The 110,259-nt window shown below is 71.4% G+C and carries 109 protein-coding genes, 1 tRNA gene, 4 pseudogenes and 1 riboswitch (1 of these 115 running past the window's edge); of the genes and pseudogenes, 69 read left to right on the plus strand and 45 right to left on the minus strand.

From position 1 onward, the window contains the following. The 5 genes from IE263_RS35410 to IE263_RS35430 form a co-directional block, all read right to left on the minus strand. A protein-coding gene (locus tag IE263_RS35410; RefSeq protein WP_189942154.1) for a response regulator transcription factor crosses the window boundary here: on the minus strand, nucleotides 1-423 show its 5' portion. 312 nt of this gene lie to the left of the window's left edge; only the first 423 of its 735 coding nucleotides appear in the window; it begins with the start codon at nucleotides 421-423; its stop codon lies off the left edge, out of view. Between the two features lie 108 nt (nucleotides 424-531). After that, a complete protein-coding gene (locus tag IE263_RS35415) occupies nucleotides 532-747 on the minus strand; it encodes a hypothetical protein (RefSeq protein WP_189942155.1) in 216 nt (71 codons plus the stop codon). 40 nt (nucleotides 748-787) lie between these two features. Next, nucleotides 788-1,942, minus strand: coding sequence for a S1C family serine protease (locus IE263_RS35420; RefSeq protein ID WP_189942156.1), 1,155 nt, complete (start codon nucleotides 1,940-1,942; stop codon nucleotides 788-790). Nucleotides 1,943-2,131: 189 nt separating this feature from the next. Beyond that, on the minus strand, nucleotides 2,132-3,154 hold the full coding sequence (locus IE263_RS35425) for a LacI family DNA-binding transcriptional regulator (RefSeq protein WP_189942157.1): 1,023 nt from the start codon (nucleotides 3,152-3,154) through the stop codon (nucleotides 2,132-2,134). Nucleotides 3,155-3,259: 105 nt separating this feature from the next. Continuing rightward, nucleotides 3,260-4,039, minus strand: coding sequence for a winged helix-turn-helix transcriptional regulator (locus IE263_RS35430; protein ID WP_189942158.1), 780 nt, complete (start codon nucleotides 4,037-4,039; stop codon nucleotides 3,260-3,262). A gap of 180 nt (nucleotides 4,040-4,219) precedes the next feature. On the opposite strand from IE263_RS35430, the gene IE263_RS35435 reads away from it, so the two are divergent. From IE263_RS35435 to IE263_RS35465, 8 genes are all read left to right on the plus strand, one after another. Continuing rightward, nucleotides 4,220-5,059: an alpha/beta hydrolase family protein gene (locus IE263_RS35435; protein WP_189942159.1), complete on the plus strand. Its 840-nt coding sequence runs from the start codon at nucleotides 4,220-4,222 to the stop codon at nucleotides 5,057-5,059. A gap of 42 nt (nucleotides 5,060-5,101) precedes the next feature. Further along, nucleotides 5,102-5,356, plus strand: a complete 255-nt coding sequence (locus IE263_RS35440; RefSeq protein ID WP_189942160.1) for a MoaD/ThiS family protein — start codon at nucleotides 5,102-5,104, stop codon at nucleotides 5,354-5,356. Nucleotides 5,357-5,358: 2 nt separating this feature from the next. After that, nucleotides 5,359-6,696: a hypothetical protein gene (locus IE263_RS35445; RefSeq protein ID WP_189942161.1), complete on the plus strand. Its 1,338-nt coding sequence runs from the start codon at nucleotides 5,359-5,361 to the stop codon at nucleotides 6,694-6,696. Between the two features lie 236 nt (nucleotides 6,697-6,932). Further along, on the plus strand, nucleotides 6,933-7,667 hold the full coding sequence (locus tag IE263_RS35450; protein WP_189942162.1) for an LmeA family phospholipid-binding protein: 735 nt from the start codon (nucleotides 6,933-6,935) through the stop codon (nucleotides 7,665-7,667). A gap of 197 nt (nucleotides 7,668-7,864) precedes the next feature. Continuing rightward, nucleotides 7,865-7,972 (plus strand): putative leader peptide, encoded by a 108-nt coding sequence (locus IE263_RS50160; RefSeq protein WP_373312182.1) that lies wholly within the window; start codon nucleotides 7,865-7,867, stop codon nucleotides 7,970-7,972. 136 nt (nucleotides 7,973-8,108) lie between these two features. Beyond that, entirely contained in the window at nucleotides 8,109-8,954 is an 846-nt protein-coding gene (locus tag IE263_RS35455; protein WP_189942163.1) for a sulfurtransferase, read from the plus strand. 42 nt (nucleotides 8,955-8,996) lie between these two features. Beyond that, entirely contained in the window at nucleotides 8,997-9,284 is a 288-nt protein-coding gene (locus tag IE263_RS35460) for a DUF1416 domain-containing protein (RefSeq protein WP_028421436.1), read from the plus strand. Between the two features lie 97 nt (nucleotides 9,285-9,381). Continuing rightward, nucleotides 9,382-9,645: a DUF3099 domain-containing protein gene (locus tag IE263_RS35465; RefSeq protein WP_189942164.1), complete on the plus strand. Its 264-nt coding sequence runs from the start codon at nucleotides 9,382-9,384 to the stop codon at nucleotides 9,643-9,645. 26 nt (nucleotides 9,646-9,671) lie between these two features. On the opposite strand, the gene IE263_RS35470 is transcribed toward IE263_RS35465, so the two are convergent. Then, the gene (locus IE263_RS35470) at nucleotides 9,672-10,034 is read right to left on the minus strand and encodes a DsrE family protein (protein WP_189942165.1); all 363 of its coding nucleotides are present in this window, start codon (nucleotides 10,032-10,034) and stop codon (nucleotides 9,672-9,674) included. A gap of 248 nt (nucleotides 10,035-10,282) precedes the next feature. Between IE263_RS35470 and IE263_RS35475 the strand changes: the two genes are divergently transcribed. Genes IE263_RS35475 through ygfZ form a run of 3 tightly spaced genes read left to right on the plus strand, consistent with a single transcriptional unit; the run spans nucleotide 10,283 to nucleotide 12,303 of the window. Continuing rightward, nucleotides 10,283-10,858 carry a heme-binding beta-barrel domain-containing protein gene (locus IE263_RS35475; protein WP_189942166.1) on the plus strand — a complete coding sequence of 192 codons (576 nt, stop codon included), beginning with the start codon at nucleotides 10,283-10,285 and terminating at the stop codon, nucleotides 10,856-10,858. A 16-nt stretch (nucleotides 10,859-10,874) separates the two neighbouring features. After that, nucleotides 10,875-11,327: a Fur family transcriptional regulator gene (locus IE263_RS35480; RefSeq protein ID WP_189942167.1), complete on the plus strand. Its 453-nt coding sequence runs from the start codon at nucleotides 10,875-10,877 to the stop codon at nucleotides 11,325-11,327. Between the two features lie 10 nt (nucleotides 11,328-11,337). Beyond that, nucleotides 11,338-12,303 (plus strand): CAF17-like 4Fe-4S cluster assembly/insertion protein YgfZ, encoded by a 966-nt coding sequence (gene ygfZ / locus IE263_RS35485; RefSeq protein WP_189942168.1) that lies wholly within the window; start codon nucleotides 11,338-11,340, stop codon nucleotides 12,301-12,303. 94 nt (nucleotides 12,304-12,397) lie between these two features. Here ygfZ and dtd read toward each other — a convergent pair whose 3' ends face one another. Then, on the minus strand, nucleotides 12,398-12,823 hold the full coding sequence (dtd, locus tag IE263_RS35490) for a D-aminoacyl-tRNA deacylase (protein ID WP_189942169.1): 426 nt from the start codon (nucleotides 12,821-12,823) through the stop codon (nucleotides 12,398-12,400). A 159-nt stretch (nucleotides 12,824-12,982) separates the two neighbouring features. Between dtd and IE263_RS35495 the strand changes: the two genes are divergently transcribed. The 3 genes from IE263_RS35495 to IE263_RS35505 all read left to right on the plus strand — a co-directional run bounded on the left by IE263_RS35495 (nucleotide 12,983) and on the right by IE263_RS35505 (nucleotide 16,169). Further along, on the plus strand, nucleotides 12,983-13,588 hold the full coding sequence (locus IE263_RS35495) for an RsiG family protein (protein WP_189942170.1): 606 nt from the start codon (nucleotides 12,983-12,985) through the stop codon (nucleotides 13,586-13,588). A 79-nt stretch (nucleotides 13,589-13,667) separates the two neighbouring features. Next, complete coding sequence (locus IE263_RS35500; RefSeq protein WP_189942171.1) at nucleotides 13,668-14,927, plus strand: GNAT family N-acetyltransferase; 1,260 nt, start codon at nucleotides 13,668-13,670, stop codon at nucleotides 14,925-14,927. A gap of 318 nt (nucleotides 14,928-15,245) precedes the next feature. Then, entirely contained in the window at nucleotides 15,246-16,169 is a 924-nt protein-coding gene (locus IE263_RS35505; protein ID WP_189942172.1) for a GntR family transcriptional regulator, read from the plus strand. Here the strand turns inward: IE263_RS35505 and IE263_RS35510 are convergent. After that, nucleotides 16,159-16,341 (minus strand): hypothetical protein, encoded by a 183-nt coding sequence (locus tag IE263_RS35510; protein ID WP_189942173.1) that lies wholly within the window; start codon nucleotides 16,339-16,341, stop codon nucleotides 16,159-16,161. The two genes, IE263_RS35505 and IE263_RS35510, sit on opposite strands and share 11 nt — an antisense overlap. Nucleotides 16,342-16,567: 226 nt before the next feature. Here IE263_RS35510 and IE263_RS35515 point away from each other — a divergent pair, with 226 nt between their 5' ends. Then, nucleotides 16,568-17,443: a GntR family transcriptional regulator gene (locus IE263_RS35515; protein ID WP_189942174.1), complete on the plus strand. Its 876-nt coding sequence runs from the start codon at nucleotides 16,568-16,570 to the stop codon at nucleotides 17,441-17,443. A 29-nt stretch (nucleotides 17,444-17,472) separates the two neighbouring features. Next, the gene (locus IE263_RS35520; RefSeq protein ID WP_229911344.1) at nucleotides 17,473-18,192 is read left to right on the plus strand and encodes an HAD family hydrolase; all 720 of its coding nucleotides are present in this window, start codon (nucleotides 17,473-17,475) and stop codon (nucleotides 18,190-18,192) included. On the opposite strand, the gene IE263_RS35525 is transcribed toward IE263_RS35520, so the two are convergent. After that, nucleotides 18,183-18,365, minus strand: a complete 183-nt coding sequence (locus tag IE263_RS35525) for a hypothetical protein (RefSeq protein WP_189942176.1) — start codon at nucleotides 18,363-18,365, stop codon at nucleotides 18,183-18,185. The genes IE263_RS35520 and IE263_RS35525 overlap by 10 nt on opposite strands. Before the next feature lie 173 nt (nucleotides 18,366-18,538). Between IE263_RS35525 and IE263_RS35530 the strand changes: the two genes are divergently transcribed. The 5 genes from IE263_RS35530 (at nucleotide 18,539) to IE263_RS35550 (ending at nucleotide 25,255) form a co-directional block, all read left to right on the plus strand. Continuing rightward, the gene (locus IE263_RS35530; protein ID WP_229911345.1) at nucleotides 18,539-19,408 is read left to right on the plus strand and encodes a GntR family transcriptional regulator; all 870 of its coding nucleotides are present in this window, start codon (nucleotides 18,539-18,541) and stop codon (nucleotides 19,406-19,408) included. A gap of 332 nt (nucleotides 19,409-19,740) precedes the next feature. After that, a complete protein-coding gene (locus tag IE263_RS35535; protein ID WP_373312185.1) occupies nucleotides 19,741-21,930 on the plus strand; it encodes an aminoglycoside phosphotransferase family protein in 2,190 nt (729 codons plus the stop codon). Nucleotides 21,931-21,968: 38 nt separating this feature from the next. Then, nucleotides 21,969-22,586, plus strand: a complete 618-nt coding sequence (locus tag IE263_RS35540; protein WP_189942179.1) for a TetR family transcriptional regulator — start codon at nucleotides 21,969-21,971, stop codon at nucleotides 22,584-22,586. A 70-nt stretch (nucleotides 22,587-22,656) separates the two neighbouring features. Continuing rightward, nucleotides 22,657-24,705 carry a HelD family protein gene (locus IE263_RS35545; protein WP_189942180.1) on the plus strand — a complete coding sequence of 683 codons (2,049 nt, stop codon included), beginning with the start codon at nucleotides 22,657-22,659 and terminating at the stop codon, nucleotides 24,703-24,705. A gap of 58 nt (nucleotides 24,706-24,763) precedes the next feature. Next, nucleotides 24,764-25,255, plus strand: coding sequence for an HAD domain-containing protein (locus IE263_RS35550; protein ID WP_189942284.1), 492 nt, complete (start codon nucleotides 24,764-24,766; stop codon nucleotides 25,253-25,255). Here IE263_RS35550 and IE263_RS35555 read toward each other — a convergent pair. Further along, nucleotides 25,224-26,111 carry an NAD(P)-dependent oxidoreductase gene (locus IE263_RS35555; protein WP_189942181.1) on the minus strand — a complete coding sequence of 296 codons (888 nt, stop codon included), beginning with the start codon at nucleotides 26,109-26,111 and terminating at the stop codon, nucleotides 25,224-25,226. The two genes, IE263_RS35550 and IE263_RS35555, sit on opposite strands and share 32 nt — an antisense overlap. Before the next feature lie 51 nt (nucleotides 26,112-26,162). Between IE263_RS35555 and IE263_RS35560 the strand changes: the two genes are divergently transcribed. From IE263_RS35560 to IE263_RS35580, 5 genes are all read left to right on the plus strand, one after another. Beyond that, on the plus strand, nucleotides 26,163-26,501 hold the full coding sequence (locus tag IE263_RS35560) for a winged helix-turn-helix transcriptional regulator (protein WP_189942182.1): 339 nt from the start codon (nucleotides 26,163-26,165) through the stop codon (nucleotides 26,499-26,501). Nucleotides 26,502-26,593: 92 nt separating this feature from the next. After that, entirely contained in the window at nucleotides 26,594-27,460 is an 867-nt protein-coding gene (locus IE263_RS35565; RefSeq protein ID WP_189942183.1) for a GNAT family N-acetyltransferase, read from the plus strand. 93 nt (nucleotides 27,461-27,553) lie between these two features. Beyond that, nucleotides 27,554-28,006: a helix-turn-helix domain-containing protein gene (locus tag IE263_RS35570; RefSeq protein WP_189942184.1), complete on the plus strand. Its 453-nt coding sequence runs from the start codon at nucleotides 27,554-27,556 to the stop codon at nucleotides 28,004-28,006. Between the two features lie 89 nt (nucleotides 28,007-28,095). Beyond that, on the plus strand, nucleotides 28,096-28,761 hold the full coding sequence (locus tag IE263_RS35575) for a hypothetical protein (RefSeq protein ID WP_189942185.1): 666 nt from the start codon (nucleotides 28,096-28,098) through the stop codon (nucleotides 28,759-28,761). 169 nt (nucleotides 28,762-28,930) lie between these two features. Continuing rightward, on the plus strand, nucleotides 28,931-29,266 hold the full coding sequence (locus IE263_RS35580; RefSeq protein ID WP_189942285.1) for a DUF2516 family protein: 336 nt from the start codon (nucleotides 28,931-28,933) through the stop codon (nucleotides 29,264-29,266). A 137-nt stretch (nucleotides 29,267-29,403) separates the two neighbouring features. On the opposite strand, the gene IE263_RS35585 is transcribed toward IE263_RS35580, so the two are convergent. From IE263_RS35585 to IE263_RS35595, 3 genes are all read right to left on the minus strand, one after another. Continuing rightward, complete coding sequence (locus IE263_RS35585; RefSeq protein WP_189942186.1) at nucleotides 29,404-30,783, minus strand: PP2C family protein-serine/threonine phosphatase; 1,380 nt, start codon at nucleotides 30,781-30,783, stop codon at nucleotides 29,404-29,406. A 295-nt stretch (nucleotides 30,784-31,078) separates the two neighbouring features. Beyond that, nucleotides 31,079-32,164 (minus strand): C40 family peptidase, encoded by a 1,086-nt coding sequence (locus IE263_RS35590; protein WP_189942187.1) that lies wholly within the window; start codon nucleotides 32,162-32,164, stop codon nucleotides 31,079-31,081. A 308-nt stretch (nucleotides 32,165-32,472) separates the two neighbouring features. Continuing rightward, nucleotides 32,473-33,258, minus strand: a complete 786-nt coding sequence (locus IE263_RS35595; protein WP_189942188.1) for a class I SAM-dependent methyltransferase — start codon at nucleotides 33,256-33,258, stop codon at nucleotides 32,473-32,475. 271 nt (nucleotides 33,259-33,529) lie between these two features. Between IE263_RS35595 and mshA the strand changes: the two genes are divergently transcribed. Continuing rightward, complete coding sequence (gene mshA / locus IE263_RS35600; protein ID WP_189942189.1) at nucleotides 33,530-34,867, plus strand: D-inositol-3-phosphate glycosyltransferase; 1,338 nt, start codon at nucleotides 33,530-33,532, stop codon at nucleotides 34,865-34,867. After that, nucleotides 34,860-35,360 (plus strand): type III secretion system chaperone family protein, encoded by a 501-nt coding sequence (locus IE263_RS35605; RefSeq protein WP_189942190.1) that lies wholly within the window; start codon nucleotides 34,860-34,862, stop codon nucleotides 35,358-35,360. Before mshA ends, IE263_RS35605 begins: the two co-directional genes overlap by 8 nt. Nucleotides 35,361-35,493: 133 nt before the next feature. Here the strand turns inward: IE263_RS35605 and IE263_RS35610 are convergent. Continuing rightward, nucleotides 35,494-36,321, minus strand: a pseudogene (locus tag IE263_RS35610) (AraC family transcriptional regulator); the annotation flags it as partial. Nucleotides 36,322-36,370: 49 nt separating this feature from the next. Between IE263_RS35610 and IE263_RS35615 the strand changes: the two are divergent. Then, nucleotides 36,371-36,796 (plus strand): DUF2000 domain-containing protein, encoded by a 426-nt coding sequence (locus tag IE263_RS35615; RefSeq protein WP_229911347.1) that lies wholly within the window; start codon nucleotides 36,371-36,373, stop codon nucleotides 36,794-36,796. A gap of 60 nt (nucleotides 36,797-36,856) precedes the next feature. Here the strand turns inward: IE263_RS35615 and IE263_RS35620 are convergent, their stop codons facing one another. Continuing rightward, nucleotides 36,857-38,182 carry an MDR family MFS transporter gene (locus IE263_RS35620; protein ID WP_189942193.1) on the minus strand — a complete coding sequence of 442 codons (1,326 nt, stop codon included), beginning with the start codon at nucleotides 38,180-38,182 and terminating at the stop codon, nucleotides 36,857-36,859. 151 nt (nucleotides 38,183-38,333) lie between these two features. Between IE263_RS35620 and IE263_RS35625 the strand changes: the two genes are divergently transcribed. Further along, a complete protein-coding gene (locus tag IE263_RS35625) occupies nucleotides 38,334-39,095 on the plus strand; it encodes a phosphoglyceromutase (protein WP_189942194.1) in 762 nt (253 codons plus the stop codon). A gap of 105 nt (nucleotides 39,096-39,200) precedes the next feature. On the opposite strand, the pseudogene IE263_RS35630 reads toward IE263_RS35625, so the two are convergent. After that, nucleotides 39,201-39,797, minus strand: a pseudogene (locus IE263_RS35630) (hypothetical protein); the annotation flags it as partial. On the opposite strand from IE263_RS35630, the pseudogene IE263_RS35635 reads away from it, so the two are divergent. Beyond that, a pseudogene (locus tag IE263_RS35635) lies at nucleotides 39,798-40,784 on the plus strand (oxidoreductase); the annotation flags it as partial. A 314-nt stretch (nucleotides 40,785-41,098) separates the two neighbouring features. On the opposite strand, the gene IE263_RS35640 reads toward IE263_RS35635, so the two are convergent. The 4 genes from IE263_RS35640 to phoU form a co-directional block, all read right to left on the minus strand. Further along, nucleotides 41,099-41,467, minus strand: a complete 369-nt coding sequence (locus tag IE263_RS35640; RefSeq protein ID WP_189942195.1) for a hypothetical protein — start codon at nucleotides 41,465-41,467, stop codon at nucleotides 41,099-41,101. A 144-nt stretch (nucleotides 41,468-41,611) separates the two neighbouring features. Beyond that, nucleotides 41,612-41,860 (minus strand): SCO4226 family nickel-binding protein, encoded by a 249-nt coding sequence (locus IE263_RS35645; protein ID WP_189942196.1) that lies wholly within the window; start codon nucleotides 41,858-41,860, stop codon nucleotides 41,612-41,614. Between the two features lie 173 nt (nucleotides 41,861-42,033). Beyond that, nucleotides 42,034-42,192 carry a hypothetical protein gene (locus tag IE263_RS35650; RefSeq protein ID WP_189942197.1) on the minus strand — a complete coding sequence of 53 codons (159 nt, stop codon included), beginning with the start codon at nucleotides 42,190-42,192 and terminating at the stop codon, nucleotides 42,034-42,036. Nucleotides 42,193-42,326: 134 nt separating this feature from the next. Beyond that, entirely contained in the window at nucleotides 42,327-43,028 is a 702-nt protein-coding gene (phoU, locus tag IE263_RS35655; RefSeq protein WP_189942198.1) for a phosphate signaling complex protein PhoU, read from the minus strand. Between the two features lie 233 nt (nucleotides 43,029-43,261). On the opposite strand from phoU, the gene phoR reads away from it, so the two are divergent. Further along, entirely contained in the window at nucleotides 43,262-44,557 is a 1,296-nt protein-coding gene (gene phoR / locus IE263_RS35660; RefSeq protein ID WP_189942199.1) for a two-component system sensor histidine kinase PhoR, read from the plus strand. A 5-nt stretch (nucleotides 44,558-44,562) separates the two neighbouring features. After that, nucleotides 44,563-45,234, plus strand: a complete 672-nt coding sequence (gene phoP, locus IE263_RS35665; protein ID WP_466214042.1) for a two-component system response regulator PhoP — start codon at nucleotides 44,563-44,565, stop codon at nucleotides 45,232-45,234. Nucleotides 45,235-45,352: 118 nt separating this feature from the next. Here phoP and IE263_RS35670 read toward each other — a convergent pair whose 3' ends face one another. Continuing rightward, entirely contained in the window at nucleotides 45,353-46,021 is a 669-nt protein-coding gene (locus IE263_RS35670; RefSeq protein ID WP_189942200.1) for a copper chaperone PCu(A)C domain-containing protein, read from the minus strand. A gap of 654 nt (nucleotides 46,022-46,675) precedes the next feature. On the opposite strand from IE263_RS35670, the gene IE263_RS35675 reads away from it, so the two are divergent. The 6 genes from IE263_RS35675 (at nucleotide 46,676) to IE263_RS35700 (ending at nucleotide 53,076) form a co-directional block, all read left to right on the plus strand. Continuing rightward, a complete protein-coding gene (locus IE263_RS35675) occupies nucleotides 46,676-47,158 on the plus strand; it encodes a CarD family transcriptional regulator (protein ID WP_003953493.1) in 483 nt (160 codons plus the stop codon). 280 nt (nucleotides 47,159-47,438) lie between these two features. Continuing rightward, nucleotides 47,439-48,191, plus strand: a complete 753-nt coding sequence (gene ispD, locus IE263_RS35680; RefSeq protein ID WP_189942201.1) for a 2-C-methyl-D-erythritol 4-phosphate cytidylyltransferase — start codon at nucleotides 47,439-47,441, stop codon at nucleotides 48,189-48,191. Continuing rightward, nucleotides 48,181-48,678 carry a 2-C-methyl-D-erythritol 2,4-cyclodiphosphate synthase gene (gene ispF / locus IE263_RS35685; protein ID WP_189942202.1) on the plus strand — a complete coding sequence of 166 codons (498 nt, stop codon included), beginning with the start codon at nucleotides 48,181-48,183 and terminating at the stop codon, nucleotides 48,676-48,678. Before ispD ends, ispF begins: the two co-directional genes overlap by 11 nt. A gap of 127 nt (nucleotides 48,679-48,805) precedes the next feature. Further along, complete coding sequence (gene cysS / locus IE263_RS35690; RefSeq protein WP_189942203.1) at nucleotides 48,806-50,206, plus strand: cysteine--tRNA ligase; 1,401 nt, start codon at nucleotides 48,806-48,808, stop codon at nucleotides 50,204-50,206. A gap of 92 nt (nucleotides 50,207-50,298) precedes the next feature. Then, a complete protein-coding gene (gene rlmB, locus IE263_RS35695) occupies nucleotides 50,299-51,240 on the plus strand; it encodes a 23S rRNA (guanosine(2251)-2'-O)-methyltransferase RlmB (RefSeq protein ID WP_189942204.1) in 942 nt (313 codons plus the stop codon). A 129-nt stretch (nucleotides 51,241-51,369) separates the two neighbouring features. Beyond that, nucleotides 51,370-53,076 carry a DoxX family protein gene (locus tag IE263_RS35700; RefSeq protein WP_189942205.1) on the plus strand — a complete coding sequence of 569 codons (1,707 nt, stop codon included), beginning with the start codon at nucleotides 51,370-51,372 and terminating at the stop codon, nucleotides 53,074-53,076. Between the two features lie 137 nt (nucleotides 53,077-53,213). Here the strand turns inward: IE263_RS35700 and IE263_RS35705 are convergent, their stop codons facing one another. From IE263_RS35705 to IE263_RS35715, 3 genes are all read right to left on the minus strand, one after another. After that, entirely contained in the window at nucleotides 53,214-53,945 is a 732-nt protein-coding gene (locus IE263_RS35705; RefSeq protein ID WP_189942206.1) for a nucleotidyltransferase family protein, read from the minus strand. Nucleotides 53,946-54,011: 66 nt separating this feature from the next. Then, nucleotides 54,012-54,482, minus strand: coding sequence for a hypothetical protein (locus IE263_RS35710; protein ID WP_373312188.1), 471 nt, complete (start codon nucleotides 54,480-54,482; stop codon nucleotides 54,012-54,014). Nucleotides 54,483-54,669: 187 nt separating this feature from the next. Continuing rightward, nucleotides 54,670-55,758, minus strand: coding sequence for an ABC transporter ATP-binding protein (locus tag IE263_RS35715; protein WP_189942207.1), 1,089 nt, complete (start codon nucleotides 55,756-55,758; stop codon nucleotides 54,670-54,672). A gap of 206 nt (nucleotides 55,759-55,964) precedes the next feature. Between IE263_RS35715 and IE263_RS35720 the strand changes: the two genes are divergently transcribed. The 4 genes from IE263_RS35720 to IE263_RS35735 all read left to right on the plus strand — a co-directional run bounded on the left by IE263_RS35720 (nucleotide 55,965) and on the right by IE263_RS35735 (nucleotide 59,900). Beyond that, nucleotides 55,965-56,038, plus strand: a tRNA-Thr gene (locus IE263_RS35720). Between the two features lie 239 nt (nucleotides 56,039-56,277). Further along, nucleotides 56,278-56,772, plus strand: coding sequence for a hypothetical protein (locus IE263_RS35725; RefSeq protein ID WP_189942208.1), 495 nt, complete (start codon nucleotides 56,278-56,280; stop codon nucleotides 56,770-56,772). A 15-nt stretch (nucleotides 56,773-56,787) separates the two neighbouring features. Then, entirely contained in the window at nucleotides 56,788-58,779 is a 1,992-nt protein-coding gene (locus IE263_RS35730) for a GMC family oxidoreductase (RefSeq protein WP_189942209.1), read from the plus strand. Continuing rightward, on the plus strand, nucleotides 58,776-59,900 hold the full coding sequence (locus IE263_RS35735) for a ferritin-like domain-containing protein (RefSeq protein ID WP_189942210.1): 1,125 nt from the start codon (nucleotides 58,776-58,778) through the stop codon (nucleotides 59,898-59,900). The genes IE263_RS35730 and IE263_RS35735 overlap by 4 nt, the downstream gene beginning before the upstream one ends. A 1-nt stretch (nucleotide 59,901) precedes the next feature. Here IE263_RS35735 and IE263_RS35740 read toward each other — a convergent pair whose 3' ends face one another. Continuing rightward, nucleotides 59,902-60,807: an aminoglycoside phosphotransferase family protein gene (locus IE263_RS35740; RefSeq protein WP_229911349.1), complete on the minus strand. Its 906-nt coding sequence runs from the start codon at nucleotides 60,805-60,807 to the stop codon at nucleotides 59,902-59,904. Nucleotides 60,808-61,019: 212 nt separating this feature from the next. Between IE263_RS35740 and IE263_RS35745 the strand changes: the two genes are divergently transcribed. After that, a complete protein-coding gene (locus IE263_RS35745; protein WP_189942212.1) occupies nucleotides 61,020-62,426 on the plus strand; it encodes an NAD(P)/FAD-dependent oxidoreductase in 1,407 nt (468 codons plus the stop codon). Nucleotides 62,427-62,441: 15 nt separating this feature from the next. Here IE263_RS35745 and IE263_RS35750 read toward each other — a convergent pair whose 3' ends face one another. The 3 genes from IE263_RS35750 to IE263_RS35760 all read right to left on the minus strand — a co-directional run bounded on the left by IE263_RS35750 (nucleotide 62,442) and on the right by IE263_RS35760 (nucleotide 66,225). Further along, the gene (locus IE263_RS35750; RefSeq protein WP_268256091.1) at nucleotides 62,442-63,929 is read right to left on the minus strand and encodes an MFS transporter; all 1,488 of its coding nucleotides are present in this window, start codon (nucleotides 63,927-63,929) and stop codon (nucleotides 62,442-62,444) included. 65 nt (nucleotides 63,930-63,994) lie between these two features. Continuing rightward, complete coding sequence (locus IE263_RS35755; RefSeq protein ID WP_189942213.1) at nucleotides 63,995-64,975, minus strand: zinc-binding dehydrogenase; 981 nt, start codon at nucleotides 64,973-64,975, stop codon at nucleotides 63,995-63,997. Nucleotides 64,976-65,028: 53 nt separating this feature from the next. Further along, entirely contained in the window at nucleotides 65,029-66,225 is a 1,197-nt protein-coding gene (locus IE263_RS35760) for an NAD(P)-binding protein (RefSeq protein WP_189942214.1), read from the minus strand. Between the two features lie 184 nt (nucleotides 66,226-66,409). Here IE263_RS35760 and IE263_RS35765 point away from each other — a divergent pair, with 184 nt between their 5' ends. Both IE263_RS35765 and IE263_RS35770 read left to right on the plus strand, forming a co-directional pair. Next, nucleotides 66,410-67,150: a pentapeptide repeat-containing protein gene (locus IE263_RS35765; RefSeq protein WP_189942215.1), complete on the plus strand. Its 741-nt coding sequence runs from the start codon at nucleotides 66,410-66,412 to the stop codon at nucleotides 67,148-67,150. A gap of 2 nt (nucleotides 67,151-67,152) precedes the next feature. Beyond that, nucleotides 67,153-67,800, plus strand: a complete 648-nt coding sequence (locus IE263_RS35770; RefSeq protein WP_189942216.1) for a hypothetical protein — start codon at nucleotides 67,153-67,155, stop codon at nucleotides 67,798-67,800. 11 nt (nucleotides 67,801-67,811) lie between these two features. Here the strand turns inward: IE263_RS35770 and IE263_RS35775 are convergent, their stop codons facing one another. Continuing rightward, nucleotides 67,812-68,312 carry a hypothetical protein gene (locus IE263_RS35775; protein WP_189942288.1) on the minus strand — a complete coding sequence of 167 codons (501 nt, stop codon included), beginning with the start codon at nucleotides 68,310-68,312 and terminating at the stop codon, nucleotides 67,812-67,814. A 58-nt stretch (nucleotides 68,313-68,370) separates the two neighbouring features. Between IE263_RS35775 and IE263_RS35780 the strand changes: the two genes are divergently transcribed. Next, entirely contained in the window at nucleotides 68,371-69,777 is a 1,407-nt protein-coding gene (locus tag IE263_RS35780) for a M1 family metallopeptidase (protein ID WP_189942217.1), read from the plus strand. 101 nt (nucleotides 69,778-69,878) lie between these two features. Here the strand turns inward: IE263_RS35780 and IE263_RS35785 are convergent, their stop codons facing one another. Beyond that, nucleotides 69,879-70,454 (minus strand): TerD family protein, encoded by a 576-nt coding sequence (locus IE263_RS35785; RefSeq protein ID WP_030050335.1) that lies wholly within the window; start codon nucleotides 70,452-70,454, stop codon nucleotides 69,879-69,881. Nucleotides 70,455-70,645: 191 nt separating this feature from the next. Here IE263_RS35785 and arfB point away from each other — a divergent pair, with 191 nt between their 5' ends. Together arfB and IE263_RS35795 are read left to right on the plus strand one after the other, a co-directional pair. Beyond that, a complete protein-coding gene (arfB, locus tag IE263_RS35790) occupies nucleotides 70,646-71,083 on the plus strand; it encodes an alternative ribosome rescue aminoacyl-tRNA hydrolase ArfB (RefSeq protein WP_189942218.1) in 438 nt (145 codons plus the stop codon). Nucleotides 71,084-71,244: 161 nt separating this feature from the next. Further along, complete coding sequence (locus tag IE263_RS35795) at nucleotides 71,245-72,096, plus strand: sigma-70 family RNA polymerase sigma factor (RefSeq protein ID WP_189942219.1); 852 nt, start codon at nucleotides 71,245-71,247, stop codon at nucleotides 72,094-72,096. 207 nt (nucleotides 72,097-72,303) lie between these two features. Here IE263_RS35795 and IE263_RS35800 read toward each other — a convergent pair. Together IE263_RS35800 and IE263_RS35805 are read right to left on the minus strand one after the other, a co-directional pair. Beyond that, nucleotides 72,304-72,805 (minus strand): annotated as a pseudogene (locus IE263_RS35800) (GNAT family N-acetyltransferase). 47 nt (nucleotides 72,806-72,852) lie between these two features. Further along, complete coding sequence (locus tag IE263_RS35805) at nucleotides 72,853-73,428, minus strand: flavin reductase family protein (RefSeq protein WP_189942289.1); 576 nt, start codon at nucleotides 73,426-73,428, stop codon at nucleotides 72,853-72,855. A gap of 405 nt (nucleotides 73,429-73,833) precedes the next feature. On the opposite strand from IE263_RS35805, the gene cdgB reads away from it, so the two are divergent. Beyond that, nucleotides 73,834-75,495: a diguanylate cyclase CdgB gene (gene cdgB, locus IE263_RS35810; protein WP_189942220.1), complete on the plus strand. Its 1,662-nt coding sequence runs from the start codon at nucleotides 73,834-73,836 to the stop codon at nucleotides 75,493-75,495. A 144-nt stretch (nucleotides 75,496-75,639) separates the two neighbouring features. Next, on the plus strand, nucleotides 75,640-76,602 hold the full coding sequence (locus IE263_RS35815) for a carbohydrate-binding protein (protein ID WP_189942221.1): 963 nt from the start codon (nucleotides 75,640-75,642) through the stop codon (nucleotides 76,600-76,602). 10 nt (nucleotides 76,603-76,612) lie between these two features. Here IE263_RS35815 and IE263_RS35820 read toward each other — a convergent pair whose 3' ends face one another. The 3 genes from IE263_RS35820 to IE263_RS35830 all read right to left on the minus strand — a co-directional run bounded on the left by IE263_RS35820 (nucleotide 76,613) and on the right by IE263_RS35830 (nucleotide 79,864). Beyond that, nucleotides 76,613-77,542: a 1-phosphofructokinase family hexose kinase gene (locus IE263_RS35820; protein WP_189942222.1), complete on the minus strand. Its 930-nt coding sequence runs from the start codon at nucleotides 77,540-77,542 to the stop codon at nucleotides 76,613-76,615. Between the two features lie 145 nt (nucleotides 77,543-77,687). Next, on the minus strand, nucleotides 77,688-78,920 hold the full coding sequence (nagA, locus tag IE263_RS35825) for an N-acetylglucosamine-6-phosphate deacetylase (protein WP_189942223.1): 1,233 nt from the start codon (nucleotides 78,918-78,920) through the stop codon (nucleotides 77,688-77,690). Then, the gene (locus IE263_RS35830; RefSeq protein WP_189942224.1) at nucleotides 78,920-79,864 is read right to left on the minus strand and encodes an ROK family protein; all 945 of its coding nucleotides are present in this window, start codon (nucleotides 79,862-79,864) and stop codon (nucleotides 78,920-78,922) included. Before IE263_RS35830 ends, nagA begins: the two co-directional genes overlap by 1 nt. 154 nt (nucleotides 79,865-80,018) lie before the next feature. Here IE263_RS35830 and IE263_RS35835 point away from each other — a divergent pair, with 154 nt between their 5' ends. From IE263_RS35835 to otsB, 3 genes are all read left to right on the plus strand, one after another. Beyond that, entirely contained in the window at nucleotides 80,019-81,338 is a 1,320-nt protein-coding gene (locus IE263_RS35835; protein ID WP_189942225.1) for an ABC transporter substrate-binding protein, read from the plus strand. Between the two features lie 23 nt (nucleotides 81,339-81,361). Next, complete coding sequence (locus tag IE263_RS35840; RefSeq protein ID WP_189942226.1) at nucleotides 81,362-81,601, plus strand: DUF3263 domain-containing protein; 240 nt, start codon at nucleotides 81,362-81,364, stop codon at nucleotides 81,599-81,601. A 148-nt stretch (nucleotides 81,602-81,749) separates the two neighbouring features. Further along, nucleotides 81,750-82,610: a trehalose-phosphatase gene (gene otsB, locus IE263_RS35845; protein WP_189942227.1), complete on the plus strand. Its 861-nt coding sequence runs from the start codon at nucleotides 81,750-81,752 to the stop codon at nucleotides 82,608-82,610. Here otsB and IE263_RS35850 read toward each other — a convergent pair. Then, complete coding sequence (locus IE263_RS35850) at nucleotides 82,598-84,070, minus strand: alpha,alpha-trehalose-phosphate synthase (UDP-forming) (protein WP_189942228.1); 1,473 nt, start codon at nucleotides 84,068-84,070, stop codon at nucleotides 82,598-82,600. The two genes, otsB and IE263_RS35850, sit on opposite strands and share 13 nt — an antisense overlap. A 107-nt stretch (nucleotides 84,071-84,177) precedes the next feature. Next, nucleotides 84,178-85,149 carry a glucosyl-3-phosphoglycerate synthase gene (locus IE263_RS35855; RefSeq protein WP_189942229.1) on the minus strand — a complete coding sequence of 324 codons (972 nt, stop codon included), beginning with the start codon at nucleotides 85,147-85,149 and terminating at the stop codon, nucleotides 84,178-84,180. 177 nt (nucleotides 85,150-85,326) lie between these two features. Next, nucleotides 85,327-85,482, plus strand: a riboswitch (SAM riboswitch). Nucleotides 85,483-85,500: 18 nt separating this feature from the next. Here IE263_RS35855 and thrC point away from each other — a divergent pair. The 8 genes from thrC (at nucleotide 85,501) to IE263_RS35895 (ending at nucleotide 95,202) form a co-directional block, all read left to right on the plus strand. Next, nucleotides 85,501-86,781, plus strand: a complete 1,281-nt coding sequence (gene thrC, locus IE263_RS35860) for a threonine synthase (RefSeq protein WP_189942230.1) — start codon at nucleotides 85,501-85,503, stop codon at nucleotides 86,779-86,781. A 114-nt stretch (nucleotides 86,782-86,895) separates the two neighbouring features. Next, entirely contained in the window at nucleotides 86,896-87,171 is a 276-nt protein-coding gene (locus IE263_RS35865; RefSeq protein WP_189942231.1) for a ubiquitin-like small modifier protein 1, read from the plus strand. Between the two features lie 452 nt (nucleotides 87,172-87,623). Further along, the gene (locus tag IE263_RS35870; RefSeq protein ID WP_004986573.1) at nucleotides 87,624-87,827 is read left to right on the plus strand and encodes a cold-shock protein; all 204 of its coding nucleotides are present in this window, start codon (nucleotides 87,624-87,626) and stop codon (nucleotides 87,825-87,827) included. 414 nt (nucleotides 87,828-88,241) lie between these two features. Further along, a complete protein-coding gene (groL, locus tag IE263_RS35875; RefSeq protein ID WP_189942232.1) occupies nucleotides 88,242-89,864 on the plus strand; it encodes a chaperonin GroEL in 1,623 nt (540 codons plus the stop codon). A 258-nt stretch (nucleotides 89,865-90,122) separates the two neighbouring features. Further along, nucleotides 90,123-91,331, plus strand: coding sequence for a S8 family peptidase (locus tag IE263_RS35880; protein ID WP_189942233.1), 1,209 nt, complete (start codon nucleotides 90,123-90,125; stop codon nucleotides 91,329-91,331). Between the two features lie 205 nt (nucleotides 91,332-91,536). Beyond that, nucleotides 91,537-92,661, plus strand: coding sequence for an NADH:flavin oxidoreductase (locus tag IE263_RS35885; RefSeq protein WP_189942234.1), 1,125 nt, complete (start codon nucleotides 91,537-91,539; stop codon nucleotides 92,659-92,661). A 53-nt stretch (nucleotides 92,662-92,714) separates the two neighbouring features. Next, the gene (locus IE263_RS35890) at nucleotides 92,715-93,581 is read left to right on the plus strand and encodes a metallophosphoesterase (RefSeq protein WP_189942235.1); all 867 of its coding nucleotides are present in this window, start codon (nucleotides 92,715-92,717) and stop codon (nucleotides 93,579-93,581) included. A 151-nt stretch (nucleotides 93,582-93,732) separates the two neighbouring features. Next, nucleotides 93,733-95,202 carry an MFS transporter gene (locus IE263_RS35895; protein WP_189942236.1) on the plus strand — a complete coding sequence of 490 codons (1,470 nt, stop codon included), beginning with the start codon at nucleotides 93,733-93,735 and terminating at the stop codon, nucleotides 95,200-95,202. A 59-nt stretch (nucleotides 95,203-95,261) separates the two neighbouring features. Here IE263_RS35895 and IE263_RS35900 read toward each other — a convergent pair whose 3' ends face one another. Continuing rightward, entirely contained in the window at nucleotides 95,262-95,825 is a 564-nt protein-coding gene (locus IE263_RS35900) for a hypothetical protein (protein WP_189942237.1), read from the minus strand. A 106-nt stretch (nucleotides 95,826-95,931) separates the two neighbouring features. On the opposite strand from IE263_RS35900, the gene IE263_RS35905 reads away from it, so the two are divergent. After that, nucleotides 95,932-96,468 carry a hypothetical protein gene (locus IE263_RS35905; RefSeq protein ID WP_373312191.1) on the plus strand — a complete coding sequence of 179 codons (537 nt, stop codon included), beginning with the start codon at nucleotides 95,932-95,934 and terminating at the stop codon, nucleotides 96,466-96,468. On the opposite strand, the gene IE263_RS35910 is transcribed toward IE263_RS35905, so the two are convergent. The 3 genes from IE263_RS35910 to IE263_RS35920 all read right to left on the minus strand — a co-directional run bounded on the left by IE263_RS35910 (nucleotide 96,440) and on the right by IE263_RS35920 (nucleotide 99,833). After that, nucleotides 96,440-97,828: a PTS transporter subunit EIIC gene (locus IE263_RS35910; protein WP_189942238.1), complete on the minus strand. Its 1,389-nt coding sequence runs from the start codon at nucleotides 97,826-97,828 to the stop codon at nucleotides 96,440-96,442. The genes IE263_RS35905 and IE263_RS35910 overlap by 29 nt on opposite strands. Nucleotides 97,829-97,844: 16 nt before the next feature. Beyond that, a complete protein-coding gene (gene murQ / locus IE263_RS35915) occupies nucleotides 97,845-98,780 on the minus strand; it encodes an N-acetylmuramic acid 6-phosphate etherase (protein WP_189942239.1) in 936 nt (311 codons plus the stop codon). Between the two features lie 156 nt (nucleotides 98,781-98,936). Next, nucleotides 98,937-99,833, minus strand: coding sequence for a MurR/RpiR family transcriptional regulator (locus IE263_RS35920; RefSeq protein ID WP_189942240.1), 897 nt, complete (start codon nucleotides 99,831-99,833; stop codon nucleotides 98,937-98,939). 55 nt (nucleotides 99,834-99,888) lie between these two features. On the opposite strand from IE263_RS35920, the gene IE263_RS35925 reads away from it, so the two are divergent. Beyond that, nucleotides 99,889-100,284 (plus strand): DUF8819 family protein, encoded by a 396-nt coding sequence (locus IE263_RS35925; RefSeq protein WP_189942241.1) that lies wholly within the window; start codon nucleotides 99,889-99,891, stop codon nucleotides 100,282-100,284. Nucleotides 100,285-100,291: 7 nt separating this feature from the next. Continuing rightward, entirely contained in the window at nucleotides 100,292-100,558 is a 267-nt protein-coding gene (locus tag IE263_RS35930; protein ID WP_189942242.1) for a DUF4031 domain-containing protein, read from the plus strand. A gap of 112 nt (nucleotides 100,559-100,670) precedes the next feature. Here the strand turns inward: IE263_RS35930 and IE263_RS35935 are convergent, their stop codons facing one another. Further along, nucleotides 100,671-101,342: an HD domain-containing protein gene (locus IE263_RS35935; RefSeq protein WP_189942243.1), complete on the minus strand. Its 672-nt coding sequence runs from the start codon at nucleotides 101,340-101,342 to the stop codon at nucleotides 100,671-100,673. Between the two features lie 139 nt (nucleotides 101,343-101,481). On the opposite strand from IE263_RS35935, the gene IE263_RS35940 reads away from it, so the two are divergent. Together IE263_RS35940 and IE263_RS35945 are read left to right on the plus strand one after the other, a co-directional pair. After that, a complete protein-coding gene (locus tag IE263_RS35940; protein ID WP_189942244.1) occupies nucleotides 101,482-102,174 on the plus strand; it encodes a copper homeostasis protein CutC in 693 nt (230 codons plus the stop codon). A gap of 132 nt (nucleotides 102,175-102,306) precedes the next feature. Then, nucleotides 102,307-102,444 (plus strand): ArsR family transcriptional regulator, encoded by a 138-nt coding sequence (locus tag IE263_RS35945; RefSeq protein ID WP_189942245.1) that lies wholly within the window; start codon nucleotides 102,307-102,309, stop codon nucleotides 102,442-102,444. Here the strand turns inward: IE263_RS35945 and IE263_RS35950 are convergent. Next, nucleotides 102,441-104,492, minus strand: coding sequence for a HelD family protein (locus IE263_RS35950; protein WP_189942246.1), 2,052 nt, complete (start codon nucleotides 104,490-104,492; stop codon nucleotides 102,441-102,443). The two genes, IE263_RS35945 and IE263_RS35950, sit on opposite strands and share 4 nt — an antisense overlap. A 419-nt stretch (nucleotides 104,493-104,911) precedes the next feature. Between IE263_RS35950 and IE263_RS35955 the strand changes: the two genes are divergently transcribed. Next, on the plus strand, nucleotides 104,912-105,091 hold the full coding sequence (locus IE263_RS35955; RefSeq protein WP_189942247.1) for a hypothetical protein: 180 nt from the start codon (nucleotides 104,912-104,914) through the stop codon (nucleotides 105,089-105,091). 19 nt (nucleotides 105,092-105,110) lie between these two features. Here the strand turns inward: IE263_RS35955 and IE263_RS35960 are convergent, their stop codons facing one another. Next, nucleotides 105,111-106,754 carry a DNA repair helicase XPB gene (locus IE263_RS35960; RefSeq protein ID WP_189942248.1) on the minus strand — a complete coding sequence of 548 codons (1,644 nt, stop codon included), beginning with the start codon at nucleotides 106,752-106,754 and terminating at the stop codon, nucleotides 105,111-105,113. 161 nt (nucleotides 106,755-106,915) lie between these two features. On the opposite strand from IE263_RS35960, the gene IE263_RS35965 reads away from it, so the two are divergent. Then, nucleotides 106,916-107,479: a hypothetical protein gene (locus tag IE263_RS35965; RefSeq protein WP_189942249.1), complete on the plus strand. Its 564-nt coding sequence runs from the start codon at nucleotides 106,916-106,918 to the stop codon at nucleotides 107,477-107,479. Between the two features lie 63 nt (nucleotides 107,480-107,542). Here the strand turns inward: IE263_RS35965 and IE263_RS35970 are convergent, their stop codons facing one another. Then, entirely contained in the window at nucleotides 107,543-110,068 is a 2,526-nt protein-coding gene (locus IE263_RS35970) for a helicase-associated domain-containing protein (RefSeq protein ID WP_189942250.1), read from the minus strand. Nucleotides 110,069-110,259 lie beyond the last annotated feature (191 nt).

Raw genomic sequence — 110,259 nt, forward strand, 5'->3', positions numbered from 1 at the left:
GTCCGGGGCGGTGTCGGCCATGGCGGCCGCGTACGAGCTGCGCCGCAGCAGGGCGCGGACGCGGGCGAACAGCTCGTCCAGTTCGAAGGGCTTGACCAGGTAGTCGTCGGCGCCCGCGTCGAGGCCGGTGACCCGGTCGCCGACGGTGTCGCGGGCGGTCAGCATGAGGATCGGAGTGGTGTCGCCGGCCCCGCGGATGCGCCGGGCGGCGGTGAGGCCGTCCATGCGGGGCATCTGGATGTCGAGGACGACCAGGTCGGGCCGGTAGGCGGTCGCCTTCTCCAGGGCGTCCGCGCCGTCCACGGCGACCTCCGTGTCGTAGCCCTCGAAGGCGAGACTGCGCTGGAGTGCTTCGCGCACCGCCGGCTCGTCGTCGACGATCAGGATGCGCTGGGGTTCACGGTCGCCTTCGGCGGAGCTCATGGTCGTGGATTCCTCGGGTGCGGTGGGAGGGCAGGGGGCTGAACCGGCGGAACGCCTTCAGCCTCGCACGCTTCCCTGCGGGCGCGTAAAGAGAAGGGCTGGGTGAGATCAGCCGCGGATCGCCGTGAGGCGGTTCAGCGGAACCCTGCGGCGGTGCGGGCGGGCGGCCGTGGTGCGCAGGCCCATCATCTGCGGGGCCGCCACCTCGGGAGCGCGCTCCACCATCTGGCTCACCGGCGCGTGCAGCTCGTACGCGACGTCGAGGGCCAGGCCGAGGTCGGCCGCGCCGAAACCGGTCACCGGGTGCGAAACCTGCTTGATCATGACGTACTCCCTGCTCGCTCAGTACTCGCTCAGTGGACGTTCAGTTGTTGTCGGCGCCGCCGGCCCGCAGCGTGGCCAGGTCGGACTTGACGGTGTTGATCGGGATGGCGAAGCCGAGGCCGATGCTGCCGGCGTCGGAGGAGGTCGCGTCCGCGGCGGAGTACATCGCGGAGTTGATGCCGATGATGTTGCCGTTGGCGTCGATCAGCGCGCCGCCGGAGTTGCCGGGGTTGAGGGACGCGTCCGTCTGGAGCGCCTTGTACGTCGTGGTCGACGAGCCGGTGTCACCGTTGAACTGCTGCCCGCCGAACTCGAACGGCCACCCGCCGCCCTGCTGCTGTTGCTGCTGCCCCTGGCTCTCGTCGGTCGAGACGGTCACGTCCCGGTTCAGGGCGGAGACGATGCCGCTGGTGACGGTGCCGGTGAGGCCCTCGGGCGAGCCGATCGCCACGACCGTGTCGCCCACCTTCACGCCGTCGGAGTTGCCGAGGGTGGCCGCCTTGAGGCCGGAGGCGTTCTCCAGCTTGATCAGGGCGAGGTCCTTGCTGCTGTCGGTGCCGACGACCTGGGCGGTGTACGTCTTGCCGTCGCTGGTCGTCACCTTGATCGAGGAGGCGCCGGAGACGACGTGGTTGTTGGTGATTATTTCCCCGTCGCTGGTGATGATCACACCGGAGCCGGTCGAGGACCCGCCGCTGAGCGTGGCGCTGATCTCGACGACGCTCGGGCTGACCGCCGCGGCGATGCTGGCGACGTCACCCGTCTTGCTGGAGGGCACCACGCTGGTGGTGGTGGACGAGGAGACGACCTGGTCCTTGCCGGTCAGCTCCTGGATGCCGTAGGCCGTGCCGCCGCCGATGGCCGCGGCGATGATCGCCACGGCGGCGAGCAGCGCGATCGGGCCCCGGGTGCGCTTCTTCGGTGCCGCACCGTGCGGTGGCGCGGGCTCGGCCGCGACCGGGGTCAGGAGAGCGGTCCCGCCGCCGCTGCCGTCCCCGCCGGCGGAGGCCTGCGTCTGCGCCGACGTCTGCCACACGGCGGTCGGCTCGACGGGCTGCGCCACCGGCTCGTACGCCGGCGGGGGCGGCCACTCCGGGTTCACGGGGGTGGAGGCGTGCTGCGGGGCGCCCTGGTACGGGTTCTCGTGGTTCTCGTACGCGTCGTAATCGCCGCTGCGGCGGATGCTCTCGGTCATGGCAATGAGCTTCGCGCCCGACCATGAGAGCTCCCTGAGTGCTCCCTGAGAACCCCGGCAGAGTCTCGTAGGCCCGATATAAAGCAGGCTCTCGCAGGGAGCCCCGCTCTCTCAGACAGCCCTCATACAGAGCCGTCAGCGGCCCTCATACAGAGCCGTCAGCGGCCCACACACAGAGCTGTCAGCGGCTCACACACACCCGCAGGACCGCCGCACCACCAGCCGCGACGGGAACACCTTCAGCCGCTCGCGCCGCGACCCCGCGACCCGCAACCCGTCGTCGAGGACCAGGTCCACCGCGGCGCGGGCCATGGCCGAGCGGTCGGATGCGATCGTGGTCAGAGGCGGATCGGTGAGCGCCGCCTCCTTGATGTCGTCGAAGCCGGCCACACCCAGCTCGCCGGGCACGTCGATGCGCAGCTCGCGTGCGGCCCGCAGCAGACCGATCGCCTGGTCGTCGGTGGAGCAGAAGACGGCGGGCGGCCGGTTCGGGCCCGACAGCAGTTCCAGGGCGACCCGATAGGCGTCGTAGCGGTTGTACGGCGCCTCGAAGAGCCGGCCCTCCGTGGGCAGCCCGGCCTCGTCCATGGCCCGCCGCCAGCCCTCGACGTGGTCGGAGACGGGGTCGCCGACCGCGGGGGTCTCCGCGGTGCCGCCCATACAGGCGACGTACTCGTAGCCGTGCTCCAGCAGATGCCGTACGGCGAGCTGGGCGCCGCCGAGGTCGTCGGTGACGACGGCGACGTCGTCGATGGCCTCGGGCCGCTCGTGGAGGAGGACGACCCGGGCGTCCCAGGCGTCGATCTCGGCGGCGGCGAGGTCGTTGAGCGCGTGGCTGACGAGGATCAGCCCGGAGACCCGCATCCCGAGGAAGGCGCGCAGGTAGTGGACCTCGCGCTCGCCGACGTAGTCGGTGTTGCCGACGAGCACCATCTTCCCGCGCTCGGACGCGGCCTGCTCGACCGCGTGCGCCATCTCGCCGAAGAAGGGCTGGCGGGCGTCCGGGATGATCAGGCCTATGAGGTCCGTGCGCCGGGACGCCATCGCCTGGGCGACCCGGTCGGGCCGGTACCCCAGCTCCTTGATCGCGGCGAGGACACGCTCGCGCGTGGCCGGGGCGACCGGCCGGGGTCCGTTGTTGATGACATAGCTGACCACGGCAGTGGAGGTCCCTGCCAGCCGCGCCACGTCGTCCCGAGTCACCTTGGCCACGCGCGGAGTCTACGCGGATGGACCCGCTCCGGGCAGGGCGTACCGCACCTTCCTGTGCGGGAGCGATGCCCTGCCTGAGCAGGTGCGAAGGGGTACTGGCCGGTATTACGCCTCCGCCGAGACCTCTTCGGCGCCCACGGAGGCCGTGTTGTCCGCATCCTCCGCCTTTTCCCGGTCCGCCTTGCCCTTGGCCTCGTCGGCGGCACGGTCGATCTTCTCGGGCGTAACGAATCGATAACCGACGTTCCGGACGGTCCCGATCAGCGCCTCGTGCTCGGGTCCGAGCTTGGCGCGCAGGCGTCGTACGTGCACGTCGACGGTCCTGGTGCCACCGAAGTAGTCGTAGCCCCAGACCTCCTGGAGGAGCTGCGCGCGCGTGAAGACGCGGCCGGGGTGCTGGGCCAGGTACTTCAGGAGCTCGAACTCCTTGAAGGTGAGGTCGAGGACGCGGCCCTTGAGCTTCGCGGAGTAGGTGGCCTCGTCGACGGACAGGTCGCCGTTGCGGATCTCCATGGGGGAGTCGTCGTTGACGATCTGCTGCCGGCCCATGGCCAGACGCAGCCGCGCCTCGACCTCCGCCGGTCCGGCGGTGTCCAGCAGGACGTCGTCGATGCCCCAGTCGGCGGTGACGGCCGCGAGGCCGCCCTCGGTGACGACGAGGATGAGCGGACAGCCGGGCCCGGTCGAGCGCAGCAGCTGGCACAGGCTGCGCACCTGCGGCAGGTCACGGCGACCGTCGATCAGGATGACATCGGCACCCGGGGTGTCGACGAGGGCGGGTCCCTCCGCCGGAGCCACGCGCACGTTGTGCAGCAGCAGGCCGAGCGCGGGAAGTACCTCCGTCGACGGCTGGAGGGCGTTGGTCAGGAGCAGCAGAGAACTCATACGTCTGGTTCCTCCTCGGTCCCTGCGAGGACATGTGCGGTACGGAACTGCTCTGCGATCCCGGGGCCCCGTACACCTGCGGTCACCTGGAGTTTCCCGCTTCGTATACAACGCTTCCGAAAGCACAAAAGGACCCGGGGGCTACGCTGCCCGAGTCCTCTGCCCAGCAGAATAGCCGACATGAGCAACGGTCGGGCAGGTCATGTGGCGCGTTCCATCGTTCGTCCGCACTCCGAGACGAGCAGACACACCCCTTTGCGGACGTTTCTGCACACGGCCGACGGCATTTCCATCGATTCCGTATACGACCCGGCAGCAGCCGTATACGACGCCTCCAGGCCACCTTCCCGTGACCTGGTGTTCGTCGTCGCCCACGGCTTCACCGGCGACGTCGACCGCCCTCATCTGCGCCGGGTGGCGTCGGCCTTCACGGCGTACGGAGCGGTCGTCACCTTCTCCTTCCGGGGCCACGGCCGCTCCGGCGGACGCTCCACGGTCGGCGACCGCGAGGTCCTCGACCTGGCGGCCGCGGTCGAATGGGCCCACTCACTTGGGCACACGCGCGTGGCCACCGTCGGCTTCTCCATGGGCGGCTCGGTGGTCCTGCGGCACGCGGCACTGCACACGGGAACGGTCGACGCGGTGGTCTCGGTCAGCGCCCCCGCCCGCTGGTACTACCGGGGCACGGCCCCCATGCGCCGTCTGCACTGGCTGGTCACCCGCCCCGAGGGCCGCCTGGTCGGCCGCTACGGCTTCCGCACCCGCATCCACCACCGCGACTGGAACCCGGTCCCGCTCTCCCCGAGGGAGGCCGTGCCGAAAATTGCTCCCACCCCTCTCCTCATCGTCCACGGCGACCGGGACGGCTACTTCCCCGTCGACCACCCCCGGATGCTCGCCGAGGCCGCCGGTGACCACGGCGAACTCTGGCTGGAGCCCGGCATGGGCCACGCCGAGCACGCCGCCGACGACGGCCTGCTGGCCCGCATCGGGGACTGGGCGGTCTCCCGGGCGGGCTAGCCTGGGCCCTGTTGACTGCCGATGAACTGACTGAGGAACGAGATGGCAAAGGTCACGGTGCGCTACTGGGCGGCCGCCAAGGCCGCGGCCGGCGTCGCCGAGGAGCCGCACGACGCGGCCACCCTCGCCGAGGCGCTCGAGGCCGCGCGCGAGCGACACCCCGGCGAACTCGTGCGTGTCCTGCAGCGGTGCTCCTTCCTCGTCGACGGTGACCCCGTGGGCACCCGCGCACATGAGACGGTACGGCTGGCCGACGGCGGCACGGTCGAGGTGCTCCCGCCGTTCGCAGGAGGGTGACGATGACCGACCAGCCGTATGGCCAGCAGTACGAGGGCCAGGATCCGTACGCGCAGCAGCAGGCCTGGCCCGGACAGCAACAGCAGCAGTACGGGTACGAGGACCAGCAGGCCCACCTCCAGTACACCCAGCAGTGGCAGGGCCAGACCTGGGAGACCAGCGTCCAGCCGCCGGTCGCCGCGGTGGACGCGGCGGAGACGGCGTACCTGCCCCCGCAGACGGGCGAGGCCCCGGTGTACGGCGGCCCGCAGACGGGCGAGGCCTCCGCGTACGGCGGCCCGCAGACGGGCGAGGCCTCCGTGTACGGCCGCCCGCAGACGGGCGAGGCCCCCGCGTACGGCGCCCCGCAGCCGGATGCAGCGGCACCGTCCTGGCAGCAGCACCAGCCGACGCACGACCGGCAGCAGCAGGCGGCGGCGTACGGACGGCAGCAGCAGGCGGCGGCGTACGGACGGCAGCAGGCAACGCACGGCCGGCAGCAGGCGCCGTACGGGGATCAGCAGTCGACCCCCGCTCCCGCACCTCGGCCCGAAGGCGACGGCGCCCCCTCCTACGGCCCCGCCACCCTCGCCGGCAACGCCCGCATCACCGACGCCCAGCGGGCCCGCCTGGAGGGCCGCTCGCCGATCATCGAACCCGGCATGCAGCCCGCCGCGCTCACCGCGCTGCTCGGTCTGCTCCTGTCCGGCACGGCGGCCGTCGGCGAATACGCCCTGCTCGTCCCACTCGTCGTCCTCCAGGCCGTCACAGCGGCGGGCTGGTTCCGCCTGAACGGCATGTGGCCGGCCCGTCAGGGCATCGCGCTGGCCTTCCTGGGCGCACTGGCGGCGGACGCGGCGCTGCTCGTGGCGGGCCGCGAACACGCCCCCGCCGCCATCCTCGGCACCCTCGGCGTCTGGGTCCTGCTCTCCCTCGTCCTCCAGCTCCGCTCGCACGCCGACCCGGACGAGCGGATGTACGGCCTGATGGCGACCGTCGCCTCCGCCGCCCTGGCCATCGTCGCCACCGGCCACCTCGGCGCCGACCCGGACGCGGTCACGGTCGGCGCGGCCGCGGTCGCGGTAGCCGCCCTGGCCCGCGCCCTGCCCCTCCCGACCCCGGCCTCGGTCGCCGTCTCCCTGCTCGCCGCCGCCGGCACCGGCATCGCGGTCGGCGGCATGACCGACCTGGGCACCAAGGGCGCCCTCCTCGGCGCGGGCGCCGCGCTCTGCGCCCTGATCGGCCACCGGGTGGCCAGCTACGACTATCCGTCCAAGTTCGTCCACTTCACCGCAGGCGTGGCCCTGCCACTGGCGGCGGCGGCACCGGCGGTGTACGTCCTGGGCCGAGCACTGGGCTGATCGATCCGGCCCGCCCGGGGTGCCTTCTCTGGGGGCGAGGGGGCCGGCTTTTGGGCGCCGGTCAGGACAATCCAGCCCGTCCGGGGGTGCCCCGTCTGAGGGCGGAGCCCCCAGGGCAAAGCCGGCGCCCGCCGACCTTCACCTCTGTCACAGGTGATCGACAATCCGGCAGCCCCCCTTCCGCTCAGAGTTACCGTGGCCCAAACCGAACTGTCGGACCTCCGGGGGAACACCGCATGCGTGCGCTTCGAATACTGCTGGTCGTCGTCGTGGTCCTCGGCGGCCTCTTCGTGCTCGCCGACCGCGTCGCCGTGAACTTCGCGGAGGACGAGGCCGCGTCCAAGCTGAAGACGACCGAGAACCTCGCCGCCACCCCGGACGTGTCCATCAAGGGCTTCCCCTTCCTCACCCAGGTCGTCGGCGGCGAACTGGACGATGTCGAGGTCGGCATCCAGGACTACGAGGCCGTGGGCGCCGAGGGCCAGAAGATCGTCATCGACGACCTGAAGGCGAACATGAAGGGCGTCGAGTTCTCCGGCGACTACAGCTCGGCCATCGCCTCCACCGCCACCGGCACCGCGTCCATCACGTACGCCGAGCTGCTGAAGGCGGCCAAGTCCGAGCCGACCGAGGTCGCCCCGGGCGTCACCGCGAACGTCGTGGGCCTCTCCGACGGCGGCAACGGCAAGATCAAGGTCACCGTGGAGGCGACCGTCCTCGGCACCAAGCTGCCGCAGCCGCTCACCGTCCTGAGCTCGGTCACCGTCGAGGGCGACACCGTCCGCGTGCACGCCGACACGCTGCCCAGCTTCGGCGGGGTGCAGGCCGCCGAGAACGAGGTGCGCTCGATCACCGACTTCGAGCAGAAGATCGACGACCTGCCCGGCGGCATCCAGCTCGACAAGGTCGAGGCGGGGAAGAGCGGTGTGGAGATCTCGGTGAAGGGTTCCAACGTCCGCCTGGCCGGGTAGGACCCCTGCGGCCGGACGGCCGGTGTCCGACTGGCGAGACGCCACCGTCCGTACCGTAGATCTGATGACGGACGCACGCGCCCGAAGGCCGTACGGGGACGGCTCGGGCGCGTTTTGGTTCCACCATGCGGACGATCGCATCTCACCATGCGACACACCGGTGACACGCCCACCTGTCCGTCCCTACGATCGAGCCCATGCAGTGCTCTTTCAGCGTCCTCCGATCGCGGGGACAGGCGGATCTCACGAAGCGGCGGGCAGTCGACCTGTGCCGCGTCGCCGCCATGCTCTGTCGCACTGTCTGAGCGGAAGCGCCGCCGGCCTTCCGCGCCTCCCGGCGCCCTCTCGCGAGGGCATCCGTGCGCCGGCCGCCGGCGAGCCCCGGCCGCGCACCCTCTTTCTTGCACACCCCCGCCGCAACTGCCCCGGAGGAGAACGAGCATGAGCCGCAGCGACGTCCTGGTCGACGCCGACTGGCTTCAGGACCACCTGGACGACTCGAACATCGCCATCGTCGAGGTCGACGAGGACACGTCCGCCTACGAGAAGAACCACATCAAGAACGCGATCCGGATCGACTGGACCAAGGACCTCCAGGACCCGGTCCGCCGTGACTTCATCGACCAGGAGGGCTTCGAGAAGCTCCTGTCGGCGAAGGGCATCGCCAACGACACCCTGGTGATCCTCTACGGCGGCAACAACAACTGGTTCGCGTCCTACGCCTACTGGTACTTCAAGCTGTACGGCCACGAGAACGTCAAGCTCCTCGACGGCGGCCGCAAGAAGTGGGAGCTGGACGCCCGCGAGCTGGTCGACGGCACCGACGTGCCCGAGCGCCCGGCGACCGAGTACAAGGCCAAGCCGCAGGACACGTCCATCCGCGCCTTCCGCGACGACGTCGTCGCCGCGATCGGCTCGCAGAACCTGGTCGACGTCCGCTCGCCCGACGAGTTCTCCGGCAAGCTGCTCGCCCCGGCCCACCTGCCGCAGGAGCAGTCCCAGCGTCCGGGCCACGTCCCGTCCGCCCGCAACATCCCGTGGTCGAAGAACGCCAACGACGACGGCACCTTCAAGTCGGACGAGGAGCTCAAGGAGCTCTACGCCGAGGAGCAGGTGGACCTGGCGAAGGACACCATCGCCTACTGCCGTATCGGTGAGCGCTCCGCGCTGACCTGGTTCGTCCTGCACGAGCTGCTGGGCGTGGAGAACGTCAAGAACTACGACGGCTCCTGGACCGAGTACGGCTCCCTCGTCGGCGTGCCGATCGAGCTCGGCGCCAACAAGTAAGCAAACCCGACCGACCTTTCAGAACCCCTTCAGGAGTACGACATGTGTGGAGCGAAGGCCGGCGGCCCCGACGCCTCGACGATCAAGCCCGGCGAGACCACGATCCAGGGTCAGGTGACCCGTGACGGCGAGCCGGTGACGGGCTACGTCCGTCTGCTGGACTCGACCGGCGAGTTCACCGCGGAGGTCCCGACCTCCGCCACGGGCCAGTTCCGCTTCTACGCGGCCGAGGGCACCTGGACCGTACGCGCTCTCGTCCCCGGCGCCACCGCCGACCGCACGGTCGTCGCCCAGAAGGGCGGTCTCGCGGAGGTCGCCATCGCGGTCTGAACGGACCGCTGAGCCACTGAGGGGCCGCACCCTCCGGGTTGGACACCTGGGGTGCGGCCCTTCGGCATGCACGGGAATCCGGACCTACCCTGGACGTATGTACGCACGGCGGCGTCATCTGTACTTCGCCATGATGGGCACCTGCATCGGGCTGTTCGTCCTGGCCTGGGGCGTCGTACGTCTCTGGTCGGTTCCCGTGGCCGTCGGGATGTGTGTGGTCGCGATGGTCATCCCGCCGCTCGCCGCGATGGTCGCCAACCGCAGGGGTCCCGACGACCGCTGGTGGGACGACCCCTCCGGGGACCCGAAGTCCGACGAGTGGTGGGACGAGCTGGACGGCAGGAAACGCCCGAGCCGCTAGAGACCCCGGTGAGTCCCTGGCGGATCTCAGTAGACGAGCGCCTGTGTCCCGTCCCCCAGCGCCTCCTGCACGAACACCTGCGCCCCCGCGATCCGTACGCCCTCCAGGACGTCCTTCTCCGAGATGTCCCGTCGGGCCGCGCACTGCGTGCACAGCGTCAGCCGGCCGCCGGCCAGGATCGAGTCGATCAGGTCGGGCAGCGGCGCGGCGTGCGGCAGCTCGAACTCGGCGGCCCGGCCCGGCAGCGCGAACCAGGCGGACTCGCCGGTCAGCCACACGGAGACCTCGACCCCACTGGCCACGGCCACCGCCGCGACCGTGAACGCCTGCGAGCACCGCTCCGGGGCGTCCGCCCCCGCTGTCACCTTGATCACGAGCTTCTTCGCCATGCTCGAATCGTAGGCCTACCTCACCGAGGGCCTACCTCACAGGGAGGCCCGGGCTGCGGCCGCGTAAGCTGGGGCCTGGCCTTGTTGTACGTACCGAACCACGCTCATTCCGAGGAGCACGCCGTGGAGATCTTCTTCGAAGCCCTGCTGGTCCTGGTCTGCGTCGGCGTCCTCGCCTTCGCCGCCCTGACCGTGAAGAAGCTGTACCAGGGCCAGCGCTGACCGACCACGTTCAGGAACTGCCACCCATGATCGAGATCCCGTCCGACCTCCACAAGGACCTCGTCCCGCTCGCCTTCCTGCTCGGCAACTGGGCCGGTGCGGGCGTGCACGACTTCCCCGGTGCCGAGAAGTGCAACTTCGGGCAGGAGGTCACCTTCACCCACGACGGCCGGGACTTCCTGGAGTACCACTCCCACACCTGGGTCCTCGACAAGGACGGCAACAAGGTCCGCCCCCTGGAGTCCGAGTCCGGCTTCTGGCGGATCGACGGCGCCCGCAAGGTCGAGGTCACGATGACCCGCGACGACGGCGTCATCGAGATCTGGTACGGCGAGCTCGCCGACAAGAAGCCGCAGATCGACCTGGTCACGGACGCGGTGGCCCGTACGGCCGCCTCCCGCCCGTACTCCGGCGGCAAGCGCCTGTACGGCTACGTCAAGAGCGACCTCATGTGGGTCGGCGAGAAGCAGACCCCCGAGGTCGAGCTGCGCCCCTACATGTCCGCCCACCTGAAGAAGGTCGTCACCCCGGAGGAGGTCGAGCGCTGGGCGAAGGCCCTGCCCGACGACATGCCGGACGACGGCATCGCCTTCTTCAAGTAGTCCTAGACTTGCCGGTGTGGTGAGCACCGACTGGAAGAGCGATCTGCGGCAGCGCGGCTACCGCCTGACCCCGCAGCGGCAACTCGTGCTCGAAGCCGTGGACACTCTGGAGCACGCGACCCCCGACGACATCCTCGTGGAAGTGAGGAAGACGGCGTCGGGGGTCAACATTTCCACCGTCTACCGGACCCTGGAGCTCCTGGAGGAGCTCGGGCTGGTCAGTCACGCCCATCTCGGGCACGGGGCGCCGACCTACCACCTCGCCGACCGGCACCACCACATCCACCTCGTCTGCCGCGACTGCGGAGGCGTCATCGAGGCGGACGTCGACGTGGCCGCCGAGTTCACCGAGAAGCTGCGCGAGACCTTCGGCTTCGACACCGACATGAAGCACTTCGCGATCTTCGGCCGCTGCAAGGACTGTTCGCTCAAGGTTCCGACGGCCAAGAGTTCAATTACCGAGTCGTAGGCTTGTCTTCATGAAGAGCCCCCTGCTGTCCCTGCCCGGCGCCGTGCCCGCCGAGGGCGTGGACGAAGGCGTCGCCGCCCACTACGGCGACCTGTTCCGTGAGCAGCGCGCCCTCGCCGACGGCACCGGCTTCGTCGACCTGTCGCACCGCGGAGTCGTCACCGTCTCCGGCGAGGACCGGCTGAGCTGGCTGCACCTGCTGCTCACCCAGCACGTCAGCGACCTGCCCGTGGGTGAGGCCACCGAGGCGCTGATCCTCTCCGCGCACGGTCACATCGAGCACGCGCTCTACCTCGTGGACGACGGCACGACGGTCTGGGCCCACGTCGAACCCGGCACCCAGGACGCGCTGATCGCGTACCTGGAGTCGATGAAGTTCTTCTACCGCGTCGAGGTCGCCGACCGCACCGGCGAGTACGCGGTGGTCCACCTGCCGGCCGGTTCGATCGCCGAGGTCCCCGAGGGCGTCGTCGTCCGTGAGACGGCCTACGGCCGGGACCTCTTCCTCCCGCGCGCCGACCTGGAGTCGTACGCCGAGAAGGCCGGCCCCGCGGCGGGGATCCTGGCCTACGAGGCGCTGCGCGTCGAGCGGCACCACCCGCGCCTCGGCTTCGAGACCGACCACCGCACCATCCCGCACGAGCTGGGCTGGATCGGCACCGCCGTCCACCTCCAGAAGGGCTGCTACCGCGGCCAGGAGACGGTCGCCCGCGTCCAGAACCTGGGCAAGCCCCCGCGCCGCCTGGTCTTCCTCCACCTCGACGGCAGCGAGGTCCACCTGCCGCCCTCCGGCACCGAACTCCGCCTCGCGGACGAGGGCCCCGACGGCCGAAAGATCGGCTTCATCACGACGTCCGTGCGCCACCACGAACTGGGCCCGGTGGCCCTGGCCCTGGTGAAGCGGAACGTGCCGGTGGACGCGCCCCTGATGGCCGACACCACGGCGGCCGCCCAGGAGGTCGTCGTAGAGCCGTAGGCGCGCGCCGATCCCGGGCCTGCGCGGGCAGGCCCGGGATCGGCGCCGTCAGCACGGGGCTGCGCGGCTCACCCGCCCGGCCACATCGGATGCCTCACATCTCCAGCAGCACCGTGAAGGGCCCGTCGTTCGTCAAGGACACCCGCATCTGCGCGCCGAACCGGCCCGTCGCCACCGTCGCGCCCAGCGCGCGCAGCTGGGCGACCACCTCGTCGACGAGCGGCTCGGCCACCTCGCCGGGGGCGGCCGCGTTCCAGGTGGGGCGGCGGCCCTTGCGGGCGTCGCCGTAGAGCGTGAACTGGCTGATGACCAGCAGGGGCGCGTCGATGTCGCTGCACGACCTCTCGTCCGCCAGCATCCGGATCGACCACAGCTTGCGGGCGAGCTGGGCCGCCTTCTCCTTGGTGTCCTCATGGGTGACCCCGACGAGGACGCACAGCCCCTCGCCGACGATCTCGCCCACCGTCTCGCCGTCCACGACGACGCTCGCGCCGTCCACCCTCTGCACCACTGCACGCATGCGGACCATCATGCCGTGCGCCCCCGCAACCGCCGCTCAGGGGATTCTTTTTGATCCTTTGGACCGGATCTGAGCCGTTCGGGGGTGCTCGCTCACATAGTGGCCACTTGTGGTGGCACGATGCTTTCCACACGCCGGTCGAGGGGACGGTAGAAGCACATGAGTACACCGAGCACCGCGAGTATCGGGCAGCAGCTGGGCATGACCACCCAGCGGGCGCCCGTGCAGCGCACCGACAGCCCACCCTGCGCGCTGCCGACAGAACCGCCGGAGCACGATCTGACCTTGCTGAGCCTGCCCGAGCTGCGCACCCTGCGCCGGGACGCCCAGGGCGACGAGGCCGACCTGAGCTACGTACGACGGCTGCTCCAGGGCCGCATCGACATCCTGGGCGCGGAACTGGCCCGCCGAGGCCCCGCCGCCGTGCCCGAGCCGGCCGAGGACTCCGTGGTGGCCCGCCTCCCGGAGATCCTCACCGACGCCCCGGCCCGCCACCGCTCCTCCGCCCGCCACGTCACCCTGGGCACGCCGCGCAACGAGGAGTACCGCCGCCTGGCCGCCGAGATGCTCGCCGAGGTCGAACTCTCCGACCTCGCCGCCCGCACCAATCCCGAGCTCCACGAGGCGATGGCCCGCCTCATCCGCTACGAACAGCAGGTCTCCCGTCGCCGTCAGCGACTGCAACGAACGGCGGACGACTGCGGGGCGGAGATCACGAGGAGGTACCGGGAGGGGGAGGCGCAGGTGGACGACCTGCTGGTGTAGCGACGGCAGGGGCGGCGGGGGTGGCGGGGGTGGGAAAAAATCCCCGCCGCGCCCGCCCGGCCCCACCTACCGTGACCCCATGACCCGCCGACCCGACACCCTTGACGTCCGCCCGATCACCGACGCCGAACTCCCCGACTGGATGCGCGCCGTGCGCACCGGCTTCCTGCGCCCTCCCACTGTCACGGACGAGGAGGTCGCCGACCGCCGTGCCACCCTCGCCGGCTCACGCCTGGCGGGCGCCTTCGACGCCGGCCGGTGCGTCGCGACGTTCCGCTCCTTTCCGCAGGAGCTGACCGCCGTGGGCGGCACCCCCGTCCCCGCCGACGCCATCTCCAACGTCACCGTCTGGCCCACCCACCGCCGCCGTGGCCTCCTCACCCGCTGGATGAACGGGGACCTGGCCGACGCGAAGGAACGCGGAGATGTCGTCGCCACCCTGATCGCCGCCGAGTACCCGATCTACGGCCGCTTCGGCTTCGGCCCGGCGACCACCTGCACCGAGTGGACCGTCGACGTGCCGCGCTCCGGCCTCGACCCCCGCTGGGCGGGCCCCGAGGACGGCGGCCGTATCGACCTCGTCACCGGCGACGAGGTCCGCAAGGTCGGCCCTGAGCTGCACGAGCGGCTGCGTCGCGCCCAGCCCGGCGCGGTCAGCCGCCTGGGGCACTGGTGGGAGGCGGAGACCGGGGTCGTGCGTTTCAGCGGCGAACCCTGGACGGAGCCCTTCTACGCCGTGTACCGCTCGGCGGGCGGCCGGGTCGAGGGGCTGGTCTCCTACACGGCGGACGACAACTGGGGTGACGGCAAGCAGCCGTTGAACACGGCGTCGGTGCGGTGGCTGATCACCTCTTCCCCGGCCGCGGAGCGCGCTCTGTGGCACTACCTCTGCTCGATCGACTGGGTAGTCCGGGTGAAGTCGGGCTGGCGTTCCCCCGACGACCTCCTCCCGCACCTCCTGCCGGACCCGCGCGCGGCCGCCGTCACCACCCAGGCGGACTGGCTGTGGATACGGATCCTGGACGTCGTACGGGCCCTGGAGGCGCGCAGCTACGACGTCCCCGGCTCCCTCGTCCTGGAGGTCGCCGACCGGTCGGGCCTGGCCGGGGGCCGGTTCCTGCTGGAGGCGTCCCCCGACGGCGCGTCCTGCACGCCGACGACCCGCAGCGCCGACCTCGCACTGGACGTGTCCGAACTGGCGTCGCTGTGGCTCGGCGACGCGTCGGTGGTGCGGCTGGCGGCGCTGGGGCGGCTGCGGGAAGAACGAGCGGGCGCCGCCCGGAAGGCCGACGCCCTGCTGCGTACGTCCGTGCGACCGTGGTGCCCGGACCTGTTCTGAGGGCTCCCTCCTAGTCGTTCTTCTTGTTCACCTTGTTCATCTTGTTCATGTGCTCATCCGTAGCTGTTCAGTTGTGGCTGTGCGCGTGACGGTGTGAAGTTGTGGCTGTGCGGTCGCTCTGAAGTTGTGGCTGTGCCTCGGTGCCGACTGTTCGGGCTCCCGGCTCCCCTCCGGAAGGGAGCCCGATCGGCCAACCGTCTGGAAGTTTGACCATGTTGTTGAAGTTGGCAGCCAACTTCACTGTACTTATGTCCGCTTGGAAGCGTCCTATAACCATCTCTCCTTGAACTGCCACAAGATGGCGGGAAGTTGTAGTGTTTGGCCGTGGAGCCGGAACATGCCTCCGTCAATGGGCGGGAGGGCCGTGAGCGGCCGTCACGGCCGCAGCGGACCCACCACGACGTGGCCGACGAGCTGCGCACCCGGATCAGGACCGGGGTGCTGCAGCCGGGCCAGCGCATGCCCACGCAGGCCAAACTCGCGGACGAGTTCGGTGTGGAGCGCGGCGCCGTACGTCAGGCCCTGCGCATCCTGCAGTCGGAGCACCTGCTCACCAACGTCTCCAAGGGCGCGCCGGCGATGGTCGCCCCGGATCTGGGGGCGAGCGCGCTGCTGGCCGGGCCGGGAGCGGCGCCGCAGCCCACGATGGTGGCGCTGACCCCGCGCATCGCGGAGGCCTTCGCCGCGCCGCACGTGGAGATCGACGCCCTGTGCCTGACGGCGGTCTCGCTGACGCTCGCGATCGGTGAGCCGCTGCGGCGGATCCACGCGGGGGAACTGAAACCGGCCAAGATCGACGTACGGGTGCTGCTGCCGTCCCGGGACATCGACCTCGCCTTCCCGGCGCCGGTGGACGCCTCGGCCACCGAGCGGCTGCAGCGCCACTGGCTGGCCCACCGCAACGCCCAGGGCCAGGTGCTGCGGCACAACCTGCTCACGCTGCGCGCGACGCACGGCATCGACGTCAACGTCAGCTTCCGCGCGCTGCCGTTCACCCCGCCGGTCAAGCTCTACGTGCTCAACGGGGCGGAAGCGCTGTTCGCGTACTACACGGTCAAGCGGCGCGAGCAGCAGATCGATCACGAGCAGTTGGAGATGTACGACGCCGAGGGCACGCGGTCGGTGCTGTTCGCCTTCGAACAGGGCGCCGGACCGCGTGACACGACGTTCGTGGAGCAGTCGCTGCTCTGGTTCAACGCGCTCTGGGAGACGATCAGCTCGGAGCTGGTGCTCACGAGCTGACGGCCGGCCCGGTGACCAGGAGAGCGAGGATCACGGCGCCGGCCGAGCTCATCGTCGGCCTCCTGGACTTGATGCCGACGGTGAGCAGGAGCAGGCCGACGGTGCCGGCGGTGCCGTACTTCCACTGGACGGTCTGCTCGAGGACGGCGGAGAGGAGGGTGAGGGCGGGCATGGTGGTTCCTCCCTTCGGAGCCGGGGATCTGGCGGGTGCTGCGCGGTGCTGACGGTGCTGCGCGATACGGGTGGGGCGGGCGCTCGGCGATATGCGAGACTCGGAGGCAAAACTTCCACCAACTCGGCGAAGTTGGCAACCAACCTCGACTAAGTTGTCCCCACTTGGCTACAAGTGCTAAACAACTTCACGGCAACTCCCCATAGATGGATGGAAGTTGTAGCGTTTGGTCGTGACCCAGGAGAACGTGGTAGTGAACGGCAGCAGAAGGCTCTCGCCCCAGGAGATCGCCGACGTCCTGCGCGAACGCATCCGCGTCGGGGATCTCAAGGCGGGCGACCGCCTGCCCACCCAGGCCGAGCTCGCGGACGAGTTCGGCGTGGAGCGGGGTGCCGTACGCCAGGCACTGCGGGCACTCCAGGACGACGGCCTGCTCACCAACGTCAGCAAGGGCAGCCCGCCACGCATCGCGGAGCCGGCCCCGGCCCGCGACGAACCCCAGCCCACGATGGTCGCCCTGTCCCCCCGCTTCACCGAGGCCTTCGCCGCCCGTCACGTGCGTATCGACGCGGCCTGCCTCACCGCCGAGAGCCTCATCCCCGCCCTGGGCGAACCGCTCCGGCTGATCCACGGCGGCGAGATCCGCCCGGAGAAGATCGACGTGCGCATCCTGCTGCCGTCCCGCGACATCAACCTCGCTTTCCCGGTCCCCGTCGACGGCCGCGGCGACGACGACCCGGTCCACCAGCGCTGGCTGGCGATGCGCAACGCCCAGGGCCACGTCCTGCGCCACAACCTGCTCACCCTGCGCACCCACGGCGTCGAGGTGAACGTCACCTTCCGCGCGCTGCCGTTCACCCCGCCGGTGAAGCTGTACCTCCTCAACGGACAGGAGGCGCTGATGGCGTACTACATGGTCACGCGGCGGGAGGAGTCCACCGACGAGGGCGTCCTCGACATGTACGACGTGCTGGGCACCGAGTCGCTCCTCTTCTCCTTCGAGAAGGCGGCGGGCCCGCGCGACGCCGCGTTCGTGGAGGAATCCCAGAAGTGGTTCGACGCCCTCTGGGAAACCATCACGTCGGACCTGACACTCTCCTAGTGACTTCTGATACGAAGCAGACTGAAGCGGTGACACCTCGCACCGAGAACGAGACCGCGCAGCTGCGGGAACTGATCGCGCGTGCCCGAGTCGTGCTCTGGGACTTCGACGGGCCGATCTGCCGGCTCTTCGCCGGTCACTCGGCCGAGGGGGTGGCCGACGGCCTGGTGGAGTGGCTCGAGGGACGGGGTCTGCGCGGCCTGCTGACGGAGTCCGAGCGGGAGTCGCTGGATCCGCACGTCGTCCTGCGCGCCGTGGACCGCCGGCACCCCGGCAGCGACCTGGTGGCGGAGCTGGAGGAGCGGCTCACCCAGGAGGAGCTGCGGGCCGCGGCCTCGGCGATGCCGACGGCCTGGGCCGACCCCCTCATACGGACGTGGACGGCGGTGGGCCGGCGGCTGGCGATCACCACGAACAACTCCCCCCGGGTGGTCGCCAGGTACCTGGAGAGCCGCGGTCTGACCGCCTGCTTCGCACCCCATGTCTACGGCCGCACCCAGGACCTCCACCTCCTCAAGCCCCACCCGCACTGCCTGAACAGCGCCCTGCGCGGCATGGGTTCGGCCCCCGCCACCGCCCTGATGATCGGCGACACGCCCACGGACTACGCGGCCGCCCGGGACGCCGGAGTCCCGTTCCTGGGCTACGCGCGCAACGAACACAAGGAGAAACTGCTGCGGGACGCGGGCGCGACGACGGTGGTGGCGTCGTTGGAAGCCGTGCTGAAGGCGGTCAGACTTCAGGCCTGAGTCATGAGGGCCACCAGTACGACGGCGGCCCCGACGGCCAGGCCGTTGTGCCGCGCCCTGATGCCCACCCCCAGCACGAACAGCAGGATCAGGCCCAGCGCTCCGAGTTTCTCCTGCGCCAGCATCCCCGCGGCGAGCTCCAGCAGTCCTTGCACCGTCGATGACAGAAGCATGCCCCTCCACCTCCCGGCCACTCTCAGCGAAGCGTGCAACTCCCGGTCCAATTGGACTGGTTGTCGTGAAGTGGATTTCCCCGGCCTGGCTGATCCTTAAGCAACAGGCCAGTCGCCAGGCCAACGTGACTGAAAGTGGTTTGCTGCTGGGCCGGGAGCGGTACGGTCGCCTCGTGGACGCGCAGCGGAGCAGCGACGGCGGGGGTGGCAGGGAGTTCCAGCGGATCTCCGAGGAACTGCGCAACCGCATAGCCGACGGGCAGTATCCGCTGCGTTCCTACCTGCCGCCCCAGCGGGACCTGGCCGAGGAGTTCCGGGTCTCCCGGGACACGGTCCAGCGGGTCCTGCGGGAGCTGGCCAAGCAGGGCTGGATCGAGTCGCGGCAGGGGAGCGGGTCGCGGGTGGTCAAGGTGCCGCGGACCCAGCCCTCGTCCGTGGCCACCGGGCGGCTGCGGGGCGGCAGGACCCTGGGGCCGCTGCTCGAGGAGGCCTTCGACCGGCCGGAAGTGACCTTGGACGTGTACTCACTGACGTCCGAGTCCCTGGCCGCCCACCTCAAGGTGCAGGCGGAGCGGATCGTCGGCGGCGCCGTCACCCCCGAGCGCATCGCCCTGCGGCTGATCCTCCCCTCCGAGGACCTGGCCGTGCCCTATCCGACGGTCAAGGGGAACCCTGACGACCCGCGTCCGAGGGACCATCTGCGCCTCGTCACCCAGAGCTCCACGGAATCGGTACAGCGGCTGTTCACGGACCTGGCGGCGCTCGTGCCGTCCGTCGGTCTGGAGGTGCGCCGGGCCCCGCTGACCCCCGCCTTCAAGCTCTACCTGCTCAACGGCGAGCAAGCCCTCCTGGCGCCGTACGAGGTGATCGAGCGTCGGATCCCGCTCGACTCCGGCGAGGTGATCCCCACCCTCGACGTCCTGGGCTTCGGCGCACCGCTCACGCACCACGTGAAGGACACCGACCCGGACTCGCCGGACACGCTCTTCGTCGACAGCTGGCAGGCATGGTTCGACTCGGTCTGGAACCTGCTGTCGGAGTAGCGGCCCGCCGACCGCGGTGCCGTCACACCGGCCACAGTGCCGTGGGGGGCGGGTGGGGGCTCCCCGTAGTCGTCATGCCGGCCACACAGCACCGTAACTTCCTCCGGGCGCTCGTGCGTTACCATGCCCCAATCCTTCGAGCAACCGCTCCGGTTCGTACGTAAGGGATGGCGTACACGCCAACCTTCGGCAGCGTCACGAAGAGGAAGGGCACCACCCATTGCGCTCATTCCTCTGTGACTCCAGTCGTGTCGTCTGCCGCCCGGGATTACCGTTTGTCCAGGTTTATTCCGTCATTCCTCCCTTTCCGTGCTAGTACCTCGGAGCGGCCAGTGGGCGCGACGCCCGTTTCCCCTCTTGTCGCCGGGGAGCACGCCACCAGTGTTCGCCCCAGTGCCCTCTACGGCGCCTTCGCCCGGACGGCCGCCACGGCGGGCCGGACGAGCCATGGCTTTCACAACCACAACCACGTCCTTCCGGTGACGGAGCCCGTGGCGCGGCTGCTCGGCTGCGCCCCGGGGACCACGGTGATCGTGCGGATCCCGCGTGCCGAGGCGCTGCCCGTGGTGATCCGCACCTGGCAGAACGAGGCGTCGATCCTGCGGGCCGTGAAGGGCGTACTGCCCAATGTGCCGGAGTGCCTCTTCGAGGGCGACGGATACGCCATCCACAGCTATGTGGACGGCGTGCCCCTGTCCAGCGTCTGCGCGCCCAGCAAACCGGTCGACACCCTGCTCGTGCAGGCGATGGCCGGGCTCCTAGCGGAGATGGCCCAGGTGCGCCGCCGGGCGTTGCCGCCGCTGCCGGCGGGCTGGCCCGCCAACCACCAGGACAGCCAGGGCTTCCTGCAGACGTTGGCACGCATGGCGGACGAGCAGATCCGCAAGCCCAACTGGCCCCGCTTCGGCGGTCTGTTCGCCGCCCTCGGCATCCCGGAGGACGCCCTGATCAGGCTGGCCGAACGGGTGCCGGTCATGGCACGGCGGCCCTACAGCCTGCTCCACGGCGACCTGCACCGCGGCAACGTGATCGTCTCCTACGGCGGCACCCCGCCCCTCATCTGCGTCGACTGGGAGCTGGCGACCTACGGCGACCCCCTGCACGACCTCGCCACCCATCTGGTCCGCATGCGCTACCCGGAGTTCCAGTGGGGTGAGGTGATCGAGGCCTGGGCGCAGGCCATGCGGCGGGTCCGCCCGGCGGCCGTCCAGGGGCTGGCCAAGGACCTGCGGCACTACATCGCCTTCGAACGCGCGCAGTCCGTCTACCCGGACGTGATGCGCGCCGCCCAGTCCCTGGAACTCCAGCACGACCAGAAGAGCCTCGACCTGGCGACCGAAGCGGTACGGCAGGCCCTGGAGGCGGCGGCGGAACCCCTCGGCCTCAGGAACGTACCGGGCGAGCGGGAGATCGGACGCATCCTCTACCGCTGGCAGGCCTCCCGCCGCAGCGGCGGTCTGGGCCTCGCGGCCAGGGACTTCGACTGGCAGCCCGACGAACGCGTCCCGGAACGCGCCGACTTCCCCCGCACGTGCGTCCGTGGCGCGCTGCTGGCCGAGGGCGTGGCACCGGCCAGCCGGGTGCTGAAGGGCACCGCGCACCTGAACACGGTGGTCAACGTGCCCGGTGTGGCGGCCCCCGTCGTGGTGCGGCGCAAGGTTTCCGACGTCTGCCCCCGGGAGCGCGGCTTCCTCAGCGAGCACGCCGTCCTGCGGGAGATCGAGAACTCGCGCGCGGAGGTGGCGGCGCCGAAGATCCTCGCGCTGGGCTGGAGCCACCAGGGCGAGCCCTTCGCCGTCCACACCTATGTCGGGCCCCCCGACCGCGACGGGGCGCCGGTCCACCCCGTGCACGGTCTGCTGCCGCGCGAGGCCGACGGACTGGTCGACCAGCTGCGGGCCCTGACAGCCGTGGACTACCGCCAGGTCGATCCGACGGCCGGGGAGGGCGGCTTCTTCACCTGGCTGTGCGGCCAGCTGGTGTCCTTGGTGCGAGACCTGCCGAAGCAGTCGCAGCAGGTGGCCCGCTTCCTCGGGCTGCCCGACGCGGACCGGCTGGAGCAGATCCTGTCGAGGCATTCGGTCAGTCCCAGGGATCCTGCTCTGCTGCACGGCGACCTGAACCCGTGGAACCTGGTGCGCCGTGACGACTCCCTGGCGCTGACCATCATCGACTGGGAGATGGCCCTGGTCGGCGATCCCCTCTACGACCTGGTCCGGCACATGCACCTCACTCCCACCCGGCCGGAGATCCGCGACCGCATGTTCCGGCGCTGGGAACACACCCTCGAGCCCCGGTACACCAAGGACTGGAGGCGGGACTGGCGTGTCTACCGGTGGATCGAGATCGTCCGGTCCGCCTATGTCGACCTGGACCGTCTGGTGACCGGAGCGAGCCTGGACGCCCCCAACGTGCGCCGCGCCCTTGAGTCGTACGCGATGACGCTGGCGGCGGCCACCGGCTTCCTGGGCCTGTCCGTACGGCCGAAGGCGAACCCGTACCTGGCCCGCGCACTGGCGTAGGGAGGGGACCGTCCGCTCGGGCTGCGTAGGCTCGGCCCATGACCACCCCCGGCCTGCGTGAGCGCAAGAAGCAACGGATGTTCCGGACCGTGTCGGACATCGCCGTCCGGCTCTTCGTGGAGCGGGGGTTCGACGCGGTGCCCGTCGCCGAGGTCGCGGCGGCGGCCGAGATCTCCAAGCCGACCCTCTTCCGGTACTTCCCCGCGAAGGAGGACCTGGTCCTGCACCGCATCGCCGATCACGAGCGGGAGGCGGCGGAGGTGGTAGCCGGCGCGCGGGCACAGGGGGTCGCACCGCTGCCCGCCCTGCGCCGGCACTTCCTCGACGGGCTGGCCGCCGCCGATCCCATCACGGGCCTCAACGACGCCCCCGACGTCCGCGCCTTCCACACTCTCCTCTACGGCACCCCCGCCCTGGTCGCCGGCCTCCACGCCCACCTGGAACGCTCCGAGGCCGCCCTCGCCGACGCCCTCGGCGGCGACCTCGACGCCCGGCTGGCGGCCGGCCAGATCGTCGCCGTACGGCGGATCCTCGCCCAGGAGAACTGGCGGCGGATCGCCGCGGGGGAGCGGGTGCAGGACGTACGGCCCGAGGCGGTGGCGGCGGCGGAGCGGGCGTTCGCGGTGCTGGAGGCGGGGTTGCCGCACCTTGCCTGAGGACGGCCACCTGACCTGAGGCTGAGTAAAAAATTTAACTCGGTTACGTTATATGGGTACGCTCGCCCGTATGACGTCACCCGAACTCGCCTCGAAGGACCTCCACGACTCCCTCCTCCAGGAACGCGCCCATCACGACGCCTGCCGCACCGCCCTCGCCGCGATGCTGGCGGACGCCGACCTGCACGTCGTCACCGGCGAGGACGTCTCCGCCTCCGGTGCCGACGCCGAAGTGCTCGGCCACCGGCTGCGCAGCCAGGCCAAGGCCCTGCGCGAACTCCCCGAAGGCCCCCTCTTCTTCGGCCGGCTGGACTTCGCGGAGGGCGCCGGCGGTGAGCACGACGGCCTCGGCCACCACATCGGCCGCGTCCGCGTCAGCGAGCATCCCGCCGCCCCTCCCCTCGTCGTCGACTGGCGCGCGCCCGTCTCCCGCGCCTTCTACCAGGCGAGCGCCCGCGACCCGCAGGGCGTCGCCGTCCGCCGCCGTTTCGGCTGGGCGCCGGGCAGCCGGGGCGACTCCGCCGACCTGACCGGTCTGGAGGACGAGCATCTGGGCCGGGGCGAGTCCGGGGCGAGCGCGATCGTCGCCCGCGAGATCGAACGCCCCCGGATCGGCCCGATGCGGGACATCGCCGCCACCATCCAGCCCGAGCAGGACGACCTCGTACGAGGTGACCTGGCCGAGTCGGTGTGCGTGCAGGGCGCCCCCGGCACCGGCAAGACCGCCGTGGGCCTGCACCGGGCCGCCTACCTCCTCTACACCCACCCCCAGCACATCCGCCGCGGCGGCCTGCTGATCCTCGGCCCCCACCGCGCCTTCCTCTCCTACATCGCCGAGGTCCTGCCCTCCCTCGGTGAGACGGGCGTCCGGCAGTCCACCCTCTCCGACGAGATCGCCCGCCACCCGGTGACCGCCACCGACCCCGCCCCCACCGCCGTCGTCAAGCACGACCCCCGCATGGCCGAGGTGCTGCGCCGCGCGCTGTACGGCAGGGTGACCGCCGAGCACGCCGACGACCTCACGGTGCCGGACGGTTCGTACCGTTGGCGGGTCGCGGGAGACGAGGTGGCGGCCGTCGTGGCGGGCGTGCTCGCCGAGGAGCCGCCCTACGAGGTCGGACGTGAACGCGTACGGAGCCGGATCGTGCGCCGGATCCAGGAGCGGGCCGAACGGCGCAGCGGGCCGCGCCCGGCCTCCTGGCTGCGCAGGATCGAACGGGCCCGGCCGGTGAGCGGGTGCGTGGACGCGGTGTGGCCGAGGGTGCGACCGGAGGAGGTGGTCGTCCACCTCCTCTCCGACCGGGAGGGGCTGGCGCGGGCGGCGGACGGCCTGCTGACCGAGGACGAGCAGGAGGCCCTGCTCCGGCCCCGCCCGCCCCGCTCCGCCAGGTCCGCCCGCTGGTCGTCCGCCGACCTCGTCCTCCTCGACGAGGTCGCCGGGCTGCTCGAACACCCCCAGGGGTACGGCCATGTCGTCGTCGACGAGGCGCAGGACCTCTCCCCGATGGAGTGCCGGGCCATCGCCCGCCGGGTGCCCTTCGGCTCACTCACGGTGCTGGGCGACCTCGCCCAGGGCACCACCCCCTGGGCAGCACGCTCCTGGCGGACCCTGATGACCCACCTGGGCAAGCCGGACGCGGCGGTGGTCCCCCTGACCACCGGCTTCCGTGTCCCCGGCGCGGTCCTCGCCCTCGCCAACCGCCTCCTCGCCCGCCTCGACACCGACGTCCCACCCGCCCACTCCCTCCGCCACGACGGCGAACTCCGCCTCCGCCGGGCGGACGACGACGTACCGAAGGCGGTGGTGTCGGCCGTACGCGACGCCCTCACCCACGAGGGCTCGATCGGTGTGATCACGGCAGACACCGACGTCCCTCGCATCCGCGCGGCCCTCGCCACGGCGGGCATCGAGACCGCGACCGGCCCGGACGCCCCGACCGCCCGCGTGACGGTGCTCCCCGCGACCGCCGTCAAGGGCCTCGAGTACGACCATGTCGTCGCCGTCGAACCCATGGCGATCGCAGAGGCCGAGGAAAGGGGGCTGAACCGGCTGTACGTGGTGCTGACGCGAGCGGTGTCGCGGTTGGAGGTGGTGCACGGGAGGGAGCTGCCCTGGTAGCGGGCTGGGGGAGTGGTGGGGTGGTTCCGCGGGGGTGACCGCGCGATCCTTGACGGTGATGCTGCTCTTCCTCGACGTCGACGGGCCGTTGATCCCCTTCGGCGGGACGGCTCCGTACCCGGTGCACGAGCCCCGCACGGCGGTCGATCCGCTCCCGCACCCTCTCCTCCCGCGCCTCGACCCGTCCCTCGGTCCCCGTCTGCTGACGCTGGGGTGCGAGCTGGTGTGGGCCACGACCTGGCTGGACGACGCGAACGCCGTCGTGGCGCCGTGGCTCGGTCTGCCCCCGCTGCCCGTGGTGGACTGGCCGGAGACGCCGACACCGCGTGGCCTGCACTGGAAGACGCAGGCCCTGGTCGCCTGGGCGGACGGGCGGCCCTTCGTCTGGCTCGACGACGAGATCACCGACGTCGACCGCGCCTGGGTGGCCGCCGGGCATCCCGCGCCCGCCCTCCTGCACCGGGTGGACCACCGCCTCGGCCTCACCGACCGGGACTTCACGGTGCTGGAGGAGTGGATCAGGTCCCGGTCCGGCCCAGCAGTTCGCTGACCCGCAGGAAGCCGTCCGTTCCGTGTCCGCGTGCGACGACCCGGCGGGCCTGGCCCTCGATCGTGCGCATCACGCTCGCGTCGATGCCGTGGCTCTCGGAGGCCCGGACGATGTGGGCCATGGAGGACACGGCGGAGGTGATCGGGTTGAGCTCGCCGGAGTAGGTGCCGTCGTCGGTGTCCGCGGCGAACTCCTCGAAGAGCGGCGGCAGGATCGTGGCGATGCCCTGGGCGAAGGGGGCCAGCTCACGTGCGGTGATGCCCTCGGCCCGGGCCACCGCGACGGCGTGCGCGAAGCCCGCCATGGCCGTCCAGAAGATGTCCAGCAGGGCGATGTCGTGGGCCGCGGCCCGGCCGATCTCCTCGCCGAGATGGGTGTGGGTGCCGCCCAGCGCGTCCAGGACGGGGCGGATCTCCCGGTACAGCTCCTCGGGGCCGCTGTGGATGAACACCGCGGCCGGCGTACCGATGGTCGGCGTCGGGGTCATGATCGCGCCGTCCAGGTACCGGACACCGTGCCGGTCGGCCCAGTCGGCGGTGTCCCGGGCGCGGGCCGGGGTGTCCGCGCAGAGGTTCACGACGGTACGGCCCTTGAGCGCGGCGGCGACCGGCTCCTGGCGCAGCACGGCGTCGGCGGCGTCGTAGTCCTGCACGCACACCACGGTCAGCTCGCTCGCCCCGACGGCCTCCCACGCCGTACCCGCCACCACGGCTCCCCGTCCGGCCAGGTCCCCTTCCCGGCCCGGGGTCCGGTTCCAGACCGTGGTCCGAAGGCCCGCGTCCAGGAACGCGCCGGCGAGCGCACGCCCCATGGGGCCCAGCCCGAGGACGGTGACGGAGAAATGCGATGTGGGCATGACTCAACTCCCTTATAATTACGACGAATTGACAACAAAAGGGGTATATGGGTGACCAGTAAGCGTGCCAAGGACCTGAACGTCTGCGGAGTGACCGCCGCGATCGCCGTGATCGACGGCAAGTGGAAGACCAGCCTGCTCTGGCTGCTGGAGTCCGGCCCGCACCGCCCCGCCGAACTGCGCCGGCGCCTACCGGGGCTCAGCGAGAAGGTGCTGACCCAGGCGCTGCGGGAGATGGAGGCCGACGGCCTGGTGCACCGCGAGGTGCACGACGTCCTTCCCCTGAAGACCGTCTACTCCCTGACATCCTTCGGCCGCGAACTGTCCGAGGCCCTGGCCCCCCTCTCCGACTGGGGCCACCGCCGACTGGACCGCCTGGCCGCCTCCTGATCACCTGTCACCAGCGTCGCGGCCCGGGAGCGAGCTGCCAAGTACCCACAAAAAAGTGGGTATGCGGCGATCGATTCGGCAGCATGACGGTCATGCGACTTCAGGAGTACGCCGGCCCGCAGGAACTGCGCGCCATGCAGAGCCTGGCCACCCGCGTCTTCCCGCGGACCGGCTACCACCACATCGGCGACCTCGCCTGGAACCGGTGTCTCGCCCTCGGCCGTGAGGAACACTGCCCCACGGCGGTCTGGGAGCGGGACGGGGAGACGCTGGCCTGGGCCTGGCTGGAGCTGCCCGACGGTGTCCTGATGGTGCAGATCGATCCGGCCCACGCGGAACTGGCGGACGACGTCCTCGCCTGGGCCGAGCAGAAGGCCCCCGGATCACTGACCGCCGAAGTCGCCGGCACCGAGACCCATCTGCTCGAGGCGCTGCAGCGGCGCGGGTACGCGCAGGTGGCCGACAGCCCGTTCATGACCTGCCTCACCCGCCCCCTCACCGCGCTCCCGGCGATCCCGCCCCTCCCCGAGGGCTACGTGATCCGCCCCCAGCAGGAACCCTCCGACATGGCCGGTCGCGCGGCGGCCCACCGTGCCGCCTTCGGCTCGTCCCGCATCACCACCGAACGCCACGCCCGTATGCGCGAGACCTGGCCCTACCGCCCCGAACTCGACCTGATCGTCGTCTCTCCCACCGGTGACGTCGCGGCCTACTGCCAGGGCTGGTACGACGAGACCAACGGCATCGGCGCCTTCGAACCGGTCGGCACCCACCCCGACCACCGCCGCCGAGGCCTCGCCCGAGCCGTCTGCACCGCCGTCCTGCACGCCTTCGCCGCCGCCGGCGGCCACCGCGCCGTCGTCCAGGCCCGCGGCGACGCCGCCCACCCCGTGCCCAGGCGGCTGTACGAGTCGATGGGCTTCCGGACCTACACGCGCACGTACACGTACCGGGTGTGAGCCGACGCCGTGCCGGGAGGCGGGGAACGCCCCGAAACACTCTTGCAAGCAGGATGCTTGCAAAAGTTAGCGCCCGTGAGGCACGCTGGAGGCATGGCATCGCTCAACGTCGGCAATCTCGGTGAGTACCTGCGCGAGCAGCGGCGAAACGCTCAGCTCTCGTTGCGGCAGCTCGCCGATGCCGCCGGGGTGTCCAATCCGTATCTGAGCCAGATCGAGCGCGGGCTGCGCAAGCCCAGCGCGGAGGTGTTGCAGCAGGTCGCCAAGGCGCTGCGGATCTCCGCCGAGACGCTGTACGTACGCGCCGGCATCCTCGATGCCGAACGGGACCGGGACGAGGTCGAGACGCGGGCCGTCATCCTCGCCGACCCCACGCTGACCGAGGCGCAGAAGCAGGCGCTGCTGCAGATCTACGAGTCCTTCCGCAAGGAGAACGGATTCGCGGCCGGCGACGGTGCGGTGGACGCCCAGGACGACGACGCCGCCGGGACCGGCACCCGCACGGCCGGTGGCACCGACGCCGATCCGCAGCAGACGGCCAGTTGACCGGACCAGGGGACCGGCCGCCCGACTGCGGACCCGCACCAACCGACATCGACGAACGCGAAGAACGCGAATACCGGAGGACCAACACCATGGCCATCACCGACGACCTGCGCAAGACCTTCACCGACCCGACTCCGCTCTACTTCGCCGCCGGCACCGCCGACCTGGCCCTCCAGCAGGCGAAGAAGGTCCCGAGTCTGGTGGAGCAGCTGCGCACCGAGGCCCCGGCCCGGTTCGAGGCCGTGCGCAACACCGACCCCAAGGCCGTCCAGGAGAAGGCCGCCGCCCGCGCCAAGGAGGCCGGCGTCAAGGCCAAGGAGGCGCAGGAGACCTTCCAGAGCAAGCTCGGCGAGTTCCTGGGCACCCTCGACGGTGACCTGAAGAAGCTCGGCAGCACGATCGACGCCGACCTGAAGAAGCTCGGCGAGTCCGCCCAGGACCTCGCGCTGCGCAGTGTCGGCGTCGCCGCCGAGTACGCCGTGAAGGCCCGCGAGACCTACGAGAAGGTCGCCGAGCACGGCGAGCAGGCCGTGAAGACCTGGCGCGGCGAGGCCGCCGAGGAGATCGAGGAACTGGCCATCGCCGTCGAGGGCATGGGCGAGCCGAAGGCCGAGACGGTCGAGGTCAAGGAGGAGCCGAAGCCCGCCGGCGCCGAGGCCACCTCCGAGCCCGCCACGGCGAAGAAGGCCGCGCCCGCCAAGAAGGCCCCGGCCCGCAAGACCACCGCGAAGAAGACGACTCCGCCCGCCAAGTGACGACCAGGTGAGACCGACGGCGGGACGGACACGCAGACGGATACCGCGACGGACCGGGCACTCGGGGAGTGCCCGGTCCGTTGTTCGGGTAGCGGAAGCGCGGTTGCGGGTACGGTGACCGCGTAAGGACGAGCGAGTCGTACCGATTCGGGTGGTGGACGTAGTGCTGATGCAGGGGTTCGCAGGGTTCATGTCGCTGCTGAGCCTGGCGCTGATCGTGTTCAGCGGCTTCGCTCTGTTCGACGCGGCCATCCGCCGTGAGGACGGCTACCGGGCGGCGGACAAGCAGACCAAGCCCTTTTGGATGATCATCCTCGGGCTCGCCTTCGTGGTGAACCTGATCTTCCCGATTCTGTCGTTCCTGCCGGTCATCGGCCTGGTCGCGACCATCGTGTACATGGTCGACGTCCGCCCCGCCCTGCGCTCCCTCCCGGGCGGCGGCCGCAGCCACCGCGGCGGCTCCAGCAGCGACGGCCCGTACGGCCCGTACAACGGCGGCCGATAGACGCCGTGGCAGGGGTGCGGGGAACTGCGCCCCCGCCAGGGGCGCGGGGAACTGCGCGACCAGCCACAGCCGGCCCGCAGACGGCACACTGCCAAAGCTTCGAACGGCGGGATTCCGCAACGGCGCCCCGCGGAGCGCTACGGCACGCGATCCAGCAGGACCACAGCCACATCGTCCGTCAGCTCGCCACCATTCAGTTCCCGGACCTCGTTGACGGCCGCCCGCAACAACTCCTCCCCGCGCAACCCCTCGGAGAGCTGGCGGCGGATCATCTCCACCATGCCGTCCTGCCCCAGCCGCTCCCGGCCCTCACCGATCCGCCCCTCGATGAGGCCGTCGGTGTACAGCATCAGGCTCCACTCCGCGCCCAGCTCGACCTGCATCCGCGGCCAGCGGGCGCCCGGCAGCAGTCCGAGCGCGGGACCGTTGTTGTCGTACGGCAGCAGCCGGGCCGGCCGGTCCGGGCGGGCTATCAGCGGCGCCGGGTGGCCGGCCAGACACAGGCCCGCGCGGCGGCCGTCGGGCGCGATGTCGACCGTGCACAGCGTCGCGAAGATCTCGTCGTCGTCGCGCTCGTGCTCCAGCACCTGCTGCAGCGTGCTCAGCAGCTCGTCCCCGCAGAGGCCGGCCAGCGTCAGCGCCCGCCAGGCGATCCGCAGCTCCACGCCGAGCGCGGCCTCGTCCGGGCCGTGGCCGCAGACGTCACCGATCATGGCGTGCACGGTGCCGTCCGGGGTGCGGACGGTGTCGTAGAAGTCGCCGCCGAGCAGCGCGCGTGAGCGGCCGGGACGGTAGCGGGCGGCGAAGCGCAGCGGGGAGCCCTCCAGGAGGGGCGTGGGCAGCAGCCCCCGCTCCAGGCGGGCGTTCTCCTGCGCGCGCAGCTTGCCCTCGGCGAGTCGGCGCTCGGCCGTGTCGGAACGCTTCCGCTCGACCGCGTACCGGATCGCCCGGCTCAGCAGCCGTCCGTCCAACTCGTCCCGGAAAAGGTAGTCCTGGGCACCCACACGCACCGCCTCCGCGCCGCGCTCGGCGTCGCCGGACGCGGTGAGCGCGAGGACGGCGTGCCGGGGCGCGAGCTCCAGGACGTGCTTGAGCACGGCGAGCTCGTCCTCGTCGGCACTCCGGCCGGGCGCCGGCAGCGCGAGGTCCAGCAGGATGCAGTGGACGTCGTCGGTGAGCAGCCGCTCGGCCTCGGTGAGGTTGCGGGCGGTGCGCACACGGATCGGCTTCCCGGCCGAGTCGAGCAGGTCGGGAACGATCGGGGCGGCCGTGGGGTCGTCCTCGATCAGCAGCAGTGTGAGGTTGGTGTGGGTGGCGGCGCTCACGCCGTGAGGGACGCCGTCGCCAGGTGCGGCGTTGTCCCCGACCGTCGCTTTCTTCGCGTCGTTGCGATCGTCGTTCCGGTCGTCCGTGGGTGGGGCTTCTTCCTTGGAGGGGCCGCCCACTGCGGGCGCGGCCTGCGCCTGACCACCTTCCACGGCCGGGATCGCTCTCTGCCGCGGTATGGGTACGGGCATCGTGTCGGGTTCCTTCCCTCCCCCCGAGGGCATGGCGGGAACGAGGGACCTCGACCCACCGACGGGGACCATAGCGGCAGAAGGCGCTACAGCGGAATGGTGTGCGACACGCCTCTTGATCTCAGGCCGCTGTCATATGCCGCGATCCCTACCGCAGTTGGGCAGGGTGGGAGAGACGCGGGAATGACGAACGTCACGTCGGCACGGGGTTTGGCGGCCGAGGGGCGTGCCCTGGGTCACGTGGCCGCTGTCACCCGTGCCCGTCCCGCTGTCACGCGCGCCCGCCACCGCGGCCTCACGCGTCCGGCCGCACCACCCCGAGGATCGGCATGGAACCGGCCCCCGCCAGTGTGATCGTCCGGCCCGGGCGCGGGGCGTGGACGATCGTGCCGTCGCCCACGTACAGCGCGACATGGCTGGCGTCGTCGAAGTAGATGATCAGGTCGCCGGGGCGCATGTCCTTGACGTCGACGCGCGTCAGCTGCCGCCACTGCTCCTGCGAGGTGCGCGGGATGGTGACGCCGCCGTCCGCCCAGGCCTGGGAGGTCAGGCCGGAGCAGTCGAAGGAGCCCGGGCCTTCGGCGCCCCACTCGTACGGCTTGCCGATCTGGGCGGTGGCGTACTGGACGGCCTTCTGCCCCTGCGCGGTGCCCTTGCTCTTGAGATCGTCGAGTATGCCGGTGTCCAGCCAGGCGGTCTGCGCCTGCTGGGCGGCCTGTTCCTGGAGTTGGGCGAGGCGCTCCTTCTCCTCCTTCTCCAGTTCGGACTCGAGCTTCTCGGCCGCCGAGATCTGTTTCTCGATCTTCTTCTGGGCCTCCGCCTTGGCCTTCCGGTTGACCTCCAGCTTCTGCCACTGGGCGGAGGCGTCGTTGGCGTACTGCTCCAAGTCCTGCTGTGTGCGGGTCAGTTCCCCGAGCAGCCCCTGGGTCGCCCGCTGCCCCTGGATCACCCGGCCGGCCCCGTCGAGGAAGTCGCTCGGGTCGTCACTGAGCAACAACTGGGCCTCGTCCGGCAATCCGCCACTGCGGTACTGGGAGCTGGCCGCTCTGCCCGCGCGGTCCTTCAGCGCGTCGAGCTTCTCGCGGCCTTCCACGATCTTCTTGGCCAGCTCGACGATCTCCTTGGACTGCTGCTCGGCCTTCTCCTCGGCCGCGTTGTAGGCGTCGGTGGCGACCGCGGCGTCGTGATAGAGCGTGTCGAGCTTCGCGCGGATCGCCTCGAGGTCCTTGCTGTGCGTGGGCGGTGGGGTCAGCGTGGGAGCGGTCGTGGGCGCCGGTGAGGGAGTCGGACTGGCGAACGCCGTACCCGGCACCGCCAGCACGGTGACCGCGCAGACCACCATCACGGCCGCCGCGATCAGGCCGCGCTTGCCCGTACCCATACGTCCCCCAAAACTGATTTACCGTCAGTAACTTACGGTCGCCTGGGGGATCGTGTCATGACACGCCGGAAAACGACAGAGGTAGTCCTTCCCCCGGCCCCCACTTCGCCATGACGATCTCCCCGCCTTTGTGACGAACGCCTCACGGAGATTGTTCCCGCCCCCGGCGGGTGGGCATGGACGAACAGGCTGTCCGCACCGGGTCTACAGGCTATCCGCACCGGGCGTACAGGCTGTCCGCACCAGGGGAACGGGCCGTCGGTAAAAGGGAAACGGGCTGCGGCGCAGGAGGGCTCCGGCCCACCACTTCACCCCCGCGGCGCCAACGCCTCCCACTTCACTGTGACTTCCCCCTGCCGCCACCGCACCGGCCCGTCCGTCACCGGCCAGTCGGTCGTCAGGTCCCGTACCGCGCGGATCCACCGCTGACGGGCGCCGTACGACGCGTAGGGCGCCGCCGCGGCCCAGGCGCGGTCGAAGTCGCGGAGGAAGGCGTGCACCGGCTCACCGGGCACATTGCGGTGGATGAGGGCCTTCGGGAGGCGTTCCGCCAGGTCCGAGGGCCGGTCGAGGGACCCCAAGCGGGTCGCGAAGGTGACCGTCCGCGGGCCCCGCGGACCGAGCGCGACCCACACGTGCCGCCGCCCGATCTCGTCACACGTGCCCTCGACGAGCAGCCCCCCACGGGAGGTCGCCGTCGCCGGCGCGAGCCGCGCGCACAGCCGTTCCCACACGTCGGCGACCTCGTCCTCGTCGTACTGCCGCAGCACATTGGCCGCGCGGATGAGGTGCGGCCGCCCGGTCACCGGGATCTCGAAGCCGCCGTGCCGGAAGTCGAGCCCCTCGCGCTCGTACGGCTTCGCCGCAGCGACCCGCGCCGGTTCGATCTCGACGCCCACCACGCGCGCGTGGGGCGCGACGGAGCGCAGCCGGGTGAGCAGTTCGACGGCCGTCCAGGGGGCGGCGCCGTAGCCGAGGTCGACGGCCACGGGTCCGGTGGCGCGGCGCAGCTCCGCGCCGTGGACCGCGGCGATCCAGCGGTCCATGCGGCGCAGCCGGTTCGGGTTCGTCGTCCCGCGCGTGACCGTGCCCACGACGGGGGTCCCCCCGCTCGAGCGAAGCCGAGCGTGGGGGAGGGTCGGGGCGCGGGATGTCATGCCTATGAGGGTAGGCGGTGAGCACAGAAGCAGGACCCGGACGGACGCACCCCGGTCTCGAACGGTTGAGCGATCCCGGTAACGCCTAGGCAAAAACCGCCCCGGAGGACATCCGAGCGGAATGGGAATGCCCCCCTCCGCTGTTCCACCCCTTGGAGGGCGCCGCACACCCTCCGTCCGGCATGCCCGCAGCAAGGAGGAACGCCACGTGAGCCAGTACGCCAACAGGCTCGGGCGTCGCTCTACGGCGGCACCCTCACGGCTCCGGCTCCACCGCCGCCCCCGCCGGGTCGCGATGCTCTCCGTGCACACCTCCCCGCTCCACCAGCCCGGCACCGGGGACGCCGGCGGCATGAACGTATACATCGTGGAGCTGGCGCAGCGCCTGGCCGCGATCAACATCGAGGTCGAGATCTTCACGCGCGCCACGACCGGCGGCCTCCCGCCGGCCGTCGAACTCGCGCCCGGCGTCCTCGTCCGCCATGTCGACGCCGGCCCCTACGAGGGCCTCGCCAAGGAGGACCTCCCCGCCCAGCTGTGCGCCTTCACGCACGGCGTGATGCAGGCCTGGGCAGGTCACCGACCCGGCTACTACGACCTCGTCCACTCGCACTACTGGCTCTCCGGCCACGTCGGCTGGCTCGCCGCCCAGCGCTGGGGCGCCCCCCTGGTGCACGCCATGCACACCATGGCCAAGGTCAAGAACGCCAACCTCGCCGACGGCGACACCCCCGAGCCCGCCGCCCGCGTCATCGGCGAGACCCAGATCGTCGAGGCCGCCGACCGGCTGATCGCCAACACGGCGGAGGAGGCCGACGAACTCGTCCGCCACTACAGCGCCGACCCCGCCAAGGTCGCCGTCGTCCACCCCGGCGTCAATCTCGACCGCTTCAGCCCCGCCGACGGCCGCGCCGCCGCCCGCGCCCGCCTGGATCTCCCCCAGGACGCACTGATCCCCCTCTTCGCGGGCCGCATCCAGCCCCTCAAGGCGCCCGACATCCTCCTGCGCGCCGTGGCCGTCCTCCTCGACGAGCGGCCCGAGCTGCGTTCCCGCGTCGTCGTCCCCGTCGTCGGCGGCCCCAGCGGCAGCGGCCTCGCCAAGCCGGAGGGCCTGCAGAAACTGGCCGCCCGCCTCGGCATCTCCGACGTCGTACGCTTCCGGCCACCCGTCGGCCAGGAGCAGCTCGCGGACTGGTTCCGTGCCGCCTCCGTCCTTGTCGTCCCCTCCTACAGCGAGTCCTTCGGCCTGGTCGCCATAGAGGCGCAGGCGGCCGGTACGCCGGTGCTCGCGGCGGCCGTCGGCGGCCTCCCGGTGGCCGTACGCGACACGGAGACGGGCTTCCTCGTCCAGGGGCACGACCCCGCCGCCTACGCGCGCGTGCTCGCGCGTTTCGCCGACCACGCCGAACTCCCCGCCCGCATGGGCGCGGCCGCCGCCCGGCACGCCCAGTCCTTCGGCTGGGACACCGCGGCCGCCGCCACCGCCGACGTCTACACGGCGGCGACCCAGTCCCACCGCCGTCGCGTACGCTCCCACCATGGGTGAGCAGCAGCGCGCGACGCAGGTCATCGAGGGCGTCCTGAAGGACGCCGAAGTGGAGTGGGAGAGCCCCGAGCCCGGCACCTACGTCGTCCAGCTCCCCGGCACCCGCAAGCTGAAGACGACCGTCTCCCTGATCGCCGGCCGCCACTCCCTGTCGCTGAACGCCTTCGTCATCCGCCACCCCGACGAGAACGAGGCCGGCGTCCATCGCTGGCTCCTGGAACGCAACCTCAAGCTGTACGGCGTGAGTTACGCCGTCGACCCCCTCGGCGACGTCTACGTCACCGCCCGCCTGCCCCTCTCCGCGGTCACCCCCACCGAGACCGACCGCCTCCTCGGCCAGGTTCTGGAGGCCGCCGACGGCGCCTTCAACACCCTGCTGGAGCTCGGTTTCGCCTCCGCGATCCGCCGTGAGTACGCCTGGCGCGTCTCCCGCGGCGAGTCCACCCGCAACCTGGACGCCTTCAGCCACCTCACCCGGCCCCGCTCCGACTGACCTGCCGCGAACTGCCTCCGACCTGCGGTCGGTCACGGCGTCCGAGAGGGTCGTCGACGGCGGCGAGCCCCTCGCCGGAGGCACCAGGCAAGTGAGCCCCGGCGTCGGCTTCCGCCTGACGTGGTCCGCGGGGTCGTCGGCCGCCGGCGGACGTCCCGTAGCGCCCCGGGGTCACCCCCACCAGCTTCCGGAAGTGCCGGGTGAGATGGGCCTGGTCGTAGAAGCCGGCGGCCACCGCCACCTCGCCCACCGGCCGCCCGTCGAGCAGCAGCCGGCGCGCCCGGTCGACCCGGCGGGCCGTCAGATACCGGTGCGGCGCGATGCCGTACGCCCCGCTGAACGCCCGTACCAGATGCGCCGGATGGGCCTGGAGGAGCGTGGCGGCCGTGTCGAGTGCGACGCCCTCGACGAGACGCGCATCGAGAAGCTCGCGCAGCCGGCGCGCGAGGACCGGATCACGGCGCGGTGACGTCACGGCTTCCCGGGGCCGCAGATGCCCCCGCAGCCGCTCGCCGATCAGCGTCAGCCGGCTGTCCGCCTCCAACTCGTCGCCGGGCCGGGCGAGGGCCGCGTGCAGTTGCCCGACCCGCCGCCGCAGCAGGGGATCACGCAGGTCGGGCCCGTCCACCGCGGGCCCGATCAACTCCTCCCCGAGCACACTCGCGTCGAGGTACAGCACCCGCTTGCGAAAGCCGTCCGGGGTGGCGGGGGAGCCGTTGTGCGGCACGTGCGGCGGCAACAGCGACACCGTGTCGTGCGGCGTCCCGTGCTCGTGCCGGTCGAGGTCGTACCGCACGGCACCGTCGTCGACGATGAGCAGCGTCCACGCCTCGTGGACGTGCATCGGGTAGGCGTACCCCGTGAAGTGGGCGTGGAAGACCTCCACCACGCCCTGGACGCGGGGGCGCCAGGCGGAGACGTCGGCGGTGGGCTGCGCGGCCCTGTGCTGAGCGGCGGCCATGCAAAGAACGTACAAGACGGTGTCGTGGGCCGGACGGCACTCTCGGACCATGAACGACGCACCCATCCGCTTCGACACGAAGATCGCCGTCCTGCTGCGCGAGGACCTGGAGACCTGGCAGCGCCTGAACGTCACCGCGTTCCTGGTCAGCGGCCTGGGCACGGAGCTCCCCGAGGTGATCGGGGAGCCGTACGAGGACGCGGACGGCGTCCCGTACCTGCCGATGTTCCGCCAGCCGGTGCTGGTCTTCGAGGGCACCAAGGAGACGCTGACGGCGGCTCACGCGCGCGTGCTGTCCCGGGCACTCCCGCGCGCGGTGTTCACCGGCGACCTCTTCGCCACCGGCAACGACCGCGACAACCGCGCGGCGGTACGGGCCGTGCCGACGGGCGAACTGGACCTGGTGGGGCTGGCGGTGTACGGCCCGAGGAACGCGGTGGACAAGGTGCTGAAGGGGGCGCGGATGCATCCGTGAGGGGAGCTGTGACGCCGTCCTTGACGGCAGCCGCGCCGGCAACCGTCGTGACGCGGACGGTCAGGCGGTGCTGACCTCGGGCTCGGCGGCGGAGGCCGGACGGGCGGCGACACCCTTCGCCGACTCGTCGGTCACCCCCGCCTCGTCGGACGAGTCAGTCACGTCGGTTTCCTCCGTCCCGTCCGTTTCCACGGGCAGTCGGCGCATCAGCACCCAGTACCCCACCCCCGCGACCGTCCCGACGACCGCGCACAGCCCCCACAGCCACTCCGCCCCGAACCGGTCGATGAGGAAGCCGGAGAGCAGCGGGGCGAGGAGGGACGCCACGGCCCACGACATGGTGTACATGCCCTGGTAGCGGCCGCGCCCGTGCACGGGGGAGAGGCGGACGACGAGCCCGGTCTGGGTCGGCGCGTTGACGATCTCGGCGAGGGTCCAGACGCAGACGGTGAGCGCGAAGACGCCGACCGACCCGGCGAAGGCGGTGAGCCCGAAGCCGTACCCGGCGAGGAGTGAGGAGATCACGAGCAGCCGCATCGGATCCCGGTGCTCGATGAACCGCGTGACCGGGATCTGCAGGGCGACGATGAGGACGCCGTTGACGGCGATGGCCATGCCGTAGTCGGCCGGGGTGAACCCGGCCGCGCCCATCGCCACGGGCAGCCCGATCGCGCCCTGCTGGAAGATGAACGCGATCAGGAAGGACAGCCCGACGAGCCCCATGAACCGCCCGTCTCGCACCACGGTCCCGAGCCCGACGGCGTCCTGAGGGACGGTCTTGGCCGTCTGCTGCGGCCGTGACTCGGGCACCTTGAGGAAGACGACGACCGCACAGAGCAGGGTCATCCCGGCCTCGATGAGGAACCCGGCGAGATAGCTGAACTCGGCGATGAACCCGGCACCCATGGAGGAGACGGCGAACCCGAGGTTGATGGCCCAGTAGTTGAGCGAGAAAGCCCGGACCCGGTCCTCGGGCCGCACGATGTCGGCCATCATCGCCTGCACGGCGGGCCGGGAGGCGTTGGAGGCCATACCGACGAGGAAGGCGACGGCGGCGATGGCGAAGGGGTGGTGCACGAACCCGAGCAGCGCCACCGAGGCGGCGGTGGAGCTCTGGGCGACGAGCAGCGTGGGCCGCCGCCCGAGCCGGTCTGCCATGACGCCCCCGCCGAGGGACGAGACGACCCCGCCCAGCCCGTGCAGCGCGGCGACGAGACCGGCGTAGGAGGCGGAGTAGCCGCGGTCGAGCGTCAGATACAGGGCCATGAAGGTGGCGACGAAGCCGCCGAGCCGGTTGACGAGGGTGCTGGTCCACAGCCACCAGAACTCGCGGGGCAACCCGGAGACGGTTTCACGGGCGGCACGTCTCAGGGAGGCGACGGACATGGTGGATCCCCCGAATGTAAGCGGCGCTGGCGGTAAGGAGAACTTACGAGGGGAGGCCCGTCCGAGGCCACTCAATTAACAAACACAGTCAACTGTCCGCCCTTCGAGCCGGGGGCACCGCCCCCCAAACCCTTGGATTACGCTCATACGCATGGCCGACGCACCGTACAAGCTGATCCTCCTCCGCCACGGCGAGAGCGAGTGGAACGCGAAGAACCTGTTCACCGGCTGGGTGGACGTCAACCTCAACGAGAAGGGCGAGAAGGAGGCGGTCCGCGGCGGTGAGCTGCTCAAGGACGCCGGCCTGCTCCCTGACGTCGTGCACACCTCGCTCCAGAAGCGAGCGATCCGCACCGCACAGCTCGCCCTCGAAGCGGCTGACCGCCACTGGATCCCGGTCCACCGCAGCTGGCGCCTGAACGAGCGCCACTACGGCGCCCTCCAGGGCAAGGACAAGGCCCAGACCCTCGCCGAGTTCGGCGAGGAGCAGTTCATGCTCTGGCGCCGCTCGTACGACACCCCGCCCCCGCCGCTGGACGACGACTCCGAGTTCTCCCAGGCGAACGACGCGCGCTACGCGACGATCCCCCCGGAGCTCCGCCCCCGCACGGAGTGCCTCAAGGACGTCGTCAACCGCATGCTCCCCTACTGGTACGACGGCATCGTCCCCGACCTCCTGACGGGCCGCACCGTCCTCGTCGCCGCCCACGGCAACAGCCTCCGCGCCCTCGTCAAGCACCTCGACGGCATCTCCGACGCCGACATCGCGGGCCTGAACATCCCCACGGGCATCCCCCTGTCCTACGAACTCGACACCGACTTCAAGCCGGTGACCCCGGGCGGCACGTACCTGGACCCGGAGGCGGCCGCGGCCGCGATCGAGGCGGTCAAGAACCAGGGCAAGAAGAAGTAAGCCCGCCTGAAGAAGCCCCCTGCCTGCGGTTTGCTGTCAGGAGGGGGCTCTTCCATGCGCTCGGGCCGTGTCTGGGATCTGGCCGTCGTGGTCAGATGCGGCCGGCTAGAAAAGGCGGGCGCGCATGTGCTGCGTGAGGTTCTCGAGGATCTCGCGCAGCCACGGGCTGCGGACGGCCGGCAGCCGGACCAGGGTGTGCCGGAACGCTCCCGGGTCGGCCCGGAAGGTGTGACGGGGGCGCGGCGCGGGCGGATCGTCGCGGAGGACGCCGTCGGGCATGCCGCCCGACGTGGGGACGGGCAGGTACGGCTCGGGGAAGGCCAGCCACAGCCACACCCCGAACGGCAGCGGCACCGGGTACGCCGAGACGGCCCTGGCCGGGGTCCAGGTCTCCCCCGTCTGCGGATGGACCGGCACGAGGAGGATGTCGGCGTCCGTGTCGGGGGCGGGCCGTCCCGGTCCGGCCAGTACGGCCCGCCGCGCGGGCGGACCCGCGGGCAGCAGGGCGTCGAGGGCGCGTTGGAACACTTCCGCGATCAGGCCGTCCGGGACGGTCACCGGCCGGCCTTCCGAGGCCGCCAGCAGATGGGCGAGCGCCCGGCCGGCTGCCGCCTCCCACCGCGGGCTCCATGACCACCAGTGGTTCAGCCCCAGCCGCGGTCCCCAGGTGTTGATCGGCTCGAACGGGGGCGTGCCTTTCCCTTGAACAACCCCGGCGGCAACGCACTGGACGCCTACCATGTCCAGATCACCGAGGACTTCACCTTCCACCCGGGCTTCAGCGCCGAGGGGCGGATCATCCTGTCCGGTGCCACGGTCTCGGCCGCGATCGGCTTCTGCGGCGCCGTGCTGAACAACGCCGGCGACGTCGCGCTGGAGGCTGTCGACGTTCATGTCACCCGCAATTTCGACCTCGGTCGGGGCCTCGCCGTCAACGGCGGCATCAAGCTTGACGGCAGCACCATCGGTACGCAGCTCAGCTTCCGCGACACCACGCTCACACATCCTGGCGAGACCGCCTTGTCCCTGCGGATGGCCCAAGCCCGGGAGACCGATCTGCGTACCCGGCGGCCGATCGATGGCACCGTCGACGCACGCAACGCCCGACTGGGCACCCTGTACGACACCCCGGACACCTGGCCGGCAGATATCCGGCTGGCCGAGACCACTTACGACGCCCTCGCATCCCCCCTGGCAGCGGCCGAACGGCTCGACTGGCTCCGGCGCGGCACCGACGCCTACCTCCCGCAGCCGTACGAACAGCTCGCAGCCGCGTACCGGCGGCTCGGACACGAGGACGAAGCACGCACGGTGCTGCTGGCGAAGCAACGCCATCGGCGCGCTACGCTTCCTGCGCACATCCGCGTCTGGGGTCACATCCAGGACGCGACCGTCGGCTACGGCTACCGGCCTCTGCGCGCCGGCCTCTGGCTCATGGCTCTTCTCGCCTGTGGTGCGATCTTCTTCGCAGCCCATTCCCCCGCACCGCTCGATGCGGGAAAGGCACCGCCGTTCAACGCCGTCTTCTACACGCTCGACCTGCTGGTCCCCATCATCACCTTCGGGCAGGAAGCGGCTTTCGCACCACGAGGCATCGGTCAATGGCTCGCCTACGGGCTGACCGCTGCCGGCTGGGTCCTCGCCACAACCGTCACCGCTGGCATCTCACGGGCAATCAGCCGTCAGTGAGACGAAATCACCAGCTACGGCGGGACTCCGGCTCCGGGCGAGATCGCAGGCCCGGGTGATGTCCGGGCAGGCGAGCCGGACATCCAGGAGCCGCAGGTGCCGGCGATCGGCTACTTCCAGAGCGTCCGGTGCGGCCTGCTTGACCGCCTTGGTGCAGGCAGTGGCCCGGTCGCGGCAGATGATCTCGGCGCCGGGATGGGTCGGTGAGCCACGCCGCGAACGTCTCGGAGGTGCGGTCGGGCAGCACGTCCACGACTCGGCCGGCTTCAACATCAACGAGCACGGTGCCGTAGGTGCAGCCCTTGTGGGCTCGGTTACTCCCCGCTCAGCCCCCGCACGCGACGGCGCTTGCGCACCAGGTGGCGACGGTTCAAGCGCCGGGTGGCCCAGGCATGGCAGTCCGTGCCGAGTTCCAGCGTCAGTAGTAAGACGAGGGCAAGGGCCACCAGTGCCTGTGAGATCCAGGCCGCCGACAGGCCGGCCTGACGGAAGCCGTAGCCGGCCGCGGCCGCCCCGGTGGGGCCAAGCGTCAGCACCAGGTAGAACCGGACCTTGGCACCGGCGACATGTCCTCCATGGACAGCCCACTTCTTGAGACTTTCGGCGAACAGGAACGCAATGAGCGTCGCCGCCTCAAGAGCTGTCAGTGAAGCCGCCAGGGCAAGGTCCACGGCCAAGAACAAGTGACCCCTCCTCTTCAAGCCCCCTGCCTGCGCTGCTCAGCAAGTAGGGGGCTCGTTCCCCGTTCATGACGGCTCGTCAGTTCGTCAGGGCATCGTCAGGGTGGAGGCACGGCGTTGCGCGGACTCGCGTCGCGCAGACACCCCTCACACCGACAACGGCACCGCATGAATCTCGTCCGCCCGGTGTCCTGACCGCTCGTGGACGCGTTGTACCGCGTCCGCCGACGGGGCCTCGGAGAGGCAGTAGACGATGCCGGAGTCCGGGTCGGCCCAGGCGTGTTCGAAGTGCACGCCCTCGTCCGCCTCTATGGCGAGGTCGGCCTGGTGGGCCTCGCGGAGTTGGTCGGAGGTGATGCCCTCCATGCCGCGGTGGACGTCCATGAACTTGGTCATGGCCGCACACCCCCTTCCTGTCCCAAGGGTTCCTGAAAAGGTTCTTCGGGCTCCTTGAGGGTCCTTGAAGGTCCTTGCAGGTCCTTGCGGGTCCCTTCTTCCATCCTCCTCCGCGAGAGGGGCCCCGGCCATTCCGGCCGGGGCCCCTCACTCGTCGTACGTCTCGCCCGTCCTCAGCCGCACTGGCAGGGACTGCCCGACTGGCACCCGCAGCCGCACCCCGAGCCGCAGCCGCACGCGGCGATCAGGGTCAGGTTCCTGATCTCCACGGGCTGCTCGGTCGGGTGTTCCTGGGTGGGGTCGGGGGTGGAGGTGCTGGGGGCTTCGGCCATGGGTTCCTCCTGGAGGCTAGAGCGCCTGTGCCCATTTCATGCCCGTACCGCCCGGCGCGGCAACGGCGCATCAGCGGCGCACAGTGGCTCCCGCGCGCCCCGAGCCAGGACGGCCGGCCCCGGTACGAGAGGGACTACGCCCCCTCCGCCCCGGCGACCGGGTGGATCTCGGTGGGCAGGTCCTGCTGGAGCTCGTCCGCGTGCTCGCCCGTGACCAGGTAGACCACCCGCTTGGCGACCGAGACCGCGTGGTCGGCGAAGCGCTCGTAGTAGCGGCCGAGGAGCGTGACGTCGACGGCCGTCTCGATGCCGTGCTTCCAGCGCTCGTCGATCAGGTGCTGGAAGAGCGTGCGGTGCAGCAGGTCCATCTCGTCGTCGTCCGTCTCCAGCTGGAGCGCGAGGTCGACGTCCTTCGTGATGATCACCTCGGCCGCCTTGGCCATCAGGCGCTGGGCGAGCTGGCCCATCTCCAGGATGGTGGCGTGCAGGTCATGCGGCACCGCCCGCTCGGGGAAGCGCAGCCGCGCCAGCTTCGCCACGTGCTGGGCGAGGTCGCCGGAGCGCTCCAGGTCGGCCGACATGCGCAGCGACGTGACGACGATCCGCAGGTCCGTGGCCACCGGCTGCTGCCGCGCCAGCAGCGCTATGGCCCGCGCCTCCAGGTCGTGCTGCAGCTCGTCGACCTTCTGGTCGGCCTCGATCACGCTTTCGGCCAGCTTCAGATCGGTATCGAGGATGGCGGTCGTGGCGCGCCCGATCGCCGACCCGACCAGCCGGGCCATCTCCACCAGACCGTCGCCGATCGAGTCCAGTTCCTCGTGGTACGCGTCCCGCATCAGGGTTCCCTCTCGTACTTGTTCTTCGGGGGCTCCGGGGGTTTCCGGGGGCCAGAACCGGCCGTGGAACCGGCGCTGCGAACCCCACGGTGCCACGGTCTGCCCCGTACGCGTCGGATTCCGTCACCTCAAATGAACCACCTCTGGCTCCAAGGTGAACTCTGGGCGACGAGTGTCCGAGGTCCCACCTCGATGGCTGTGGCCAGGCGGTATCCCGTGCCTAACCTGGATGCATGGACGTGAACGCGGCGGTCGCCGCAGCGGCAGCGATCGCCGGGGTGCTCACCGGCGTCATCGCCATGCTGGCGTTCCGTTGGAGCGAGCGCGACCAGAACCGACCCACCAGGACCTCCTTGCACACCGATCCCGTGCTGCCTCCGGGCGTCGACACCGTCCTCTCCGTCCTCCGTTCCTCGGCCGTCGTCCTCGACGAGGCCGACGCCGTCGTCAAGGCCAGTTCGGCGGCGTACGCCCTCGGACTCGTCCGCGGCGGCAAGCTCGCCGTCGAGCCGATGCTCCAGATGGCCCGCGACACCAGAAGGGACGGCGAGATACGCCAGGTCGAGCTGGACCTGCCCCGGCGCGGCACCGGCCGCGGCGAGGCCCTCGCCGTCTCCGCGCGCGTCGCGCCCCTCGGCTCCCGGCTCGTCCTCCTCCTCGTCGAGGACCTCACCGAGGCCCGGCGCATCGAGGCCGTACGGCGCGACTTCGTCGCGAACGTCAGCCATGAGCTGAAGACCCCGGTCGGCGCCCTCTCCCTGCTCTCCGAGGCTGTCATGGACGCCTCCGACGACCCGGAGGCGGTCGAGCGCTTCGCCGGCCGTATGCAGATAGAGGCGACCCGGCTGACCAACCTGGTGCAGGAGCTCATCGACCTCTCCCGGGTGCAGAACGACGACCCCCTCGAGGACGCCGAGCCGGTCCGCGTGGACGAGCTCGTCGCCGAGGCCGTCGACCGCTGCCGGCACCAGGCGGGCGCCAAGCAGATCACCATGGCCGCCGGCGGAACCGCCGACCTGCACGTCTGGGGCAACCGCGGCCAGCTCGCCGCCGCCCTCGGCAACCTGGTCGAGAACGCCGTCAACTACTCACCCGCCCGCACCCGCGTCGGCATCGCCGCCCGCCGGGTGACCGCGAACGGCGGGGACCTGATCGAGATCGCCGTGACCGACCAGGGCATCGGCATCTCCGACAAGGACAAGGAGCGCATCTTCGAGCGCTTCTACCGTGTCGACCCGGCCCGCTCCCGTGCCACCGGCGGCACGGGCCTCGGGCTGGCCATCGTCAAGCACGTGGCCGCCTCGCACGGCGGGGAGGTCACGGTGTGGAGCGCCGAGGGACAGGGCTCCACGTTCACGCTGCGGCTGCCGGAGGCGGGTGTCGCCCGCGACCGTGCCCACCAGCACCCCGACCTCGACGAAGACGAGTACGAGAACGACGAGGACGGTCCCGCCGGATCCACCCCCCGAACCCCACCCCCCGAGTCAACCGCGTACCAGACGCTTTCCGCCCCGGAGGTCCTTCCGTGACCCGAGTGCTCGTCGTCGAGGACGAGGAGTCCTTCTCCGACGCCCTGTCGTACATGCTCCGCAAGGAGGGCTTCGAGGTCGCCGTCGCGACCACCGGGCCCGACGGACTCGACGAGTTCGAGCGCAACGGCGCCGACCTCGTCCTCCTCGACCTGATGCTGCCCGGCCTGCCGGGCACCGAGGTGTGCCGCCAGCTGCGCGGCCGCTCCAACGTCCCCGTCATCATGGTGACCGCCAAGGACAGCGAGATCGACAAGGTCGTCGGCCTGGAAATAGGAGCCGACGACTACGTCACCAAGCCGTTCTCCTCGCGCGAGCTGGTCGCCCGCATCCGCGCCGTCCTGCGCCGCCGCGGCGAGCCGGAGGAGGTCGCCCCGGCGGCCCTGGAGGCGGGCCCGGTCCGCATGGACGTCGACCGCCACGTGGTGACGGTCTCCGGCTCCAAGGTCGACCTCCCCCTGAAGGAGTTCGACCTCCTGGAGATGCTCCTCCGCAACGCCGGCCGCGTCCTGACCCGCATGCAGCTCATCGACCGCGTCTGGGGCGCCGACTACGTCGGCGACACCAAGACCCTCGACGTCCACGTCAAGCGCCTGCGCGCCAAGATCGAGCCGGACCCGGGGGCGCCTCGGTACCTGGTGACCGTTCGGGGCCTGGGCTACAAGTTCGAGCCGTAAACACGACTGCTACCTACGACGAACTGATACCTACGACTGATACCTACGACGAAGGGCGGCACCCCCGCAGGGGTCCCGCCCTTCGTCGTACGTACGAGGTCCATGAGCCGTACGAGGCTCAGTGGCCCGCCGCCTCCGACTCCGAGGCGCTCGCGGAGGCCGAGTCCGAAGGGGAGGCCGAGCCGGTCGTGCCCTCGCCCTCGGCACCCTCGTGGCCCGGCGTCCCGGAGGCCGACTCGCTCGCGGCCGGGGACTCCGCCGGGGCGCTCGGGATGTCGCTCGGGCCCCACTTGGTGAAGTAGCTCTCGGCGGGGACGACGAAGGCGCTCAGGCTGACCTCGCCGGTCTTGCTGAAGGTGAAGGTGATCTTCTGGGCGTTGCCGTCCTGGAGCGCCTCACGGCCGCTGGGCAGAACGGCGGAGGCGTTGTTCTCGCCGCCGATGACGACCGAGCCGCCGGCCGGGATGGTCAGCTTGCCCTTGCCTCCGGCGGGAGAGAGCTCGGCGGTCTCGCCCGCGCCGTCCACGGAGATCGACTCCAGCGTCTGCGCCTTGTCGCCGGCGTTGAAGACGGTCGCGGAGACCACGGCCGGACCCGTCGACTCCAGGTCGGGCTGGGTGATGATGACGACGTTCTGCAGCTTGATGTCGCCGACGCTGGTGGCAGCGTTGTCCGGCTTGATCTCCAGCGTCTGGGCGTCGTTGCCGGCGCCGCAGGCGGCGAGCGTGGCGATCGAGAACGCGAGGGCGGAGGCGGCGAGGGCGCCGCGTCGAAGGCTGCTGCTCACGGCGGCGGCAACTCCTTGGAACGCAGGGGCAGCTCTCCTCAATAAAGCCGCCCTAAGTGTCTGTCAGCGGCTTCAGGTTACCGAGCCGTTCCCACGCCACCGCACCCGACCCGCCTCTAGCGCCCTCCCGGGCCCCCTCGGGCGCCGCCACCTGGGCCCTCGCCCCTCTGATCACTGGGGTCACCGCACCCACTCACAAGCGACCCAGGGGTCACTTTGGCGTCTGCTGATCACCGGGACGTAGTCCTGCATTCACATAAGGGCCGCTCACGGGGGCGCACGGATTTTCCGTGAAGGAATGCGCGGCCGTCCGGGGAATTGATCACCGGCTGTTCGACGGCCGGTGTGATCAATTCCGGAAACGGCCCGGATGCGACTCAGGACACCGAACGGAGTAGCGGAAGTCGCACGTCTGGAACCAGACATATCGGGACGTTCGGCCGTTCGGACGGGACTCCGGAAGTGTGTGACGGCCACGTTTCAGGCCCCGTGAAGAGCCGCTCCGACCTGCGAATACCTGCTTCCGCGACCGGTCCGAAGCACGTTCCTGTCGCTGTTGTCAAGCCCCGAGATATGCCCTGACCTGCGAAAACGCCATTCAGAAGACGCCGTATCCGTGTTACCCTGGATAGCCACGGAAGGGGTACCTGTCACATGACGTTCAAGGTTGGCGACACCGTGGTCTATCCCCATCACGGGGCCGCGCTGATCGAGGCCATCGAAACTCGCCAGATCAAAGGCGTGGACAAGACCTACTTGGTGCTGAAGGTCGCCCAGGGTGACCTGACGGTACGTGTGCCAGCGGACAATGCGGAGTTCGTCGGCGTGCGTGATGTGGTCGGTCAGGACGGACTGGACCGGGTCTTCGAGGTGCTGCGCGCACCGTACGCCGAGGAGCCCACGAACTGGTCGCGTCGTTACAAGGCAAATCTGGAGAAGCTCGCCTCCGGTGACGTCATCAAGGTTGCGGAAGTCGTGCGTGACCTGTGGCGTCGTGAGCGCGAGCGCGGACTCTCCGCCGGCGAGAAGCGCATGCTCGCCAAGGCCCGCCAGATCCTGGTGAGCGAGCTCGCCCTCGCGGAGAACACCAACGAGGACAAGGCCGAGGCGCTCCTCGACGAGGTCCTCGCGTCCTGACGCCGACGCAAGCCGGCCTCAGTCCGCCAGCACAGTGCTGTGCTGACTAAAAGAAATGCCGCGGTGCCCGATGACGTATTTCCTGTCGCCGGGCGCTGCGGCATGTTCGCGCTCAGACGCCGTAAGCGTGTTGCCCGGGGGACATTCCCCCGTCCTTGGCGTGCCGGGCCCGGGCAGCTGGCTCGACCGGCGCGTCACGGAAGGGTCCGGTCAAGGCGTCGCGCCCGGCACGCTGTCTCCGTACCCACGATGGCCGCGCACACAAACCTGACAGGAACCGATGTCTGACGATTCGCTTCCCGCACCCGCCCCCACCCGCACGGCCGCGGTGATCCCGGCCGCCGGTCGGGGTGTACGCCTCGGCCCGGGCGCCCCCAAAGCGCTCCGCACGCTGGGCGGGACCCCCATGCTGATCCACGCGGTGCGCGCCCTCGCCGCCTCCCGCGCCGTCTCCCTGGTGGTCGTCGTGGCCCCGCCGGACGGCACCGCCGAGGTCAAGTCGCTGCTCGACGCGCACGCGCTGCCCGAGCGCACCGACTTCCTCCTCGTCCCCGGCGGCGAGAGCCGCCAGGAGTCCGTCAGGCTCGGCCTGGACGCGCTGCCGCCCGGCTACGACATCGTCCTCGTCCACGACGCCGCCCGGCCGCTGGTGCCCGTCGACACCGTCGACGCCGTGATCGAGGCGGTCCGCGAGGGCGCCCCGGCCGTCGTCCCGGCGCTGCCGCTCGCCGACACCGTCAAGGAGGTGGAGCCGGCCGCGACCCAGGGCGAGCCCGAGCCGGTCCTCGCCACTCCCGAGCGCGCCCGGCTCCGCGCCGTCCAGACCCCCCAGGGCTTCGACCGCGCCACGCTGATCCGCGCCCACGAGACGGTGACCGACGACGTCACCGACGACGCCGGCATGGTCGAGCAGCTCGGCGTGACCGTCGTGGTCGTCCCCGGCCACGAGGAGGCCTTCAAGGTCACCCGCCCCCTCGATCTGGTCCTCGCGGAGGCGGTCCTGGCCCGCAGGAGGCTCAACGATGGCTTCTGACCTTCCCCTGCTCCCGCAGGTCGGCATCGGCACCGACATCCACGCCTTCGAGGAGGGCCGTGAGTTGTGGTGCGCGGGCCTGAAGTGGGAGGGAGAGGGCCCCGGCCTGGCCGGCCACTCCGACGCGGACGTCGTCGCCCACGCCGCCTGCAACGCCCTCTTCTCCGCCGCCGGCCTCGGTGACCTGGGCCAGCACTTCGGCACCGGCCGCCCCGAGTGGTCCGGCGCGTCCGGCGTGACGCTGCTGACGGAGGCCGCCCGTATCGTCCGCGAGGCCGGCTTCACCATCGGCAACATCGCCGTACAGGTGGTGGGCCCGCGCCCGAAGATCGGCAAGCGGCGCGACGAGGCGCAGAAGATCCTGTCGGAGGCGGCGGGAGCGCCGGTCTCCGTCTCCGGCGCGACGACGGACGGGCTCGGTTTCCCGGGCCGCGACGAGGGGCTGATGGCGGTGGCCACGGCACTGGTGGTGCGGACAGGGGCGTGACGGTCCGACCGGGCGCCGCACCGCACCCGCACGCACCCGGATCGGGCGCCGCGGCCGATCGTCACGAATGTGTGGCCCTTGGGTGGAAGGGCGCGGGGCATTGCTCCACGCCCACTACCCTGGAGTGGTGACTATTCGCCTGTACGACACCAGCGCCCGGCAGATTCGTGACTTCATCCCGCTCACGCCGGGCTGTGTCTCGATCTACCTGTGTGGCGCCACCGTGCAGGCGGCCCCCCATATCGGGCACATCCGGTCGGGTCTGAACTTCGACATCATGCGCCGCTGGTTCGTCCACCGAGGCTACGACGTCACGTTCATCCGCAATGTCACCGACATCGACGACAAGATCATCACCAAGTCCCACGACCAGGGCCGCCCCTGGTGGTCCATCGGGTACGAGAACGAGCGGGCGTTCAACGACGGCTACCAGGCCCTCGGTTGCCTCCCGCCCACCTACGAGCCGCGGGCCACCGGGCACGTCCCCGAGATGATCGAGATGATGCGCGGGCTCATCGAGCGCGGCCACGCCTACGAGGCCGACGGCAACGTCTACTTCGACGTGCGCTCCTTCCCGGAGTACCTCCAGCTGTCCAACCAGGAGCTGGACAACCTGCTCCAGCCGTCGGGTGAGGGCGAGACCGGCAAGCGGGACTCGCGCGACTTCGCGATGTGGAAGGCGGCCAAGCCGGGCGAGCCGAGCTGGGAGACGCCGTGGGGCCGGGGCCGGCCCGGCTGGCACCTGGAGTGCTCGGCGATGGCCCACAAGTACCTGGGCAGCGCCTTCGACATCCACGGCGGCGGCCTCGACCTGATCTTCCCGCACCACGAGAACGAGATCGCCCAGGCAAAGGCCTTCGGCGACGAGTTCGCGCAGTACTGGGTGCACAACGCCTGGGTCACCATGAGCGGCGAGAAGATGTCGAAGTCGCTGGGCAACAGCGTCCTCGTCTCCGAGATGGTCAAGCAGTGGCGGCCCATCGTCCTGCGCTACTACCTCGGTACGCCCCACTACCGCTCGATGATCGAGTACAGCGAGGAGTCGCTGCGCGAGGCCGAGTCGGCGTTCGCGCGGATCGAGGGCTTCGTACAGCGCGTCGTCGAGAAGGCCGGGGGAGTGGTCGAGCCGGCCGCCGAGGTGCCGCCGGCCTTCGCCGAGGCGATGGACGACGACCTGGGCGTCCCGCAGGCGCTCGCCGTCGTGCACACCACCGTCCGGCAGGGCAACTCCGCGCTGGCCGCCGACGACAAGGAAGCCGCCGTGGCCCGCCTCGCCGAGGTTCGTGCCATGCTCGGCGTTCTCGGTCTCGACCCCCTCGACCCGCACTGGGCCGGCGAGGCCGACCGGGGCGACGATCTGCACGGCGTCGTCGACAGCCTCGTACGACTCGTCCTCGACCAGCGGGAGTCGGCGCGCGCCCGCAAGGACTGGGCGACCGCGGACGCCATCCGCGACCAGCTCAACCAGTCGGGGCTCACCATCGAGGACAGCCCGCAGGGTCCGCGCTGGACGCTCGGTCCGCGGTAGTCCCGCTTTCTTGATCGACTGTGCCGCCCGGCTCTCCGGGCGGCACACTGCATAAGACGCACGTACGACAGCTCAACGGAAACAGGTAGGTCATGGCAGCCAACAACCGTCGCATGTCCGGCAAGAAGGGCGCGCAGGTCGGCAGTGGCGGCCAGCGGCGCCGGGGTCTGGAGGGCAAGGGGCCGACCCCGCCCGCCGAGATGCGCAAGGGGCACGCCAAGCAGCGGGCCGCGGCGGCGAAGTCGCGCCGTGCGCAGGGCCGTCCGCAAGCCCGGCGGGGCGGCGGCAAGTCGACCTCCGAGCTGGTCGTCGGCCGCAACCCGGTCGTCGAGGCGCTGCGCGAGGGCGTCCCCGCGTCCACGCTGTACGTCCAGCAGTTCATCGACAACGACGAGCGGGTGCGCGAGGCGCTGCAGCTCGTGGCCGAGCGCGGCGGCATCAACCTCATGGAGGCCCCGCGCCCCGAGCTGGACCGCATGACGAACGGCCTGAACCACCAGGGCCTCGTCCTGCAGGTCCCGCCGTACGAGTACGCCCACCCCGAGGACCTCGTCGACGCCGCTCACGACGAGGGCGCCGACCCGCTGATCGTCGCGCTGGACGGTGTGACCGACCCGCGCAACCTCGGTGCCGTCGTCCGCTCGGTCTCCGCCTTCGGCGGCCACGGCGTCGTCGTCCCCGAGCGCCGCGCGGCCGGTATGACCGCCGGCGCCTGGAAGACCTCCGCGGGCACGGCCGCCCGCACCCCGGTCGCCCGCGCCACCAACCTCACCCGCGCCCTGGAGGCCTACAAGAAGGCCGGCATCGCGGTCGTCGGCCTGGCCGCCGACGGCGAGGCGGAGATCGGCGAGTTGGAGGCCCTGGAGGGCCCGGTCGTCATCGTCGTGGGCAGCGAGGGCAAGGGACTGTCGCGGCTGGTCGGCGAGACGTGCGACTTCCGGGTGCGGATTCCGATGCCGGGTGGGGCGGAGTCGCTCAACGCTGGTGTGGCGGCGGGGATCGTCTTGTATGAGGCGGCTCGGCGGCGGGGCTGAACACACGGGCGGACAACCGTCCGTTGCCTCACCCGGGCGGGTTGATTCCGGCGGGTGGGGCAACCTTGACGGAGTCCGGACAGATCCGGCGGGTCAAGGCAGTGTCCTAACCACACGTCGCTCGGTTAGATGAGTGTGGACACCAGAACACCCCGCACACCCACGGGGGACCGCTCGTCGGGATTCGACGACGCTCCCGCGCTGAGCATGGTGAAGGTGCCGAGCGATCCGGCGCAGATCATCGTCACTCACGCGAGCTTCCGCGTGCAGTTGGGCGCGTCGGCACAGCGGATCCAATCCCCGCGGATCGCCCGGCACTTGAGCGCCACCCAGGACACCGCGCGCATCCCCGTCGTCGCGGCGGCGAACAGAGCGGGCGCGGCCGATACCGCCGCCGCGGCCCGTCGTCGGCCCGTCGTCTGGAGCGGCAGGTCCGCGCCGGACGACACCGGCGCCCACCGCCTGCTCCAGGCCGTGCGGGCGGGCAGCGTCGGCCACGGCGACGCGCCGACCGCCGACGCCGGAGCCACCCAGGTCATCCCCCGCATCGGGACCGACGACGACTACGACGGCTACGAGGGCTACGACGGTGACCTCACCGCGCAGACCCTCGAAACGCCCGTCGTCGGTTCCCCGCGCACCCCCGTCGCCGGCGAGCAACGGATCCTGCCGAACATGCGCACCGTCGGCAGCGCCTACGACGAACCGGCCTACGCGCAGCCGGGCTACGACCAACCCTCCTACGACGACGCCCCGTTCGAGGAGTTCGGCGAAGCCGTCGCCGCGGAGACCACCCCGCACGGCAGGCGCCACGGCGACGACCCCGCCCGGCACGCCTACTACCCGGGCCGCCGTATGAACCTCGGCGTGGTCCTGCTGCCGCTGCGCGTCCTCCTCGGCTCCATCTCCGTCTACGCCGGCATGGGCAAGCTGTGCGACCCCGTCTACTTCGACGGCGGCGAGCGCGGCTCCATGGTGAAGTGGCTCAACACCCTGCACCCCTGGGAAGTCGCCGAGCCGCTGCGCCAGTTCGCCCTGCACCACCCGGTCGGCTCCGGGCTCGTCATCGCCTTCCTCCAGGTCTTCGTGGGCGTCCTCACGATCCTGGGCTGCTGGCAGCGGATCGCCGCGTTCGGCGGCGCGACGCTCTCCGCGGCGCTCCTCGTCACCGTCAGCTGGAAGACCGTCCCGGTCTACCAGACCCCGGACATCATCTACCTCGCCGCCTGGTCGCCACTGATCATCGCGGGCGCCCCCGTCTACTCCATCGACGGCCGTCTCGCCGCCGGTGCCTGGCGCCGGCTCGGCCCGCGCGCCGACCTGTGGGAGCTGCGCCGGTACGTCCTGCGCCGCGGCGCCCTCGTCACCGCGATCGTCGTCGGACTCACCCTGCTCGTCGGCTCGCTGCTCGGCGGTGCCGTCCGCGACGCCGACCGGGTCGTCGTGCCCGGCCCGGGCGAGGCCCCGCGCAACGAGCTGCCCGGCTCGCCGCTGCCCGAGGAGTCCGACAGGCACCGGCCCGGCAAGCAGCCGTCCGCGTCCACCTCGCCCACCCAGGGCGCCACGTCTCAGGCCCCGACGCAGGACGAGGAGAGCGCTCCGGGTGCCACCCGGGACACCGAGAGCGCCACCGCCGGCGTGCCCAGCCAGACCCAGGGCACCGTCGGCGAGGCCCCGCCCGAGGAGTCGTTCCCGGTCGACGAGCAGGCGCCCAGCACCAGCTCCGGCCCCAGCTCCGGCGGCGCAACGACCTCCGGCGGTTCCACGAGCGGCGGCTCCGACGGCGGTTCGTCCTCTTCGGGCCAGCCGGGCCTGGTGGGTGGACTGCTGGGTTAGCCGACGGGCTGATTCAAGGCGTACGGTTCCCCGTGCCCCAAAGGGGTGCGGGGCCGTTCGCTATGCGGCTCCGCCGCGTGGGCGCGACCGGCCACAGACGGCCCGCACCTTCACGACGGCCTCTTGCCGCGCAACTGTCAGCGACCCAGTGCCGCCAGTTCCTTCGCCGCCTCCGTGAGGTCCTTCGCCGTGTCGATGGCGCGCCAGTACGCGCCCTGCGGGATCGGGAAGCCGGCCAGCCGGCGCTCGCGGGCCAGGTGCGGGAACGTGGTGCGTTCGTGGTCCCCGCGCTCGGGGAGCAGGCCGGCGAACTCGGGGGAGAAGACGTAGACGCCCGCGTTGATCTCGTACGTCGTGGGCGGGGCCTCGATGAAGTCCGTGATGTGGCCGAAGCCGTCGGTCTTCACGGCGCCCCACGGAATGCGCGGACGCGCCAGCGCGAGGGTCGCGACGGCGTCGCGCTCGGTGTGGAAGTCCGCCATGTCGCGCAGCGAGAAGCGGGTCCAGATGTCGCCGTTGGTGGCGTACCAGGGCCGGTCGGGGTGGGGGAGACGGGCGGCGGCGTACTTGAGGCCGCCGCCGCGGCCCAGGGGTTCGGTCTCGACGACCGTGATGACCTTCAGGGGGAGGTCCGCGGAGTCCAGCCAGTGCTGCAGGACGTCGGCGAGGTGACCGCAGGAGACCACGACGTCCGTCACGCCCTCCTCGGCGAGCCAGCCCAGCTGGTGGCCGATGATCGGCGTCCCCGTCCCGGGGATCTCGACCATCGGCTTGGGCCGGTCGTCGGTGTAGGGGCGCAGCCGGGACCCCTGGCCACCGGCCAGGATGACGGCTTGCGTGGGGCGGGACGCGGCGTGCGGATGGGTCATGAGCGCACTGTACGCGGCGCCTTTTCCCGGCCGTGCGGCTCCCCCGACGGGGGGAGCCGCACGGGCTCAGCTGTGCGCGGCCAGGACGCCCGAGGCGAAGGCGGTGTCGCAGACGGGGCGGGCGTAGGACTGGGCGCGGGAGGGGCCGTAGGCGCGGACGGCGGCGCGGCCCAGGGCGCGGGCGATGGAGGCGCAGTGCTTGGCCAGGGACGGCTTGCCGTTCACCGCGGCTTGGAGATGGGTGAGGGCGACGCCCGGGTCCTTCTCCTGGAGTTCGGCCAGCAGCTGGTCGCGCAGGACGTCCTGCGGGGCCCGGGCGGCGCCCTGCGAGGTGCGGTGCGCGGTGGAGACGTCGGCGGCGGTGAGCACCGAGTCGGAGGAGGGGTTCCCCGTCCAGTTGACCCGGGTGACCGCGAGGGTCCCCGAGAGCACCATGACGACGGGCAGGACGAGGGCGAGGGAGCGGCCGATTCGCCGGGCGGGGCCCCGGCCGCGTCGCGCCTGTGCGGTGCTGGAGTTCTTCACGGAGTGCTTCACGCGTGTGAGGGTAGCGCGCGGTAATGATTTGGCGACATTTAGTCACCCGGTCGGGGGATGAAGGAGTGCCCCTTTTTGGGTAGGGGGTTGACGCCCGCGGCTCGAAATGCCCGGTGTGCCGGGGTATTCGGCCACAGCGAGAAGGGCCCCGCAGCAGTCTGCGGGGCCCTTCTCGTCCATGAGGCGATCAGTCGGAGAGACGCTCGCCCGTCGAGGTCGAGAACACGTGGGTCTCGCCCGCGCGCGGGACGACGTGCAGCGTGCTGCCCTTCTCCGGGACGTCACGGCCGCCGACGCGGACCACGAGGTCCTTCGTCTCGCCGCCGACCTTGGCGGTGCCGTAGACGAAGGCGTCGGAGCCGAGCTCCTCGACGACGTTCACGGTGACCGCGACACCCTGGTCGGAGTCGGCGCCGGCCACGTCGAAGTGCTCGGGGCGGACGCCGACGGTGACCGTCTTGTCGGTGGCGGCGGAGATCGCGTCGCGCTGGACCGGCACGACCGAGTTGCCGAACTTCACGCCGCCGTCGGCGATCGGCACCTCGACGAGGTTCATCGCCGGGGAGCCGATGAAGCCGGCCACGAAGAGGTTCGCGGGACGGTCGTACATGTTGCGCGGGGTGTCGACCTGCTGGAGCAGGCCGTCCTTGAGGACCGCCACGCGGTCGCCCATCGTCAGGGCCTCGACCTGGTCGTGGGTGACGTAGACGGTGGTGATGCCCAGGCGGCGCTGGAGCGAGGCGATCTGCGTACGCGTCGACACACGGAGCTTGGCGTCGAGGTTGGACAGCGGCTCGTCCATGAGGAAGACCTGCGGCTCACGCACGATGGCGCGGCCCATCGCGACACGCTGGCGCTGGCCGCCGGAGAGCGCCTTCGGCTTGCGGTCCAGGTACTCGGTGAGGTCGAGGATCTTCGCGGCCTCCTCGACCTTCTGCCGGATCTCCGCCTTGTTGACGCCGGCGATCTTGAGCGCGAAGCCCATGTTGTCGGCGACCGTCATGTGCGGGTACAGCGCGTAGTTCTGGAACACCATGGCGATGTCCCGGTCCTTCGGCGGCAGGTGCGTGACGTCGCGGTCACCGATGCGGATGGCGCCCGCGTTGACGTCCTCGAGCCCCGCGAGCATCCGGAGCGAGGTGGACTTTCCACAACCCGACGGGCCGACCAGGACGAGGAACTCGCCGTCCTCGATCTCGATGTCGAGTGCGTCGACGGCGGGCTTGGTGGAACCCGGGTAGATCCGGGTCGCCTTGTCGAACGTGACAGTGGCCATGGTGATGGGCCCCCTTCTACCGGCAGGAACGTGCCGGACGATCCGTTGTAGGAAGGTGGTTGGTGTAGTCCACGCGAGTGAACTGGCTCAGGACGGTACCTGGCGTTCGCCTGATCTGTCAGTACCCGGGGGCATGTGAACTTCGCGGAAATTTTCGACAGAGCATCCCCGCGAGCTGGGTACACTGCACGGGCACCTGTGTGCAGGCCTCCTTAGCTCAGATGGCCAGAGCAACGCACTTGTAATGCGTAGGTCGTCGGTTCGAATCCGACAGGGGGCTCTTCCTCTTCCCTTCCGGGTTTCCGCCCGTCGCTCGTCTGTGCGGCGGGCGGTTCTGTTTTCCGGTCGGCTGTTCGCCGGACTCCGCCCGGACGGCGGGTTTGCCGTCCGCGCTCCCTGCTCCGGCCGGGTGAAGTGCCCGGGGCTTGCGCCGGCCTCGCCGTGCGGCGCGTTCACGCATGTCGTGGCGCCTGCTTACTTTCGCCTGCCGCCTGCCGCCTACCGCACGGGAGCACTCGTATGCCCAATGGGACCTCACCGACCTCACCCCCCACGCCCCAGCAGATCTTCACCGATCTCTCCGCCGCCCTCACCGGCTTCGACCGGGCCGAGCTGGCCGGCACCGGCCTGGTCGACACGTACTACGACACCCTGCTGCGGATCATCGGCGAGCGGGAGGCCGGGCAGTTGCTGCGGGCCGCCGCCGAGGCACTGGAGACGGACCGGAGGCACCACGGCAACGAGGCCCTGGAAGCGGAGCTGATCGACAGCCCGCGCTTCGGGCCGGTCGTCGTCAGCCTGATCAAGCTCTGGTACCTGGGCAGCTGGTACCCGCTCTCCGGCAGGTACCGCGACGTCAGTGGCTCGACCGCGGACGACGTCGAGCACGTCGTGTCCGCCCAGGGCTACCGCGAGGGGCTCGTCTGGGCCGCCGCCGGCGCCCACCCGATGGGGGCCAAGCCGCCCGGCTTCGGCTCGTGGGCCGAACCCCCCTACCTGCCCCCGACCCTCTGAGCCCGAGGAAGCGCCATGAGCAACGAGCACTTCGACCTGGTGATCGTCGGCGGGGGCATCGCCGCGGCCACCGTCGCCAAGACGGTCGTCGAGAAGGCCGCGGCCGAGTACCCGGCCCGGCATCCGCGCATCCTGATCCTGGAGGCCGGCCGGGCCACGGCGATGAGCGCCGACAAGTACGACACCTATGTGGAGGCCTACCAGGAGGCGCTGATCAAGGTCCCCAACTCGCCCTACCCGGCGAGCAGTTCGGCGCCGCAGCCGGATGTGCTGGACATCCGCCGGCCGGTCATGGAGGGCAGGCAGACCAAGACGCCCGCCGACCAGGGGTACTTCGTCCAGATGGGCCCGCTGCCCTTCGGCAGCGACTACGCCCGTTCCCTCGGCGGCACCACCCTGCACTGGCTGGGCACCTGTCTGCGGATGCTGCCCCACGACTTCCGGATGTACTCGACCTACCGACGGGGCGTCGACTGGCCGCTGACCTACGAGGAGCTGAAGCCGTACTACGAGCGGGCCGAGTGGGACATCATCGGGGTCGCGGCGAACGTCGACGACCAGTACTACCCCGGCTTCGTCGACCACCCCGCGGAGTTCTTCAAGGCCGCCGACACCGTGCGGTTCCCCGGCGGGGGCTACAGCTTCCCCATGGAGCGCATCCCGTCCAGCTACCTCGACCAGTACCTGGCCAAGCTGGCCGACGGCATGACGATCAGTCTGACGGGCAGGGACGGCACCGTCCACGACTTCACGGTCCGGATCAGCAACACCCCGTCCGCCCGCAACTCCACCCCGACCACACCGACGTACGAGGTCGTCGGCGCCGTCGGCAACGCCGACCGGGGGCAGCGCTGCGAGGGCAACTCCAGCTGCATCCCGATCTGCCCCGCCCAGGCCAAGTACAGCGCGCTGAAGACCCTGTACGAGCTGATCGTCCGCTACCCCGACCGCGAGCCGGTGCAGGGGGAGCAGGTCAGGGCCCGGGTCGCCGTACGCAGCCAGTCCGTCGTCATGGAGGTGCTGCACACCCAGAAGCCGGGCGAGACCGGGACGGTCACCGGGCTGCGGTACAAGACGTACTACGACGACGGCAACCCGCCGACGGAGCACAGGGTGACCGCCGGGACGTACGTCCTCGCCGCCAACGCCATCGAGAACGCCACCCTGCTGCTCGCCTCGGGCGCCGCCAACAACAGCGACCAGGTCGGCCGCAACCTCATGGACCATCCGCTGCTGCTCACCTGGGGCCTGCTCCAGGAGAACGTCGGCGCCTTCCGCGGCCCGGGGTCCACCTCCGGCATCCCCGTCTTCCGCGACGGCCCCTTCCGCAAGGAACGCACCGCCTTCCGCGTCGAGATCGGCAACTGGGGCTGGAACTTCCCGGAGAACGCCCCGTACGACACCGTCCACGACCTGGTCGGCGGCGGCCGGGACGGCAGGGCGCGGCTCTACGGCAAGGACCTGCGCAGGAGGCTCGGCGAGATCCTGCCCCGGCAGTTCCGGATCGCCTGGGAGCTGGAACAGGACCCGCAGTCCACCAACCGGGTCACCGTGGACGACCGCTACCGGGACGCACTGGGCAAGCACCGCCCGGTCCTCCACTACGACCTCTCCGAGTACGTGCGCGCGTCCTTGCCCTGGGCGGCGGAGGCGAGCAAGCAGCTGTTCCGGCGGCTCGGCATCGACGAGACACAGCGGCGCCCGGTCTACGAGCCCGGCGACTACACGCACTACGACCCGCACGACGCCTCGGCCGTGGAGTACGACGGCATGACGTACTGGGTGCGCGGCGCGGGCCATGTCGTCGGCACGCACCGGATGGGCGACGACCCGAGGTCCTCCGTCGTCGACAGCCACCAGCACAGCCACGACCTGGACAACCTCTACATCGTCGGCTGCGGCAGCATGCCCACGCTGGGCACCTCCAATCCGACGCTCACCATGACCGCGCTGGCCATCCGCACCGGCGACCGGATCGCCCAGGACCTGAAGGGAGCGGGCCGGTGACCCAGCCCACCCCGATCTCCACGCTCACGGACCTCAAGGCCGCCCTGCAGCTGGCCATCGGCGTGGAGCTCAGCACCATCCCCGTCTACCTGACCGCCCTCTACTCCATCGAGGAGGGCCGCAACACCGACGCGGCGCAGACGATCCGCAGCGTGGTCATGGAGGAGATGCTCCACATGACACTCGCGGCGAACGTCCTCAACGCCCTGAGCGAGGTGCCGAGCGTCGAGCCCGTCACCTTCCAGGGCCACGAGGGGCTCGTCCCGGTCCCCGGCTACCCGCTGGACAGCCCCCTGATCTCCGGCATCGGCACGCTCAGGCTGCTGCCGTTCTCCCCGCAGGCCGTGGACGGCTTCGTCCGGATCGAGCACCCGCTGCACGGTGCGGCCGACGTCGCCGAGATCGCGGCCGGGGCGTGCGGCTACCGCACCATCGGCGAGTTCTACGGGGCGATCACCCTGGCCCTGAAGGACCCCGCGATCTGTCCCGACTCGGCCTTCCAGCACCGCAACCAGGTGCCGGACACCCAGTACTACGGCGGCGCCGGCCATGTCGTCGAGGTACGCGACCGCGCCTCCGCGCTGCAGGCGGTCCGGACGATCGTGGACGAGGGCGAGGGGCTGCCCCCGGAGCACCTGGAGCACGAGGCCAAGAAGGTCACCACCGAGGACAGGCTCCGCTCCGGCTGGCAGATGTACTCCCACTACGCCCGCTTCCGCGAGCTGCAGACCGGCCGCCGCTTCCGCACCGGCCAGTTGGCCAACGAGGACCCCGAGGGCGCCCTGCTGCTGGTGGACTACGGCGCCGTCCACCCGGCGCTGTACGTGCCGCGCAACGGCGACAGGGCGGACGGACCGGAGGGCGCCGCGCTGATCGAGTTCGACCTGGCGTACTCCGGGCTCGTCGACGGCCTCTACCGCGCGTTCTCGGGCGAGCCGCAGGCGCTGCCGCGGGCCGTCCACGCCATGCACGAGCTGCGCAGCAGGGCCGTCGCCCTGATGCGTACGCGGATCCCGGCGGACCCGGCGCACACGCTGTGCCCCCGCTTCTCCTACCTGCCGCTCGGCGACCGGGAGAAGCAGGCCCGGCAGGCGGTGGAGCTGAGGGAGCAGAGCCGGTAGGTCAGCGGTTCCGCAGGCGGCGGGCGATCGCCAGGTCGTCCGCCGGCGGCGGGTCGCCGTCCTCGATCTCCCACAGGGCGTTCTGCAGCACCCGGCCGAGCGTCCAGGCGCGGGCGCGCTCCCGGTCCAGCCCCAGCACCTCGGTCATCGCGTCGAAGCGCCAGTCGACGTCGTCCAGGTCGAAGCGGTTGTTCAGCGCGGGCCAGAGCTCGAAGCCGGGGTCGCCGGCGAGCGGCTTGGGATCGATGGCGAGCCAGGGGGCGCGGTCGGCGGCGAGGACGTTCTCGTCGTGCAGGTCCCAGTGCAGGAGCCGGTCGCCGCTCTCGCCCGCCACCTCACGGACGGCGGCCGCGCAGTCGTCGATCAGCCGGCGGTCGGCCGGGTCCGCGATGCGCTCCAGCGCCCGGGGGGTGTCGTCGAGCATGGCCTGCGCGATGTCGTCGAGCCGCCGCAGGCCCGGCGGGGCCGGGACGGCCGTCAGACGGGCCAGCAGCCGGGCGATGACCAGGACCGCCTCATGGGTGTCGGGGACGTGGGAGAGCATGCGGGCCGGATCGAGGCGTTCCAGGAGCATCGTGCCCGTCGCCTCGTCGTGCCGCAGCAGTCGTACGGCACGGTCGCCGTCCCAGGTCTGCAGGGCGACCGGCTCACCCGCGCTCTCCTCGTCCAGGAGCTGCAGTTTCAGTACGGCCCGGGTCCCGTCCGCGGCGGTGACCGGCAGGACGAGCGCGGTCACGCCGTGCATCGAGGGCCCGTCGATCCGCAGCTCCCAGCGCTGCAGGAACTCCGCCGCCAGCCCCGGCAGCGCGGCGATGAACGCCCGCCCCGCCTCGCCGTTGGCCCGCACCTGCGCCGCCGCCAGCCCGCCCGGAATGTCGATCACGCCGGGGACGATACCGGCGGGCATGAATCGGCTCATGCGATTTACCCGGGCCCGCGCGCGGTGCGGGCGTACGTCCGCAGCGCCCCCGGCACCTGCGTGTGGCCGGGCACGCGGGCCGAGCGCCGGCTTTCGTGTCCGTGCTGCTCGGGCTGGGCTGTTACCCGCTGGTCAGAGGGTGTGCACAACGACGGGATCCGAAGGAGACAGTGGCCGCCGGGGCAGGTTAACGTCCGGCCATGGGCAGCTGGGCTAGCGGTGTCGTCAACGGTGGGATCTCCTTCTGGTACGCGGACGACGGCCTCCCGGCGGTGCGGGAGCCGCTCGCCGGTGACGCCTCCGCGGACGTCGTGATCGTCGGCGGCGGCTACACGGGCCTGTGGACCGCGTACTACCTGAAGAAAGCGGCGCCCTTCCTGCGGATCACCGTCCTGGAGCAGAGGTTCTGCGGATACGGCGCCTCCGGGCGCAACGGCGGCTGGCTCTACAACGGCATCGCGGGCCGCGACCGGTACGCCACAGTGCACGGCCACGAAGCCGCCGTACGGCTCCAGCGGGCGATGAACGAGACGGTCGACGAGGTCGTGCGGGTGACCGAGGCCGAGGGCATCGAAGCCGACATCCACAAGGGCGGGGTCCTCGAAGTCGCCCGTACGCCTGCCCAGTTGGCCCGGCTGAAGGACTTCCACGCGCACGAGCTGGTGTACGGGGAGAAGGACCGCGAGCTGTACGGGGCCCGGGAGACCGCCGTGCGGATCCGGATCGCGGGCGCGGTCGGCTCGACGTGGACGCCGCACGGGGCGCGAGTGCACCCGGTGAAGCTGGTGAAGGGGCTGGCGGCGGCCGTCGAGGCGCTCGGCGTCGTCATCCACGAGTCGACGCCGGTGACCGAGATCCGGCCCCGGCACGCCGTCACGCCGTACGGGACCGTGCGGGCGTCGTACGTGCTGCGCTGCACGGAGGGTTTCACGGCGTCGTTGAAGGGCCAGAAGCGGACCTGGCTGCCGATGAACTCCTCGATGATCGCCACCGAGCCGCTGAGCGCGCAGCAGTGGGAGGCGGTTGGCTGGGACGGCCGGGAAACGCTGGGCGACATGGCCCACGCGTACATGTACGCGCAGCGCACGGCCGACGGGCGGATCGCGCTGGGCGGGCGCGGGGTGCCGTACCGCTTCGGGTCGCGGACCGACCACGACGGGCGGACGCAGGAGGAGACCGTCGAGGCGCTGCGGGAGATCCTGGTGGACTTCTTCCCGGCGCTCGCCGGGGTGCGGATCGAACACGCCTGGTCGGGGGTGTTGGGCGTGCCCCGGGACTGGTGTGCGACGGTCACCCTGGACCGGTCCACCGGCCTGGGCTGGGCGGGCGGTTACGTCGGCTCCGGCGTCGCCACCACCAACCTCGCCGGCCGCACCCTGCGTGACCTGGTGCAGCTCGACTCCGGCCAGGGCGGCCGCACCGAACTGACGGATCTGCCGTGGGTCGGGCACAAGGTCCGCAAGTGGGAGCCGGAGCCGCTGCGCTGGCTGGGGGTGCAGGGCATGTACGCGACCTACCGCGCGGCGGACCGGCGGGAGGCCGTCCGGCACAGCGCGGGATCGTCGCGGCTGGCGCGGGTGGCGGATCGGGTGGCCGGGCGGCACTGAGGCCCGTTCTCCCTCTCACGCGACGTACTCCGACACGGCCGCGGTGCCGTGGCGGGTCGGCTTGGCCGTGACCAGCAGGGCCGCGGACAGGCCCGCCAGGAGCATGATGGCGGCGGCCCAGCCGATGGCGACCGTGTAGCCGTGCACCATGCCCTCCGCGGTGATCCGTGCGCGGTGGGCGGGGTCGGTGAGGTGGGTGGTGATGTAGGCGGTGCCGGTGGTGGTGGCGATCGTGTTGAGCAGGGCCGTGCCGATCGAGCCGCCCACCTGCTGGGAGGTGTTGACGGTGGCCGAGGTGACACCGGCGTCCTGCGGGGCGACTCCGGCGGTCGCCGTGGAGAAGACCGGCATGAAGGTCAGGCCCATCCCGAGGCCCATCAGGATCAGGGCGGGGAAGATCTCGGTGGCGTACGCGCTGTGGACCGTCATCCGGGTGAGGATCAGCATGCCGGTGGCCGCGAGGAGCATGCCGGGGGCCATCAGCGCGCGGGGCGGGAGGCGGGGCAGCAGGCGGGCCGAGATCTGGTTGGAGCCGATGAAGATCGAGGCGGTCAGCGGGAGGAAGGCGATGCCCGTCCGCAGGGGGGAGTAGCCGAGGACGACCTGGAGGTAGTAGGTCATGAACAGGAACATGCCGAACATGCCGATGACCGACAGGGCCATGGTCAGGAAGCAGCCGAGGCGGTTGCGGTCCTGGAGGATGTGCAGGGGCAGCAGCGGCACCGGTGCCTTCTTCTGCCACCACACGAACACCGTGAGGAGCGCGATCCCGGCCGCGAACACGGCCGTCACCAGCGGGTCGGTCCAGCCGCGCGGCTCGGCCTCGCTGCAGCCGTAGACGATCAGGACCACGCCGCCGCAGCCCAGCAGGACGCCGGGCACGTCGAGGCGGGCGCCCTCGCGGCCGGGGCCGTCGTGCAGGAAGGCGAGGGCGCCGAGCACGCCGATGATCCCGATGGGCACGTTGACGTACAGGCACCAGCGCCAGCTCAGGTACTCGCTGACCAGTCCGCCGACGACGAAGCCGATCGCGGCGCCGCTGGCGGCGAGCGTGCCGAAGATCCCGAACGCTCGGTGGCGTTCCCCGGGGTCGGTGAAGGTCGTGGTCAGCAGGCTGAGCGCGGACGGGGCCAGGACGGCGGCGAAGACACCCTGGAGGGCGCGGGCGGCGAACAGCATGCCCGAGGTGGTCGCCGCGCCGCCGAACGCGGAGGCGGCGGTGAAGCCGATCAGGCCGATGACGACGGTGCGTTTGTGGCCCACCAGGTCGGCGATCCGGCCGCCGAGCAGGAGCAGGCCGCCGAACGCCAGCGAGTAGGCCGTGATCACCCACTGGCGGTTGCCGTCGGACATGCCCAGGTCGCGCTGCGCGGAGGGCAGCGCGATGTTCACGATCGTCGAGTCGAGGACGACCATGAGCTGGGCGAGAGCGATGAAGGCAAGGCTCCACCACCGGCGGGGGTCGGGTCCCGCCGGAGGTTCCTCTGCCCGCGTGTCGCTCACCCGGCCAGAAGACCATGGAACGGGTGGCCCTGCATCCCGGCTCGCGCACGCCCGGTCACGCTCCGTCAGGGCTCCAGGACCACCTTGCCGATCGTCCGGCGTGTCTCCAGCGCCCGGTGGGCGGCGGCCGCCTCGGCCAGCGGGAAGCGCTGCACGGCCGGGGTGAGGCGGCCGGCGGCGGCCTCGCCGAGGGCGCGCACCTCCAGCGTGCGAATGGGGTTGTCGCCGCCCGCCTTCCGCATCATCACCGGGCCCAGGACCTGCTCGGAGACTCCCTCGACGAGGTAGGCCTTGCCGTCGTGCAGGCCCTCGCCCGACCAGCCGAAGACGATGTGTCTGCCGCCGGGGCCGAGCAGGGCGGTGGTCTCGCGGGCCACATCGCCGCCGACGCCGTCGAAGACGACGGTGGCCGGCCGGCCACCGAGATGGGCGCGGACCTTCTCCGGCCAGGACGGCTCCTTGTAGTCGACGGCGAGGTCGGCGCCGCTCGCCCGCACGCGCGCGACCTTCTCCGGGCCGCCCGCCAGGCCGATGACGGTGGCGCCCGCGTTCTTGGCGTACTGCACGAGGAGGGTGCCGATGCCGCCCGCGGCGGCCGGGACGAGCACCACGGAGTCGGGGCCCGGCTCGGCGAACTGCACGATCCCCATCGTCGTACGGCCCGTGCCGATCATGGCGACGGCCTGGGCGGCGTCGAGGTTCGGCGGGATCTCGTGGAGGCGGGCGACGTCGGCGACGGCCAGTTCGGCGTAGCCGCCCGGGGCGAAACCGAGGTGGACGACGACCCGCTTGCCGAGCCATGCCTCGTCGACGCCCTCGCCGAGGGACTCGACGACGCCCGCGACCTCGCGGCCGGGAACGGTCGGCAGGACGGGCAGCTCGGGCAGCGGGCCCTGCATGCCCTCGCGCAGGGCGGTGTCCAGCAGGTGCACTCCGGCGGCCTCGACGGCGATACGGACCTGCCCCGGGGCGGGCCGCGGGTCCTCGACCTCCTCGTAGGTGAGGTTCTCGGCCGGGCCGAAGGCGTGCAGGCGGATGGCGTGCATGGCGGGTCCCCCCATGGTGTGTCCCGTGGCTTCAGTGACCCCACTCTCCGACCTCAAGCATGCTTGAGGTCAAGGCTGTTCCGGCCGAGGGCGAGGGAGACGGCCGTCAGGGCGCTGTTGAAGGAGACCTCCGAGAGCACCCCGGGGGCGGCCACCTGGTCGCCGGCCAGGTACACGCCGTCGCCGCGGTCGACTGCCGGGCGGTCCCGCCAGTTCGTGCCGGGCAGGTCGACCGCGCCCGTCCGGCCGGCCGCGACCGCCTCCCGCCGCCAGGTGACGCGCTCGCGCCAGCCGGGGAAGCCGAGGTCGAGGAGCTCTTCGGCGCGGGCGACGCCCTCGGCCTTCGACTCGTGCGACGCGATCGGGATCTGGCCCTGGATCAGCTGCTCGCCGGCCGGGGCGAGGGTGCGGTCCTGCGCGGTGAACCGTTCGATCCAGCCGGGGGCGTCCAGGTCGGAGACGGCGAAGGCGTCGCCGGTGGAGGTCCCGCCGATCGAGCGAAGCCGAGGGCGGGGGAGGGTGCGGACGGCGAGGTCGATCAGCGTCGTACGGCCGCTCGGCCAGGTCAGTGAGTCGTCCTTCAGCAGACGGCGGGCGGCGTCGAGGGAGGTGGCGACGATCACCGGCGTGTCGGTGGGCAGCGTGTCCACGCGGGAGAGGGTCTCCATACGGACCCCGAGGTTCCAGGCGCGGGCCGCCATCCGGTCGATGAGCGTGCCCCAGCCGCCGCGCGGGTAGTGCGCCTCCGGCGGCAGTTTGGTGGCGCGGCGCAGACGTTCCTGAACGAAGGCGGCGGACAGGGCGCCGGGGTCGTGGTGGAAGAGGGCGACGGCGGAGTAGTGGGCGGCGGCGCGGGCGCCCTCCTCGCCGGCCACTTCGGTCGCCCAGGTCAGGAAGTCGACGTCCACGGGCGCGCGGCGGGCGCCGGGGCGGAGCAGCTTGAGCATCGCGAAGGGCGGGGTGCGGCGCAGGACGCCCCGGTGGCGCAGCCGGAGCCGGGCGCCCTCCAGGGGCGGGAGGGGAGCGAGCGGTCCGATGAGGTCGCGCTGCTTGAGCCAGGTCCAGTGCGGGCCGCCGTTGTAGAGGGCGTGCGGTCCCTCGTTCGTCCGGTACGGGCCGTCCGCCGTCCGGGCCCGTCCGCCGAGGGTGTGGTGGGCCTCGTGGAGGGTGACCCTGGCGCCCGCCTCGGCGGCGGCGAGGGCGGCGGTGAGGCCGGCGAAGCCGCCGCCGATGACGGTGAGGTGGTGCATTGGGGGCTCCTTCGATCGGTGACTCGGTGATGACGGTGACGCGGTGGCTCGGTGACTGGGCGGCTGGTGACTGTGGGTCGGGGTCGCCTTTCTCGTGTACGACCGTTCGAGGGCTCCGGTTTGTGACATCGGGGGGTTTGCGCAGGTCAGGGGGATTGTCAGTGGTGGGGTGCAGCATGGGGGCATGGCGAGGACAGGTGCCGGCGGGACCGGCGGGGCTGGCGGGGCCAGCAGGACCGGCGGGACAAGCAGGGCCGGCGGGACCGGCGGGAGCAGGGTGAAGGGCGCGCGGCGGCCGGAGGTGCGGCTGCCGGCGCTGGAGGCGTACGAGGGCGGGGAGGTCGAGCCCGACGGGGACTACGACGGGGTGGAGTTCGCGGGGACGGACCTCGCCGGGCAGGACGGCGCGGGCGCCCGCTTCATGGACTGCGCGCTGACGGACTGCGCGCTGGACGGCACCCGGCTGTCCCACGCCCGCCTCCTCGACTCGGTCCTCACCGGCATCAGAGGCGTCGGCACGGATCTGGCCGAGTCGACGCTGCGGGACGTCGAGGTCGTCGACGCCCGCCTCGGCGGCACCCAGCTGCACGGCGCCGTCCTGGAGCGCGTCCTGGTCCGCGGCGGCAAGATCGACTATTTGAACCTGCGTCAGGCCCGGCTGCGGGACGTCGTCTTCGAGGGCTGCGTCCTGGTCGAGCCGGACTTCGGGGGCGCCCGCCTGGAGCGGGTCGAGTTCGTCGACTGCGCCCTGAAGTCGGCCGACTTCACCGCGGTGACCCTGACGGACGTGGACCTGCGCGGCGCGACGGAACTGGTCCTGGCGGGCGGGCTGGACCGCCTGTCGGGCGCGGTGATCAGTACGGCTCAACTGCTGGATCTGGCGCCGGTGCTGGCGGCGGAGCTGGGGATCAGGGTGGAGGACTGAGGGTGGGGACTTTCTACGGGAACGTGCTGGTGGGGCGGCGGTGCGAAGAGGTGGTGCCGTTGCTGGCGGACGCGGACATCACGGCGTACGCGCTGCCGGTGGGGCCGGCGCACACCGCGATCCATCCGGATCCGGAGACCTCGGCACCGGACCTGGCGGGACCACTGAGCAAGCTGCTCGGGGCGCCCACGGTGGGGACGTACGTGTTCGACTCGGACGTGCTCGTGATGCTCGTCTTCGAGGACGGCGCGCTCCGGCTCCACTACGACTCCTGGCCCGGCTACTTCGAGGAGCCGGAGACCGACGAGAACGGCGACCCGCGGGCCCTTGAGGAGGAGTACGAGTTTCCCGAGCCGGTGGGCGTGGACCCCGATGCCTTCCTGCCCTTCGCCGCGGGCCCTGTGGACCGCGCGGCGCTGGAGTCCGCTCTGCGCGGCACACCCCTGGACCCCGAGGACGGGGACGACGGCCGCTATGTGTTCGCCAACGCCCAGCACTACGACGTGATGGCCTGCCTGGGCCTGAACGCACCCCGGCTGACCACGGGCCACCGCTATCTGTCCTGGGGTGACATGCCGTACGAGACGCCGGTCGAGGAGGTGCTGCTGCTCGGCGGTGCACGCCCGCCGTCGCCGTCCCGCCGGTCCTAGGGCCGGGCCGCTCACCCCACCCGGGGAAACCGTGCCTGAAGGCTCCAGATCGCCGGATTCTCGCCCAGCTCCTCGTGCAGGTCGACCAGGTCGGCGATCAGGTCGTGCAGGAAGTCGCGGGACTCGCGGCGCAGTTCGGCGTGGGAGAAGGTCAGCGGGGGTTCCTCGGCCGGCATCCAGTCGGCCTCGATGTCCACCCAGCCGAAGCGGCGCTCGAAGAGCATGCGGTCGGTGGACTCGGTGAAGTCGAGCTCGGCGTACTGGGGGCGGGAGGCGCGGGAGCCCGCCGGGTCCTGGTCGATCCGCTCCACGATGTCGCACAGCGCCCACGCGAAGTCGAGCACCGGCACCCATCCCCAGGCTGTGGACAACTCCCGGTCCGCCTTGGTGTCGGCGAGGTAGACGTCCCCGCAGAACAGGTCGTGCCGCAGGGCGTGGACGTCCGCGCGGCGGTAGTCGGTCTGCGGGGGATCGGGGAAGCGGTTGGAGAGGGCGTAGCCGATGTCGAGCACGTAGGCGATGGTGTCACGCCCCCGCCGTGCCGGGGACTCGGCACATAAGATCACTGACATGTCCCGATCCGCGCGCCTTGTCCGGGCCGCAGCCGCCCCCTGGGCGCTCGCCCTCACCCTCGCCCTGACCGCGTGCGACGGAGGCGCGCAGGACGACACCGGGAGCCCGGGCGTCGGCGACCCGTACTTCCCGAAGGCCGGCAACGGCGGCTACGACGTCCGCCACTACGCCCTGAACCTCGCCTACGACCCCGCCGGCGACCGCCTCTCCGGCACCGCCCGCATCACCGCCCGCGCCACGCAGCCCCTCTCCGCCTTCGACCTCGATCTGCAGGGCATGGAGGTCGAGAAGGTCACCGTGGAAGGCGGCCCGGCCTCCTTCAGCCGCGACGGCCAGGAACTGACCGTCCGCCCGGCGGACCGCCTCGACGAGGGCGAGACCTTCGAGGTGACCGTGCGCTACGCGGGCCGCCCCGAGACGGTCGCCGACCCGGACGGCTCGAAGGAGGGCTGGCTGCGCACCGAGGACGGCGCGCTCGCCCTCGGCCAGCCGACCGGCTCCATGGCGTGGTTCCCCGGCAACCACCACCCCTCCGACAAGGCGTCGTACGACATCACCGTCACCGTGCCGAAGGGCCTGAAGGCCGTCTCCAACGGCGAGTTGACGACCGAGCGGACGACCGACGGCCGCACCACCTCCACCTGGCACACCGCCGAGCCCATGTCGAGCCACGTCGCCACCCTCGCCGTCGGCCGCTACGACGTCACCCGGTCCACCACCGAGGACGGCCTGCCCGTGTACGTGGCCACCGACCCCACGCAGACACCCGCGGCCCGCAAGGCACTCGCCCGGCTCCCCGAGATCATGGAGTGGGCGCAGTACAACTTCGGCCCGTACCCCTTCTCCTCCACCGGCGCGATCGTCGACCGCCCCGACGACGCCGACTACGCCCTGGAGACCCAGAACCGCCCCGTCTTCCCCGGCGCCCCCGACACCGGGCTGCTCGTCCACGAGATCGCCCACCAGTGGTTCGGCAACTCCGTCACACCGCGAACCTGGCAGGACATGTGGCTCAACGAGGGCTTCGCCACCTACGCCGAGTGGCTCTGGCGGGAGGACGAGGGCGGCACCACCGCCGAGGAGACCTTCAAGGCCCTCTACACCCACGGCGAGGACACCTACGAGGACCTCTGGTCCTTCCCGCCCGCGAAGCAGCCGAGCGCCGCGCACATCTCCGACGAGCCGGTCTACCAGCGCGGCGCGATGGTCATCCACAAGCTCCGCCAGACCCTGGGCGACGACGCCTTCTACGACCTCGTCCAGACCTGGACCACCACCCACCGCCACGGCAACGCCGACACCGACGACTTCACGGAGTACGTCGAGAAGCAGGCCCCGGAGAAGGACTTCGACGCGATCTGGCGGGACTGGCTGTACGGGGAGGGCAAGCCGGAGCGCCCGTGATCCGCACGGGTCAGCGAGGCCGAAAGGCGTCCCACAGGGCGAACGCGCCCCCGCCCCGCCCTCCACACGGAGGGCGGGGCGGGGGCGGAGCGACAGGTGACTCAGACGTTCACGCCGAAGTCCTGGGCGATGCCGACCAGGCCCGACGCGTAGCCCTGGCCGACCGCGCGGAACTTCCACTCGGCGCCGTTGCGGTAGAGCTCGCCGAAGACCATGGCGGTCTCGGTGGCCGCGTCCTCGGAGAGGTCGTAGCGGGCGATCTCGGCGCCGCCGGCCTGGTTGACGATGCGGATGTAGGCGTTGCGGACCTGGCCGAAGTTCTGCGAGCGGTTCTCCGCGTCGTAGATCGAGACCGGGAAGACGATCTTGTCGACGTCGGCCGGGAGGCCGGCGAGGTTGACGTTGATCGCCTCGTCGTCGCCCGCGCCCTCACCCGTGCGGTTGTCACCGGTGTGGACGATGGTGCTGTCCGGGGTCTGCTTGTTGTTGAAGAAGACGAAGTGGGCGTCCGAGTAGACCTTGCCCGTGGGGTTGACCGCGATCGCGGAGGCGTCGAGGTCGAAGTCCGTGCCGGTGGTGGTGCGGACGTCCCAGCCGAGGCCCACGGTGACGGCGGTCAGGCCCGGAGCCTCCTTGGTGAGCGAGACGTTGCCACCCTTGGACAGGCTTACAGCCATGGTTGGGAGTCCTTTCCCTCGGTGCGTAGAGGCTTCGTGCGCCACGAAGCTACAGCTATCCCTATGAACGCGGCCAAGGGTGTCGAAGGTTCCCCGTGTCTTTACTTTCTTTACCCTCGGATGGGCTCGCCAGGAGGTCGCCGGGACGTCGCCGGATATTCGGGTGACGTGGACCGGTCAGGCGCGGGAACATGTACGGCATGTCCGGTTCCCATGTCATCCGTGGCTCCGTCTCGCTCCCCGAGGCCGAGCTCATGTGGCGTTTCTCGCGGTCGTCGGGGCCCGGCGGGCAGCACGTCAACACCAGCGACTCGCAGGTGGAGCTCCGCTTCGACCTGGCCCGCACCGAGGCGCTGCCCGAGGTGTGGAAGGCGCGGGCGCTGGAGCGGCTCGCCGGGCGTCTCGTCGACGGCGTCGTCACCGTCCGCGCCTCCGAGCACCGCTCCCAGTGGCGCAACCGCGAGGCCGCCGCCGTACGCCTCGCCGCGCTCCTCGCCGAGGCGACGGCACCCCCGCCGAAGCCCCGCAGGCCCACCCGCATCCCGCGTGGGATCAACGAGCGCCGGCTGCGGGAGAAGAAGCAGCGGTCGGAGACCAAGCGGGGGCGTTCCGGGCGGGGCTGGGGCTGAGACCCGGGGAGGGTGGAGATCCGCGAGGGCTCGGACGGGGTGAGGCGCGGGGCTGATCACGTCCCGTACCGGTCGCGCTCTTCCCGCGCTCCTGTCACATTTCCTTCCTCCCGTCCGTCATCCCCTCGACGGCAACCCACCGCGACCGAGGGGCGTGACCCATGCCGACGGGCGACTACGACGACGAATTCCTGGCCGAGTCCTTCGAGGCGCACCGGGGCCATCTGCGCGCCGTGGCGCACCGCATGCTCGGTTCCACCGCCGAGGCCGAGGACGCCGTGCAGGAGGCGTGGGTGCGGCTCAGCCGCTCCGACGCGTGGCGGATCGACAACCTCGGGGGCTGGCTGACGACGGTGGTCGGCCGGGTCTGCCTGGACATGCTGCGCTCGCGCCGCTCCCGCGCCGAGGAACCCCTGGAGAGCTGGAATCCGGCGCCCGCCGCCGATCCCGACCCCGCCCAGGACGCCCTGCTCGCCGACTCCGTGGGCACCGCCCTCCTGGTCGTCCTCGACACCCTCACCCCCGCCGAACGGCTGGCCTTCGTGCTGCACGACCTGTTCGCGGTGCCGTTCGAGGAGATCGCCGGCATCGTCGGCAAGACCCCGGCCGCCGCCCGGCAGCTCGCCAGCCGGGCCCGGCGCCGGGTGCGCGGCGCCGAGGAACCCCACGCCGACCGGGCCCGGCAGCGGGCGGTCGTCGACGCCTTCCTGGCCGCCGCCCGGGAGGGCGACCTCGACGGGCTGCTGGACGTCCTCGACCCGGACGTGGTGGCCCGCAGCGAGGCCGGGGTCACCGCGGGCGCGGCGGCGGTGGCGGTCGGCGCGAGCAGCTTCGCCCACCTCGCCCTCGTCGCCCGCCCCGCCCTGGTCGACGGTGCGACCGGCGTGGTGGTGATCGTCGACGGCCGGGTCGAACGGGCGCTGACCTTCACGGTCGTACACGATCGCATCGTTGTGATCGACGTGGTGGCGGACCCGGCCCGGTTGGCGCGGACGGAGGTGGAGTTGGTCTAGTCCGGTGGCGGTTCGGGGCCGTCTCGACGGCGAGCGGTCCCGAACCGCCTCGCCCTCGGCCGGTCCGCGGCATCCGGTCCGTGGTGCGCCCTGGGTGGTCGACGGTCCGGCCGGGTCGGTGTCGTCGGGCCGGTCCGGTGGTGGTTCGTTCGGCCACCGCCGAGCCGGTATCGGTACGCATCGTCGGCCCCACTTCGCGGTGCGCCGTCAGTCCAGCGCCAGCACCCCGACCGTCTCCCCCTCGCTCCGCTCCCCGGTGTCCCGGAAGCCCAGGCCCAGGTAGAAGCCCTCGGGGCCGTGTTCGCCGGGGTGCCAGGTGACGTACAGCTCCTTGCCGCCGCGGCGGAGGATCTCCGCGGCGACGGACTCGACGGCGAAGCGGCCGTAGCCGCGGCCCTGTTCGCCCGCGGCGATGTTCAGGCGCCACAGGCCGGAGCGGAACAGGGAAACCAACCAGTCAGTCCAGGAAGGTCATGAGGAAGCCGACGGGCCGCTCGCCGTCGACGATCAGGCGAGGCCAGGCGACGCCGGGACGGACGTATGCCTCGGCGAGGGACTTCACCACGGGGGAGACCGCGAATTCCTGCTCGGGGTGGACTCGAATGGCGAGCGCGGTCTCGACATTCGCGCGCGTGATTTCTTCGAGCTTGAGGGAAGTCCCCGAAGGACCCGGAGTCCCTGGCGCCGTCGGTGTCGTCGGTGTGGTCATTCGAGCACCGGAGGACGGGAGTTCACCACGGAACACTGAATTCCCGTTCAGCCCAACTGCCGGTAACGGCCCTTGAAATAGACCAGCGGGCCACCCTCCGCGCTCGGCACCCGGGCGCTGAGCACGCGGCCGATCACGAGGGTGTGGTCACCCGCCTCCACCCGCTGCTCGGTGCGGCACTCCAGGGTGGCCAGGGCGCCGCCGACCAGGGGCGCGCCGGTGGTCTCGCCGCGGGTGTACGGGATGTCCTCGAAGAGGAGGCGGTCGCTGAGGCGGCCCTTCATCGCGAAGCGGCCGGCGATGTGGCGCTGGCTCTCCGCCAGCACCGAGACCGCCCACAGGGGCTGCTCGTCCAGCAGGTCGTCCATACGGGCGCCCGTGCGCAGGCTGACCAGCACCAAGGGCGGTTCCAGGGAGACGGACAGGAACGCCGTCGCCGTCATGCCGGCGTACTCGCCCTGCGGCGCCTGCGGGTCGTCCGGGTCCAGCGGCGGTTCCTGCGCGGTCACCAGGACCACACCGCCGGCCAGCCGGGACATCGCGGCGCGGAACTCGTCGTTGCTCACCCCCTCAGCATGCCCAAAGGCGGGTGGGGCGACGGGGGCGGGGGGAGTCTTGAGCACGTCTGGAGGCACGTCTGCACGCTAGTGTCCGCCCGGTCCGCGCCGCATCGGACCTCCGCCCGAGAGCGGTCGTAGGACCGGAGGCGGACCGGAGACGGGGACAGGCCGGGGCGCGATTCCCGTACCCTCAAGGGGAGTGCCGGGTTGTCCGGCGGCGGGACGCGTTGTCATACGCCCAGTAAACGCACAGGAAAAACGCAGAAACCCCACTCAATTGTTCACGTTCTTCTGTGACTTGAGTCACAAGGGCCATTAATTGTTGACCCTGTGTACCGAGTGGGCAGCGCGCTGTGATTCAGTGGCGGAGGCGTCACAGGTACACACAACGACAGTCGCAACGACAGAAACGACGTTACGCCGAAGACAACCCTTGATTCGCTGCGAAGTCTCGGGGGGAGGGCGAGCATGGAGACCGAGTCGGAGCCTTACGTCCGTCTTGCGTCCCTGCGACAGCTGCACCAGGTCATGGCCGACATGAACACGGCCCGAAGCCTGGCGGACACACTGCAGACCGTCGCCGACGGCGTGGTCACGGCACTCGGCTACGAGCTGGCGTGCGTCAACCTCGTACGCCCGGACGGCGACCTGGTCGTCGCCGCCTTCGCCGGCAACCCCGCCGCCGAGGCGCTCATCACCGGCCGGGTCGGCTCCCGCGAGTCCTGGGAGCGGCGCCTGAGCATGGGCGAGAACTGGGGCGACCTGGTCTTCATACCGCACACCGAGGGCTGGATCCTCGACGACGACGACGTCCCGCAGTGGTACACCGACGGGCCCGCGCCCCGCTTCGAGGACGAGTGGCACCCGTCCGACCGGCTCTTCGCGCCCATGTACACGCCCGCCGCGCCCGGCGGCGGCTCCTGCGGCGAACTGATCGGCGTCCTCTCCGTGGACCGGCCGCGCAACGGCCGCCGCCCCGGCGCCTGGGGCCGCGAGGCGCTCCAGATGTACGCCTTCCAGGCCGCCATCGCCATCAGCAACGCGCGTCTACGCGCGAATATGCAGCGGGCACTGGTCAGGCTCGAACGCGAACAGCAGGCCCTGCGCGCCAGCGAGGAAAGCTTCCGCCAGGCCTTCGAGTACGCCCCCTCCGGCATGGCCATCGCCGAGATGGGCGGCGACCAGCACGGCCGGATCCTGCGCACCAACGACGCCCTGTGCCGCCTCCTCGGCCGCCCCGCCTCCGCGATGCGCCGCTACTCCTTCTCCGACCTCGTCCACCCCGAGGACATAGGCACCCTGCTGCGCACCTCGGCGGAAGGCGGCCGCGCGGAACTCCGACTCGGCCGCCGCGACGGCACCTACGTCTGGGTCTCCCTGCGCAACTCCGTCGTCGCCGACGCCGCCGACGGACCCCGCTTCCTCCTCACCCACGTCGAGGACATCGAGGAGCGCAAGCGCCGCGAGCTCCAGCTCGCCCACCGCGCCTCCCACGACTCCCTCACCGGCCTGCCAAACTCCGCCGAGCTGCGCTCGCGCCTCTCCTCCCGGCTCTGTCAGCGCCCGCAGTCCGCCCACCCCGCCGCCGTCGACGAGATGGACACGGCCTTCGGCCACCCCGCCTTCGACACCCACGGCTTCGACTACCCGCCCGGCGGCAGCGAGGCGTACGACGCCTACGACCACCATGTGCACACCGTCGCCCCCGAGGACGTCGGCCGCGACGACGGCACCAAGGGGCTCGCGGTCCTCTTCTGCGACCTCGACGGCTTCAAGTCGATCAACGACCGGTTCGGGCACAACGCCGGTGACGCGGTCCTCATCGAGGTAGCCCGACGGCTCTCGCGCGGCGTCCGCGACGGCGACACCGTCGCCCGGCTCGGCGGCGACGAGTTCGTGATCCTCGCCGACGGCCTCGGCCGCGCCGACGCCCAGGACCTCGCCGTACGCCTGCGCAACGAGATCATCCAGCCGATCCGCGCCGAAGGCCGGGCCGTCCGCGTGGGCGCCAGCTTCGGCATCGGCTGGGCCCACTGCGGGATGACCGCCGACGAGGTCCTCAAGTCCGCCGACGAGCGGATGTACGTCGAGAAACGATCTCGTCCCAAACAGCACAGACGTGCGGGCTGATCCGCAGGTCAGGGGCGAGTTCGGCGAGCGTGTGCGATCCGAGTCACCCGTTTGGGCCCTGGGGAGCGGGTAGGCTCGCTCTTCTCCGCACGTATACACACGCGTAGGCATCCGCCCCTGCACCTGTTGAGGAGTACGAAAGGGATGACGCCCGGCAACAACGGCGCGAGCACGCCCGAGGACGACGACCCGTTCGGCTACCTCTACGCCGACGGTCAGGCCAACGGGGCCCAGCCCCCCTCCGGCGGCTACGGCTACCCGAACTCGGTCAGCCGTGTGCGCGCCGTCGGCGAGCGCCAGTACGGACAGCAGCAGCCGCAGCAGCCGACCGCGCAGTACGGGCAGGCGACGGCACCGCAGCAGGGTGCGTTCGGCCAGCCGAACGCGCACTACGCGGCGCCCGAGTCCTTCCCCGGCGGAGGTGGCCCCTCCACCGGCCGCCAGCAGCCCGTCGGCGGTGGCCGGGGCCGTGGCCCCAACACCAAGGGTCTGCTGATCGGCGCGGTCGCGGTGGTCGCCGCCGTCGTGATCGGCATCGCGGTGGCGATGGCGAACGGCGACTCCGACGACGACAAGAAGAACCAGAGCGGCAACCAGGCCTCCACCGCGCCCAGCGCCTCCGCGAGCGCCTCGCCCAGCGAGTCCAGCAGCGGTGACGCGAGCGAGCCCCAGACCGAGCTGCCGAAGATCGACGCCAAGGCGCTGCGGCTGGGCGGCACCGCCGCCCTGGCCTCGGACGTGCAGGGCGCGGAGGCGGCCGGCGGCATCTACGTCGGCAACCTCAACCAGGTGGGCAACTCCGTCACCTGGAGCGTCGACGGCATCCCCGAGGACGGCACCTACACCCTCTTCGCGCACTACAGCGCGGCCGGTGAGAACCAGTCGATGACGCTCACCATCAACGGCAAGGTCTTCGGCACGAAGTTGCGCATGGACAACTTCACGGGGGCCGCCGACGGCGACTTCGCGAAGGGCTGGACCACCACCTACTCGTACCCCACGCTGACCAAGGGCACGAACACGATCTCCATCTCCTGCGAGAACGGCGACAAGTGCAACGTGCTGCTCGACCAGCTGCGGCTGGAGAAGGGCCAGGTCAAGGAGTAGAGCCTGCCCGTCAGGCCGCGCTGACCTCCCCCGTCACCGCCACCCGCCCCACCAGCTCCTCGTAGGCGGCCCGGTCGAACTCGCCGGCCGCCGGGGAGAGGATCGTCGCCGCGGAGAGGGCGACGGCGCGGGCCAGGGTCTGGGGCCAGGGGAGACGGTCGACCAGGCCAGAGAGCAAGCCGGCGACCGCGGAGTCGCCGGCGCCCGTCGGGTTGCCGCTCAGGCGGGCGGGTGGGGTGGCCCGCCAGCGGCCCTCGGGGGTCGCCGCGACCAAACCCTCGGGGCCTAGAGAGGCCACCACGGAGCGGGCGCCGCGCCGACGGGCGTCCTGGGTGGCGCGCAACGGTTCGTGGGAGCCGGTGAGTTCGGCCAGTTCGTCGGCGTTCGGTTTGATCAGGTCCGGGCGGGCGGCGACCGCACGGCGCAGTGGCTCGCCGCTGGTGTCCAGCAGGACGGGTATCCCCGCGGCGCGCGCGGTGCGCACCAGGCCCGCGTACGCGCCCACCGGCACCCCCGGCGGCAGGCTGCCGCACAGGGCCACCGCCTGCGCGCCGGCCAGCAGACCCTCGTACGCCTCCTGGAAGGCGGACCACTCGGCGGGTGTGATGACGGGGCCCGGCTCGTTCAACCGGGTGGTGTCGCCGGTGCGTTCGTCGACGACGGCGACCGTGCGGCGGGTGGTGCCGGTGACGGGTATGAGCGCGTCGGTCACGCCGGTGAGGCCTTGCAGGCCGTCCCGGACGACGCGGCCGGTGGTGCCGCCCGCGAAGCCGGTGACCGTGACCTCGTGGCCGAGGGCGGCCAGCACCCGCGCCACGTTCAGCCCCTTGCCGCCGGGCCGTTCCGTCACGCCGGTCACCCGGTGCTCGGCGTGCGGGCGCAGGGCCGGGACACGGTAGGTGATGTCGAGAGCGGTGTTCAGCGTGACGGTGAGGATCACCTCGGCCGACCTCCCCCGCGTACTGGCGTTCGCCTTCTGTTCCGTGTTCCCGGGTTTCGGTGTTTCCGGGGGGGTCGATCATGCCAAAGAGACGGCGGTCGGCCCAGTCCCAGGGTCGGCCACCGTCTCTCTCCGGGCGGACGATTCAGGCCAGTTGGGGATCGACCACCCAATCCCCGCGCCGCATCACGCCCTTCAGGTCGAAGTTCTCGTCCAGCAGGACCAGGTCGGCGTCCTTGCCGGGTTCCAGGGAGCCCACGCGGTCGTCCATGCCCAGCAGGCGGGCCGGGTTGGCGGACAGGGCCGCGACCACGTCCTCGACCGGGAGGCGGTCGATCGTCACCGCCCGCTGGAAGGCGCGGTCCATGGTGAGCGTGGACCCCGCGATCGCGCCGCCCTCCACCAGACGGGCCACACCCTCGCTGACCTCGACCTCCAGCGGGCCGAGCAGGTAGCGGCCGTCGCCGATACCGGCCGCGTCCATCGCGTCCGTGATGAACGCGACACGGCCCGCGCCCGCGTGACGGAACGCCAGCTCCAGGGCGGCCGGGTGGAGGTGGACGCCGTCGTTGATCAGCTCGACCGTGACCCGCTCGTCCTCCAGGAGCGCGGCGATCGGGCCGGGGGAGCGGTGGCCGAGGGTGGGCATCGCGTTGAAGAGGTGGGTGGCGACCGTCGCGCCCGCCTCGATCGCCTCGACCGTCTGCTCGTACGTGGCGTCCGTGTGGCCCACGGCCGCGATCACCCCGTGCTCGGCCAGCAGCCGTACGGAGTCGATGCCGCCCGGCAGCTCCGTGGCCAGCGTGACCATCTTCGCCTTGCCGCGCGCCGCGTCGATCAGCTTGCGCACCTCCGCCGGGTCCGGGTCGCGCAGCAGCTCCTCGGAGTGCGCGCCCTTGCGGCACGGCGAGATGAACGGGCCCTCGAAGTGGATCCCGGCGAGGTCGCCCTGCTCGGCCAGCTCGGACAGCAGCCCGGCCTGCTGGACCAGGAGGTCCATGTCGTCGGTGACGGTGGAGGCGACGAGGGTGGTGGTGCCGTGGCGGCGGTGGGCGTGGATGGCCTTGTGTACGTCGTCGGCCGTGCCGGAGAAGGAGGCTCCGCCGCCGCCGTGGTTGTGGATGTCCACGAAGCCCGGGACCAGCCAGTGGCCGGATACGTCGATGACGTGGGCGTCTGCTGGGGTCGCACCGGAGATGCGGGTGCCGTCGATGGTGATGCTGCCGTCGGGCACGGTGCCGGTGGGCAGCACCACCCGGGCGCCGACGAGCGTCTGCCTGCGTGCGCCGGATGCGGGCTGCGGGTGTGTGGTGGCTGGTCGCGCGCACGCGGCGGAGCCGCTGGATGTCGCGTCCCGCGCCCCTGAGGCGGTGGCCATCAGGCGGTTACCTCCGTACGGTCGGTGTTGTCGAGGAGATCCCAGGCGAGGAGCCCGGCACCGAGGCATCCCGCCGTGTCCCCCAGGCCCGCCGGCACGATCTCCGGCAGTTTCTGGAAGGTCAGGCGTCGGCGGACGGCGTCCCGCAGTGGTGTGAACAAGGTTTCCCCTGCCTCGGCGAGGCCGCCACCGATGACGAGGGTGCGCGGGTCCAGCAGGGTGAGGGCGGTGACGAGACCGTCGGCGAGGGCGTCGACCGCCTGCTGCCAGATCCGGACGGCGTTCGGGTCGCCGGACGCGACGGCCTTCGCGCAGTCGGCCGCGTCCGCCTCCGGGTCGCCGCAGGCCTGCGCCCATGCCTCGCTCACCGCCGCCGCCGACGCGAACCGCTCCAGACAGCCGTGCTGCCCGCAGGGACAGGGCGTCCCGCCGGGCCGTACGACGATGTGGCCGATCTCGCCCGCGAAGCCGTGCGCGCCGGCCTCGACCCGGCCCCCCACGCCGATCGCACCCGCGATGCCGGTGCCCAGGGCGACGAAGAGGAAGCGGTCGGCGCCCCGGCCCGCGCCGATGCGGCCCTCCGCGAGGCCTCCGGTGCGTACGTCGTGGCCGAGGGCGACCGGGATGCCGCCGAGCCGCTCGGAGAGCAGGTCGCGCAGGGGCACGTCGCGCCAGCCGAGGTTGGCCGAGTAGACGGCGGTGCCATGATTCTCGTCGACGATGCCGGGGACGGCGACACCGGCCGCGGACGCGGGCTCGCCGAGGTGTTCGGCGCCGTGTTCGCGCAGCTCGGCGGCGAAGTCGAGGATGTCGGCGACGACCGCGCCGGGGCCGCGTTCGCGCCCGGTGGCCCGGCGGGTCCGGTGCAGCAGAGCGCCGTCCGCGCCGACCAGTGCGGCCTTCATCCCGGTGCCGCCCACATCGAGGGCGATGACATGTCTCACGGGAGACAGTGTGGCCCGAGGACCCGCGAGAGGTCTAGTCCACTTGCGCATCCTGGGGGTACCGTGCAGCTGCGCAGGGCCCGGAAGAGGTCTAGTCCACCTGCGTGGTGTAGACCTTATTCCGCATATCGGTTTCATTGGTCGGAGCATTCATATGCGTTTCATCGGGCTCGGCCATCAGGCAGCAGGAGAAGCAGTGCAGCGGCGGGCAAGGAAGTCAGGAACGATCGCGGTGGCGTCCGCCCTGGGCATGACGGCGGTCCTCGCCGGCTGCGGGGTCGGCGGCGACTCCGGCGACGTCACCCTGAGACTCGTCGCCGCCGACTACGGCGACAGCAGCGCCAACAGCTCGAAGAAGTACTGGGACGAGCTCGTCGAGGCGTACGAGAAGGACCACCCCGGCGTCACCGTCGACGTGACCGTGTACTCCTGGAACGACGTCGACCGCGAGGTCAAGGAGATGGTCGACGCCGGCAAGGCGCCCGACATGGCGCAGATCGGCGCGTACTCCGACTACGCCGCCGACGACCTGCTCTACAAGGCGAGCGAAGTGCTCTCCATCCCCGTCCAGGCCGACTTCGTGCCCCAGCTCGCGGACGCGGGCGAGGTGAGGAGCGTGCAGTACGGCATGCCGTTCGCCTCCTCGACGCGGCTGCTGTTCTACAACAAGAGCCTCTTCGAGAAGGCCGGGATCACCGCGCCCACCACCTGGGCCGAACTCGCCGACGGCGCCGAGGCGCTCAAGGCGGAGGGCGTGAAGTACCCCTACGCACTGCCCCTCGGGCCGGAGGAGGCGCAGGCCGAGACGATGCAGTGGCTGCTCAGCGGCGGGGGCGGCTACACCGCGACCGCCACCGGCTACAGCCTCGACTCCACCGAGAACGTCGCGACCTTCTCCTGGCTGAAGAACAACCTGGTCGGCAAGGGCCTGACCGGGCCGGTCGCGCCGGACAAGCTCAACCGGGCCGACGCGTTCGCGGCGTTCGCCGCCGGGCAGGTCGGGATGCTCAACGGGCATCCCTCGCTGATGAAGATGGCCGCGAAGAAGGGCGTGAAGTTCGGCATGGTGCCCATGCCCGGCGTCGACGGCCCCGCCAAGGTCTCCATGGGCGTCGCCGACTGGATGACCGCCTTCAAGCAGAACGGGCACGCCGACCAGATCAAGGAGTTCCTGACCTTCGTCTACAGCGAGGAGAACGTCCTCGACTTCTCCCGCGAGTACGACCTGCTGCCGGTCACCAACTCCGCGTCCCTGGTCATGAGCGAGGCCGCGGAGGACGCGGACCTCAAGCCGTTCCTGGACCAGCTCCCGTTGTCCGAGCTGTATCCCGTGGGGCGGACCTCCTGGGCGACGGTCAGCGCGGACATCAAGCAGCGGATCGGGCAGGCCGTGACGCCGTCCGGCAGCCCGGCCGGTGTCCTCGGCCAGCTGCAGGCGACGGCCACCACGGTGGAGAGCGGCTCCGCCGGGTGAGCCGCCTGCGTTACGGTGCGGGCATGGAGCGGCCGGAGGAAGAGCTGGGGGCGCGGGAGCGGGGCATCCTCGCGCTGGAGCGGCGTGGGTTTCCCGCGGCGGGGGTGAAGGAGCGGGCGATCCGGGAGGAGCTGGGGTTGTCGCCGGTGCGGTACTACCAGCTGCTGAATGCTTTGCTGGATGATCCGAGGGCGCTGGCCCTTGATCCGGTGACGGTGAATCGGTTGCGGAGGGTGCGGGAGGGTCGGCGGGCGGAGCGTTGAGGTTGCCTGCGGGGGTGGTTGTGCGGGTGGGCAGGGGTTGCCGTCCCCTGGGGGCTCCGCCCCCAGACCCCCGTCGGCCCTGAACGGGCCTCGTCCTCAAACGCCGGACGGGCTGGGATGACCTCACCCCCGCGGTTATCGTCACCGTATGGGCACCCAAGAGACGCACTCCACGGAACCCGGACTCCCCACCCCCACCACACCCCACGGCCGACAAGGCCTCGACGCGATCCTGGCCGGTCCCCGTACCGCCCTCATCGGGCTCGACTTCGACGGCACGCTCGCGCCGATCGTCGAGAATCCGGATGACGCCCGGGCGCACCCGGATGCCGTGCCCGCCCTCGCGGAACTCGCCCCCAAGGTCGCCTCCGTCGCGGTCGTCACCGGTCGCCCCGCTGCCGTGGCCGTGCGCAACGGGGGGTTCGCCGGGGTGCCGGGGCTGGAGCATCTCGCCGTGCTCGGGCATTACGGGGCCGAGCGGTGGGACGCGCGGACCGGTACCGTCTCCGCGCCCGCCCCGCACCCCGGTGTCGCCGCCGTGCGGGCCGAGCTGCCGGGGGTGCTGGACGCGGCCGGGGCGTGGCAGGGGACGTGGGTGGAGGAGAAGGGGCGGGCCGTCGCCGTGCACACACGGCGGGCCAGTGATCCCCAGGCCGCCTTCGAGGCTCTCCGGCAGCCCCTCACCGACCTCGCCGCCCGGCACGGGCTGATCGTCGAGCCCGGCCGGATGGTGCTCGAGCTGCGGCCGCCCGGCGTGGACAAGGGCGTGGCGCTGACCGAATACGTCCGTGAGATCGGCGCCGAGTCCGTTCTCTACGCCGGCGACGACCTCGGCGACCTTCCCGCCTTCGCCGCCGTCGAGAAGCTCCGCTCCGACGGCCTTCCCGGTCTGCTCGTGGCGAGCGGCAGCGCCGAGGTCACCGAGCTCGCCGAGCGCGCCGACCTCGTCGTCGACGGGCCCGCCGGTGTCGTACGACTGCTGCGGACGCTGGCGGATCAGCTGGGCTGAATCGCCCGCAGCGCCTGCAGCTGCTCCAGGAACCACTGGGCCGGAGGCAGCGCGGTCGCGGCTGCAGCCAGCCTCTTGGTGCGCTCCGCCCGCTCCTCCGGCCCCATGGTCAGCGCCTGGTGCAGGGCGCGGGCGGTCTCCATGATGTCGTAGGGGTTCACGACGATCGCGTCGTCGCCCAGTTCCCAGTACGCGCCGGCCTCCCGGGACAGCACCAGTGCGCAGCCGTTGTCGGCGACGAGCGGGACCTCCTTCGCGACGAGGTTCATGCCGTCGCGGATGGGGTTGACCAGGGCCACGTCGGCGAGGCGGTACGCGGCCAGGGAGCGGGCGAAGTCGTCCTTCACATGGAGGACGACCGGGTTCCAGCCGGGTGTGGCGTACCGCTCGTTGATCTCTGCCGCCACCCGTTGCGTCTCGGCCGTGTACTCGCGGTAGACGGCGAGGTCGTGGCGGGAGGGGTAGGCGAAGGCGACGTGGACGACACGCTCGTGCCACTCGGGGTGGTCGTCGAGCAGCTGCCGGTACGCCAGCAGGCCGCGCGCGATGTTCTTCGACAGCTCGGTGCGGTCGACGCGGACGATCGCCTTGCGGGCGCTGCCGTCGGGGGCCGTGCCGATCTCCTCGCGGAGGTCGGCCATGCGTTCCTCGACGTCCGGCTCGTGGGAGCGGGCGCGCAGGAAGTCGCCGTCGGCGCCCAGACCGTGGACACCGATCTCGGTCCTCCCCAGGCCTCCGGTGAACTCCGTGCAGCACGCCGTGAACGCGTCCGCCCAGCGCCGGGTGAGGAAGCCCAGGCGGTCCGCGCCGAGCATTCCGCGCAGGAGCTGGGTGCGGATGTCGTCGGGGAGCAGGCCGAAATAGTCCGCCGGCGCCCACGGTGTGTGCGAGAAGTGGCCGATGCGCAGGTCCGGGCGCAGTTCGCGGAGCATGCCGGGGACCAGGCAGAGGTGGTAGTCCTGCACCAGGACCGCCGCGCCCTGAGCCGCCTCCTCCGCCAGCGCCTGTGCGAAGGCCCGGTTGTACGTCTCGTACGACGCCCACTGGCGCCGGAACTCCGCGTCGAAGACCGGCTCCAGCGGGGTCTGGTACAGCAGGTGGTGGATGAACCACAGCACCGAGTTGGCGATGCCGTTGTACGCGTCGGCGTGCACGTCCGCCGGGATGTCCAGCATCCGCACGCCGTCCCCCACTCTCGGCTTCGCTCGAGCGGGGGCACCCCCACCACCGACCCCGCGCCGTACCGCCTCGCGGTCGCCGTCGGAGAGCGCCGAGCACACCCAGAGGGCGCCCGCGTCGGGGCCGATCGCCGACAGACCCGAGACCAGTCCGCCGCCACCCCGCTTGGCGTGCAGCGAACCGTCCTCGCGGACGGCGTACGAGACCGGGCCGCGGTTGGACGCGACCAGCACCTGAGCACCTTCAGCACCCTGGGCAGCAGCACCGTGCGTGGAAGCCATACGCCTCAACCTAGCCCGGTCCGGATCCGCTCAAACGTACGGATGCACTGCGTTGACGGGCCATATCCAGCCGTATACGGCCCGCTCATCCGTGTGACGCGGCCGGGTCACGCGACCTTGCGGGCCGCGTACTCCGCGATCTCCGCCATCGGCGGCCGTTCCTCCGTGTCCACCGAGTAGGTGCGCGGCTCGAAGCCGTCCGCGCCCCGCTCGAACTGGGTGAGGGAGGGCCGGACGAGGTGTCCGCGGGCCAGCCGGAGCTGGGCCGTGCGGTAGATCGCCGCCGCCATCCGGCCGAGCGCCTGCCCGTCCTGATGGCGGTGCTTGCGTACGCCCACGTCGACCTGGGCCAGCGCGTCCAGGCCCACCAGGTGCAGCGCGTCGACCAGCATGCCCAGCTCCACGCCGTAGCCGACGGGGAACGGCAGCTGTTCCAGCAGGCTGCGGCGGGCCGCGTACTCACCGCCCAGCGGCTGCACGAAGCCGGCCAGCTGCGGCCAGTGCATGTTGAGCAGGGGACGGGCCATCAGTTCCGTCACCCTGCCGCCCTGGCCGGCGGTCCTGCCGGAGGCGGGCGAATCCAACTCGGTGCCCAGCGGGCGGTCGTACATTCCCTTGACCAGGTCCACCCCGGGGTCGGTGAGCAGCGGGCCCACGATCCCCGAGACGAAGTCGGAGGAGAACTCCTTCAGGTCGGCGTCGATGAAACAGACGATGTCCCCGGTGGTGACCAGCAGGGAGCGCCACAGGACCTCGCCCTTGCCGGGCACGCTCGGGATCCGGGGGAGGATCGCGTCCCGGTGGACGACTCGCGCCCCGGCGCCCGCGGCGACCTCCGACGTACGGTCGGTGGAGCCGGAGTCGACGACGACGATCTCGTCGACGAGCGGGACCTGCTGCATGAGGTCGTGACGGATGACCGCGACGATGTCGCCGACCGTCTCCTCCTCGTTCAGCGCGGGCAGCACGACGGACACCGTCTGGCCCGTGGCCCGCTTCGCGGCCAGGATCCTGTGGAGCGGGCGATCGGTCACGGACCAGGAGCGGGTGGCCAGCCAGCGCTCGACTTCTTCCAGCACGGTCTGCGGCTCCTCACTGTCGACTGTCGTGATCACACCAGGTGCACGAGGGGTCACCGTGTGATCCGTCTCGCGGTTCGGACGACTATCTCAACTGTCCTGGCCTTCGGTTACAGTCTTGAACAACGCGGATGACCATCGCATGTCCGGGGGTCGCCCGCGTTCACAACCACATACCGCTCATCCAGAGGGGCAGAGGGACACGGCCCGATGAAGCCCCGGCAACCCTCCAGCCGGTCTCGTAGCGATCAGTGACGATCGCTCGCGAGGCTCCCGGCTAGGGAAGGTGCCAAATCCGTCTCACGGCGAGATGCGTCGTGAGGAAGATGAGGAGAAAGGGCCTCGCCTCACATGGCTGCGCAGACAGTTGCACCCACCACCAACTCCGTCGATCTCGGTCCCGCCGCCGCGCTGAGCTGCCGCGAATGCGGCCACCGCGTGCCCCTCGGCCCGCTCTTCGCCTGCGAGGAGTGTTTCGGCCCGCTCGAGATCGCGTACGACTTCTCCTCCTACGAAACGGAGGAGCTCCGCAAGCGCATCGAGGCGGGCCCCGCGAACATCTGGCGCTACGCGCCCCTCCTCCCCGTCCCGGCCGACGTGGCGGACAAGCCCAACATCAACCCCGGCTGGACCAAGCTCGTCAAGGCCGGCAACCTCGCGCGCGAACTGGGCGTGACCGGCGGGCTGTACGTGAAGGACGACTCGGGCAACCCGACGCACTCCTTCAAGGACCGGGTCGTCGCCCAGGCACTGGAGGCCGCCCGCGCCTTCGGGTTCACCACCCTGTCCTGCTCCTCCACCGGCAACCTCGCCGGTGCCGTCGGCGCCGCCGCCGCCCGCGCCGGCTTCCGCTCCTGCGTGTTCATCCCGCACGACCTGGAGCAGGGCAAGGTCGTCATGGCCGCGATCTACGGCGGCGAACTCGTCGGCATCGAGGGCAACTACGACGACGTCAACCGCTTCTGCTCCGAACTCATCGGCGACCCGGCCGGCGAGGGCTGGGGCTTCGTCAACGTCAACCTGCGGCCGTACTACGCCGAGGGTTCCAAGACGCTGGCGTACGAGATCTGCGAGCAGCTCGGCTGGCAGCTGCCCGACCAGATCGTCGTGCCCATCGCCTCCGGCTCGCAGCTCACCAAGATCGACAAGGGTCTGCAGGAGCTGATCAAGCTCGGGCTCGTCGAGGACAAGCCGTACAAGATCTTCGGTGCGCAGGCCGAGGGGTGCTCGCCGGTGTCCGTCGCCTTCAAGGCCGGCCACGACGTCGTCCGCCCGCAGAAGCCGAACACCATCGCCAAGTCCCTGGCCATCGGCAACCCGGCGGACGGGCCGTACGTCCTGGACATCGCGCGCCGTACCGGCGGCGCGGTGGAGGACGTGACCGACGAGCAGGTGGTCGACGCGATTCGGCTGCTCGCCCGGACCGAGGGGATCTTCGCGGAGACCGCCGGTGGTGTGACCGTCGGCGTGACGAAGAAGCTGATCGAGAACGGTGTTCTCGACCCGACGCTGACGACGGTGGTGCTGAACACCGGTGATGGTCTCAAGACGCTGGACGCGGTGGCCGGTACCGGGCTGACCGCGACCATCCGTCCCAACCTGGAGTCGTTCCGCGAGGCTGGTCTCGCGTAAGCAGCTGTTCTCGTCCGCGGGGCCGGTGGGGGGCCGGTCGCGCCCCCGCGGCGGAGCCGCAATTTGTTACAGCCCCGCGCCCCTCGGGGGCGCTGTACTGACCGGAGGTCCCACGTGAGCGTCACCGTCCGCATCCCCACCATCCTGCGTACCTACACCGGCGGTCAGGCCGAGGTCTCCGCCGAGGGCGCCACCCTCGGCGAGGTCATCGCCGACCTGGAGAAGAACCACACCGGTATCGCCGCGCGTGTTCTCGACGACCAGGGCAAGCTGCGCCGGTTCGTCAACGTGTACGTGAACGACGACGACGTCCGGTTCGAGCAGGGGCTGGAGACGGCGACCCCGGAAGGCGCCGGGGTGTCGATCATTCCGGCGGTCGCGGGCGGCTGATCCGGATTCAGTACCCGCCAGTAGTAACCGTCGGTAACATTGATTACCGAGAGTTCATCGAATTGCCCCCTCCGTGAGAGAAGTGGAGGGGGCAATTCAGTGTGGTTGAGCGCGGTACAGTTGGGGAACGCGCCGCCATTCGCATGCCGGAGGCCCTGGAATTCCGGCTTCACATGCGATGAGAAGTAGCCAAAGTGTGTAGGTGTTTTGCGCCTTATGTTCCCTTTATGGGGCCCGACTTGCCCTGAATTCGGGGGAATTCTCACCATATTCCGGACCGTCGACGTCCAGAATTCTCGTCCGATTGACCTGTTGCAGACGGCAGTTGGACAGATACATTCAGCCGCGGTCGACGCGTTCCGGCGCACGCCCCCAACCAACTGGGGGGTGAGGTCTGACCCGGGTCCGCGAAGTGTGGATCTGTGCAAGGGCCAGTAATAGGGGAGTTAGGCATGGCTCAGGGCACCGTCAAGTGGTTCAACGCGGAGAAGGGGTACGGCTTCATCGCGGTCGACGGTGGTGCGGACGTCTTCGTCCACTACAGCGCGATTCAGATGGACGGCTACCGCACCCTGGAAGAGGGCCAGCGGGTCGAGTTCGAGATCTCGCAGGGTCAGAAGGGCCCGCAGGCCGACATGGTTCGCGTCACCGCCTGAACATTTTTCAGCGAAGGGCCCGCATCCCGACGGGGTGCGGGCCCTTCGTGCTGCCCGGGCACCGCGCGCCGGTGTTCGCGGGCGGCTGACCCTGCCCCCGCGTCCCCCGAGGCGCTTGCTCCCACCCGCCGCCCGACCACCGCCCCTCACGGAGCCCGCTGCGCGGGCGAGCAGGGAACTGTCACCCGACCACCACTCCTCATCGAGCCTGCTTCGCAGGCGCACCTTGCACTCGGGCATGCCGAGTGCTAATCATTGGCGTTAGCACTCTGAAGGTGAGAGTGACAACGAAGGACCGGGTCGGTGAGGCTCGCAGGCCGGGTGGGGCAAGGAACCACCGGTCGGGGAGCCGTCCGTCGCGGGCGCGGGCGCGGTCCGAAGGAATCACCCCCAGTCCTGGAGGGACCACTTCACATGGCCAAGATCATCGCGTTCGACGAGGAGGCGCGGCGCGGCCTCGAGCGCGGCATGAACCAGCTCGCGGACGCCGTGAAGGTGACGCTCGGCCCCAAGGGTCGCAACGTCGTCCTCGAGAAGAAGTGGGGCGCCCCCACGATCACCAACGATGGTGTCTCCATCGCCAAGGAGATCGAGCTCGAGGACCCGTACGAGAAGATCGGCGCCGAGCTGGTCAAGGAAGTCGCCAAGAAGACGGACGACGTCGCCGGTGACGGTACGACCACCGCGACCGTTCTCGCCCAGGCCCTGGTCAAGGAGGGTCTGCGCAACGTCGCCGCCGGTGCCAACCCGATGGCCCTCAAGCGCGGTATCGAGAAGGCCGTCGAGGCCGTCTCCGCCGCCCTGCTCGAGCAGGCGAAGGACGTCGAGACCAAGGAGCAGATCGCTTCCACGGCCTCCATCTCCGCCGCCGACACCCAGATCGGCGAGCTCATCGCCGAGGCGATGGACAAGGTCGGCAAGGAAGGCGTCATCACCGTCGAGGAGTCCCAGACCTTCGGTCTGGAACTGGAGCTCACCGAGGGTATGCGCTTCGACAAGGGCTACATCTCGGCGTACTTCGCCACCGACATGGAGCGTATGGAGGCCGTCCTCGACGACCCGTACATCCTGATCGCGAACTCCAAGATCGCGAACGTGAAGGACCTGCTCCCGCTCCTGGAGAAGGTCATGCAGTCGGGCAAGCCGCTGCTGATCATCGCCGAGGACGTCGAGGGCGAGGCCCTGTCGACCCTGGTCGTCAACAAGATCCGCGGCACTTTCAAGTCCGTCGCGGTCAAGGCCCCGGGCTTCGGCGACCGCCGCAAGGCGATGCTGAACGACATCGCCATCCTCACCGGCGGCGAGGTCATCTCCGAGGAGGTCGGTCTCAAGCTCGAGAACACGACCCTCGACCTGCTGGGCAAGGCCCGCAAGGTCGTCATCACCAAGGACGAGACCACCATCGTCGACGGTGCCGGCTCCTCCGAGCAGGTCGCGGGCCGCGTGAACCAGATCCGCGCCGAGATCGAGAACAGCGACTCCGACTACGACCGCGAGAAGCTCCAGGAGCGCCTGGCCAAGCTCGCGGGCGGCGTGGCCGTCATCAAGGCCGGTGCCGCCACCGAGGTCGAGCTCAAGGAGCGCAAGCACCGCATCGAGGACGCCGTCCGCAACGCGAAGGCGGCCGTCGAGGAGGGCATCGTCGCCGGTGGTGGCGTGGCCCTGCTCCAGGCCTCCCAGGTCTTCGAGAAGCTGGAGCTCGAGGGCGACGAGGCCACCGGTGCCGCCGCCGTCAAGCTGGCGCTCGAGGCCCCGCTGAAGCAGATCGCCGTCAACGCCGGCCTCGAGGGCGGCGTCGTGGTGGAGAAGGTGCGCAACCTGACCCCGGGTCACGGCCTGAACGCCGCGACCGGCGAGTACGTCGACCTGGTCGCCGAGGGCATCATCGACCCGGCCAAGGTGACGCGCTCCGCGCTGCAGAACGCCGCGTCGATCGCCGCGCTGTTCCTCACCACCGAGGCCGTCATCGCCGACAAGCCGGAGAAGGCCGCGGCCCCGGCCGGCGGCGGCATGCCGGGCGGTGACATGGACTTCTGATCCTTCGAGACCTTCGAGGATCGGTTCCGTCCGTTCGTACCGAGGGCGGCACTCCCTGTTCCCACAGGGGGTGCCGCCCTCGGGCGTTCGCCCGGCGGACCGTTCGCCCGGCGGACGGGGCCCATACGCAGCAACCGGCCGCCACAAAAGGGCGAAACGTAACAAAGAGTCATATTGGCGCATGAACGATGAGGTCATCCTCGCTGGAGCAGTAACCGCGCACAGCGGTACGGGCCCGCCCGAGGAAGGCTCTTCAGCATGCGAAAAATCTTCACGACCCGGCGCCGAGCCGTCGCAGCCGTCGCCGCGGTCGTCGCGGCCGCCGCCATGGGAAGCGGCGCCGTCCTGCCCGCCGAAGCGGCCCCGGCCGCCGGAAAGGTCCTGAACGAGAACTCCCCCTACGGCATCGACAACAGTTACCTCGTCACGCTGAAGTCGTCCGCCGGATTCAGAGCGGCCTCACAGGAAGGCCGGCAACTCGCGGCCAAGTACGGCGCCACCGTGGCGGCGACCTACCACACCGCGATGAACGGCTACGCCGTCCACGTCAGCGCCGCCGGGGCGCGGAGTTTCGCGGCGGATCCCGCCGTCGCGTTCGTCGAGAAGGACCAGAGGGTCACCCTCGACGCGACCCAGACCAACCCCCCTTGGGGACTGGACCGGATCGACCAGGCGACGCTTCCGCTCAGCAGGACGTACACCTACCCGAACACGGCCGGCAACGGCGCCACGGTGTACGTCATCGACACCGGTGTGCGCATCACCCACCAGCAGATCGCCGGGCGCGCCGCGTACGGGTACGACGCGATCGACGGGGACACCATCGCCGCCGACGGCAACGGACACGGCACGCATGTCGCCACCACGGTCGCGGGCACCACGTACGGTGTGGCGAAGGCCGCCAGGATCATGGCGGTACGCGTTCTCGACAACGAGGGTTCCGGCACGACCTCGGGCGTCATCGCGGGCGTGGACTGGGTCACCGCCCAGAGCGCCCGTCCCGCGGTCGCCAACATGTCACTCGGCGGTGGCGCCAGCATCGCGCTGGACACCGCGGTGAGGAACTCCATCGCCTCCGGCGTCACCTACGCCGTCGCCGCCGGCAACTCGAACGCGAACGCCGGCTCTTCCTCGCCCGCCCGCGTGAGCGCCGCGCTCACCGTCGGTGCCGGCACCAGTGCCGACTACCGGGCCGGCTACTCCAACTACGGCTCTGTCCTGGACCTGTTCGCCCCCGGCTCCTCCATCCCCGGCGGCTGGCACACCGGTGACACCGCCACAGCCACCCTTTCCGGCACCTCGATGGCCACCCCCCATGTTGCGGGAGCCGCGGCCGTCTACCTCACGTCCCACCCCACCGCGAGCCCGGCGGCCGTGCACAGTGCCCTCGTCAACGGCGCGACGTCCGGAGTGCTGCGCAACATCGGTACCGGCTCGCCCAACAGGCTGCTGAGGCTCGTTCCCTAGCCGCACCACGCGGACCGGCCGGTGACCCTCGAGGCCCGTGCCGTGTCCGGTGTCACAGGGGCCCGCGGCAGAAGGGCGGAATGGCGGGGACGGCTGGGTGGTTGATGTTCACGGGCGGTCGATGCGTATGCACATACCGCTCGGAACGCCGACCGCCCGATGCCGACCGCTCGATGTCCGACGACCTCTCCGAGGAGCCTCTGACGTGACTGCCACCCCCGCCGTCTCCCGTGCCGCCGAGATTCTCTCCCGGCCCGTCTCGATCAACGGCCTGACCGTTCCCAACCGCATCGCGATGGCGCCCATGACGCGCATGTTCTCGCCGGGCGGCGTCCCCGGCGAGAACGTGGTGTCGTACTACGCCCGCCGCGCCGCCGCGGGTGTCGGTCTGATCGTCACCGAGGGGACGTACGTCGGGCACGAGTCGGCCGGGCAGAGCGACCGGGTGCCGCGGTTCCACGGCGAGGAGCAGCTGGCGGGGTGGGCGAAGGTCGCCGAGGCCGTGCACGCGGCGGGCGGAACGATCATGCCCCAGCTGTGGCACATCGGGATGGTGCGGAAGCAGGGCGAGCCGCCCTTCACGGACGCTCCCGCCGTCGGCCCCTCCGGCATCCGTGTCGACGGAACGGAGGGCACCGGCAAGGCGATGACCCAGCGCGACATGGACGACGTCATCGGCGCGTTCGCCGAGGCCGCCGCGGCCGCCGAGCGCATCGGCTTCGACGGCGTGGAGATCCACGGCGCCCACGGCTACCTCATCGACCAGTTCCTGTGGGCGGGCACCAACCGCCGCACGGACGCCTACGGCGGCGACCCGGTGGCCCGTACGAAGTTCGCGGCGGAGATCGTCGCGGCCGTACGGCAGACCGTCTCGCCCGAGTTCCCGATCCTCTTCCGCTACTCGCAGTGGAAGCAGGAGGCCTACGACGCGCGTCTCGCCGAGACCCCGGAGGAGCTGGAGGCCATCCTCAGCCCGCTCGCCGCGGCCGGCGTCGACGCCTTCCACGCCTCCACCCGCCGCTACTGGCTCCCGGAGTTCGACGACTCCGACCTCAACCTCGCGGGCTGGACGAAGAAGCTCACCGGCAAGCCCGCCATCACCGTCGGCTCGGTCGGTCTCGACGGCGACTTCATCAAGGGCTTCCAGGGCGAGAGCTCCCCGGTCAAGGGCATCGACGATCTCCTCGACAGCCTGGAGCGCGACGAGTTCGACCTGGTGGCCGTGGGCCGCGCCCTCCTCCAGGACCCGGAGTGGGCGGCGAAGGTCCTCGCCGACCGCTTCGACGAGCTGAAGCCGTACGACGCGTCGGCGCTGCAGACGCTGAGCTGAGGCACCGGAAAAACACCGGGGCTGATCCCCAACCCGTGGGTAGTGTCCGGGAGATGAGAATCCTCCATCTCTCGGACACCCACCTCGAGCGGACCGACGCCCCGGGTGCCCGCGGCGTCAACGCGACCGACTCCCTGCGCCTGATGCTCGCCGAGCTCCGCCACCAGCGGGACGTCGACGCGATCGTCGTCACCGGCGACCTCGCCGACGACGGGGCGGTCGAGGCGTACACGGCCGTACGCGACCTCGTCGGCGCGTTCGCCCGCTCGCTCGGCGCGCCGGTCTTCTACACCACCGGCAACCACGACGAACGCGGCGCCTTCGGGAAGGTGCTGGGCAGCGGGCATCTGGCGGCCGACGGCACGGATCGGGCGCAGGCGGCCGGCGGTGAGTGCGCCGCCGTGAGCACCGTCGGCGGCTGGCGTTTCGTGACGCTGGACTCGCTGGTCCCGGGGAAGATCTACGGCCGGCTGAGCGCGGCCCAACTGGACTGGCTGCGGGGCGAGTTGAGCACTCCGGCGGAACACGGCACCGTCCTCGCCCTCCACCACCCCCCGATCGGCCTCGACATCTCGGCGACCCAGCCGGTCTTCGGGCTGCGCAACCCCGGTGAGCTGGCGGCGGCGATCCGGGGGAGTGACGTACGGGTCCTCCTGGCCGGGCACTACCACCTCCAGCTCTTCGGAATGCTGGAGTCGGTGCCGGTGTGGGTCACGCCCGGTGTCGTCAACCGCATCGACCTGACGACGGCGCCGGGGACCGAGCGGGCCGTGCGCGGGGCGTCGGCCTCCCTGGTGGAACTGGGCGGGCCGGCGAGCCCGGTGTTCCACACCTTCCACGCGCGCGATCCGCGGGCGCACGAGACGGTGTACGAGGTGGACGAGGCGCGGATGCGGGAGCTCATCGCGCGGGAGGGCTAAGGCCTGTCCGGCGGATCAGGCCCTGGGAGTCACGCCGTGTTGTGCCTGCTCAGGGCGGCCTTCCCATTTAGCTTGCTTAAGTCAATCAATTAGGTCTAAGGTTGCTTGAGTCAAGCAGTCCACTTCTCGCACTTCCGACGGAGGCCCTGTCATGTCCGACGCTCCCGCCCGACCCGCCGAGGCGGGGTCAGCCGCCCCGCCGAGGTCGAACGCCGTGGTGGCGGTCCTGGCCCTCGCCGGAATCGTCGTCTCCCTGATGCAGACCCTGGTCATCCCGATCGTCCCCGAGCTGCCCAGGCTGCTGGACGCGCCCGCCTCCGACACCGCGTGGGCGGTCACGGCGACGCTGCTGGCGGCCGCCGTCGCCACCCCGGTCGTGGGCCGGCTCGGTGACATGGTCGGCAAGCGGCGGATGCTGGTGGTCAGCATCCTGCTGCTGGTGTCCGGCTCGGTGGTCTGCGCGCTCGCCGACTCGCTGGTGCCGATGATCGTCGGCCGCGCCCTGCAGGGTCTGTCGGCCGCCGTGGTGCCGCTCGGCATCAGCATCCTGCGGGACGTGGTCCCCGCCGAGAAGCTCGCCGGTTCGACGGCGGTGATGAGCGCCTCCCTCGGTGTCGGTGGTGCGCTCGGTCTGCCCGCCGCCGCGTTCATCGCGGACAACTGGGACTGGCACGTCCTCTTCTGGACCTCCGCCGCCCTCGGCGTCGTCTCCCTCCTCCTCGTCCTGCTGTTCGTCCCGGAGTCGCCGAACCGGGCCGGCGGCCGCTTCGACCTCGTCGGCTCGCTCGGTCTGTCGGCCGGTCTGGTGGCGCTGCTGCTGACCGTGTCCAAGGGCGCCGACTGGGGCTGGACCTCCGCCACGACGCTCGGTCTCGCCGTCGCCGCCGTGGTGATCCTGGTGGCCTGGGGCGGGTGGGAGCTGCGGGCGAAGCAGCCGCTGGTCGACCTGCGCACCACCGCGAAGACGCAGGTCCTGTTCACCAACCTGGCCTCGGTCGCCCTCGGCTTCTCGATGTTCGCGATGTCCCTCGTCCTGCCCCAGCTCCTGCAGCTGCCCGAGCAGACCGGCTACGGCCTGGGCAGGTCGATGCTCACCGTCGGCCTCGTCCTCGCCCCGCAGGGCCTGGTGATGATGGTCATGTCCGCCGTGTCCGCCGGGATCACCAAGGCCAAGGGCCCGAAGGTGACGCTGATGACCGGCGCGCTGATCGTGGCCGCCGGCTACGGGCTGAACATCCTGCTCATGTCCGAGGTCTGGCACCTGATCCTGGTGTCCTGCGTCATCGGCGCCGGTGTCGGCTTCACCTACGGAGCCCTCCCCGCCCTCATCATGAGCGCCGTCGACCCCTCCCAGACGGGCGCGGCGAACAGCCTGAACACGCTGATGCGGTCCCTGGGCACGTCCTTCGCCAGCGCCATCGCGGGCGTCATCCTCGCCCAGATGACCACCGACCTCGGCGGCTACGCCCTCCCCTCCGAGAACGGCTTCAAGGTCGTCATGGCCATCGGGGCCGGCGCCGCGCTCGTCGCCTTCCTCCTCGCCACCTTCATCCCCAGGCAGCGGGCGGCCGCACCGGCCCCCGAAACCCCGGCCGAGATCGCCGAACCGGCCAAGGCGTAACGAGGCTTGTCAACGGCTCCCAGGCGGCCGTCTCCCGTGAGGCCACGGGAAGGCGGCCGCTAAAGATTGCCGAGGGGCTCGATGTCGACCTTCACGGGCGTGCCCCAGATGCGCAGGACCTCGTAGTCGGTGAACTCGTGGACCAGGCGGTAGGCCATGGCGGGGCGGGAGCCGCGGCGCAGGGCGGCGAGGTACAGCTCGGCCTCGCGGCGGTCGCGGCGGGGGGTGCCGCACAACTGCCACTCCTGGCCGTTCCACAGCTCCGGAAGCCAGCGCTGCTGGGGCTGCGGACGGTCGCCGCGGGTGCCGTAGCGGGAGGGAGCGGTGGAGGGCGGCGCCTGGGGGGCGGGGCCGTTGAACTCGGCGCGCCGGGCCGACCGCCGTCGCGTCTCGCAGAGCAGACACAGGTCGGGGGCGCTCTCGTCGACGGGACCGTTCGGATGTTCGGCGCAGCGGGTCGTGGGTGCGGCGCCGGCACTCTCGTCCAGCAGTTCCAGGGCCCGCCGCAGATCGGCCTTGACCTCCTGCAGTTTGGCGTCCGGGGTGTCCGCGGTGAGGGCCTCGCCGTGCTCACCGAGGAGGCGGAGGGCACGGCCCAGATGGGTGAGCTGGGCGTGGTTCATGGCGAGCGTCTCCGTTTCCTGCCGCTTCGTGCGCTCGTGCGCCGGACTCCGATGACACCACCGTCGCACATGCCACTGACAGCGCACCTGTGCCCGGCGGCAGGGAGTGCTTCCTGAGGGGCGGGAGCAGATAGGTGTACGGGACGCAGATGGCGGGGGTCGGGGAAGGCGGGGCGCCGATTCCTCCCTGGTCTTCGACCCGGCGGCCTACACCGAGCAGACGATCGGCATCAAGGACACGACCGGCGCCGCCCACAGCGTGACCTACCGCTTCTTCAAGGTCGCCAGCTATGTGGCCAAGCCGGTGAACGCGGTTTACCAGTCGCTCAACGTCAGCGTGCCCGTCTCCATCGACGGCACCGCCGTCGACGCCTCCGAGGCGCCGATCCTCCTCGCCAACTCCGTCGGCGGCTACTCGCCGTCGACGGTGGCGAACAACACCGGGATCATCGCCTCCGGCATGGGCGGCAACACCAGCCGGCAGGCGCTCGCGCTCGCCGCCGGGTACGTCGTCGTGGAGCCCGGCGCGCGCGGCCGTACCCTCGTCGACGCCGACGGTGTCTACTACGGCACCGCGCCCGCCGCCATCGTCGACCTCAGGGCCGCAAGCAGCTTCAGACGGTGGCCCGGACGCGGTCGGTGACGCCGAAGACGTACGTCGTGGCGAAACCGACCGCGTACCCCGTCAGCAGCCCGCCCGCGTAGACCGCGAGCAGGGTGCCCCAGCCCTGGTTCCCGGCCAGCAGGGGGAACAGGGCCCAGCCGGACGGGCCGATCGCGGTGGCGCCCACCCGGTCGCCGAGCATCGCGAAGAAGCCGACGAAGGCCCCGCCGGCCGCTCCGCCCACGCAGGCCGTGAGGAAGGGGCGGCCGAGAGGGAGGGAGACGCCGTAGATCAGGGGTTCGCCGACGCCCAGGAGACCGGCCGGGAGCGCCGATCTGATCGTCGTGCGCAGTGAGGTGTCGTGGCGCAGGCGGACGTAGACCGCGAGGGACGCGCCGACCTGGCCCGCGCCCGCCATCGCCAGGATCGGGAGCAGGACGGTGTAGCCCTGCTGCTCGATGAGGGTGGTGTGGATGGGGATGAGGGCCTGGTGGAGGCCGAGCATCACCAGGGGGAGGAAGAGGCCGCCGAGGACGAGGCCGGCGAAGGCGCCCGTCGTCGCCAGCAGCCAGTTCGCGGTGGTGCCGATGGCGGAGGAGACCGCGCCGGCCGCGTACATGAGGCCGTAGAGCGTGGCGAGGCCCGCGACGAGGACGGTCAGGGTGGGGGTGAGGAGGACGTCCAGGGTGTCGGGGACCCGGCCGCGGCACCACTTCTCGACGTACGTCGCCAGCAGCGCGGCCGCGAGCGCGCCGAGGACTCCGCCCTGGCCGGGGGCGAGCGTGACCCCGAACGCGGTGACCTTCGCGACGCCCGGGTACACGACGATCGCCGCGACCGCGCCGCCGAGGATCGGGGTGCCGCCGAACTCCTTCGCCGTGTTGTGTCCGACGAAGACGGCGATCAGCGCCATGAAGCCGGAGGCGACGGCGGCGAGGGCAGGGGTCAGCCAGGGCAGCCAACCGGCGTTGACCAGCAGACCGTTGACTCCGGCGAGGACTCCGCAGCCGATGAGGGCCGGGATGAGGGGGACGAAGACGGCGGCGACGCGGCGGAGGGCGGTCTTGAGGGGGGTGGCGTTGCGTCGCCGCCGCTCCTCCTTCAGCTCCGCTCCGCGCGCCGCCAACTCCTCCGCGGTCGAGTGGCTGAGCAGCTCCTGGAACGCGGCCGTCACCCTCGCCACGACACCCGGCCCCAGCACCACTTGATACGTGCCGTCGGCCACGACGACGCCCAGCACCCCGGGCAGGGCCCGCAGCGCTCCCTCGTCCACGCGGGAGGGGTCGGCCAGGCCCAGCCGCAGCCGGGTCATGCAGTGGGCGACGGAGGTGACGTTGGCGGAGCCGCCGACCAGGGGCAGGAGCGCGGTGGCGGTGGCGGAGGCGGTGTCTGGGTGCACTCCCCGAGCGTGCGGCTCAGGTCCGCGCCGCGGCGAGCGCGGCACGCAGATGGCCGCCGGACTCCTCCAGAAGGCGGGCGGCCGTCGGACCGTCGACCCCGGCGAGCAGGACGAGGATCGCGTGTTTCACCTCGCCGTCGGTGGCGGCGAGGGCGGCTTCGATCTCGTCGTCCGCCGCTCCCGTGGCGAGAGAGACGATCCGCCGGGAGCGGGCGCGCAGCTTCTCGTTCGAGGCGCGGACATCGACCATCAGGTTCCCGTACGTCTTGCCCAGCCGGATCATCGTGATCGTCGACAGCATGTTGAGCACCAGCTTCTGCGCCGTGCCCGCCTTCAGCCGGGTCGACCCGGTGAGCAGCTCCGGCCCGACGACGACCTCGATGCCGTGCTCGGCGGCCGCCGCCAGCGCACTGCCCGGATTGCAGGCCAGCCCGACGGTCAGGGCGCCACGGGAGCGGGCGTACGCCACGGCGCCGAGCGCGTACGGCGTCCGCCCGGACGCGGAGACGCCGACCACGGTGTCCTCCGGGGCCAGCGCGAGCGCGGCCAGGTCCGCCTCCGCCAACTCCCGGGAGTCCTCGGCACCCTCCACCGAGGTGACCATGGCCTGCGGGCCGCCCGCGATGAGGCCGACGACCTGTCCGGGGGCCGTGTTGAAGGTGGGCGGGCACTCGGAGGCGTCCAGTACGCCCAGCCGGCCGGCGGTCCCGGCTCCGGCGTAGATCAGCCGCCCGCCGCGTGCCATCCGCTCGGCCACGGCGTCGATGGCGGCGGTGATCTCGGGCAGCCGGTGGGCGACCGCGGCGGGGACGGCGGCGTCCTCGCCGTTCATGAGGCGGGCGATGTCGAGGGTGGGGAGCCGGTCGATCTCGGCGAGGTCGGGGCGGAAGGCTTCGGTGGTGAGGGAGGCGAGCTGGGAGAGGAGGGGCTGGGGGCGGGGGGTGGAGGTCATGGGGGGCGACTCTTTCCGGTTACTTTCGAGCAGAAGCTCAGTGCAGCTACCCAAGGGGCGCGGGGCTGTATTGGATATGCGGCTCCGCCGCATGAGCCCGACAAGCCACGACGGCGCCGCGCACGCCACCGAACCGTCACCCCAACGGTCTACGGTCTACCGGTGCCGGTGAGCCAACGCCTCATAGCTCGCGGCCAGCGACGGCGCAGCCGTCTCGTACGTCCGCTGAGCCACCCCCATGAACAGACAGTCCACCACCAGCAACTGACTCGTCCGCGACGACATCGCCGCAGGCCGCAACTCGCTCTCCCGCGCCGTCGACGTGGTCAGCACATGATCCGCGTACTGCGTCACCGCGCCCCCCGGCCGCCCGGTGATCGCCACCGTCGTGGTCCCCCGCTCGAACGCCACCCGCAGCGGCTCGATGACGTCCCCGGTCGACCCGGAGTGGGTGATGGCGATGGCGACGTCACCCGCCCGCAGCTGCACGGCGTTGGTCACGGCGAGATGCGGATCGCTGTGGGCGTGGGCCATGAGCCCTATCCGCAGCAGTTTCTGGACGAGGTCCTGGGCGACGAGACCGGACGCGCCCACGCCGTAGACATCGGTCCTGCGGGCGCCGGCGACCGCGTCGACGGCCGCGCCGAGCTGGGCGGTGTCGAGGGCGGCAGCCGTGTCGGCGAGGGTCTGCTGCTCGTCGTGGGCGAGTTTGGCGACGACGTCGGCGAGGGGGTCGTCGACGGCGATGTCGGTGGTGATGGCGGGGGCACGGCCGGACTGCTGCTGGGCGGCCAGGCCGGCGAGGGCGAGGCGCAGGTCGCGGTAGCCGGGGTAGCCGAGCAGGCGGGCGGTGCGGACGACGGTGGCCTCGCTGGTGCCGGTGCGCTCGGCGAGGGCGGTGACCGTGAGGGCGGCGCAGCCCGCGGGGTCGCTCGCGACGGCTTCGGCGACGCGGTGCATGGAGCGGGTCATCGACGGGGCCAGCGTACGGACCTTGGCGGCGAGGGCCGAGGCTGTGGCGCCGCCGAAAATTTCCTTCACGTCCTCGGGCACTCTTGAAAGATATTTTCGGCTCGGTGTCTCGGTCAAGAGTGCGCACAATAGGGACATGGACCTCTCCGGCAACCCCATCAGCTCACTGGAACAGGCGTTGCACGCGGCGCGCGCCCTGGTGCTCGCCGACCTGGTTGCGGGTCAGGTCGCGGAGGCGGACGTGGTGTCGCTGGTCGAGGAATCCGTCGTGCAGCGGCGATGGTGGGTCGAGCAGTGGCCGGACGGCGCGGACTTCGTCGCCGGGCTGGTGGCGCAGGACGTACAGGACGCGCTGCTGGAGCGGTACGGGCGCTGGCCGCTGTGCCCGGTCTGCGGCTCCGGTGACCCGCACGCCCTCGACGTCGAGCCGGAACTCGGGCCCGATCCGCACTGGGTGTGCCACAAGGCGGGCGTGAAGGTCGCGGCGGTGGGGGCGCTGGGGTCGGCGACCGGCGGGATGCCGTCCTCGTGAGGCCCGCGTGACGATCTACATCGACCCGCCGGACTGGCCGGGCCACGGCCGTATGTGGTCCCACCTCGTCAGCGATGTCTCGTACGACGAACTGCACGACTTCGCGGAGAAGTTGGGCGTGCCCCGGCGCGCCTTCGAACGCGATCACTACGACGTTCCCTCGCATCGGTACGCCGATGTGGTGGCCGCCGGTGCGGTGGAGGTGAGCAGCCGGGAGGTGGTGCGGCTGCTGACGGCTTCGGGGCTGCGCAGGCCGAAGGGGCGGGTCCGCTGAGGGCTGAGATGCGGCGGGCCTCGGTGGGTGTGGTGTCGGTGAGCGTTGTGTCGGTGGGCGGTGTGGCGGTGAGCGTTGTGGCGGTGACTTCACGGCGCTGCTCCGAGCGGGGTCACCCCGTCAGCAGTTCCAGCTCTCCCCGCAGGTTGTAGCGCGCCGTCGCCTCCCAGGCCCTCGCCCCGTGCGGGGTGCGGAACAGGCGGGGCAGGTCCAGGAGTTGGCGGAGGACGGCCGCGCGGCCCTCGCGGAAGGCCTCGTTCGGGACGAAGTGGTACTCCTCGCGGACCGCGGCCGTGTAGGCGGCGTACGCGGACGGGGGCGCGGCCAGGATCGCGAGGTCGGCGTCGCACAGGACCTGGCCGTCGTGGTCGTCGTCGGCCGGGTCATGGGTGACGGTGAGGCGGACCAGGCGGGCGACCTCGGCGGTCTTCACGTCCGGGAGGCCGGCCTCGGTGAGCGCGCGTTCGGCCAGACGGGCCGAGCGTTCCTCGTTCTCCGAGCGGTCGGGCAGATAGACCGCGTCGTGGAACCACGCGGCCAGGCGGACCACGTCCGGGTCGTCGGCGTACTCCTCCAAGGTGTCGATGTGGTCCAGGACCGCGGTGAGGTGCGTGAGCGTGTGGTAGCGGCGCTGCGGTTCCTGCCAGCGGGTGAGGAGGTTGTCGGCGTAGGGGAGGGGGTCGGGAGCGGTGGCGGGGACGGGGGAGCGGGCGGCTTCGAGGGCCTGGGTGAAGCGGGTGCGCAGGGGGTCGAGGGAGGTACGGGTTTCGGGGGCGTCGGCCATGAGGGCATTTTCGCGCGGTTCGGCGGGCGGGTGGGGGCGAGCACCGTGGCGTACAGGCGTAGTCTGGATTGGACTAGACCTGTTGGGCGGGCCTGCTGCGGCGGACCCGCTGTAGCCGCCTACGGACGAATGGGGTCCCATGAGCAAGCGTGCAGTCCTGGAGGTGATCGCCCTCGATGTCGAGGACGCCGTCGCCGCCCGGGCCGGAGGCGCGGACCGCCTCGAGCTGGTCACCGACATCGCCGCCGACGGGCTCACCCCGCCCGTGGCGACCTTCGCCGGGATCCGAGCCGCCGTCGACATCGACCTGCGCGTGATGTTGCGGCTGGCGGACGGCTTCGCCGCCGGGGATCTCGAACGGCTGGTCCGAGTCGCTCGGGAACTGCGGGACGTCGGCGCCGAGGAGTTCGTGCTGGGCTTCCTCGACGCGGAGGGCGGGGTGGATCTGGCCGCCGTGGAGCGCGTGGCCGGGGAACTGGACGGCTGCCGCTGGACCTTCCACCGTGCCATCGACCACGCGGCCGACCGGGACGCCCTGCGCAAGCAGCTCGCCGACCTGCCCGGGCTCGACGCGTACCTCACGGCCGGTTCGGCCGCCGGTGTGGACGACGGCCTCCCCACCCTGCTGGCCGAGGCCGCGCGGGGCGGCGAGCCGGGGTACGCGCCACGGATCCTGGTGGGCGGAGGGCTACGGCTGGACCATGTGCCACCCCTGCGTGCCGCCGGGATCGACGCCTTCCACATCGGCGGGGCGGCTCGGCCGGGGGGCTGGGCGGGGCCGGTCTCGGCGGAGGCTGTGGGGGAGTGGCGGCGGGTGGTGGACGGGCACTGAAAAAACGGGGCTGGTTGCCGCCCTGACGGCCGGGCGGGGGCGGCGTCCGTGGCCGCGGGCGCGGAGGCGCGCAGGGCGTCGGGCGGAGTCCGACCGCTCGGCGGGCCCTGCCGGTCGACCGTCTCGCACCACATGAAGATCATGCGCGAGGCCGGGATCACCTCCACCCGGGCGGTGGGCCGCAACCGCTGTGTGCAACTGCGGCACGCCGACCCGGACGCGGGATTCCCCGGCCTGCTGGACGCCGTACTGATGTCCCTTGCGGACTAGGAGAGCTGCGGCGGCAGCGGGGCCGCGTGTGTCACGATCAGGCCCGACACCGCTCGGGTCAGCGCCACGTACAGGCGCCGCAGGCCGGTGCGTTCGTCCGGTTCGCCGTCGACCACCGCCTGGGGTTCGTCCAGGACCACGTAGTCGTACTCCAGGCCCTTGGCGAGGGAGGCCGGGACCAGGGTGAGGCGGGTTGTGCGGGTCGTTTCCTGGCCGGGGGCCAGGTGGGTGAGGCCGGCCGCCGACAGGGCCTCGGAGAGGGCCGGGATGCGGGCGTCCGCCGCGATCAGGCCGGTGGAGCCCTCGTTGCGGAGCAACTCCTCGCAGGCGGCTACCGCTTCGTCGTCCCCGGCGATCGGGCGGAGGGCGAAGAAGCCCGGGTTCTCGCGGACCGAGGCGACCGGGGTCAGGCCGGGGGCGATGTGCGGGAGCAGGCGGGAGGCGTAGGTGATGACGTCCGTCGGGACGCGGAAACCCGCCGTCAGTTCCTCGATCACCGCGTCGGGTTTGCCGAGGTGGGTGAGGGCCTCCTGCCAACTCCGGGTCGCCCAGGGGGTGGTGCCCTGCGCGAGGTCGCCGAGGACGGTCGCGCTGCCGGTGGAGCAGCGGCGGCCGACGGCCCGGTACTGCATGGGGGAGAGGTCCTGCGCCTCGTCCAGGACGACGTGACCGAGGGAGGGGGTGCGCTCCACGAGGTCGCTCGTCTCGTCGATCAGTACCGCGTCCGCTGCCGACCACTTCGCCGATTTCACCGATCGGACCGGCTTCGCCCACAGGATCGTCTTCTGCTCGTCCTCGGTCAGGACTCCCTCCGCGTGGGTGGCGAGGAAGTCCGGGTCCGTCAGCAGGCGCAGCACCAGCTTCGCCGGGTCCACCGGCGGCCACACCGCCTTCATCGCCGCCTTCACCGCGCTGTTGCGCGCCACCGCGTCCTGCACCCGGTCGTCCGGCGCCTCCCCGGCCCGCTCCATCTGCACCAGCACGGCGTGCGCGATGCGCTGCGGGAGGGCGTCGCGGGCGGCGCCGTAGCGGATGCCGCGGTCGAGCAACTCGCGGACGATGTCCTCCAGTTCGTACGCCGGGACGCGCCAGCGGCGTGAGCCGCGCACCACGACGACCGGATCGGTGGGCATCGTGACGTGGGAGTACACGGCCCGGCGCAGTACCTCCGCCATCCTGGCGTCGCCCTTGACGACGGCGGCCGCCGCGTCGTCCGCACCGCGCACCTCCACCTGCGCCACCAGGTCGTCGACCGTCGCCTGACGTACCGTCAACTCACCGAGCGCCGGAAGCACTTGCTCGATGTAGTGGAGGAAGGATCTGTTCGGGCCGATGACCAGGGTGCCGGTGCGGGCCAGCCGCTCGCGGTGGGCGTAGAGGAGGTAGGCGACCCGGTGCAGGCCGACGGCCGTCTTTCCGGTCCCCGGGCCTCCCTGCACACACACGCTGCCCGACAGGCCCGACCGTACGATCTCGTCCTGCTCGGGCTGGATGGTGGCCACGATGTCGCGCATCGGGCCGACACGCGGGCGCTCGATCTCCTGCTGGAGCAGCTTGCTGGTGGTCGCCGCCTCCGTCGGGTCCGAGAGGTGCTCGTCCTCGTACGCGGTGAGGTCGCCGCCCGTGTACCCGAAGCGGCGGCGCAGCGCGACGTCCATCGGGTCCTTCTTGGACGCCCGGTAGAAGGGCTGGGACACCGGTGCGCGCCAGTCGATCACCATCGGGTCGCCGTCGGCGTCGTGCACGTGCCGGCGGCCGATGTAGAAGCTTTCCCCTTCCGCGCCTTCCGCCTGTTCGGCGCCGGGGGCGTGCAGGTAGTCGAGCCGGCCGAAGAACAGGGGGGTGTCGCTGAGGTCGGCGAGCGCCTTGATGCGCTCGTCGATCTGACGGGCGAGGACCTCGGCGTTGACCCAGTTCGCGGTGACGTCGCTGATGTCGAGGGCCTCGACGTCCTCGCGCATGGCGCGCAGTGCGGAGCGGGAGGCGCTCAGGTGGGAGCGCTCGCGGCCGAGGGGGTCGCCGGGGGAGTCGTGGGCGGGCGTGGACAAGGGGGTGCCTCCGGAGGGACCTACGGGAAGGGCGCTGCGGGATGCCGTCCGGTTTCCGTCCGGACGGCGGCACTCCGAGAGGGAGGCGGGCAAGAGCGGAGATTCTAGGGGAGCGGGGGAGCGGGGGGCCAATGGTTTTCAGCGCGTGCCACGCGTGCCTTCGCGCGTCTGCGCGTGCCTACGTGTGCCTATGTGTGTCCGCGGGTGCCGACGTGTGTGCGCGCGTGCCTACGCGTGTCCGCGCCTGCCCACGTGTGTCTGCGCGAGGCGTCCGGGCGTCTCGTTCCCTGCCTCATCCCCTAGGGGGCCGCGCCCTCCTCCCCGGGGGGAACGGCTCAACCCCGAGTACTACGCGGCGACGACGAAGGTTCGCCCGCCAGACCGATGCCTCCTCATGGCCGGAAAGCCACCATGGACACATGAGCGCAGCAACCATCACCTCAGCTCCCGGCCGTCCGCCCGGCGCCCCCGCCGTGCTCGGCAGCCACCGCCACCGCCTCGGCGAGGCCCTGCGCGCCGTCAAGGTGTTCGCGGGCGCCGCCTTCGACGTGATCCTCCTCGGTGAGTACGGCGAGGAAGCCGGCGTCCGCCGAAGGTGACACCCGTCCCCGTCGCGGTTCAGCTCTCCGCCAGCAACTCGTCCGCGTCCATGATCCGGTACGCATAGCCCTGCTCCGCCAGGAACCGCTGCCGATGCGCCGCGAAGTCCTGGTCGATCGTGTCCCGGGCCACCACCGAGTAGAAGTGGGCCTGGTGGCCGTCGGCCTTGGGCCGCAGCACCCGTCCCAGGCGCTGTGCCTCCTCCTGGCGTGAACCGAAGGTTCCCGAGACCTGGATGGCGACCGTGGCCTCCGGCAGGTCGATCGAGAAGTTGGCGACCTTCGAGACCACCAGGACGCTGATCTCGCCCTCCCGGAAGGCGTCGAAGAGCTTCTCGCGCTGGGTGTTGGAGGTCTCGCCCTTGATGACGGGCGCGTTCAGGTGCTCGCCCAGCTCGTCGAGCTGGTCGATGTACTGGCCGATGACCAGGATCTGCTGGCCGGCGAAACGGCGGACGATCGCCTCCGTCACCTTCCGCTTCGTGTCCGTCGTCGCACAGTAGCGGTACTTCTCCTCCGCCTCGGCGGTCGCGTACGCCAGCCGCTCGGAGTCGGTGAGGTTGACCCGGACCTCGACACAGTCCGCGGGCGCGATGTAGCCCTGCGCCTCGATCTCCTTCCACGGCGCGTCGAAGCGCTTCGGGCCGATCAGCGAGAACACGTCCGACTCGCGGCCGTCCTCGCGGACGAGCGTCGCGGTGAGACCCAGCCGGCGGCGCGCCTGCAGATCCGCCGTGAACTTGAAGACCGGCGCCGGCAGCAGGTGCACCTCGTCGTAGACGATCAGCCCCCAGTCCCGGGAGTCGAACAGCTCCAGGTGCGGGTAGACACCCTTCCGCTTCGTCGTCAGCACCTGGTAGGTGGCGATGGTGACGGGCCGGATCTCCTTCCGCGTCCCGCTGTACTCACCGATCTCGTCCTCGGTCAGCGAGGTCCGCCTCACCAGCTCGTGCTTCCACTGCCGCGCCGAGACGGTGTTCGTGACGAGAATGAGGGTCGTGGACTTCGCCTGGGCCATGGAACCGGCGCCCACCAGCGTCTTCCCGGCACCGCAGGGGAGCACCACGACCCCGCTCCCGCCGTGCCAGAAGTTCTCCACCGCCTGCTTCTGGTACGGCCGCAGCGCCCATCCGTCCTCGGCCAGCTCGATCGGATGCGCCTCGCCGTCGACGTACCCGGCGAGGTCCTCGGCCGGCCAACCCAGCTTCAGCAGCGTCTGCTTGATCTGCCCGCGCTCGGAGGGGTGCACCACGACGGTGTCCGGGTCGATGCGGGCGCCGACGAGCGGGGCGATCCGCTTGGAGCGCAGGATCTCTTCGAGGACCGGCCGGTCGGTGGTGGTCAGGACCAGGCCGTGCGCCGGGTGCTTGCTCAGGGTCAGGCGGCCGTAGCGGTCCATCGTCTCGGCGATGTCGACGAGCAGCGCGTGCGGCACCGGGTAGCGGCTGTGCTCCACCAGCGCGTCGACGACCTGCTCGGCATCGTGCCCCGCCGCCCGCGCGTTCCACAGGCCCAGCGGGGTCACCCGGTAGGTGTGGATGTGCTCCGGGGCTCGTTCCAGTTCCGCGAAGGGCGCGATGGCCCGACGGCAGTCGTCGGCCCGCTCGTGGTCGACCTCCAGGAGGAGGGTCTTGTCCGACTGGACGATCAGCGGTCCGTTCACGTACGCACATCCCTTCCGCACGGCCAAACGTCCAGTGTGCCGTACGACGCCCGGAAACGGTGGTCCGCGCCTTTTCGGGCTCCCCACGCAACCGTGCGGACGTGTGGGGTGTCTGACCGGGGGAGCAGCGCGGTGGGCGCGTCGCGGGGAGGAGCTCACGTATGTCGGTCCTGTCGGTCCGCAGAGGGGCAACCGGGGTGGGAGCCGTGGTGGTGCTGGTGGCCACCGGCAGCTGGGCGATGGGGGCCACGAACGCGGCGGACGTCGACCCGCGGCTGTGGGGCGAGGTGCGGCCGGTGATCGAGGACCGGTTGGCTGCGGACTCACGGGGAAGCGGGTACGGCGAGACCGAGCTCGACCTCGGGGCGCGCTGGTTCTGCCGCGCGGAGGCGCTCGAACTCCAGGAGCGCGGGGAGGCCGTACGGGCGGGCGTCAACACGCTGTGCATGGAGTACGGGGTGCGCGACGACTCCCTGGTGGAGTGCAGCGGCGCGAGGTACCCGCAGGTGGTGCGGCTGGAGCGGGACGAGGCGGCGGCCGGCGGCTACCGGGTCGTCTCGCGGGAGGAGCCGCCGGACGGCGCGGGCTACACGCAGTGGATCGAGGCGAACTTCAGTGTCTTCGGCGAGTTCGCCGCCGAGGACCCGATGTCGTCCGACGCCTTGGAGTCCGCGGCCCGCGTCCATTTCGGCCTGCCCGAGGACGCCCCGGTGCAGGAGTGCTGACCACTTTCAGGTCATCACCCTCAGGTCGTCACCCCCACGCCATCACCCCTCAGACGAGCACTGTCAGTCGTCCGCCAGCTCCGCCACACCCGTGATCCGGTGCAGCGGATACGTCCGCACCTCGTCCGCCGTGTGGTCGTACGCCGTCACGAAGCCGCCCTCCACCCGCACCGGGGCGATGACGCGCTGGCTGGCGGTGCCCTCGGCGTTGACGTAGCCGATCCACAGGGCCTCGCCGGTGAGGACGGCGGCCTGCATCGTGGCGAGGGTCTCGGCGGAGCTGGTGCGGGGGAGTTCCCCCGGGGCGAGCTGGGTGGCGTCCGTGGGCTTGCGGGGGGTGGTGGAGGCGAGGTCGCCGGCGCGGATCGCGCGGATGGCGGCCGCGAGGAGGGTGGCGTCGGGGACCGGCGGGCCCTCGGGGACCGGTTCGGGGGCCGTACGGGGCGGGGTGCGGTGGGCGTGGGCGCGGGAGATCAGGACGTCGCCCTCGGCGGACTCGGCGGCCGGCGCGAAGCCCATCGCGCGCAGGCCGTCGAGCAGGGTCGCCGGGTCGGCCTGCGCGGCCACCACGGTGGGGGCGAGGCGGCGCAGGCGCAGGGCGGCGGCGCGCTTGTCGGCGAGGATCTCGTTCAGGAGAGTCTCGTCGTCGCAGCGGACGTACGCGGAGGCCGCGCCCACCCGCAGATGGCCGTGCCTGCGGGCCACGTCGTCGATCAGGTACGCCAGTGGCTGCGGCACCGGCGTACGGGAGTGCGCGGCGAGGAAGGCGTGCAGGTCGGAGGCGGAGCGGCCGGCGTCCAGGGCGCGGCGGACTGAGGCCGGGGTGAAGCGGTAGACGGTGGCGCCGCCCTTCGACTCGACGTCGGCGAGGACGCCCAGCATGTCGGCGAGCGGGCGGTGCAGCGGGCCGGGGGCCACGGCCGTCAGGTCCGCCTGGAGAAGGACGTGGTCCAGGGGCTCGGGGAGGAGGGGGGTGAGGAGGCGGGCGGCGGCCGCGGTGGCCACGGCCTGTTCGGGCGGGGAGAGGTGCTCAGGGGGAGCGGACGGGCGGTGGTGGACGGGAAGTTTGTCGCCCGGCCCCTTCGGCTCCTCGGCCGTCCTGCGTGCGACCGCGACTCCGAGCAGCGCCCGCCCGTGCGCCGAGAGGGCGCCGCGGCCGGTCACGCCCAGCAGCTCGGCCTCCGTGAGCGTCCAGCGGGCGAGACGGGTGCGGAGGTCGTCCTCGCTCTGGGCGCCTCGGAGCGGCCGTTCCCAGCGCAGGCGGGCGAGCACCGCCTCGGCGTCCGGCGCGCCGCCCTCCGGGAGCGCCGCCAGCAACGTCAGCACCCGGTGGCGCACCTCCGGCGCGGCCGAACGGTCCAGCCCCGGCCCCAGCGTCGACAGCGTCCGCTCCTTCGCGTCCCGCCCGCCGACCAGTCCCGACGTCCGCGTCGCCACAAGCCACGCCTCCGCGAGCCGCGCCCACCGCTCGGCGGCGGGCCGCTCCCGCCACTCGTCGTACGCCGGGGTCGCCGCGTACCGCTCGTCGGCCTCCCCGTCGGAGGCCAGCAGCCCCGCGGCGTACGCCAGCTCCACCCAGAACGCGGCGACCGGCTCGGACACGTCCAGCGCGACGGCCGTCCGCTTGAGATCACGGACGCTGAGCCCCCCGGCCCGCAGTACCGCCGGCCCGCCCTCGTCCCACTCTTTCAGCAGCTCCTCGACCGTCGCCAGCGCCGTGTACGCCTGCCCGGCCGCCGTCCCGTCCACAACCTGTGGACGGTGTACGACGGCCGGCTCCACGGCGGGCGGGACGGGCTCGGGCGTACGGTGCGCCCGGCCGGCCCGCAGGTGGAGGGCGACCTCGCGGGGAAGGACGACGGTGCCGGGCGCGGTCGGCAGCAGCAGCCCGCGGTCGAGCAGCCAGCGCAGCCGGGGCGCCGGGTCCGGGGTGACCTGGCCGTACGGCGGCCCCCAGACGAGCCGGTCGAGGACGTCGAGGGAGTCGGCGGGGGCCTGGCCGAGCAGCCTCTTCATCTTCTTCCGGTCGGTGAAGAGTGCGGTGAGCGCGGCGACCGCCGAGACCGAGTCGTGGGTCGACGGCAGCCCGGCCGCCGACACGATCTCCTGGATCCGGCCCGGTGACATCCCCGCGGTGGCCTCCTGCACGGAGGGGCCGAGCCCCGTCGGGGACGGGTGCTGCGGAGACGGCGCCAGCAGCTCACGGGCGGTGCGGACGAGGCGGAGCCGGTCGTCGGCACCCCAGACGAGGGCCTGCTCGCGGAGGGCGGCCACGGCGGCGGGCAGCGCGGCGACCACGGCCTCGTCGGCCGCGTCCCCCGCCATCAGCCCCAGCAACTCGTCGTACGACGCCGGGTCCCCGGCCACGGCCAGCGCCTCCGCCGTCTGCAACGCGAACCGGTCCAGCCGCTCCAGGGCTCGTACGACGGAGGCACGGGTGCCGGCGCGGGTGGCCAGCTGCGTGAGGTCGGTGGGGACCGGGGTGATGAGGTCCGGGCGACGGCGCAGGAGAGCGGCCAGGGAGGCGTCGTCCCTGGCGCGGAGCGCTTCCGCGAGGGAACGGGGTGCCGGGAGGTCCTCGGTGCTCATCTGACCCACGGTAGCGGGTTGCCTCCGGCGGTCGAGGGGACGCGGTGCGGGTGAGCGGGGGTCACCTCTCGCGGGCCTGAGCGGAGTGGTCGGCCTTGCCCGGTGCCGTCCCCGGGGGCTGCCACTCCCGGAACCGAGCTTCGGCCCTGAAGGGGCCTCGTCCTCGAACGAGGGGCCTCGTCCTCGAACGC

Origin of the sequence: Streptomyces aurantiogriseus (genome assembly GCF_014649375.1) — a bacterium.
Taxonomy (GTDB): Bacteria; Actinomycetota; Actinomycetes; order Streptomycetales; family Streptomycetaceae; genus Streptomyces; species Streptomyces aurantiogriseus.

Bases quoted from the DNA above. Each gene is read 5' to 3' on its own strand.
- IE263_RS35415 (WP_189942155.1), bottom strand. From the start codon at position 747: ATGATCAAGCAGGTTTCGCACCCGGTGACCGGTTTCGGCGCGGCCGAC.
- IE263_RS35420 (WP_189942156.1), bottom strand. From the start codon at position 1,942: ATGACCGAGAGCATCCGCCGCAGCGGCGATTACGACGCGTACGAGAAC.
- IE263_RS35430 (WP_189942158.1), bottom strand. From the start codon at position 4,039: ATGAGTTCTCTGCTGCTCCTGACCAACGCCCTCCAGCCGTCGACGGAG.
- IE263_RS35435 (WP_189942159.1), top strand. From the start codon at position 4,220: ATGAGCAACGGTCGGGCAGGTCATGTGGCGCGTTCCATCGTTCGTCCG.
- IE263_RS35440 (WP_189942160.1), top strand. From the start codon at position 5,102: ATGGCAAAGGTCACGGTGCGCTACTGGGCGGCCGCCAAGGCCGCGGCC.
- IE263_RS35445 (WP_189942161.1), top strand. From the start codon at position 5,359: ATGACCGACCAGCCGTATGGCCAGCAGTACGAGGGCCAGGATCCGTAC.
- IE263_RS35450 (WP_189942162.1), top strand. From the start codon at position 6,933: ATGCGTGCGCTTCGAATACTGCTGGTCGTCGTCGTGGTCCTCGGCGGC.
- IE263_RS50160 (WP_373312182.1), top strand. From the start codon at position 7,865: ATGCAGTGCTCTTTCAGCGTCCTCCGATCGCGGGGACAGGCGGATCTC.
- IE263_RS35455 (WP_189942163.1), top strand. From the start codon at position 8,109: ATGAGCCGCAGCGACGTCCTGGTCGACGCCGACTGGCTTCAGGACCAC.
- IE263_RS35460 (WP_028421436.1), top strand. From the start codon at position 8,997: ATGTGTGGAGCGAAGGCCGGCGGCCCCGACGCCTCGACGATCAAGCCC.
- IE263_RS35465 (WP_189942164.1), top strand. From the start codon at position 9,382: ATGTACGCACGGCGGCGTCATCTGTACTTCGCCATGATGGGCACCTGC.
- IE263_RS35470 (WP_189942165.1), bottom strand. From the start codon at position 10,034: ATGGCGAAGAAGCTCGTGATCAAGGTGACAGCGGGGGCGGACGCCCCG.
- IE263_RS35475 (WP_189942166.1), top strand. From the start codon at position 10,283: ATGATCGAGATCCCGTCCGACCTCCACAAGGACCTCGTCCCGCTCGCC.
- ygfZ (WP_189942168.1), top strand. From the start codon at position 11,338: ATGAAGAGCCCCCTGCTGTCCCTGCCCGGCGCCGTGCCCGCCGAGGGC.
- dtd (WP_189942169.1), bottom strand. From the start codon at position 12,823: ATGCGTGCAGTGGTGCAGAGGGTGGACGGCGCGAGCGTCGTCGTGGAC.
- IE263_RS35495 (WP_189942170.1), top strand. From the start codon at position 12,983: ATGAGTACACCGAGCACCGCGAGTATCGGGCAGCAGCTGGGCATGACC.
- IE263_RS35500 (WP_189942171.1), top strand. From the start codon at position 13,668: ATGACCCGCCGACCCGACACCCTTGACGTCCGCCCGATCACCGACGCC.
- IE263_RS35510 (WP_189942173.1), bottom strand. From the start codon at position 16,341: ATGCCCGCCCTCACCCTCCTCTCCGCCGTCCTCGAGCAGACCGTCCAG.
- IE263_RS35525 (WP_189942176.1), bottom strand. From the start codon at position 18,365: ATGCTTCTGTCATCGACGGTGCAAGGACTGCTGGAGCTCGCCGCGGGG.
- IE263_RS35540 (WP_189942179.1), top strand. From the start codon at position 21,969: ATGACCACCCCCGGCCTGCGTGAGCGCAAGAAGCAACGGATGTTCCGG.
- IE263_RS35545 (WP_189942180.1), top strand. From the start codon at position 22,657: ATGACGTCACCCGAACTCGCCTCGAAGGACCTCCACGACTCCCTCCTC.
- IE263_RS35550 (WP_189942284.1), top strand. From the start codon at position 24,764: ATGCTGCTCTTCCTCGACGTCGACGGGCCGTTGATCCCCTTCGGCGGG.
- IE263_RS35555 (WP_189942181.1), bottom strand. From the start codon at position 26,111: ATGCCCACATCGCATTTCTCCGTCACCGTCCTCGGGCTGGGCCCCATG.
- IE263_RS35565 (WP_189942183.1), top strand. From the start codon at position 26,594: ATGCGACTTCAGGAGTACGCCGGCCCGCAGGAACTGCGCGCCATGCAG.
- IE263_RS35570 (WP_189942184.1), top strand. From the start codon at position 27,554: ATGGCATCGCTCAACGTCGGCAATCTCGGTGAGTACCTGCGCGAGCAG.
- IE263_RS35575 (WP_189942185.1), top strand. From the start codon at position 28,096: ATGGCCATCACCGACGACCTGCGCAAGACCTTCACCGACCCGACTCCG.
- IE263_RS35580 (WP_189942285.1), top strand. From the start codon at position 28,931: ATGCAGGGGTTCGCAGGGTTCATGTCGCTGCTGAGCCTGGCGCTGATC.
- IE263_RS35585 (WP_189942186.1), bottom strand. From the start codon at position 30,783: ATGCCCGTACCCATACCGCGGCAGAGAGCGATCCCGGCCGTGGAAGGT.
- IE263_RS35590 (WP_189942187.1), bottom strand. From the start codon at position 32,164: ATGGGTACGGGCAAGCGCGGCCTGATCGCGGCGGCCGTGATGGTGGTC.
- IE263_RS35605 (WP_189942190.1), top strand. From the start codon at position 34,860: ATGGGTGAGCAGCAGCGCGCGACGCAGGTCATCGAGGGCGTCCTGAAG.
- IE263_RS35615 (WP_229911347.1), top strand. From the start codon at position 36,371: ATGAACGACGCACCCATCCGCTTCGACACGAAGATCGCCGTCCTGCTG.
- IE263_RS35620 (WP_189942193.1), bottom strand. From the start codon at position 38,182: ATGTCCGTCGCCTCCCTGAGACGTGCCGCCCGTGAAACCGTCTCCGGG.
- IE263_RS35625 (WP_189942194.1), top strand. From the start codon at position 38,334: ATGGCCGACGCACCGTACAAGCTGATCCTCCTCCGCCACGGCGAGAGC.
- IE263_RS35645 (WP_189942196.1), bottom strand. From the start codon at position 41,860: ATGACCAAGTTCATGGACGTCCACCGCGGCATGGAGGGCATCACCTCC.
- IE263_RS35650 (WP_189942197.1), bottom strand. From the start codon at position 42,192: ATGGCCGAAGCCCCCAGCACCTCCACCCCCGACCCCACCCAGGAACAC.
- phoU (WP_189942198.1), bottom strand. From the start codon at position 43,028: ATGCGGGACGCGTACCACGAGGAACTGGACTCGATCGGCGACGGTCTG.
- phoR (WP_189942199.1), top strand. From the start codon at position 43,262: ATGGACGTGAACGCGGCGGTCGCCGCAGCGGCAGCGATCGCCGGGGTG.
- IE263_RS35675 (WP_003953493.1), top strand. From the start codon at position 46,676: ATGACGTTCAAGGTTGGCGACACCGTGGTCTATCCCCATCACGGGGCC.
- ispD (WP_189942201.1), top strand. From the start codon at position 47,439: ATGTCTGACGATTCGCTTCCCGCACCCGCCCCCACCCGCACGGCCGCG.
- ispF (WP_189942202.1), top strand. From the start codon at position 48,181: ATGGCTTCTGACCTTCCCCTGCTCCCGCAGGTCGGCATCGGCACCGAC.
- rlmB (WP_189942204.1), top strand. From the start codon at position 50,299: ATGGCAGCCAACAACCGTCGCATGTCCGGCAAGAAGGGCGCGCAGGTC.
- IE263_RS35700 (WP_189942205.1), top strand. From the start codon at position 51,370: ATGAGTGTGGACACCAGAACACCCCGCACACCCACGGGGGACCGCTCG.
- IE263_RS35705 (WP_189942206.1), bottom strand. From the start codon at position 53,945: ATGACCCATCCGCACGCCGCGTCCCGCCCCACGCAAGCCGTCATCCTG.
- IE263_RS35715 (WP_189942207.1), bottom strand. From the start codon at position 55,758: ATGGCCACTGTCACGTTCGACAAGGCGACCCGGATCTACCCGGGTTCC.
- IE263_RS35725 (WP_189942208.1), top strand. From the start codon at position 56,278: ATGCCCAATGGGACCTCACCGACCTCACCCCCCACGCCCCAGCAGATC.
- IE263_RS35730 (WP_189942209.1), top strand. From the start codon at position 56,788: ATGAGCAACGAGCACTTCGACCTGGTGATCGTCGGCGGGGGCATCGCC.
- IE263_RS35740 (WP_229911349.1), bottom strand. From the start codon at position 60,807: ATGCCCGCCGGTATCGTCCCCGGCGTGATCGACATTCCGGGCGGGCTG.
- IE263_RS35745 (WP_189942212.1), top strand. From the start codon at position 61,020: ATGGGCAGCTGGGCTAGCGGTGTCGTCAACGGTGGGATCTCCTTCTGG.
- IE263_RS35755 (WP_189942213.1), bottom strand. From the start codon at position 64,975: ATGCACGCCATCCGCCTGCACGCCTTCGGCCCGGCCGAGAACCTCACC.
- IE263_RS35760 (WP_189942214.1), bottom strand. From the start codon at position 66,225: ATGCACCACCTCACCGTCATCGGCGGCGGCTTCGCCGGCCTCACCGCC.
- IE263_RS35765 (WP_189942215.1), top strand. From the start codon at position 66,410: ATGGCGAGGACAGGTGCCGGCGGGACCGGCGGGGCTGGCGGGGCCAGC.
- IE263_RS35780 (WP_189942217.1), top strand. From the start codon at position 68,371: ATGTCCCGATCCGCGCGCCTTGTCCGGGCCGCAGCCGCCCCCTGGGCG.
- IE263_RS35785 (WP_030050335.1), bottom strand. From the start codon at position 70,454: ATGGCTGTAAGCCTGTCCAAGGGTGGCAACGTCTCGCTCACCAAGGAG.
- arfB (WP_189942218.1), top strand. From the start codon at position 70,646: ATGTACGGCATGTCCGGTTCCCATGTCATCCGTGGCTCCGTCTCGCTC.
- IE263_RS35795 (WP_189942219.1), top strand. From the start codon at position 71,245: ATGCCGACGGGCGACTACGACGACGAATTCCTGGCCGAGTCCTTCGAG.
- cdgB (WP_189942220.1), top strand. From the start codon at position 73,834: ATGGAGACCGAGTCGGAGCCTTACGTCCGTCTTGCGTCCCTGCGACAG.
- IE263_RS35815 (WP_189942221.1), top strand. From the start codon at position 75,640: ATGACGCCCGGCAACAACGGCGCGAGCACGCCCGAGGACGACGACCCG.
- nagA (WP_189942223.1), bottom strand. From the start codon at position 78,920: ATGGCCACCGCCTCAGGGGCGCGGGACGCGACATCCAGCGGCTCCGCC.
- IE263_RS35835 (WP_189942225.1), top strand. From the start codon at position 80,019: ATGCGTTTCATCGGGCTCGGCCATCAGGCAGCAGGAGAAGCAGTGCAG.
- IE263_RS35840 (WP_189942226.1), top strand. From the start codon at position 81,362: ATGGAGCGGCCGGAGGAAGAGCTGGGGGCGCGGGAGCGGGGCATCCTC.
- otsB (WP_189942227.1), top strand. From the start codon at position 81,750: ATGGGCACCCAAGAGACGCACTCCACGGAACCCGGACTCCCCACCCCC.
- IE263_RS35850 (WP_189942228.1), bottom strand. From the start codon at position 84,070: ATGGCTTCCACGCACGGTGCTGCTGCCCAGGGTGCTGAAGGTGCTCAG.
- thrC (WP_189942230.1), top strand. From the start codon at position 85,501: ATGGCTGCGCAGACAGTTGCACCCACCACCAACTCCGTCGATCTCGGT.
- IE263_RS35870 (WP_004986573.1), top strand. From the start codon at position 87,624: ATGGCTCAGGGCACCGTCAAGTGGTTCAACGCGGAGAAGGGGTACGGC.
- groL (WP_189942232.1), top strand. From the start codon at position 88,242: ATGGCCAAGATCATCGCGTTCGACGAGGAGGCGCGGCGCGGCCTCGAG.
- IE263_RS35880 (WP_189942233.1), top strand. From the start codon at position 90,123: ATGCGAAAAATCTTCACGACCCGGCGCCGAGCCGTCGCAGCCGTCGCC.
- IE263_RS35890 (WP_189942235.1), top strand. From the start codon at position 92,715: ATGAGAATCCTCCATCTCTCGGACACCCACCTCGAGCGGACCGACGCC.
- IE263_RS35895 (WP_189942236.1), top strand. From the start codon at position 93,733: ATGTCCGACGCTCCCGCCCGACCCGCCGAGGCGGGGTCAGCCGCCCCG.
- IE263_RS35900 (WP_189942237.1), bottom strand. From the start codon at position 95,825: ATGAACCACGCCCAGCTCACCCATCTGGGCCGTGCCCTCCGCCTCCTC.
- murQ (WP_189942239.1), bottom strand. From the start codon at position 98,780: ATGACCTCCACCCCCCGCCCCCAGCCCCTCCTCTCCCAGCTCGCCTCC.
- IE263_RS35925 (WP_189942241.1), top strand. From the start codon at position 99,889: ATGGACCTCTCCGGCAACCCCATCAGCTCACTGGAACAGGCGTTGCAC.
- IE263_RS35935 (WP_189942243.1), bottom strand. From the start codon at position 101,342: ATGGCCGACGCCCCCGAAACCCGTACCTCCCTCGACCCCCTGCGCACC.
- IE263_RS35940 (WP_189942244.1), top strand. From the start codon at position 101,482: ATGAGCAAGCGTGCAGTCCTGGAGGTGATCGCCCTCGATGTCGAGGAC.
- IE263_RS35945 (WP_189942245.1), top strand. From the start codon at position 102,307: ATGAAGATCATGCGCGAGGCCGGGATCACCTCCACCCGGGCGGTGGGC.
- IE263_RS35955 (WP_189942247.1), top strand. From the start codon at position 104,912: ATGAGCGCAGCAACCATCACCTCAGCTCCCGGCCGTCCGCCCGGCGCC.
- IE263_RS35965 (WP_189942249.1), top strand. From the start codon at position 106,916: ATGTCGGTCCTGTCGGTCCGCAGAGGGGCAACCGGGGTGGGAGCCGTG.
- IE263_RS35970 (WP_189942250.1), bottom strand. From the start codon at position 110,068: ATGAGCACCGAGGACCTCCCGGCACCCCGTTCCCTCGCGGAAGCGCTC.